The 115343-nt window shown below is 37.2% G+C and carries 112 protein-coding genes, 2 tRNA genes, 2 pseudogenes and 4 other annotated features (1 of these 120 running past the window's edge); of the genes and pseudogenes, 88 read left to right on the top strand and 28 right to left on the bottom strand.

All coding sequences use genetic code 11. From position 1 onward, the window contains the following. Positions 1-38: 38 nt before the first annotated feature. On the bottom strand, positions 39-659 hold the full coding sequence (locus AB1284_RS17930) for a TetR/AcrR family transcriptional regulator (RefSeq protein ID WP_429753636.1): 621 nt from the start codon (positions 657-659) through the stop codon (positions 39-41). A 281-nt stretch (positions 660-940) separates the two neighbouring features. Between AB1284_RS17930 and AB1284_RS17925 the strand changes: the two genes are divergently transcribed. Both AB1284_RS17925 and AB1284_RS17920 read left to right on the top strand, forming a co-directional pair. Continuing rightward, entirely contained in the window at positions 941-1594 is a 654-nt protein-coding gene (locus AB1284_RS17925) for an HlyD family secretion protein (RefSeq protein ID WP_429753637.1), read from the top strand. Between the two features lie 292 nt (positions 1595-1886). Beyond that, positions 1887-3488, top strand: a pseudogene (locus AB1284_RS17920) (DHA2 family efflux MFS transporter permease subunit); the annotation flags it as partial. A 29-nt stretch (positions 3489-3517) separates the two neighbouring features. Here AB1284_RS17920 and AB1284_RS17915 read toward each other — a convergent pair. The 3 genes from AB1284_RS17915 to AB1284_RS17905 all read right to left on the bottom strand — a co-directional run bounded on the left by AB1284_RS17915 (position 3518) and on the right by AB1284_RS17905 (position 6301). Then, complete coding sequence (locus AB1284_RS17915) at positions 3518-3862, bottom strand: hypothetical protein (protein ID WP_429753638.1); 345 nt, start codon at positions 3860-3862, stop codon at positions 3518-3520. A 78-nt stretch (positions 3863-3940) separates the two neighbouring features. Beyond that, positions 3941-5392 carry an RNA-guided endonuclease InsQ/TnpB family protein gene (locus AB1284_RS17910; protein ID WP_429753639.1) on the bottom strand — a complete coding sequence of 484 codons (1452 nt, stop codon included), beginning with the start codon at positions 5390-5392 and terminating at the stop codon, positions 3941-3943. Between the two features lie 327 nt (positions 5393-5719). Beyond that, complete coding sequence (locus tag AB1284_RS17905) at positions 5720-6301, bottom strand: HD domain-containing protein (RefSeq protein WP_429753640.1); 582 nt, start codon at positions 6299-6301, stop codon at positions 5720-5722. A 641-nt stretch (positions 6302-6942) separates the two neighbouring features. Between AB1284_RS17905 and AB1284_RS17900 the strand changes: the two genes are divergently transcribed. Next, on the top strand, positions 6943-7203 hold the full coding sequence (locus tag AB1284_RS17900; RefSeq protein ID WP_429753641.1) for a hypothetical protein: 261 nt from the start codon (positions 6943-6945) through the stop codon (positions 7201-7203). A 524-nt stretch (positions 7204-7727) separates the two neighbouring features. On the opposite strand, the gene sspI is transcribed toward AB1284_RS17900, so the two are convergent. Then, a complete protein-coding gene (gene sspI, locus AB1284_RS17895; protein ID WP_429753642.1) occupies positions 7728-7937 on the bottom strand; it encodes a small acid-soluble spore protein SspI in 210 nt (69 codons plus the stop codon). 82 nt (positions 7938-8019) lie between these two features. Here sspI and AB1284_RS17890 point away from each other — a divergent pair, with 82 nt between their 5' ends. From AB1284_RS17890 to pheT, 3 genes are all read left to right on the top strand, one after another. After that, a complete protein-coding gene (locus AB1284_RS17890) occupies positions 8020-8817 on the top strand; it encodes a TrmH family RNA methyltransferase (RefSeq protein WP_429753643.1) in 798 nt (265 codons plus the stop codon). A gap of 32 nt (positions 8818-8849) precedes the next feature. Continuing rightward, positions 8850-9078: a binding site (T-box leader), on the top strand. 44 nt (positions 9079-9122) lie between these two features. Then, on the top strand, positions 9123-10157 hold the full coding sequence (gene pheS, locus AB1284_RS17885) for a phenylalanine--tRNA ligase subunit alpha (protein ID WP_429753644.1): 1035 nt from the start codon (positions 9123-9125) through the stop codon (positions 10155-10157). Between the two features lie 18 nt (positions 10158-10175). Further along, complete coding sequence (gene pheT, locus AB1284_RS17880) at positions 10176-12596, top strand: phenylalanine--tRNA ligase subunit beta (RefSeq protein WP_429753645.1); 2421 nt, start codon at positions 10176-10178, stop codon at positions 12594-12596. Positions 12597-12742: 146 nt separating this feature from the next. Here pheT and AB1284_RS17875 read toward each other — a convergent pair whose 3' ends face one another. Continuing rightward, a complete protein-coding gene (locus AB1284_RS17875) occupies positions 12743-13456 on the bottom strand; it encodes a hypothetical protein (RefSeq protein WP_429753646.1) in 714 nt (237 codons plus the stop codon). Positions 13457-13729: 273 nt separating this feature from the next. Beyond that, entirely contained in the window at positions 13730-14299 is a 570-nt protein-coding gene (locus tag AB1284_RS17870; protein ID WP_429753647.1) for a hypothetical protein, read from the bottom strand. A gap of 252 nt (positions 14300-14551) precedes the next feature. Further along, positions 14552-14805, top strand: a binding site (T-box leader). 50 nt (positions 14806-14855) lie between these two features. Between AB1284_RS17870 and asnS the strand changes: the two genes are divergently transcribed. Continuing rightward, positions 14856-16247 (top strand): asparagine--tRNA ligase, encoded by a 1392-nt coding sequence (gene asnS / locus AB1284_RS17865; RefSeq protein WP_429753648.1) that lies wholly within the window; start codon positions 14856-14858, stop codon positions 16245-16247. Between the two features lie 121 nt (positions 16248-16368). Then, positions 16369-16842, top strand: a complete 474-nt coding sequence (locus AB1284_RS17860) for a hypothetical protein (protein WP_429753649.1) — start codon at positions 16369-16371, stop codon at positions 16840-16842. 210 nt (positions 16843-17052) lie between these two features. On the opposite strand, the gene rnhC is transcribed toward AB1284_RS17860, so the two are convergent. After that, entirely contained in the window at positions 17053-17991 is a 939-nt protein-coding gene (gene rnhC / locus AB1284_RS17855; protein ID WP_429754430.1) for a ribonuclease HIII, read from the bottom strand. Positions 17992-18115: 124 nt separating this feature from the next. Between rnhC and zapA the strand changes: the two genes are divergently transcribed. The 6 genes from zapA (at position 18116) to AB1284_RS17825 (ending at position 25962) form a co-directional block, all read left to right on the top strand. Next, positions 18116-18385 (top strand): cell division protein ZapA, encoded by a 270-nt coding sequence (gene zapA, locus AB1284_RS17850; RefSeq protein WP_154709943.1) that lies wholly within the window; start codon positions 18116-18118, stop codon positions 18383-18385. Between the two features lies 1 nt (position 18386). Next, complete coding sequence (locus tag AB1284_RS17845) at positions 18387-18926, top strand: CvpA family protein (protein ID WP_336481888.1); 540 nt, start codon at positions 18387-18389, stop codon at positions 18924-18926. Positions 18927-18979: 53 nt separating this feature from the next. Then, positions 18980-20698 (top strand): DNA polymerase/3'-5' exonuclease PolX, encoded by a 1719-nt coding sequence (gene polX / locus AB1284_RS17840; protein ID WP_429753650.1) that lies wholly within the window; start codon positions 18980-18982, stop codon positions 20696-20698. A 20-nt stretch (positions 20699-20718) separates the two neighbouring features. Beyond that, a complete protein-coding gene (locus tag AB1284_RS17835; protein WP_429753651.1) occupies positions 20719-23079 on the top strand; it encodes an endonuclease MutS2 in 2361 nt (786 codons plus the stop codon). A 241-nt stretch (positions 23080-23320) separates the two neighbouring features. Continuing rightward, the gene (locus tag AB1284_RS17830) at positions 23321-24397 is read left to right on the top strand and encodes a nitric oxide synthase oxygenase (RefSeq protein WP_429753652.1); all 1077 of its coding nucleotides are present in this window, start codon (positions 23321-23323) and stop codon (positions 24395-24397) included. 365 nt (positions 24398-24762) lie between these two features. Continuing rightward, complete coding sequence (locus AB1284_RS17825) at positions 24763-25962, top strand: class I SAM-dependent rRNA methyltransferase (protein ID WP_429753653.1); 1200 nt, start codon at positions 24763-24765, stop codon at positions 25960-25962. 75 nt (positions 25963-26037) lie between these two features. Here AB1284_RS17825 and AB1284_RS17820 read toward each other — a convergent pair whose 3' ends face one another. From AB1284_RS17820 to AB1284_RS17810, 3 genes are all read right to left on the bottom strand, one after another. After that, entirely contained in the window at positions 26038-26232 is a 195-nt protein-coding gene (locus tag AB1284_RS17820; protein ID WP_429753654.1) for a YwbE family protein, read from the bottom strand. Further along, complete coding sequence (locus AB1284_RS17815; protein ID WP_429753655.1) at positions 26233-26406, bottom strand: hypothetical protein; 174 nt, start codon at positions 26404-26406, stop codon at positions 26233-26235. A 512-nt stretch (positions 26407-26918) separates the two neighbouring features. Continuing rightward, a complete protein-coding gene (locus AB1284_RS17810) occupies positions 26919-27371 on the bottom strand; it encodes a hypothetical protein (RefSeq protein WP_429753656.1) in 453 nt (150 codons plus the stop codon). A gap of 444 nt (positions 27372-27815) precedes the next feature. Here AB1284_RS17810 and AB1284_RS17805 point away from each other — a divergent pair, with 444 nt between their 5' ends. The 5 genes from AB1284_RS17805 to AB1284_RS17785 all read left to right on the top strand — a co-directional run bounded on the left by AB1284_RS17805 (position 27816) and on the right by AB1284_RS17785 (position 31891). Further along, entirely contained in the window at positions 27816-28511 is a 696-nt protein-coding gene (locus AB1284_RS17805; protein ID WP_429753657.1) for a response regulator transcription factor, read from the top strand. Between the two features lies 1 nt (position 28512). Then, positions 28513-29448 (top strand): HAMP domain-containing histidine kinase, encoded by a 936-nt coding sequence (locus AB1284_RS17800; protein ID WP_429753658.1) that lies wholly within the window; start codon positions 28513-28515, stop codon positions 29446-29448. A 124-nt stretch (positions 29449-29572) separates the two neighbouring features. Beyond that, positions 29573-30496, top strand: coding sequence for an ABC transporter ATP-binding protein (locus tag AB1284_RS17795; RefSeq protein ID WP_429753659.1), 924 nt, complete (start codon positions 29573-29575; stop codon positions 30494-30496). Further along, positions 30489-31169 (top strand): ABC transporter permease, encoded by a 681-nt coding sequence (locus AB1284_RS17790; protein ID WP_429753660.1) that lies wholly within the window; start codon positions 30489-30491, stop codon positions 31167-31169. The genes AB1284_RS17795 and AB1284_RS17790 overlap by 8 nt, the downstream gene beginning before the upstream one ends. A gap of 29 nt (positions 31170-31198) precedes the next feature. After that, a complete protein-coding gene (locus tag AB1284_RS17785; protein ID WP_429753661.1) occupies positions 31199-31891 on the top strand; it encodes an ABC transporter permease in 693 nt (230 codons plus the stop codon). 106 nt (positions 31892-31997) lie between these two features. Here AB1284_RS17785 and AB1284_RS17780 read toward each other — a convergent pair whose 3' ends face one another. Next, positions 31998-32456, bottom strand: a complete 459-nt coding sequence (locus tag AB1284_RS17780) for an NUDIX hydrolase (protein WP_429753662.1) — start codon at positions 32454-32456, stop codon at positions 31998-32000. A gap of 218 nt (positions 32457-32674) precedes the next feature. Here AB1284_RS17780 and AB1284_RS17775 point away from each other — a divergent pair, with 218 nt between their 5' ends. Then, positions 32675-33238, top strand: coding sequence for a hypothetical protein (locus tag AB1284_RS17775; RefSeq protein WP_429753663.1), 564 nt, complete (start codon positions 32675-32677; stop codon positions 33236-33238). A 68-nt stretch (positions 33239-33306) separates the two neighbouring features. Here AB1284_RS17775 and AB1284_RS17770 read toward each other — a convergent pair whose 3' ends face one another. Further along, positions 33307-33810: a DinB family protein gene (locus tag AB1284_RS17770; protein ID WP_429753664.1), complete on the bottom strand. Its 504-nt coding sequence runs from the start codon at positions 33808-33810 to the stop codon at positions 33307-33309. A gap of 107 nt (positions 33811-33917) precedes the next feature. Between AB1284_RS17770 and AB1284_RS17765 the strand changes: the two genes are divergently transcribed. The 8 genes from AB1284_RS17765 (at position 33918) to uvrC (ending at position 42040) form a co-directional block, all read left to right on the top strand. After that, entirely contained in the window at positions 33918-34151 is a 234-nt protein-coding gene (locus tag AB1284_RS17765; protein WP_429753665.1) for an AzlD domain-containing protein, read from the top strand. Positions 34152-34329: 178 nt separating this feature from the next. After that, positions 34330-36015, top strand: coding sequence for a long-chain-fatty-acid--CoA ligase (locus tag AB1284_RS17760; RefSeq protein ID WP_429753666.1), 1686 nt, complete (start codon positions 34330-34332; stop codon positions 36013-36015). Positions 36016-36124: 109 nt separating this feature from the next. Continuing rightward, positions 36125-36712, top strand: a complete 588-nt coding sequence (locus tag AB1284_RS17755; protein ID WP_429753667.1) for a TetR/AcrR family transcriptional regulator — start codon at positions 36125-36127, stop codon at positions 36710-36712. Between the two features lie 16 nt (positions 36713-36728). After that, entirely contained in the window at positions 36729-37502 is a 774-nt protein-coding gene (locus AB1284_RS17750; protein WP_429753668.1) for an enoyl-CoA hydratase, read from the top strand. Positions 37503-37581: 79 nt separating this feature from the next. After that, positions 37582-38355 carry an electron transfer flavoprotein subunit beta gene (etfB, locus tag AB1284_RS17745; RefSeq protein WP_429753669.1) on the top strand — a complete coding sequence of 258 codons (774 nt, stop codon included), beginning with the start codon at positions 37582-37584 and terminating at the stop codon, positions 38353-38355. Positions 38356-38386: 31 nt separating this feature from the next. After that, the gene (locus tag AB1284_RS17740) at positions 38387-39364 is read left to right on the top strand and encodes an electron transfer flavoprotein subunit alpha/FixB family protein (RefSeq protein ID WP_336481868.1); all 978 of its coding nucleotides are present in this window, start codon (positions 38387-38389) and stop codon (positions 39362-39364) included. Positions 39365-39586: 222 nt separating this feature from the next. After that, entirely contained in the window at positions 39587-39901 is a 315-nt protein-coding gene (trxA, locus tag AB1284_RS17735; RefSeq protein WP_336481867.1) for a thioredoxin, read from the top strand. 357 nt (positions 39902-40258) lie between these two features. Then, on the top strand, positions 40259-42040 hold the full coding sequence (gene uvrC, locus AB1284_RS17730) for an excinuclease ABC subunit UvrC (protein WP_429753670.1): 1782 nt from the start codon (positions 40259-40261) through the stop codon (positions 42038-42040). 109 nt (positions 42041-42149) lie between these two features. Here uvrC and AB1284_RS17725 read toward each other — a convergent pair whose 3' ends face one another. Then, positions 42150-42554, bottom strand: a complete 405-nt coding sequence (locus AB1284_RS17725) for a YslB family protein (protein ID WP_429754431.1) — start codon at positions 42552-42554, stop codon at positions 42150-42152. A gap of 348 nt (positions 42555-42902) precedes the next feature. Here AB1284_RS17725 and AB1284_RS17720 point away from each other — a divergent pair, with 348 nt between their 5' ends. The 4 genes from AB1284_RS17720 (at position 42903) to AB1284_RS17705 (ending at position 46718) form a co-directional block, all read left to right on the top strand. After that, positions 42903-43529: a succinate dehydrogenase cytochrome b558 subunit gene (locus AB1284_RS17720; RefSeq protein WP_429753671.1), complete on the top strand. Its 627-nt coding sequence runs from the start codon at positions 42903-42905 to the stop codon at positions 43527-43529. A 13-nt stretch (positions 43530-43542) separates the two neighbouring features. Continuing rightward, positions 43543-45336 carry a succinate dehydrogenase flavoprotein subunit gene (gene sdhA / locus AB1284_RS17715; protein ID WP_429753672.1) on the top strand — a complete coding sequence of 598 codons (1794 nt, stop codon included), beginning with the start codon at positions 43543-43545 and terminating at the stop codon, positions 45334-45336. After that, entirely contained in the window at positions 45329-46090 is a 762-nt protein-coding gene (sdhB, locus tag AB1284_RS17710) for a succinate dehydrogenase iron-sulfur subunit (RefSeq protein ID WP_336481862.1), read from the top strand. The genes sdhA and sdhB overlap by 8 nt, the downstream gene beginning before the upstream one ends. A 181-nt stretch (positions 46091-46271) precedes the next feature. Next, a complete protein-coding gene (locus AB1284_RS17705) occupies positions 46272-46718 on the top strand; it encodes an acyl-CoA thioesterase (RefSeq protein ID WP_429753673.1) in 447 nt (148 codons plus the stop codon). A gap of 24 nt (positions 46719-46742) precedes the next feature. Here the strand turns inward: AB1284_RS17705 and AB1284_RS17700 are convergent, their stop codons facing one another. Continuing rightward, entirely contained in the window at positions 46743-47525 is a 783-nt protein-coding gene (locus tag AB1284_RS17700; protein ID WP_429754432.1) for a M15 family metallopeptidase, read from the bottom strand. Between the two features lie 295 nt (positions 47526-47820). On the opposite strand from AB1284_RS17700, the gene motA reads away from it, so the two are divergent. After that, entirely contained in the window at positions 47821-48612 is a 792-nt protein-coding gene (gene motA, locus AB1284_RS17695; RefSeq protein ID WP_429753674.1) for a flagellar motor stator protein MotA, read from the top strand. Then, a complete protein-coding gene (gene motB / locus AB1284_RS17690) occupies positions 48605-49381 on the top strand; it encodes a flagellar motor protein MotB (protein WP_429753675.1) in 777 nt (258 codons plus the stop codon). The genes motA and motB overlap by 8 nt, the downstream gene beginning before the upstream one ends. Before the next feature lie 21 nt (positions 49382-49402). On the opposite strand, the gene AB1284_RS17685 is transcribed toward motB, so the two are convergent. After that, positions 49403-50236 carry a 5'-nucleotidase, lipoprotein e(P4) family gene (locus tag AB1284_RS17685; protein ID WP_429753676.1) on the bottom strand — a complete coding sequence of 278 codons (834 nt, stop codon included), beginning with the start codon at positions 50234-50236 and terminating at the stop codon, positions 49403-49405. 193 nt (positions 50237-50429) lie between these two features. On the opposite strand from AB1284_RS17685, the gene AB1284_RS17680 reads away from it, so the two are divergent. The 3 genes from AB1284_RS17680 to AB1284_RS17670 all read left to right on the top strand — a co-directional run bounded on the left by AB1284_RS17680 (position 50430) and on the right by AB1284_RS17670 (position 53199). After that, entirely contained in the window at positions 50430-51314 is an 885-nt protein-coding gene (locus AB1284_RS17680; protein WP_429753677.1) for an ABC transporter ATP-binding protein, read from the top strand. Positions 51315-51316: 2 nt separating this feature from the next. Next, on the top strand, positions 51317-52543 hold the full coding sequence (locus AB1284_RS17675) for an ABC transporter permease (protein ID WP_429753678.1): 1227 nt from the start codon (positions 51317-51319) through the stop codon (positions 52541-52543). 224 nt (positions 52544-52767) lie between these two features. Next, the gene (locus tag AB1284_RS17670; protein ID WP_429753679.1) at positions 52768-53199 is read left to right on the top strand and encodes an Rrf2 family transcriptional regulator; all 432 of its coding nucleotides are present in this window, start codon (positions 52768-52770) and stop codon (positions 53197-53199) included. A 36-nt stretch (positions 53200-53235) separates the two neighbouring features. Here AB1284_RS17670 and AB1284_RS17665 read toward each other — a convergent pair whose 3' ends face one another. The 3 genes from AB1284_RS17665 to AB1284_RS17655 all read right to left on the bottom strand — a co-directional run bounded on the left by AB1284_RS17665 (position 53236) and on the right by AB1284_RS17655 (position 56556). After that, positions 53236-53871 carry an NAD(P)-dependent oxidoreductase gene (locus tag AB1284_RS17665; protein WP_429753680.1) on the bottom strand — a complete coding sequence of 212 codons (636 nt, stop codon included), beginning with the start codon at positions 53869-53871 and terminating at the stop codon, positions 53236-53238. Between the two features lie 337 nt (positions 53872-54208). Next, on the bottom strand, positions 54209-54397 hold the full coding sequence (locus tag AB1284_RS17660) for a PspC domain-containing protein (protein ID WP_429753681.1): 189 nt from the start codon (positions 54395-54397) through the stop codon (positions 54209-54211). 335 nt (positions 54398-54732) lie between these two features. Beyond that, positions 54733-56556 carry an APC family permease gene (locus AB1284_RS17655; protein WP_429753682.1) on the bottom strand — a complete coding sequence of 608 codons (1824 nt, stop codon included), beginning with the start codon at positions 56554-56556 and terminating at the stop codon, positions 54733-54735. Between the two features lie 297 nt (positions 56557-56853). On the opposite strand from AB1284_RS17655, the gene gerE reads away from it, so the two are divergent. Continuing rightward, positions 56854-57078 (top strand): spore germination transcription factor GerE, encoded by a 225-nt coding sequence (gene gerE, locus AB1284_RS17650; RefSeq protein ID WP_020060005.1) that lies wholly within the window; start codon positions 56854-56856, stop codon positions 57076-57078. Positions 57079-57216: 138 nt separating this feature from the next. Then, entirely contained in the window at positions 57217-58071 is an 855-nt protein-coding gene (gene racE / locus AB1284_RS17645; protein ID WP_429753683.1) for a glutamate racemase, read from the top strand. A 254-nt stretch (positions 58072-58325) separates the two neighbouring features. Here racE and AB1284_RS17640 read toward each other — a convergent pair whose 3' ends face one another. Genes AB1284_RS17640 through nirB form a run of 5 tightly spaced genes read right to left on the bottom strand, consistent with a single transcriptional unit; the run spans position 58326 to position 63694 of the window. Further along, the gene (locus AB1284_RS17640; RefSeq protein ID WP_429753684.1) at positions 58326-58775 is read right to left on the bottom strand and encodes a precorrin-2 dehydrogenase; all 450 of its coding nucleotides are present in this window, start codon (positions 58773-58775) and stop codon (positions 58326-58328) included. Next, positions 58768-59478, bottom strand: a complete 711-nt coding sequence (locus tag AB1284_RS17635) for a sirohydrochlorin chelatase (RefSeq protein ID WP_429753685.1) — start codon at positions 59476-59478, stop codon at positions 58768-58770. Before AB1284_RS17635 ends, AB1284_RS17640 begins: the two co-directional genes overlap by 8 nt. After that, positions 59475-60899: a uroporphyrin-III C-methyltransferase gene (locus AB1284_RS17630; RefSeq protein WP_429753686.1), complete on the bottom strand. Its 1425-nt coding sequence runs from the start codon at positions 60897-60899 to the stop codon at positions 59475-59477. The genes AB1284_RS17635 and AB1284_RS17630 overlap by 4 nt, the downstream gene beginning before the upstream one ends. Positions 60900-60958: 59 nt before the next feature. Then, positions 60959-61276, bottom strand: coding sequence for a nitrite reductase small subunit NirD (nirD, locus tag AB1284_RS17625; protein WP_098305139.1), 318 nt, complete (start codon positions 61274-61276; stop codon positions 60959-60961). A gap of 12 nt (positions 61277-61288) precedes the next feature. Then, a complete protein-coding gene (gene nirB, locus AB1284_RS17620; RefSeq protein ID WP_429753687.1) occupies positions 61289-63694 on the bottom strand; it encodes a nitrite reductase large subunit NirB in 2406 nt (801 codons plus the stop codon). Between the two features lie 445 nt (positions 63695-64139). Here nirB and AB1284_RS17615 point away from each other — a divergent pair, with 445 nt between their 5' ends. The 12 genes and pseudogenes from AB1284_RS17615 to AB1284_RS17560 all read left to right on the top strand — a co-directional run bounded on the left by AB1284_RS17615 (position 64140) and on the right by AB1284_RS17560 (position 72502). Next, positions 64140-65180 carry a GerMN domain-containing protein gene (locus AB1284_RS17615; RefSeq protein WP_429753688.1) on the top strand — a complete coding sequence of 347 codons (1041 nt, stop codon included), beginning with the start codon at positions 64140-64142 and terminating at the stop codon, positions 65178-65180. Positions 65181-65306: 126 nt separating this feature from the next. Further along, complete coding sequence (gene rph, locus AB1284_RS17610; RefSeq protein ID WP_429753689.1) at positions 65307-66044, top strand: ribonuclease PH; 738 nt, start codon at positions 65307-65309, stop codon at positions 66042-66044. 11 nt (positions 66045-66055) lie between these two features. Then, complete coding sequence (locus tag AB1284_RS17605; RefSeq protein ID WP_429753690.1) at positions 66056-66670, top strand: XTP/dITP diphosphatase; 615 nt, start codon at positions 66056-66058, stop codon at positions 66668-66670. A gap of 13 nt (positions 66671-66683) precedes the next feature. Further along, entirely contained in the window at positions 66684-67190 is a 507-nt protein-coding gene (locus tag AB1284_RS17600) for a metallophosphoesterase family protein (RefSeq protein WP_429753691.1), read from the top strand. 102 nt (positions 67191-67292) lie between these two features. After that, positions 67293-67366 (top strand) — tRNA-Gly (locus tag AB1284_RS17595). 1 nt (position 67367) lies between these two features. After that, positions 67368-67441, top strand: a tRNA-Arg gene (locus tag AB1284_RS17590). 110 nt (positions 67442-67551) lie between these two features. Further along, a pseudogene (locus tag AB1284_RS17585) lies at positions 67552-68372 on the top strand (tyrosine-type recombinase/integrase); the annotation flags it as partial. Positions 68373-68608: 236 nt separating this feature from the next. Continuing rightward, positions 68609-68923 carry a hypothetical protein gene (locus AB1284_RS17580; RefSeq protein WP_429753692.1) on the top strand — a complete coding sequence of 105 codons (315 nt, stop codon included), beginning with the start codon at positions 68609-68611 and terminating at the stop codon, positions 68921-68923. 413 nt (positions 68924-69336) lie between these two features. Then, the gene (locus AB1284_RS17575; RefSeq protein WP_429753693.1) at positions 69337-69744 is read left to right on the top strand and encodes a hypothetical protein; all 408 of its coding nucleotides are present in this window, start codon (positions 69337-69339) and stop codon (positions 69742-69744) included. A 33-nt stretch (positions 69745-69777) separates the two neighbouring features. Continuing rightward, on the top strand, positions 69778-69978 hold the full coding sequence (locus tag AB1284_RS17570; RefSeq protein WP_429753694.1) for a cytoplasmic protein: 201 nt from the start codon (positions 69778-69780) through the stop codon (positions 69976-69978). Between the two features lie 394 nt (positions 69979-70372). Continuing rightward, the gene (locus tag AB1284_RS17565) at positions 70373-70942 is read left to right on the top strand and encodes a hypothetical protein (protein ID WP_429753695.1); all 570 of its coding nucleotides are present in this window, start codon (positions 70373-70375) and stop codon (positions 70940-70942) included. A gap of 324 nt (positions 70943-71266) precedes the next feature. Then, on the top strand, positions 71267-72502 hold the full coding sequence (locus tag AB1284_RS17560) for a COG4705 family protein (protein WP_429753696.1): 1236 nt from the start codon (positions 71267-71269) through the stop codon (positions 72500-72502). 145 nt (positions 72503-72647) lie between these two features. On the opposite strand, the gene AB1284_RS17555 is transcribed toward AB1284_RS17560, so the two are convergent. After that, positions 72648-73262, bottom strand: a complete 615-nt coding sequence (locus AB1284_RS17555) for a PH domain-containing protein (protein ID WP_429753697.1) — start codon at positions 73260-73262, stop codon at positions 72648-72650. A gap of 302 nt (positions 73263-73564) precedes the next feature. Between AB1284_RS17555 and AB1284_RS17550 the strand changes: the two genes are divergently transcribed. The 7 genes from AB1284_RS17550 (at position 73565) to yihA (ending at position 83288) form a co-directional block, all read left to right on the top strand. Beyond that, positions 73565-73813, top strand: coding sequence for a hypothetical protein (locus tag AB1284_RS17550; RefSeq protein WP_429753698.1), 249 nt, complete (start codon positions 73565-73567; stop codon positions 73811-73813). Between the two features lie 226 nt (positions 73814-74039). After that, positions 74040-75044, top strand: coding sequence for a hypothetical protein (locus tag AB1284_RS17545; protein WP_429753699.1), 1005 nt, complete (start codon positions 74040-74042; stop codon positions 75042-75044). Between the two features lie 328 nt (positions 75045-75372). After that, positions 75373-76656, top strand: coding sequence for a trigger factor (gene tig / locus AB1284_RS17540; RefSeq protein WP_429753700.1), 1284 nt, complete (start codon positions 75373-75375; stop codon positions 76654-76656). A 265-nt stretch (positions 76657-76921) separates the two neighbouring features. Next, complete coding sequence (clpX, locus tag AB1284_RS17535) at positions 76922-78187, top strand: ATP-dependent protease ATP-binding subunit ClpX (protein WP_230573826.1); 1266 nt, start codon at positions 76922-76924, stop codon at positions 78185-78187. 247 nt (positions 78188-78434) lie between these two features. Continuing rightward, positions 78435-80105 (top strand): ATP-dependent protease LonB, encoded by a 1671-nt coding sequence (gene lonB / locus AB1284_RS17530; RefSeq protein WP_429753701.1) that lies wholly within the window; start codon positions 78435-78437, stop codon positions 80103-80105. Between the two features lie 259 nt (positions 80106-80364). Further along, positions 80365-82695 (top strand): endopeptidase La, encoded by a 2331-nt coding sequence (gene lon, locus AB1284_RS17525; RefSeq protein WP_429753702.1) that lies wholly within the window; start codon positions 80365-80367, stop codon positions 82693-82695. Continuing rightward, a complete protein-coding gene (gene yihA, locus AB1284_RS17520; protein WP_429753703.1) occupies positions 82692-83288 on the top strand; it encodes a ribosome biogenesis GTP-binding protein YihA/YsxC in 597 nt (198 codons plus the stop codon). Before lon ends, yihA begins: the two co-directional genes overlap by 4 nt. Before the next feature lie 25 nt (positions 83289-83313). Here yihA and AB1284_RS17515 read toward each other — a convergent pair whose 3' ends face one another. Next, positions 83314-83730, bottom strand: a complete 417-nt coding sequence (locus AB1284_RS17515) for an organic hydroperoxide resistance protein (protein WP_429753704.1) — start codon at positions 83728-83730, stop codon at positions 83314-83316. A 2-nt stretch (positions 83731-83732) separates the two neighbouring features. Then, a complete protein-coding gene (locus AB1284_RS17510; RefSeq protein ID WP_429753705.1) occupies positions 83733-84185 on the bottom strand; it encodes a MarR family winged helix-turn-helix transcriptional regulator in 453 nt (150 codons plus the stop codon). 480 nt (positions 84186-84665) lie between these two features. Between AB1284_RS17510 and hemA the strand changes: the two genes are divergently transcribed. The 8 genes from hemA to ysxE all read left to right on the top strand — a co-directional run bounded on the left by hemA (position 84666) and on the right by ysxE (position 93243). Next, complete coding sequence (gene hemA, locus AB1284_RS17505) at positions 84666-86003, top strand: glutamyl-tRNA reductase (RefSeq protein WP_429753706.1); 1338 nt, start codon at positions 84666-84668, stop codon at positions 86001-86003. A gap of 16 nt (positions 86004-86019) precedes the next feature. Then, positions 86020-86853 carry a cytochrome c biogenesis protein gene (locus tag AB1284_RS17500; protein WP_429753707.1) on the top strand — a complete coding sequence of 278 codons (834 nt, stop codon included), beginning with the start codon at positions 86020-86022 and terminating at the stop codon, positions 86851-86853. Positions 86854-86868: 15 nt separating this feature from the next. Beyond that, positions 86869-87798 (top strand): hydroxymethylbilane synthase, encoded by a 930-nt coding sequence (gene hemC, locus AB1284_RS17495; protein ID WP_429753708.1) that lies wholly within the window; start codon positions 86869-86871, stop codon positions 87796-87798. Positions 87799-87802: 4 nt separating this feature from the next. After that, on the top strand, positions 87803-88564 hold the full coding sequence (locus AB1284_RS17490; protein WP_429753709.1) for a uroporphyrinogen-III synthase: 762 nt from the start codon (positions 87803-87805) through the stop codon (positions 88562-88564). A 37-nt stretch (positions 88565-88601) separates the two neighbouring features. Beyond that, the gene (hemB, locus tag AB1284_RS17485) at positions 88602-89591 is read left to right on the top strand and encodes a porphobilinogen synthase (RefSeq protein WP_429712044.1); all 990 of its coding nucleotides are present in this window, start codon (positions 88602-88604) and stop codon (positions 89589-89591) included. Beyond that, positions 89591-90880 (top strand): glutamate-1-semialdehyde 2,1-aminomutase, encoded by a 1290-nt coding sequence (gene hemL / locus AB1284_RS17480; RefSeq protein WP_429753710.1) that lies wholly within the window; start codon positions 89591-89593, stop codon positions 90878-90880. Before hemB ends, hemL begins: the two co-directional genes overlap by 1 nt. A 134-nt stretch (positions 90881-91014) precedes the next feature. Beyond that, positions 91015-91998 carry a stage VI sporulation protein D gene (gene spoVID / locus AB1284_RS17475; protein WP_429753711.1) on the top strand — a complete coding sequence of 328 codons (984 nt, stop codon included), beginning with the start codon at positions 91015-91017 and terminating at the stop codon, positions 91996-91998. A gap of 210 nt (positions 91999-92208) precedes the next feature. Beyond that, positions 92209-93243: a spore coat protein YsxE gene (ysxE, locus tag AB1284_RS17470; RefSeq protein WP_429753712.1), complete on the top strand. Its 1035-nt coding sequence runs from the start codon at positions 92209-92211 to the stop codon at positions 93241-93243. 129 nt (positions 93244-93372) lie between these two features. Here ysxE and AB1284_RS17465 read toward each other — a convergent pair whose 3' ends face one another. Continuing rightward, on the bottom strand, positions 93373-93567 hold the full coding sequence (locus tag AB1284_RS17465) for a hypothetical protein (RefSeq protein WP_336481826.1): 195 nt from the start codon (positions 93565-93567) through the stop codon (positions 93373-93375). A 256-nt stretch (positions 93568-93823) separates the two neighbouring features. Continuing rightward, positions 93824-94055, top strand: a binding site (T-box leader). Between the two features lie 38 nt (positions 94056-94093). Here AB1284_RS17465 and AB1284_RS17460 point away from each other — a divergent pair. The 22 genes from AB1284_RS17460 to AB1284_RS17355 all read left to right on the top strand — a co-directional run. Beyond that, entirely contained in the window at positions 94094-96739 is a 2646-nt protein-coding gene (locus tag AB1284_RS17460) for a valine--tRNA ligase (protein WP_429753713.1), read from the top strand. Between the two features lie 117 nt (positions 96740-96856). Continuing rightward, on the top strand, positions 96857-98167 hold the full coding sequence (locus tag AB1284_RS17455) for a bifunctional folylpolyglutamate synthase/dihydrofolate synthase (RefSeq protein WP_429753714.1): 1311 nt from the start codon (positions 96857-96859) through the stop codon (positions 98165-98167). A 156-nt stretch (positions 98168-98323) separates the two neighbouring features. Next, entirely contained in the window at positions 98324-99316 is a 993-nt protein-coding gene (locus tag AB1284_RS17450) for a stage II sporulation protein B (RefSeq protein WP_429753715.1), read from the top strand. A 291-nt stretch (positions 99317-99607) separates the two neighbouring features. Beyond that, entirely contained in the window at positions 99608-100168 is a 561-nt protein-coding gene (locus AB1284_RS17445; protein ID WP_429753716.1) for a Maf family protein, read from the top strand. 13 nt (positions 100169-100181) lie between these two features. Beyond that, a complete protein-coding gene (gene radC / locus AB1284_RS17440) occupies positions 100182-100859 on the top strand; it encodes a RadC family protein (RefSeq protein WP_098305083.1) in 678 nt (225 codons plus the stop codon). A 172-nt stretch (positions 100860-101031) separates the two neighbouring features. Next, positions 101032-102048, top strand: a complete 1017-nt coding sequence (gene mreB, locus AB1284_RS17435) for a cell shape-determining protein MreB (RefSeq protein WP_429753717.1) — start codon at positions 101032-101034, stop codon at positions 102046-102048. A 48-nt stretch (positions 102049-102096) separates the two neighbouring features. Continuing rightward, positions 102097-102951, top strand: a complete 855-nt coding sequence (mreC, locus tag AB1284_RS17430) for a rod shape-determining protein MreC (protein WP_429753718.1) — start codon at positions 102097-102099, stop codon at positions 102949-102951. 12 nt (positions 102952-102963) lie between these two features. Further along, a complete protein-coding gene (gene mreD / locus AB1284_RS17425; protein WP_429753719.1) occupies positions 102964-103503 on the top strand; it encodes a rod shape-determining protein MreD in 540 nt (179 codons plus the stop codon). A gap of 35 nt (positions 103504-103538) precedes the next feature. Next, on the top strand, positions 103539-104225 hold the full coding sequence (minC, locus tag AB1284_RS17420; protein ID WP_429753720.1) for a septum site-determining protein MinC: 687 nt from the start codon (positions 103539-103541) through the stop codon (positions 104223-104225). Positions 104226-104227: 2 nt separating this feature from the next. Next, the gene (gene minD, locus AB1284_RS17415; protein WP_230573848.1) at positions 104228-105025 is read left to right on the top strand and encodes a septum site-determining protein MinD; all 798 of its coding nucleotides are present in this window, start codon (positions 104228-104230) and stop codon (positions 105023-105025) included. Between the two features lie 181 nt (positions 105026-105206). After that, positions 105207-105947 carry a peptidoglycan DD-metalloendopeptidase family protein gene (locus AB1284_RS17410; RefSeq protein ID WP_429753721.1) on the top strand — a complete coding sequence of 247 codons (741 nt, stop codon included), beginning with the start codon at positions 105207-105209 and terminating at the stop codon, positions 105945-105947. After that, positions 105940-106800: a M50 family metallopeptidase gene (locus AB1284_RS17405; protein WP_429753722.1), complete on the top strand. Its 861-nt coding sequence runs from the start codon at positions 105940-105942 to the stop codon at positions 106798-106800. The genes AB1284_RS17410 and AB1284_RS17405 overlap by 8 nt, the downstream gene beginning before the upstream one ends. 62 nt (positions 106801-106862) lie before the next feature. Then, positions 106863-108245 (top strand): Rne/Rng family ribonuclease, encoded by a 1383-nt coding sequence (locus AB1284_RS17400; RefSeq protein WP_429753723.1) that lies wholly within the window; start codon positions 106863-106865, stop codon positions 108243-108245. A 77-nt stretch (positions 108246-108322) separates the two neighbouring features. Beyond that, positions 108323-108400, top strand: a sequence feature (ribosomal protein L21 leader region). 14 nt (positions 108401-108414) lie between these two features. Further along, positions 108415-108723 (top strand): 50S ribosomal protein L21, encoded by a 309-nt coding sequence (rplU, locus tag AB1284_RS17395; RefSeq protein ID WP_020059958.1) that lies wholly within the window; start codon positions 108415-108417, stop codon positions 108721-108723. Positions 108724-108734: 11 nt separating this feature from the next. Continuing rightward, positions 108735-109079, top strand: coding sequence for a ribosomal-processing cysteine protease Prp (locus AB1284_RS17390; RefSeq protein WP_429753724.1), 345 nt, complete (start codon positions 108735-108737; stop codon positions 109077-109079). A 3-nt stretch (positions 109080-109082) separates the two neighbouring features. Beyond that, a complete protein-coding gene (rpmA, locus tag AB1284_RS17385; RefSeq protein WP_369902463.1) occupies positions 109083-109373 on the top strand; it encodes a 50S ribosomal protein L27 in 291 nt (96 codons plus the stop codon). A gap of 65 nt (positions 109374-109438) precedes the next feature. Continuing rightward, positions 109439-109987 carry a Spo0B C-terminal domain-containing protein gene (locus AB1284_RS17380; protein WP_429753725.1) on the top strand — a complete coding sequence of 183 codons (549 nt, stop codon included), beginning with the start codon at positions 109439-109441 and terminating at the stop codon, positions 109985-109987. After that, complete coding sequence (gene obgE, locus AB1284_RS17375; RefSeq protein WP_429753726.1) at positions 109987-111273, top strand: GTPase ObgE; 1287 nt, start codon at positions 109987-109989, stop codon at positions 111271-111273. The genes AB1284_RS17380 and obgE overlap by 1 nt, the downstream gene beginning before the upstream one ends. Before the next feature lie 149 nt (positions 111274-111422). Then, positions 111423-112130, top strand: coding sequence for a winged helix-turn-helix domain-containing protein (locus AB1284_RS17370; RefSeq protein ID WP_429753727.1), 708 nt, complete (start codon positions 111423-111425; stop codon positions 112128-112130). Beyond that, a complete protein-coding gene (locus AB1284_RS17365; RefSeq protein ID WP_429753728.1) occupies positions 112120-113202 on the top strand; it encodes a sensor histidine kinase in 1083 nt (360 codons plus the stop codon). The genes AB1284_RS17370 and AB1284_RS17365 overlap by 11 nt, the downstream gene beginning before the upstream one ends. Before the next feature lie 93 nt (positions 113203-113295). Further along, the gene (locus AB1284_RS17360) at positions 113296-114072 is read left to right on the top strand and encodes an ABC transporter ATP-binding protein (RefSeq protein WP_429753729.1); all 777 of its coding nucleotides are present in this window, start codon (positions 113296-113298) and stop codon (positions 114070-114072) included. After that, positions 114047-115343 carry the 5' portion of an ABC transporter permease gene (locus AB1284_RS17355; protein ID WP_429753730.1) on the top strand. It continues 617 nt past the right edge of the window, so the window shows 1297 of its 1914 coding nt (coding positions 1-1297); it begins with the start codon at positions 114047-114049; the stop codon falls past the right edge of the window. The genes AB1284_RS17360 and AB1284_RS17355 overlap by 26 nt, the downstream gene beginning before the upstream one ends.

Raw genomic sequence — 115343 nt, 5'->3', positions numbered from 1 at the left:
TATAAGAAAGAGCGAAAGGACATTCCTTTCGCTCTTTTTCATTTAAATGGTGGTTCTAATCCAGCGGCTGTATACGGACCTAAAATGATTAAACGAGATAGCTGCAAGGCCATATAATGAGGTGTATACGGCATATTTTGTCTTAGCCAAGAAAGAATCATACCTAAATGTGCACCTGTAATATAACTAGCGAGAATATCACGAGGCACAATCAATTCTTCTTCATTTGGTTGTGAAAGAGAAAGGGCGATAAGCAGATTCGCTTGAATGGCTTTCATCATTTGCAAGGAAAACTTCGGAATCCCATTATCTCCGAGCATCACTTGATAAAAGAAAGCATGTTCAGCAATATGGCTAAACAAAGATAAAAAGATAGGATGGGGAGTATCAAAGGTAAGTTCAAACTCCTTCTTATCTAATTTCTTCGACTTGAGAATATCTGCTAATGCTGTTAACATTTCCTCAATGCTCTTGTCTAACAAATCATATTTGTCGTGATAATGACTATAGAAGGTTGCTCGGTTTACGTTTGCTTTTTCAGCAATATCTTGAACCGTAATACTATTGAAACCTTTTTCATGTATTAAAGATATAAGAGCATCACGTATCGCTTGCCTCGTTCGTTTTACGCGTGGGTCATTTGAATTTTTAATAGACATTTTCGTTCTCCTTGCTTTGTTTTTCATACTTTTTCAACATATATATGAAGGACTGTTGGAAAAACAACATATCGAAATAAATTGTCGGTTGTCACTCAAGCTGAATTATTTATAATTATAAACGATATTCTTTTTCTTAGCACAAAATAAGGAGAGTATTTTGTGCTTGAGAAAGAGTTGTTTTTTTGATTAGTCCTTAATAATATGAATGTTCAATATTATTAACTAAAAAAAGGGCTTGTTAGAAAACAATCTAAAATTAAAAATAAGGAGAGAACACAATGAGTCAATTACGAAGAATGGTTATCATCAATATTATTACATTGATTGTGTTAGTTGGCGGCGGATTTGCTGGCTATTATTATTACAACCAATCAACAAATTATTTAAAAACGGACAATGCAAAAATTGATGGAAAAGTTGTACCAATTGCATCTCCAGTTGCTGGAAAATTAACAAACTGGACAGCTGAAGTAGGAAAAAGTTATAGTGCTGGCGATAAAGTAGGTTCTGTAACGAGTAACGCTGGCGGAACAGCGCAAGAAGTAGATGTTACAGTTCCGACAAATGCAACGCTTGTTCAATCTAATGCAACGCAAGATTCTTACATTGCGCCGGGAACACCGCTTGCATATGCGTATAATATGAGTGACTTATGGGTAACAGCAAACATTAAAGAAACAGATATCGACGATGTTCAAAAAGGGCAAGATGTAGATGTATATGTAGATGCATATCCTTCTACAACATTAACAGGAAAAGTAGAGCAAATTGGTTTAACAACAGCAAATACATTCTCTATGCTGCCATCTAGCAATGCAACAGCAAACTATACGAAAGTAACACAAGTTATTCCGGTTAAAATCTCACTAGACCATAATAAATCATTAAATATTGTCCCGGGCATGAATGTCACAGTTCGAATTCATAAGTAAGGGGGAATGAAATATGTCCTCGATTTTTATTGCAGGATACGCTCTTTTATGTATTGGCGTGTTCATCGTTGTAAATCGTGTCTTTAGGAAAAAAGAAAAAGGGCAAGAAGAACCAGTTCAAGCAGTTTTTAAAGATACAAAAGAGGCAGTAATAAAACAAGAAATATCAGAAACTACTGAAGAAAGAACTGGAGAACAAGCAATTGTAAGAAAAACAATTGAAAAACAAGAAACATTAGAAACTACTGAAGAAAGCACTGGAGAACAAACAATTGTAGAAGAAACAATTGTAAAACAAGAAGAACCAGTCCAAGAACAAAAAGCAGAAGGTACAGAACAGAAATCTTCTCGTTCTCAAACGATGCTTCCTGATTTTAACGTAAAAGCAGTCTTGAGTGTTCTTGTTTTCGGGATGTTCGTTTCGATTTTGAATCAAACATTAATTAACGTTGCTTTGCCAGCTTTAATGAATGAATTTAATGTATCAACATCTACAGCGCAGTGGCTTACAACGGGTTTTATGCTTGTGAACGGGGTATTAGTACCGATTAGTGCATTTTTAGTTTCTCGATTTACGTATCGAAACTTATTTCTATCGGCTATGCTGTTCTTTACAGTAGGTTCGCTTATTTGTGCGCTATCTGGAAGCTTTACGATGATGATGACAGGACGTGTCATTCAAGCTGTTGGTGCTGGTATTTTAATGCCTGTCGGAATGAATATTTTTATGACAATCTTCCCACCGCATAAACGCGGGGCAGCGATGGGACTACTTGGTATTGCGATGATTTTAGGGCCTGCCGTTGGACCAACAATTACAGGGTGGGTTATTCAAAACTATACATGGAATGTTATGTTCTATGCGATGTTTATTATTGGTTTACTCATTACCGCATTAGCACTAAAATATTTTACACTGAAACAGCCTGTATCAAAGGCAATGCTAGATACGTTTGGTGTGATCGCTTCTAGTATCGGACTTGGAAGTTTACTATATGGGTTTAGTGAAGCGGGAAATAACGGTTGGAGCAGTGCGGAAGTTATCATTGCAATTGTAATTGGTGTCATTGGAATAAGTTTATTTGTATGGAGACAGTTAACGGCTGACAATAAAATGTTGGACCTTCGTGTATTCAGCTATTCTGCATTTACTTCGACACTTTTAATCAATGTAATTGTTACGATGGCATTATATGGCGGGATGATATTGCTTCCTGTATATTTACAAAACATTCGTGGATTTACACCGATTGATTCCGGATTACTCCTTCTGCCAGGATCTTTAATCATGGGAATGATGGGGCCATTTGCCGGGAAATTATTTGATAAATACGGGATTCGTCCGCTTGCAATTTTTGGATTAATTCTTACAACATACGCAACATATCAATTTACACATTTAACATTAGACACACCTTATTTTGAAATTATGAGAGATTATATTATTCGTTCGTTTGGAATGTCCTTTATCATGATGCCAATCATGACAGCGGGGATGAATGCTCTACCAATGAGACTCATTTCTCATGGAACGGCAACGCAAAATACATCAAGGCAAGTTGCTGGTTCAATCGGGACTGCGCTCTTAATTACAATTATGACGCAGCAAACGACAAATCATATGGCAGACTATGCAAATGCAATTACAACAACGAACCCAATTATTGTAGACAAATTAGCTCAAATGGGGCAAAGTGTTGCCGCATTGACTGGGTCAGCTCAGGCAGGAAGCGCGTTAAGTTCGCAAATGCTATTTGGGCAAGTTTCGAAGTTGTCCGTTATTAACGGAATTAATGATGCGTTTTGGATTGCGACGCTCTTAACAGCCGTTGCCTTAGTCTTATCGTTTTTCTTACAACCAGGAAATAAGGCGAACAAAAAAGCAGAGAGATAATCTCTGCTTTTTTGTGTGTTTGAACTGTTTCAAATAAAGAATAGCGTAATAGCAAATAAAACGACAATAAGTACAATGATGCTCTTTACTTTCTCTTTATGCCACACTTGAACAGCACATACGCTCCCGCCTATTACTAAGAGAATGCCACCAATTCCTTGAAGAACGGTCAGTGATAGCAGCCGGCCTAAACTTAACAGAAAAAGTCCCATTAGCATAAAGCCAGTCGTGAAAATGAATTGGGTAGATTTAAAGGTAATTATCACTTTTTTTCGTTCCTCTTTATTCATTTTTTCGTACGTTTTCACAACTGAAAATGTTGGTATACACCAAATGATTAAAAAGCTCACCAGCTTATCGATATTTATATACAAAGATATAACTCCTTTCATGAAAACTCCCGCCACTTATCTCCTTCAGATCTTGAAGTGGGGGTTTCTCGTGTATCACCTTCAAGAGATGCTTAACACAAGTGGAGTTGACACAGCTGCCTGATGGCACAACCCCTCTATTCCATCGGCAAACGCCTTTGGAACTGCTTTTTTTAAGATGTTATAGGAACCATTCACATCTGCGTTTAGTAATTTGTTTTCTTTCGTGCGATACAAGCCACGTGTGATCCGTTTTCCACTGAATACAGGAATGTCTTCCTCACCGTAAGTGGGGATCACATCATTGTCTAGAAAGGATGCTTTACTTGTATACGATTCTTCCACGACTTGTACAATAATGCCTTTTCGTTTTGCTTTATAGGTAATCATTTCAATGAGTAGATTATGCGGGATATGGCAAAAGGATTGATTCTGTCTTTTTCCCATTTCACTGTTTTGTTTCCAAGATGTATTTTTCCCAATCACAATCATAGAGATCTCATGTTGAACTGCGAAATTGACAATATGATAACTCATTTTGTGGAAGAAATCTTTTATTTTGAGAAATCGTTTCTCATGAAGCCTCTCTAAACGCTTTGATGTGTGTGGTCCTTCTTTTGGTTCTTTTCCATGACGAAGAATACCCGTTAAATAAGCCTTTTGCTTGTTATAGTATTGGTTAATGCTTTTGAGCACATTGCCCTTTACTAACACAGGAGTAGCCCCTGTATTCGTTATGATAGTTGCAATGTTATCAATCCCTAAATCGATACTCATATAGCGATGGTTATCCACATGCTCAGGTGCTGGCTCAGATTGTTCTGTCACAATTTCAACTTTAAACTTCCCGTGAGCAGGAGAAACACGTACCTCTTTTATATTTTCGATATATTCGAACAATTTACCGATATTTAATTTTATGCTTGTTTTTGGAAAACGAATGTATTTATCTTGGAGCTTACATACTTGATTCGAGAAAACAATTTCTTTCATAGATGATTTCATATATTTGGGAATGCGAGGCCTGCCAGTAAAAGTGGAAGGATGTTTTTGGTATGCCTTGATGGAAGCGAAGAATGATTTCCAGTTTTGATAGAGTTTTTTCATGACCGCTTGATTCGTTTGCGCTGGTAAATTCATATAATCTTGTTGTTTCATTGTTTTAAACAAACAATCTAGAAAGTTATAGGATAGAAACGATTTCTCTTTTGTCGGTAATGTAAATAAGTTACATTTGATTTCTTTCCGTTCCTTTAAAGGTTTTTCTTTCTGTTTTTGTACGCGTTTTTGATACGCATGAAGTTGATTTTCATTCATGATTTCAATATGTGCTTGTAATGTATGAAGAACTTCTTGTTGAAGTGGCTGTAATGGTTTCTCAGTGCGTAAGGCTGTATATACTTGGCGAATGTAGAAGTTTGTTGTATTGTAGAGATTTTTTGCGTTTTGACACATCTCTAGGAAGTAAGAGTATAACTTATGACCTTTCTTAATCCAAATTTGATAGGTTGCATATTCTTTTTCTTTTGTCATCATGTTCACCTCCTTCTTTCCTTCATGATACTACAAAACAGTCAAAAAGAACGTATATTCGCAATACTGCGAATATATTTTTACAAATGCGATGGCAATTCATCTCCACCTTAAACTGGGCTATGCCCTACACGTTTTGAAGATGGAGTTTTCTTGCCAATTTTCCGATAAAAAAGGATGTTATTCTTATTATCTGTTGAAACCTATTATTTGTCATTGGGTTTTGTGAATTTGTTTCTCCCACATTAAAGGGCAGTAAGAGCCTCGCTTTATTAGTGAGGATCTTACTGCCCTTTAGTAGATGAACAAGCGTCTTTTGTGTATATGTTAATGCTTTACAAGTTTTGTCTGCCCTTTTCCTTCATTTGCAGAAATATGCAAAGAGGATGGTGTATGTGTTTGTAATTCGCGATCTACGATTTGGTCTAATCGTTTGATCGCTTGCAGTGCTTTTTCATAAGAGATGGTTCGATAGTGATGTGTTCCTCCTGGTTCTTCATCTGCTTCGTCTGCCCATTTAATAATATTTTGCAGAGACGTTCTTTCAAGTGTTTGCTCTAGTAGAAAAGAATCAGTGTGAAGGAGAATGGCAACAGAAATTTCCTTTGCTTGATTAGGGTGTTCTCCTAATCGGATTAGCAATTTATGAGCTCTTTCCGCTCCTTTAATAGCATGTATATCATTCTCTTTATACAATTCATAGTCCCATTTCCCATTGCGATACCATGTGTGATGTCCGATATCATGAAGAAAACCAGCCTTTGTTGCCGCATCGACTGAGGCGTGATGCTTTTTGGCTAAGTGGAACGCGTGGTAAGCGACAGCAATCGCATGAACCATTCCAGAACGGTTTACATATTTTTGGGTGATGGGATGCTGAAAAATTTGTTCAAGTGTAACACGGCGCATAAAACATTCACTCCTTTCATTCAGTGCAGTGTATTATAGAGAAAACAATAGTTATAAATATATTTTGAACATTTTACTACATTATTGTTATGTTAGTAAAGTAATTAATGATGGAATAGAAAAAATTTTTATGTTCTGATCCCTTTTCAAGAGAATAACTAAATTACTTCATTTCATAGAAAAATATCCCTATTACAACAAGTGAACATAAAGTAATCTCTACATGTTTAATGCTAGTTATTGGATTGTGTGGATCCTACTTATGTCTGTAAACATAAGTGGATTGCACACGATATCTCTTTTTATAATAAAAACGCTAGTGTGTTATTTATCATATGGAATAGCATAGCTTTCACTTTTTCAGTGGCCTCGCATTTGCTAAGGTAATTTTTATTCCGCTATTCGTGGATAGTTCTAGTATTTGATGAAGAAGGCCATGTCGTTATGATTGATAGAAGAGATAAAAAATTATGAATTCTGACTGATATAAAGCAAGGTATCAAAAATCTTACTAACACAGAAATTATGCATAATTTTTGAAATATTTTAACAAAATAATCAAAAGTTGTCCAAATGTCTATTTCGCAGAGCTATGTTCGGTCATATATATAAGTAACCTTATAAAGAAAGGAATTGATTTTATGGCTCTTTTAACTAACTGTCAAACCTGCACTCCTCCTGCAGGTTCAACATCTATTCTCACTGTAAGCGTACCTGGTGGACTTGCTATTAACCTATTGGGAATTCATATTGAAGTTTGCCCAGTCTGTATTACAGTATTTACTGGTGGTGGTACACTAACGGCTCAACAACAAAATATTGCAAACAACCTTCTTCAGTCTATTCGCACCTTCGTCCCAAATATTCCGGATATTCCATCTATTTCCGATACTCAAGCATAAATAAATTAATAAGTGTATAGGTATATGAATTAGCCTTCGGTTTTCTCCGCAAGGCTTTTTTATATAATGCATTTTTCTTTTTTGAGGAGCAATACTGAGCGATAATCATTTCGGAATCATTGCTTTCAATTTCATTCGGTTGGTGTCGTTATGAAAACCGTTAAAACATTTGTTGTTCGGATGAACGCGATTATAAATACCATTTTAAGCCCGTTATTCAATGGAGTTATGGAGGATATCAACAATTAAGCCTATTAAACGCTGTTGCTGCGACTATTGAAATGATCAACAGCTATTTTCATGAATATCATTAAAGACGGGGCATTAAAATGTCAATCTTGTCTTTGGGTAAAGAGCTTAAAATGTTCCATAGTTACATACTATGTAATCATTTGAAATTCCATAATCAAAATAGAAATCACCTCAGCAAATGCTGAGGTGATTTTTATCATTCTTACTCCGTTATTTTTGTAAAGAAAAATTTCTTTACCTTAAGAGTCAAGGATAGGTCAGGAAGAAGTTCTTTATTTTTTTAAGCCTTGCTCCAACGTCGTTAACATCTCATGCTTTTCATTTTCATCAGCATTTTTCCAAATGACTTCAAATAAAACGCCAAGTCCTGGAAGCATTTTTTCTTCCCCGCTTTGAATCGCATCGACGATTGTTTCTTGTAACTGGTCTTGCGTATTTCCTGATACGTTCGCTAATACAGCACCGCGTAAATTAAAGTTCATCACTTTCACCTCTTTTTAGGAATGGAAACTGACATTAGTTTTTGTTCTTTTTTATGTAAATATGTATGAAAAATAGGCTATAATGAGAAGACAAGAAGAGAGGGAAATACATATTATGAAAAACATTGATTCAGTACAAAATCCGCGCGTAAAGCAGTGGAAAAAGCTGCAAACGAAAAAAGAGCGCGATAAAAAAGGTTTATTCTTTGTAGAAGGATTCCATTTGGTGGAGGAAGCTTTAAAGGCAGGAGTTGTAACAGAACTTATCGTTTCAGATCAAACAGATCTTCCGAAAGATTGGACGGTTGCTGATGTCGAAATGTATATTGTGCCTGAAGCAATTGTAAAGGTACTTCGTGAAACAGAAAAAACACAAGGCGTATTTGCGGTTTGTGAAAAGCAAGAAAAAGAAGTAACTTTGACAGATGGAAAGTTCCTATTACTTGACGGGCTGCAAGATCCAGGTAACTTAGGAACAATTATTCGTACAGCAGATGCAGCTGGTATTCATGCCGTTGTGCTTGGAGAAGGATGCGTTGATATTTATAACAGTAAAGTACTGCGTTCTACACAAGGCTCTGTATTCCATTTACCGATTGTAAAAGGAAGCTTAGAAGAATGGGTAGACAAATTAAAACAAAAGAACGTTCCTGTATACGGAACAGCTCTTGAAAACGGGGTTCCGTACGGTGAAGTAACACCAGCGGGAAGTTTCGCATTAATTGTAGGGAACGAAGGAAATGGTGTACGCCAAGAGATTCTTACTAAATGTGATCAAAACTTATACATCCCGATTTACGGAGGAGCAGAATCATTAAATGTTGCGGTTGCAGCAGGGATTTTAACGTATTATTTACAAACTCCGGTTGCGAATCGATAAAAAACTTCTTATAATAGATGGAAGTAAAATAGTTAAAAACGTTGATAGAGAAGAGTAACTTACAAAATCGCCATATAGGGAGAGAATTCCGTAGACTGAAAGTATTCTCATGGTAGACGTAAGTGAATTCACCTCTGGAGTTGACGCCAGGACCATGTAAATGTAAAGGCGTTCCGGCTTAAAAAGCCGTTATAACGAATTGAGTGGGCAGACTTGTTCTGTCAATTTAGGGTGGTACCGCGAATTTACCTCGTCCCTTTTTAGGGAGCGAGGTTTTTTTATTTTTAAAATTAGGAGGGTTCCAAATGGAAGCACGTTTAAAAGAGCTAAAGCAAGAAGCGTTAGAGCTGATTGAAAAAGCGAAAGAGCTAAAGGGCTTAAACGATGTACGCGTAGCGTATTTAGGAAAAAAAGGTCCGATTACAGAAGTACTGCGCGGCATGGGGAAATTATCTCCAGAAGAGCGTCCACGTATGGGAGCGTTAGTAAATGAAGTGCGTGAAGCAATTCAAACACGTTTAGAAGAAAAAATTAATCATTTAGAAAAAGCGGTAATTGAAGCAAAATTATCATCTGAAACAATTGATGTAACATTACCAGGCCGCCCTGTAAATACAGGCTCTCACCATCCGTTAACAGCAGTTGTTGAGCAAATTGAAGATTTATTCATCGGTATGGGTTATGAAGTTGCTGAAGGTCCAGAAGTAGAAAAAGACCATTACAACTTCGAAGCGTTAAACTTACCGAAAGATCACCCAGCACGCGATATGCAAGATTCTTTCTACATTACAGAAGAAATGTTGCTTCGTACACATACATCTTCTGTACAAGCAAGAACGATGGAAAAGAATACAGAAAAAGGCCCAATTAAAATCATTTGCCCTGGTAAAGTATATCGCCGTGATGATGATGATGCGACGCACTCTCATCAGTTCATGCAAATTGAAGGTCTTGTAATTGACAGAAACATTCGTATGAGCGATTTAAAAGGTACATTACAAGCATTTGCGAAGAAAATGTTTGGTGAAGACCGTGAAATTCGCCTTCGTCCAAGTTTCTTCCCATTCACAGAGCCATCTGTTGAAATGGATATTTCTTGTATGATGTGTCATGGAAAAGGTTGCGGCACATGTAAAGGAACGGGCTGGATTGAAATTTTAGGTGCAGGTATGGTTCATCCAAACGTTCTTGAAATGGCTGGCTATGATTCAAAAGAATATCAAGGGTTCGCATTCGGTATGGGTGCAGAGCGTATTGCGATGTTAAAGTACGGCATTGATGACATTCGTCATTTCTATACAAACGATGTACGTTTCTTACAACAATTCAAACGAGCGTAAGGGAAGGAGAGATAAAGAATGTTCGTATCATATCGTTGGTTACAAGAGTATGTAGATATTAAAGATGTAACAGCACAAGAATTAGCTGATAAAATTACGAAAAGCGGTATCGAAGTAGAAGGCGTTGAAGTATTAAATAAAGGCGTAAAAGGTGTTGTAGTTGGTCACGTATTAGAGTGCGAAAAACACCCGGAAGCTGATAAGTTAAGCAAATGCTTAATCGATATCGGTGAAGAAGAGCCAGTTCAAATTATTTGCGGAGCTCCTAACATTGCAAAAGGTTTAAAAGTACCAGTTGCAAAAGTTGGCGCTGTTCTTCCTGGCAACTTCAAAATTAAAAAGGCAAAACTACGCGGCGAAGCTTCTCACGGTATGGTTTGTTCTTTACAAGAGCTTGGCATTGACGGGAAATTAGTTGCAAAAGATTATGCAGAAGGTATTTTCATCTTCCCAAGTGATGCAGAAGTTGGCGCAGATGCATTAGAAATCTTAAACCTACATGATGAAGTACTTGAACTAGGTTTAACACCGAACCGCGCAGATTGCTTAAACATGTTAGGTGTTGCATACGAAGTAGCAGCAATTTACGGTCGTGAAGTGAAACTTCCAGCAGCAGACCTACAAGAAGCAGCAGAGAAAACATCTGATTACATTTCTGTAAGTGTAGAAGCAACAGAACAAAACCCATTATACATTGCAAAAATGGTGAAAAACGTAAAAGTTGGTCCATCACCAATCTGGATGCAAACGCGCCTAATGGCAGCTGGCATTCGTCCAATTAGCAACGTAGTTGATATTACAAACTATATCTTAATTGAATACGGTCAACCGTTACATGCGTTTGACTACGATAAATTAGGATCAAAAGAAATCGTTGTTCGTCTTGCTGGGGAAGGCGAGAAAATGACAACATTAGACGATCAAGAGCGTACATTACAAGCTCATCACCTTGTTATTACAAACGGTACAAAAGCATTAGCCATTGCCGGAGTAATGGGCGGAGCAAACTCTGAAGTAGATAACGATACAGTAAACGTGTTAATCGAGTCTGCATATTTCGCAGGTCAAACAGTACGCCGCACATCAAAAGACTTAGGTCTTCGCAGCGAATCAAGTGCTCGTTTTGAAAAAGGCATCGATCCAACACGTACATTCGAAGCGATTCAACACGCAGCGGCATTAATGGCAAAATATGCTGGCGGCGAAGCGTTAGAAGGCGTTGTAGAAGTTGATAACTTACAAGTAGAAGAGCGTACAGTATCTGTTACAGTTGAAAAAATTAATCGTGTATTAGGTACAGACATTTCTGCTGATCAAGTGAGCACAATCTTTACAAACTTAAAGTTCCCATTCACAGAAGTGGAAGGAACATTCCATGTGAACGTACCAGCACGTCGTCCTGATATTACAATTCCAGAGGATTTAGTAGAAGAAGTAGGTCGCTTATATGGATACGACCATATTCCTTCAACATTACCAACTGGTACAATCACGCGCGGTAAATTAACAGCGGCGCAAACAAAGCGCCGTAAAGTACGCCGTTATTTAGAAGGCGCTGGGTTATATGAAGCGATTACGTATTCATTAACAAGTGCTGAAAAAGCAAAACAATATATGGTTGAGCCAAACGAAAAGACACCTGTGAACCTTGCACTTCCAATGAGTGAAGAGCGCAGTCAGCTTCGTTTAAGCTTAGTACCACAATTATTAGAAGCGGTAGCTTATAACAATGCTCGTAAAGTAGATAACGTTGCGTTATACGAAGTAGGTTCTGTATTTTTACCAACAGTAGAAGGTGAACTTCCGAAAGAAGAGCAACATCTTGCTGGTGTTATGACAGGGCTAGCTCTTCATCATCAATGGCAAGGAGAGAAGAAGGTTGTTGACTTCTTCGTTATGAAAGGTGTATTAGAAGGCTTATTTGACATACTTGGCGTTGCGAAGAGCATCACATATGTACCAGCAAAACGTGAAGGCATGCATCCAGGACGTACAGCTAATATTGTACTAGACGGCGAAAATATTGGTTTTATCGGCCAATTACACCCAGAAGCACAAAAACAATTAGATGTAAAAGAAACGTACGTATTCGAATTATCTCTTGCGAAAGTATTCACGGCAGAGGCAGAAGAAACGTACTACACAACAATCCCGCGCTTCCCATCTATGACACGTGATATGGCTGTTGTAGTAGCGAAAGAAGTAAAAGCTGGCGAAATGAAGCAAACAATTGCTGAAGCAGGCGGAGAGCTTCTAAAAGAAGTAACATTATTCGACTTATACGAAGGCGAAAAAATGGAAGAAGGCAAGAAATCACTTGCATTCTCTATGAACTACTTCGACCCAGAACGTACATTAACAGATGAAGAAGTAACAGAAGCACATAGCCGTGTATTAGCAGCGGTAGAAGAGAAATTTGGTGCGGAGTTACGTAAATAATAAAAAAGCAGCCTTGTGGCTGCTTTTTATTGTTTTTTTTGTAATTTCCCCCACCATTTGGGGCAGTTAAATGGATGAGAGTCCCTGTTCATAACTGAATCGATAGGAAAGGGGAATCCCGTAATCGTTAGTAATAGAAGCTTCATTTATGCATATGGTGAAAGCGTTGTTACTTTTTGAGAAAAAGGAACTCCATTTACAGTACCTGAAGCTGTAAGAGTTATATCCCCAGGCCCTAAAGCAGTGACAGTAGTGTTAAAGAACCCGTCTTTTTCTGTAAGAACCATGTTTGGAGAAACAGTTGCTGAACCATCCACTGTGAAAAAAACTGGTATTCCTGCAAATCCGATGCCATTGACTAATAAACGATCTGGTGCAGAAGCGTTATCATCTTCACTTGTCAAATTGAATCCAAGATCTACGTCTATACTAGTAATTGCTAATCTTTTAACACAAACTTTGACGATCTCTTTTTCTTTGAATGTAAACGCAGCCCGCTGTCCATTTATAACTCCAAAGTTTTGTTCTTGGGCAGAAACTTCGCTAAAAATGGCCACGCCAGTCACCTCAAAAATGTCACCTTCATTGGCATCTTCGCGGTTAATGACACTTTGAAATGGGATATCGTCTACAACTTGAAAACCAGGCACTAGAGTTCCGTCTTCTAAAACAGCTGTATAAGTGAGAGTTGTATGGATGGCCCCGTAAATAACAACTCTTTCTGGGAGTACCTTTTCAATATTTGCTTCAACTGTTTTCGTGAAGGTAACAGTATTTTCGAGTGCTGGGGGGACAAGTTGCGCTGTGTGTTCAACAGCAACTTGGCAACAAGTTGTTGGATTAGTAAGAGGATAAGTCATTAAGTATTCCTCCTTGGTTTTATAGGATATATTCTCTTCAGACGGGGTGAGATTGTTATATCGCTATTCGTGGGCAGTAAGACCTCCATTGCTGGGAGCTTCACTGTATTCCGCGAATGAATTGTCTGAATAGAGTGGGATGTTCCTCTTATAAATTATGAAATATATATGGAGCTTGTATGGGAGAATATCGGGGGTTGGATTACTATTTTTAATAAATAAGTTTATTCGTTCATCACAAATATAAAAATGAGCCCATTTTATATTTGTTTGCTAAGTAATCATTTGTATGGAAATTTTTATAATATCTTTTTCTGTAAAATTGAAAGCAAGAGTTGGCTCATATAATTGAGAATCATTTAATTTTCCAAAGTTAGCTTCATAGGAGAAAATTTCACTGAGTATTTTTTGCTCGATGATGATAAATTGATTGTTTTCTTTTATATCCATTGATTCTATAAGACCCTGAAAGGGAACGTCATCTTGGATGCTATGGTTTGGAATCTCCTTGTCATGCATTACAGCTGTATAAGTAATCGTTTTGCGGATAAAACCAACTATGACAACGACTTCTGAACACACCTTTTCAATTGTAGTAAATATTTGTTTATCAACTTCGATGGTTCCTCTTTTGGCAGGGGGAACTAATGGAATTTTGTGTTCTACAATTTGTCTGCAGCACATCGTTTTTGGTTCAGGAGATTTCGATAATTGTATCGGTTTTTGGATTGTTGGAGATGTTGGTAATTTTACAGGTTTTTGAATGGCATGAAGTTCTGGTAGAACGATATAAGGAAAAAAAGGTGTGCTTGTAACGAAATTTTTTTTATGATCTGGACTCATTTACGTTTCCTCGCTTTTTTATTAAGGTATAGTGTAGAATATGTTTTTTTATTGCGGATGCTTTTTGTTAATAATGAATTGAAAAAACGAGCTATTGTCATGCGTAGATAAACTAAGATGATTTTGTTTTTTTCTAAGCTGCTTTTCAGAACGTACGTTATTAGATGGAATGATAATAAAAAGGCTTTTTGCTTTGAAGGACAACTTGCATCTTTCCATCGAATGTAGTACATTAATTTTAGTTTAAAAAAATGAAAGACGATGATAAGGAAGAGTAGTATATACTATAATCCAAAGCGAGTCAGGGACGGTGCGAGCCTGATGAGGCGGTATATGTGAAGAACACCTTGGAGTTGCTAACCGAAATTGAAACGTGTGTTCAAGAGTAGACTTAGACGGGAATCCGGCCTGTTACAAACCGGGAAGTATGTGTAATACATACGAGTTAGAGCTGGTCTTTATGACAAATTGGGTGGTACCGCGAAGTTTAACCTTTCGTCCCTTTATGGATGGAAGGTTTTTTTGTATTTAAATATACGTAAAGGAGAATTTCAATATGGAAAACACATTAGTAAAAAGTCTGTATAGAGAAACTGATAAGTATGTAGATCAAAAAATACAAGTATCAGGTTGGATCCGTAACTTACGTGATTCAAAAGTATTTGGTTTTATCGAATTAAACGATGGTAGCTTCTTTAAAAGCGTTCAAATCGTTTTCGATACAGAACTAGATAACTTTAACGAAATTGCGAAGCTTCCGTTAAGCTCTTCTATTAAAGTAGAAGGAACGCTAATCGCAACTCCAACTGCTAAGCAACCGTTTGAAATTAAAGCGGACAAAATCGAAATCGAGGGATTATCAGATTCTGATTACCCATTACAAAAGAAACGTCACACGTTTGAGTACTTACGTACAATCGCTCATTTACGTCCAAGAACAAATGCATTCTCGGCAACGTTCCGTGTGCGTTCAATCGCAGCTTATGCAATTCATAAGTTCTTCCAAGAGCGCGGCTTTGTACATGTTCATACACCAATTATTACAGGTAGTGATACTGAAGGTGCAGGTGAAATGTTCCGCGTAACAACGCAGGATATGAACAACTTGCCAAAAGGTGAAGATGGAAAAGTAGATGATTCAAAAGACTTCTTCGGCAGAGAAACGAACTTAACAGTAAGTGGACAATTGAATGCTGAAGCGTATGCATTAGCGTTCCGCGATGTATATACATTCGGTCCAACGTTCCGCGCTGAAAACTCTAACACAACTCGCCATGCTGCTGAATTCTGGATGGTTGAGCCTGAGATTGCATTCGCTGAATTAGAAGATGTAATGGATCTTACAGAAGATATGCTGAAATATGCAATGAAATACGTATTAGAACATGCACCAGAAGAAATGGAATTCTTCAACAGCTTCGTTGATAAAACAGTTCTTGAGCGCATGAATAACGTAATCAACTCTGACTTTGGTCGCATCACATATACAGAAGCAATTAAAGTGCTTCAAGAATCAGGTGCAGACTTCAAATACCCAGTACAATGGGGTATTGATTTACAAACAGAGCACGAAAGATACTTATCAGAACAAATCTTTAAACGTCCTGTATTCGTAACAGACTATCCAAAAGATATTAAAGCATTCTACATGCGTATGAACGATGACGGTAAAACAGTAGCTGCAACAGACTTACTTGTTCCTGGCATCGGCGAATTAATCGGCGGAAGTCAACGTGAAGAAAGAATGGATGTTTTAGTAGACAGAATTAAAGAACTAGGCATGAACGAAGAAGACTACTGGTGGTACTTAGAGCTTAGAAAATACGGCGGTACAAAACATGCTGGGTTCGGTCTTGGTTTCGAACGTTTCTTAATGTACATCACTGGTATGGCTAATATTCGTGACGTAATTCCATTCCCAAGAACACCAGGTTCTGCGGAATTTTAAGATTGAAAAAAGGTATATCAACGGCAATTAAGCTGTTTGATATACCTTTTTATTTTCTTTTGAGCAGGGAGAGGTATTGGATAAGGAGAAACAATACGTAAAGTAGAAAGGAGCTGAATTTGTGAAAAAAAGAATAGTATGTTTCTTAGCGATCATGCTAATCAGCTTAAGTGCATGCGGAAATGAAAAAGAAAAACAAGAAAAAGTAGTTCCGACATCACAAGAGGCAAAGGTTGTTACGTTTCAAGGAAAAGAAATAAAGGAAATTCAGTTAACATCTACGAAAACGAAAGGTACGAAAGTATTGAAAAAAGAAAATGATATAAAACAACTTGTATCTGCGATGGAGCAAGTTGGATTGGCAGAAAACGGGGATGAACCGAAAACACTATCACTAGATGAAGAAACTAAATCCTCTATTAGCTACAATATGTCTATTGATTATGGTGATGGATTGATTGAAAACTACTTTGTTTGGATAGAAGATGACGGGGAAATTGTAATTGGACATAAAGATACGCCAGAGAAAGAACATGTTGAGTTTTATGATTTGAAAGAAGCTTCAAAACAAATTACAAATTTGTTTAAAGAATAAAGTGAAACTCCCATCAGTGGGGATCCCCACTGATGGGAAGCTCTCACCAATCGGGCGCATGCCAGCAGTTGCCACCCCACCTATCTGCTTCGTTTCTCTTTACATCTTGAGATGGGGGCGCGAATGGCGGGATAAAAACAAGAAGACACGAGCTAATCATTCGTGTCTTCTTGTTTATTCATTTCGTATCCTGCCCATACTGAAGAATAGCTATTTCTTCAACAATCGAAACGCCTTTTCCGTATTTGCAAAATGTAATTTCACAAACTCAGGTAATCTGTCTTTCCCAAGCCTTTGAATCAATTTCGCAGCTGCAATATCGACTTGATTCCCAGCGCCTTTCGGCAGTGTCATACCCGCTTTTTTGCTCAGTTCATCAAACTGTTTTACAAAGGAATAACGGGCTAAAATGGAGGCTGCTGCAACGGCGATATGTACACTTTCGCCTTTTGTAGCGAAATATACGTTTTCGCGTTGAACGTTTTTTTGTTTGGCTAAATATTTATAATATGTAGCTGGCTGTGTGAACTGATCAATTAATATGCCTTCTGGTTTCGTTGGTGCCATCTTAGCCAATAAGTTTGTAATGGCTTTATTATGAAGCATTGCCTTTAGTTGTCCTTGATTGTAGCCTTTTTCAAACATTTCGTTATATTTTTCGTTGTGAAGAACAAGGGAACTGTAAGGGACAACCGCCAGTAGTTGTTTTGCAATTTCACAAATTTGTGTATCATTTAAGTTTTTTGAGTCTTTGACGCCGAGTTCTTTTAATAATGGAATTTGTGTTGCATCGACATATACTGCAACAACTGTCATCGGTCCAAAATAATCTCCTGTTCCGACTTCATCTGAGCCGAGAATAGACATCGCACTGATGGAAGCTGGCGGTGCATAGGAATGGTCATTTACACTTTTCTTTACAGAAGCTTTTGGCGCAGCGGCATTTGCCTGCCAACGGCTAGATTCTTCAGTCGCGCGTCCGCCTTGAAACATTACTTTTCCTGATTTATAGGCTGTAATTGTGCAAGATGGAACCTTTGCCATGAAGATACCGCCTTGGGGAATTTTTGGCTGCAATGCTTGTGCGTATTTTGTTTTCATGTCCTCTATAACAGCGGAACTTACTTGAATAACAATAGAATTTGACAAAATGATTGCTCCTTTTTCATTATTTATGTTTTTATCATATCGAATTGTTGTTTCTGTTTCCATATCATGTTTTTTCATGGTATGATAATCTGTAGGATTCTGTACGGGATTGGAGGACAGTAAGTTGTCACAACAAAAAGGAAATCGAAGTAAAATTAATGTAGAAATTTACGGTCAACAATATTCAGTTGTTGGCGATGAAAGTACAAGTCATATACGCATAGTCGCGGCGATTGTGGATGATAAAATGCGCGAACTGAATGCTAAGAATCCTTCGCTTGACACAAATCGATTGGCGGTGTTGACGGCAGTCAATGTCGTGCATGATTACATAAAATTAAAAGAAGAAAATGAAAAGTTGAAAGAAAGAATGAAACAAAAAGGAATGGAATAACATGGTTGATATTATAATCATTGTATTGCTTGTTATGGGTTTTCTTCTTGGTCTTAGAAGAGGGCTTGTACTGCAACTTGTAAAGTTAGCAAGCTTTATTATTGCCTATCTTGTGGCATATTGGTATTGCAAAGATTTAGCGCCTGCACTGCAAAAAATCATTCCGTATCCATTTAAGCCAGAAACAAATGTGCCGAATTGGATTAATGCAAATAATATGGAAACAGTTTTTTATCAAGCAATTGCGTTTATCGCATTATTTATCATTACAAAAATCGCGTTAACGTTACTGGGACAGCTTTTGAATATGTTTACAGAAATCCCTGTTTTGAAACAGATTAACGCATTAGGCGGAGCTATCTTAGGTTTTTTAGAGGTGTATATTATATTGTTCGTATTAATTGTGATTGGTACAATACTTCCAGTTGGACAAGTGCAAACGTCGCTAAATACATCAACAATAAGCAAAGTAATTGTAAATGATACACCAATTCTTTCTGAAAAAGTTAAGGAATTATGGCAGACAGGTGGCAAGGTATAACTTCTCTTTTTCGAAAGAGAAGTTTTTTTCTATGATGGGAAGGCGGGAGAAGAATGAAAGTAAATAAAAAGCAAGTGATTAAACTACTTGAGACGATTGCACTTTTTATGGAGTTAAAAGGTGAAAATCCCTTTAAAATATCAGCATTTCGTAAAGCGGCAGCGGCACTAGAAAGTGATGATCACAGCCTTTCAGAGATTGAAGATTTTACGAAAATACCAGGAATTGGAAAAGGAACAGCAGCCGTGATTGCAGAATATATTGAAGTTGGAACGTCAGAAGTGCTCGCGGAGCTGGAAAATGAAGTACCGAGCAGCTTATTGCCGCTTTTAAAATTGCCAGGTCTTGGCGGTAAAAAAGTAGCGAAATTATATAAAGAACTTGGCGTTGTAGATATAGAAACATTAAAGAAAGCTTGTGAGGAGAATCGAATTCAAGCGCTTGCTGGATTCGGTAAGAAAACAGAAGAGAAAATACTAGAAGCAATCGCTCAAGTTGGTTCTCGTCCAGAGCGTCTTCCGGTAGCGATGGTACTTCCTATTGCCGGGGAAATAGAACGGAAATTGTCGAATGTGCCAGAAATTATTCGGTATTCCCGTGCTGGTAGTTTGCGCCGTGTTCGCGAAACAGTGAAAGATTTAGACTTTATTATTGCAACTACAGAACCAGAAAAGGTGCGGGAGCATTTATTACAGTTTGATAATATGATTGAAGTCATTGCAAGCGGAGATACAAAAGTTTCTGTACGTCTTCAGTATGAGTACGATATTTCTATTGATTTCCGTCTTGTTAAGCCGGAAGAATTTATTACAACTCTTCATCATTTCACAGGTTCAAAAGACCATAATGTAAGAATGCGCCAAATTGCGAAAGATAAGGGTGAAAAAATTAGTGAATACGGTGTTGAAAACTTAGAAACAGGTGAAGTGAAGACATTTGAAACAGAAGAAGCCTTTTTTGCTCATTTTGGTTTACCGTTTATTCCGCCAGAAGTGCGTGAAGATGGCAAAGAAATTGACCTAATTGAACAGTATCCAAATCTGATTCAGTTTTCTCATATTCAAGGTGATTTACACATGCATACGACGTGGAGTGATGGTGCTTTTTCTATTGAGGAAATGGTACAAGCATGCCGCGCTCGAGGATATAAGTACATGGCGATTACCGACCATTCCCAATATTTAAAGGTAGCGAATGGTTTAACGAAAGAGCGTCTTCGTGAGCAAGGAAAAGAAATTGAACGCATCAATGAAAAGTATCCGGATATCACCATTTTACGTGGTATTGAAATGGACATTTTACCGGATGCAACGCTTGATTTTGATGATGAAGTATTAGAGGAACTTGATTATGTCATTGGTGCTATTCATTCTAGCTTCTCACAAGATCGTGAAACAATTATGAAGCGCCTTCGCACGGCAATTGAAAATCATCATGTGACAATGATTGCACATCCAACGGGCCGCTTAATTGGTCGACGTGAAGGATATGATGTCGATACAGATTTATTAATTGAGCTTGCGAAAGAAACAAATACTGTACTTGAATTAAATGCAAATCCAAATCGTTTAGATTTAAGTGCTAAACTGTTAAAACAAGCGCAAGATGCAGGCGTGAAAATTGCAATTAACACAGATGCTCATACGCTTGAAATGCTCGAGGACATGGAAATTGGTGTTGCTGCCGCGCGAAAAGGTTGGATTCAAAAAGATACAGTTATTAATACATGGGATATTGAACGTTTATTAGATTATATTAAGCGTAATAAGTAACACAAGGGGGACAAGCAACTATGTTAGAACGAACGTTGCGGGTATTAGAATATGACAAAATAAAAGAACAATTGCTTGAGCACGTTGCTTCTTCACTTGGCCGTGATAAAGTGAAAGGGCTTATGCCGAGCACGAATTATGAAGAAGTGGTAGAACTTCAAGAAACAACAGATGAAGCAGCAAAAGTGATCCGTTTAAAAGGGCATGTGCCACTTGGCGGAATTTTTGATATTCGTCCAAATGTAAAGCGTGCGAAAATTGGCAGTATGTTAAGTCCGCATGAACTGCTCGATATTGCAAGTACGATGTACGGCAGCCGTCAAATAAAACGATTTATTGAAGATATGATTGAAAACGGCGTTGAACTTCCAATTTTAGAAACGTATGTAGCACGCATTATATCTTTATATGATTTAGAAAAGAAAATTACGAACTGCATTAGTGATGGCGGAGAAGTAGTTGATAGCGCGAGTGAAAAACTACGAGGTATTCGCCAGCAAATTCGCACAGCGGAAAGTCGCATTCGTGAGAAACTTGAAAATATGACGCGTTCTTCTAACGCACAGAAGATGTTATCAGATGCGATTGTAACGATTCGTAACGATCGCTATGTAATTCCTGTTAAACAGGAATATCGCGGTGTATACGGTGGTATCGTTCATGATCAGTCTGCTTCAGGACAAACATTATTTATCGAGCCTCAAGTGATTGTTGAATTGAATAACACACTGCAAGAAGCACGAGTGAAAGAAAAACAAGAAGTAGAACGCATTTTAATGATGTTAACAGAAGAAGTTGCTGCTGAGGCTGATGTTGTTTTAGAGAACGTTGATATTGTGGCAGAGTTAGATTTCATTTTCGCAAAAGCTTTCTATGCGAAACGATTAAAAGCAACGAAACCAATTTTGAACAATGAGCGTTATATGAATTTACGTCAAGCGCGCCATCCGCTTATTGATCCTAAAGTCGTTGTACCAAACGATATTGTGCTTGGAAAAGACTTTACAACAATCGTTATTACTGGACCGAATACAGGTGGTAAAACCGTTACATTAAAAACGGTAGGGATTTGTATACTAATGGCGCAATCTGGTCTGCAAATTCCTGTTCTTGATGAATCAGAAATTTGTGTGTTTAAACATGTTTTTGCTGATATTGGAGATGAGCAATCTATTGAACAAAGCTTAAGTACATTCTCATCTCACATGGTGAACATTGTTGATATTTTAGAGCAAGCTGATTTTGAAAGTTTAGTTCTGTTTGATGAATTAGGAGCAGGAACAGATCCGCAAGAAGGAGCTGCGCTTGCAATTTCAATTTTAGATGAAGTGTATAACCGCGGTGCGCGCGTTGTCGCAACGACGCATTATCCAGAACTAAAAGCATACGGATATAATCGTGAACAAGTAATTAACGCAAGTGTTGAGTTTGATGTAAATACATTAAGCCCAACTTACAAATTGTTAATTGGTGTACCAGGACGAAGTAATGCTTTTGAAATTTCAAAACGTCTTGGTTTATCTGACCGCGTAATTGACCGTGCTCGTGGTCATATTAGTACAGAGTCAAATAAAGTAGAAAATATGATTGCTAAGCTGGAAGAAAGTCAAAAGAATGCTGAGCGTGAATGGAATGAAGCAGAAGAGCTTCGCAAGCAATCTGAAAAACTTCATAAAGAATTGCAGCGTCAAATTATTGAATTTAATGAAGAACGTGATGAAAGATTATTAAAAGCACAAAAAGAAGGCGAAGAAAAAGTTGAAGCTGCTAAGAAAGAAGCAGAAGAAATTATTCGTGAACTGCGTCAACTGCGAAAAGCAAAGCTTGCTGATATTAAAGACCACGAGCTAATTGAAGCGAAAAGCCGCCTAGAAGGAGCAGCGCCGGAGCTTGTGAAAAAACAAAAAACAAAAGTGAAAAACACAGCGCCAAAACAAGCATTGCAGCCAGGCGACGAAGTAAAGGTATTAACGTTCGGTCAAAAAGGTCAGCTTCTTAAAAAAGTAAGTGACAACGAATGGAACGTCCAAATTGGAATTCTGAAAATGAAAGTAAAAGAGTCCGATATGGAATATATTAATACACCAGCCCCTGTTGAGAAAAAGGCAGTGACAGCAGTAAAAGGAAGAGACTATCACGTTTCTTTAGAGCTTGATCTGCGCGGCGAACGCTTTGAAGACGCGATGGCACGTGTTGAAAAATATTTAGATGATGCACAGCTCGCAAGCTATCCACGCGTTTCCATTATTCACGGAAAAGGGACAGGAGCACTGCGTCAAGGTGTACAAGATTACTTGAAAAGCCATCGCGGCGTGAAAAGTTTCCGATATGGTGATATGGGCGAGGGGGGCCTTGGTGTTACAGTTGTAGAATTGAAATAGGAAAACAAGCAAAGGGGAAACGGCTATGTTTATGGACAAACTTGCAAAAGTATTGTTAGCTTGTTGCGGAACGTTCTTTATTATTGGGGTTATATATTTGCTGTTTTTTGCGAAATAAAGGAGAGAACACCGTTTTTGGTGTTCTTTTTCATTGCCCGTTTTCTAGATATTAGAGCATGGGCATGAGTAGAAGTTGTTATGTATAATAGAAGAATGTTATACAGGAATAGAAGGAGCCGTTATGATTAAAACGAAGAAACTGTTAGAGGAAGCAACTAATTTTATTACAGCTTGCTATAATGAGCTAGAAAAATCTCATGAAATACAAGATAGGCTATCACAAATTGAAGCTGAAATACAAAATACAGGAACGTATGAACATACCTTTGAAGAACTTGTTCACGGAGCACGAATGGCGTGGAGAAATAGTAATCGCTGCATCGGTCGTCTCTTTTGGAATAAACTGCATGTATTAGATGCGCGCGATGTAAATGATGCAGAAGGTATATACGAGGCATTGCTTCATCATATTCAATATGCTACAAATGACGGGAAAATCCTACCTACAATTACTATTTTTAAACAATATCAAGGTGAGCATAATCAAATTCAAATTTATAATCACCAGTTGATTCGCTACGCGGGATATGAAACCGAGCAAGGTATTATCGGTGATTCTCATTCCCTATCATTTTCGAAAGTTTGTCAGGAGCTTGGCTGGAGTGGTAAGGGGACACATTTTGATGTGTTGCCGCTTGTATTTTCAATTGATGGAAACGAACCAGTTTATATGCCAATCCTAGAAGAATATGTAAAAGAAGTGCCGTTAGAACATCCGGAGTATCCTTTCTCCTCTTTGGAAGCAAAGTGGTACGGCGTTCCGATGATTTCTGATATGCGTTTAGAAATTGGCGGTATTTCTTACACAGCCGCACCCTTTAATGGCTGGTATATGGGAACTGAAATAGGTGCACGCAATTTAGCTGATCAGGATCGTTATAATCTTCTTCCCGCTGTCGCTGAGATGATGGGATTAGATACATCAAGAAATAGTACACTCTGGAAAGATAAAGCATTAATAGAATTAAATGTAGCAGTTTTACATTCTTTCAAAAAACAAGGAGTAACTATTGTAGATCACCATACAGCGGCTCAACAGTTTAGTCAATTTGAAAAGCAAGAAGCAGCATGCGGTCGTCTTGTAACAGGGAACTGGGTATGGTTGATTCCGCCTGTATCTCCTGCAGCAACGCACATTTATCATAAGCCTTATCCAAATCAAATACTCACTCCTAATTTTTTTCATAAAAAAGGGTAAGAGCTTGTTATGTGGATAAAAGAATAACGTGTTATAGTTAGAAGGGCCTGTTTATGGGGGATACTTATATAAAGTGAAACTTCCATCAGTGGGGATTTTTTTCATCTCCCACTGATGGAAAGCTCTCACCAATCGGGATCTTAGGGGCAGTTATACTCCATCTATCTTCTTCGCTTTCTCTAAATCTTGAGGTGGGGGTTACTGCCCCTTAGTGCGGGATAAACAGCCCTATTTCATTTTGTGAATATATATGCTTCTAATATAGAGTGGTTTCATACATAAGATAAGTTGTAATCAAGCTTCTGACTTCGTATAAGCCTTTCTGAATAGCTAGAAAGCATTGGAATTGAAAGGTAGGATATGTGATGAAAACAGAAGTTATTTTAAAAGTTAAGACGAAATACGCAAACGAATTAAAAAGTGGCTATCCACTTATTTCGAAAGAAGCAATTATAAATTTACACCATGTAAATGCAGAAGGTACAATCGTAAAGCTTGTGGACGAAAAAAATAATTTTATCGGTACAGGATATTACGGTAAGCAAAACAAAGGATACGGCTGGGTTCTAATAAGAAAAGAACAAGAACAAATTGATCAAGCCTTCTTTGAAAAGCAGATTAAATCCGCTTTAAGTAAACGTAAAGATTTCTATAAAGATACGGAGACAACAGCATTTCGCGTGTTCAACGGTGAAGGCGATGGAATCGGCGGCTTAATCATTGATTATTATGACGGGTATTACGTTATTAGCTGGTACAGCGAGGGAATTTATCAATTTAGTAAAGAGATTATCGAGTCCTTACAGAATGTGACTGAATTTAAAGCGATCTATCAGAAAAAGCGCTTTGATACGAAAGGTCAATATATTGAAGAAGACGATTTCGTAACAGGAGAACGCGGAGAGTTTCCGATTATCGTGAAAGAGAATGGTGTAAACTTTGCGGTGTATTTAAACGACGGGGCAATGGTTGGTGTATTTTTAGATCAACGTAATGTTAGAAAGCAAATTCGCGACAAATATGCAAATGGCAAGACAGTCTTGAATATGTTCTCCTACACAGGTGCGTTTTCTGTTTTTGCAGCACTTGGCGGAGCGGCAAAGACGACAAGTGTTGACCTTGCAAACCGCAGCTTAAGTAAAACAATTGAACAATTTAGCGTGAACGGCGTTGACTATGAGGCGCAAGATATTATCGTAGAAGACGTATTTCACTATTTCAAATATGCAGTAAAGAAAGCGTTGAAGTTCGATATGGTCATTCTAGATCCGCCAAGCTTTGCGCGTTCAAAAAAATATACATTTAGTGCTGCGAAAGATTATAAAAACTTATTAAAAGAAGCAATTGCGATTACAGAAAATAATGGTATTATCGTAGCTTCTACAAATTGTAGTGCCTTCGGTATGAAAAAGTTCAAAAGCTTCATTGATACGGCATTTAAAGAAATGAACGGAAAGTATAAAGTGTTAGAAGAACATTCATTGCCAGAGGACTTCCGTACCATTTCACAGTTTCCAGAAGGTGATTATTTAAAAGTGGTGTTCATAAAAAAAATCAAAGGCTAAATGTACAATATATCGACTATTCAACGAAAAGTCACATAAGAAAAGGAGCTCATATTCAAAAATGAGCTCCTTTTCTTATGAAATAATATTTTTCACACGACCGACCTGTCCATCTTGAAGGCGGACTTTAATACCGTGTGGATGTGAAGGAGAATTTGTCAAAATATCCTTCACAATACCTCTTGTTAATTTTCCTGTACGCTGATCTTGCTTTAGTACAATATCAACCTCTAGACCAGGCGATATATTTACGCGTTTCTGTCCGTTCATTTATACACCTGTGCGTCTGCGTTGATTGTTTGGTTTCTTCGTTTGTTGATTTTGCAATTTCTTCGTTCCTTGACTTTGATTTTTAGCATTTGATCCATTTCCATTTCCTTGCTTTTTCTTTGCAAGTTGCTCACGCATTAAATCCGCTAGGCTTACTTTTTTATTCTCTGACATATGAAATCTCCTTTTATATAAAGTAAATTGTAAACATTCATAGTGAACTCCATCATATCATTGTTGGAGGAAGAAATGAAGCGGCACTATAGGTAATTAAGAAGTTCTATAGGGGCTTTCGGGTGGAGAATGGGGTGGCAGTCTTTAATAGCGGGATAAACATGGGGGAGCAACGACAGGTTTGATTGAAGAGGGTTCATAAAGAACCCTCCACAGGTTCTTTATACTTTTTAAATAGTTTTTTGTAGTCATAAAAAATTTTTTGAACCTTTTTACTCAAAAGAGCGAATATAAGGGTGAAGAATATTTTTGGGGAAAAGGAAGGGTTTATAAAGGTTTTGTATGTAATGACAATGGAAAATTTGTCTTAAAGGACTTCTTTTGGAAATGTGTTAAAACGAATCGGTAGTCGATGTATCGATTCAATTAACAAAAAGCCCCTTCAGTGTATGAACTAAAGGGGCTTTTCGCTCGTATATCCAAAATTGTGGATGATATAATGATCTGTTTCCTTATGGAGTGACAGGGCTAAGCGGAGCGAAAGGATAATGCGGGAGAGCATGTGAGATGACAGGGGTAGGTGAAAATTGATGATGCAAGATTGTATTTCCTTCTTGCGGAACACCCGCAGTATTGACTCCAAATGTGTTCATGATGACACATTTGGCAGGTCCATGTTGAGGAGTCACAAGTACTTCGTAGCAAGGACTTGGTTGCTGAAAAGGATTTGGAAGAAATGCATGAATCACGAGAAGATTGCGAGGAGGAATTGTAAATGTAACCGATGTGAGAATCGGTTGAACGTTGTCAGGCGAAACGATGCTGCTTTGCTGAGGTTGAATCGTTTGTGCAGTGTTTAAAGGTGGATTGACGACTTGTCCGCACAAAAATGCCGACTTGGCAACTTCGGCTGGATTACACGTATTTTGCCAATCTAACACGGATACAGTGACGGTTTGGGGCATGCTGTAATCCTCATTTAAAAGCGTGACGATTACGATCTCGGTATTGGGGTTTCTCCATATAGATCCTGTCGTAAATGCAGTGGATTCCCTTGAATATTTTGGAGCTGGAGCGGGATACCCATAATGGTTAGAGTGTTTTGCTGACAAGAATAATAAAACTCCTTTCTATTAGGATGTAATTTAATTATATGACATTGTGTCTATTTTGCTTGTATGCTTGTCCGATTGATAAGATTATTGAATATTATATTTTATTAGAAATAAAGTCCATTTGAAGGTAATTGTATTCATATATGAGGAATTGAAACGAGGAACGATGCTACATGCTAATCGGTATAAAAGAATGGGCATGGTTATATGTGAGCGACTCAGTATATTTTGTTTACCGAATTCAACCATCATATTACAATATAAGTATAAATTTTCAAGAAAACGGGTGATGGTGTGCAACGTAAAATTTTATTAGTAGAAGACGATATATCTATTCAAGAAATGGTGGATGGGTATTTAACGAAAGAGGGGTTTGTTGTAGCAGTAGCTTCAGATGGAGAGGAAGGGCTTACTAAATTTTCACAAGATCAGTTTGATTTAGTTATTCTTGATATTATGATGCCTAAAATAGATGGCTTAGAAGTGATGAATAGGATTCGGAAAAAGAGCTCTGTTCCGATTTTAATTATGTCAGCAAAGGATACGGATTTGGATAAAGCATTAGGGCTTGGGCTTGGTGCTGATGATTATATTTGTAAGCCGTTTTCTATGATTGAGTTATCGGCACGAGTGAAGGCTGGAATCCGCCGGTCAACTACATATTCCGCTCCGCAGCAAAAAGAAGATGACATGATTGTGATCGGGAATTTGAAAATGGATATGGCCAATTTTATCGTTCAAAAAAACGACGAAACTATTAAACTTACGTCGAAAGAGTTTGAGCTTTTAAAGCTATTTGCGACCAATCAAAATCGCGTGTTTACGAAGGCGCAAATTTATAGCTTAATTTGGAATGAAGAATATTACGGTGATGAGAATGTTATTAATGTACATATGAGAAGGCTGCGTGAAAAAATTGAAGACGATCCCTCTCAGCCGCAGTACATTAAGACATTATGGGGCATCGGTTATAAGCTGGAAGTGATATAGAATGCTTTTATTTTTAACGGCTATTATTTTTTTATTACTTGGTGTCATTTACTTTCAATATCGTATGGGAAAAAGTCGAAGTGCGAATTTACGTTATACATATGGAAAATTACACGCAATTTTGGAAAAGCAAACGAGTGAAAATTTATTAGTTGTGACAGATGATAAAGAATTGAAGTCATTATTAGTAGCGATCAATTATTTGTTAGATGAAAAGAAAAAAACAATTGCGAAGCACTCGAAACTGGAAATTTCTATGAGAAAGATGCTTTCTAACATTTCGCATGATTTAAAGACGCCGCTTACTGTTATTCTTGGTTATGTGGAAATTTTAAATGTAGATAAAACGATAAGTGAAGAATATCGGAAGGTCTTACTAGAAAAAGTTCATACGAAAACGTTAGAAGTGTTAGATCTTATTCATAAATTTTTCGATCTTGCCAAATTAGAATCTGGTGATAAAGAGATTGCAATGACACGGGTCTATATGAATGAAATTTGTCAGGAACATATGCTGTCATTTTATGATTTATTAACAACACAAGGATTTGACGTTCATATTGATATACCGGAAACGCCGATATATGCGCACGGGAATACAGAAGTTATCGGAAGAATTATGAATAACTTAATTTCAAACGCAATTGCCTACGGAGGAGACGGAAAAACATTAGGGATTACACTGCGAAGTGATGAGCAATTTGTGTACGTGGACATATGGGATAAAGGAAAAGGAATATCTGAATCTCATATCGATAAAGTATTTGAACGGATGTACACATTAGAAGATTCACGAAATCGATTGTATCAAGGCAGCGGACTTGGACTTACGATTACGAAGCGTCTTGTAGAAGCGTTAGGGGGAGAAATTCATCTGTCTAGTACACCCTATGAGAAAACAGTGTTTACAGTTATGTTAAGAAGAATCAATTTTTAGCTTGTAGAAAGAGCAATTCTACAAGCTTTTTTAACTTAAGATATTTGTAAGAAATGGGTAAGAAAAAAGAGAGTTTCATTTCTTATTATATAAATATAGAACGGGCGCGAAAGGAGAATGAAAGATGACGTACGTATTGAAAACGAATCAATTAACGAAAGTGTTTCAGGGTAAAGAAGTGATTTCTAACGTGAATATGCATGTGAAACAAGGCGAAATATATGGATTTCTAGGGCCGAACGGTGCTGGTAAAACGACGATTATGAAAATGATTACGAATTTAATTAAACCGACGAGCGGTGAGATTGAGATTTTCGGTGAGAAATTAACGAATACTTCATATGAAGTGTTAAAGCGAATGGGGACAATTATCGAATATCCAATTTTTTATGAAAAACTAACAGCTAAAGAGAATTTGAATTTACACTGCGAATATATGGGGTATTATGACAAGAAAGCAATTGATCGAGCGTTAGATCTTGTGAATTTACACAATGTTGATGATAAGCAAGTAAAAGATTTTTCACTTGGGATGAAGCAGCGCTTAGGGATTGCTAGAGCGATTACAACAAAACCAGAGTTGTTAATTTTAGATGAACCAATTAACGGTTTAGATCCGATCGGCATTAAAGAGTTACGAGAATTATTTAAACTGCTTTGTAAAGAATATGGAATTACGCTGCTAGTGTCTAGTCACATTTTAGCTGAAATGGAACAAATGGCAGATACAATTGGCGTTATTCAAAATGGGAAACTAATAAAAGAAGTTTCGATGAAAAGTATTAATGGCCAACAAACGGAGTATATCGAAGTCACTGTTCAAGATGTAAAACGAGCAGCTTATCTGTTAGAAAATAAACTACGCCTAACAAATTATAAAATTATGGGTGAAAATATGATTCGCATTTATGATATGACCGCGACGCAGCAAGCCATTTCGAAAACTTTAATTATGAATGATATAGCAATTGAGAGTATCAATAAAAAGCATAGTTCATTGGAAGAGTACTTCTTAAATCTTATGAATGGAGAGGGAATCCATGCTTAATTTAATAAGATTAGAACTAGTCAAATTTAAATTATGGCCAGTCATTAAAGGAGCCTTCATTGCACTTCTTATTATGCTAGGTTTCGTTACATTAATAATGCTTGATGGAGAATTTAAAAGTTACGATGACGCTTTTCGGTTTATTGATATTTTTGTGAAAGCAACATTTATGATATTTGGAGCAAGCTTAATTGCTAAATTCATTATTCAAGAGTTTCAAGAAAAGACAATGACAGTCATGTTTATGTATCCGATTAATCGCAAAAAAATGATGATTGCAAAATTATTCATTATTATGATCTTTGCATTTCTGTCGATTGTTATTTGTGACATTGTCATTTTTAGTTTCTTTTATATATTAAATATATATTATTCATTCATAGCAGAGCCATTAACCATGACAATTCTTATGCAAAATGCATCTAAATTATTAATGAATGCCATCGCAGCAACTGGAATTAGCTTGATTCCCTTATATTTTGGTATGAAAAAGTATTCCGTGCGGACAACGATTGTATCCGGGGTTATTATTATGTCATTACTAACCTCTAGCTTAAGTGGTAATTCTTCATTGTACGATATTGTTTTCATTCCTATTACATTAGCTTGTGTTGGATTATTGATTGCCTATATGACTGTAAGGAAAATAGAGAAAGTGGATTTGTTTAAGTAAATTAAGCGTACTAGGGGGAAGAGTCCATTATGCTACACCTCATGAAGCTAGAAATGAAAAAATTTAAATTTGGCGGGTATGTAAAAGGAGCGTTAATTGCCAATGTTATCATTACGGCCCTATTCATTTTCCTTAACTATATACAACAAATAGAAGGAAATGTATTTATTGAAAGTTCCGAGAAAGCTTTTCTATTTATAGGTGCAATGGTGCGGGGAACGTTTATCGTGTTTGCGGCTGTATTAATTGCACAATTAGTTATTGAAGAATATAAAAATAAGACAATATTGATCATGTTCTCCTATCCAATCGATCGGAAAAAAATTATTGCTAGTAAATTGTTCATTGTAGCTATACTCACGTTCATAACAATTTGGCTATCTAATATAGTTGTTGCAGGCGCTATCTTTGCTTTGCACAGCTACTTTTCATTTATATCATACTCCATAACCATTAATGACTGGATGCAACAAGCGATTAACATGGTGCCATTTGCAGTTGCTGCTGCTGGCACAAGTTTAATTCCGCTATATTTCGGGATGCGTAAGCATTCTGTCCCTATCACAATTTTATCATCGCTGTTTGTCGTTTCATTCGCTTGTTCTTATAATCCAACATTCTCAATGGTCGCGATTATTCCAGTTCAGTTCGCTCTTGCAGCTGTTGGAATTATGATTGCCTACTTAGCAATTCGGAACATTGAGAAAGAAGATGCGATTTAATTTTATAAAATAGATTATTTGTAGTAAAAAAGACAAGATTCTTATCAGTCTTGTCTTTTTTATTATTGAAATTTAGTTCGTATAAATCTAATTCTAATAGGAAAAATTAATTCTTTATTTTCATAAACTCCAACAAATCTTCAAAAGCTGCTTGTTGGTCACTCCATAATTCAGGCAATTCGTCTAAGGGGAAAAATTTTAGCTGTAAGCTTTCTTCGTTATAAGTATGTAAATTTCCGTGGAAATCTCTACAAATATAAGCTAACTTCACTAAGGCAAGTTGATCTCCGTTGGATAGTGTTTTTTCGTATTCTTTTCCAGAATACACATTAAAGAATTCAAGTTTTCCTAAGTTCAAACCGGTTTCTTCTAATACTTCTCTTCTTACTGTATCTTCAACAGTCTCACCAATTTCCATAAATCCGCCAGGGTGTCCCCATTTTCCATTATCAGAGCGCAGCTGAAGAAGTACTTCATTTTTTTCGTTACATATAAAACAACCTGCGGCCACCATGATTACTTTTTCATGTCCCACCATATTTCTTAAATAGCTTATATAATCCATCCGTTTCAGCTCCAATACTATCTATATGCATTTTAAATTATTCTATAGAAGGTCATTTTCTCCTGTTTAAAAAGAATTGGACTGTTACATAAGAATATATTTACACGAGGAAGAGATATAACTGCGGGATTTTTATTCTTTTTATTATATGATGATTTTTATATATTACTAAAAATTAATTAAATATAAATCATGTATGATGTGGAGTGGTGAGATATATGGACAATGTTGAGTTATGGAAGATTAGTAAAATAGGTGATAGAAAATTTGAGTATAATAATACATGGAAAATAGAAGAATTTCCTGATTTTAAAAGAGTCGTTGTGGCACCGAAGGAAAACCATGTGAATTTAATGTTAGATTTAGCAAAAATGTTTCAAGGGCCATATGGCATTCTTTATGATTTAAAAGTTCCTAGAGTATCTACTCATGAGGCAGGTCGATATCAAAGTCCAGATGTAGTAAGTTTTAAGGAAGTAGAGACATATTGTCTACAATTTAAAAGTTATTTTGAAACGGATGCTAGACATGACATTTGGATAGCTGGGGCTGAAGAAACAGAACGTAAAGAGATGATTGTGTATGATCAGCATAATATCATCTATGTGTACGGAGATATAGAACAAATATGTAAATTATTAAATAATAGGGGATTTACAGAGGGAGAAGTAGATATACCTGTTCCACATGTACATTCATACCACGATTATAATGATCAATATGAAAGAGATATGTTAAATTATCATAACTGGATACATTTCCCGATTCAAGAAGAGATGTGAGTGATATGCATTAAAAAAACAAGGTTCCTCAAAAAAGGGGAACCTTGTTTTTATTTAGAAAGCAAATACTACATCTGCGGAGCTTCCATCCCAGCTAGAGCCCATTCTTCTTTTGCAGGGCCGTAAATACCAGGAACTTTTAATCCAGCTTGACGCATGAGTACCGTCATTTGACCGCGATGATGGTTTTGATGGTTGATGACAGTCATTAAAAATATTGAATTTGGCATTGGTCTTCCGAAGAAATCATTTATCGTTGCTAAATCTTTATCTGTCCATTGTGTTTTTATTGCCTGAGTAAATGCCTCATTCATTTGACGGTAGCTGTCTGCGATATGCTGAGCTGACGTTGGAACAGGGTAATCCTTCGTTTCTCCTTCAAACTTTAATCCTGTACGTGATGTAATGACAGGAATAGCAGTGACAATATGCCATGCAATACGGCCTAACGTCCAGTTTTCCGGTGTGATTGCTTGTTTTAACGATTCATCAGTAAGAGCATCTAATACCTTTTGTGTAGACTCTGCTTCGTATTTCCATGATGTTAAAAAGCCTTCAATTGTTTGGAACATAGAACAAACCTCCTATGATTGGATTCAAATGGTAAATTCGTGAAAGTTTTATAGTTTCCTTCTATGTAAAAAGAAAAATAAAGGATTCTCATTGTCATTAGATTACTATGTCAATCCTTCTTCACAACATTATAACAAAACAAAAGAATAACTCAGAACATTTTGCTTCGTTAACAATCCCACTTGTTCTGTTTCATATGCAAGGAGGGAGCTGGAGTTCTGAGTATATAGTTGCAGGTATTGTGGCATTTGGTATAGGGGTATGGAAAAGACAAGTTGTGCTTTCTTTATTAACGGGAGTAATTACACTTGTTTGTTGGAGAATGCTTGTGGGATGGTAATAGTTATAAAATAGTCTGAATATTATGATTGTAACGCAATAATCCCTATAATATAATAAAAATAAGCAACATGAATACACATTCAGTTTTCCTTGTTTTAGGGGAAAGCAGACCGTTAGTGTAGGAGAATGATACGCTGATGGTAGTTTTATAATGTAGAGAAGGGGGAGTTTTTAATATGGAAAGGCCCTGGCTAAACAGTTATCCAAAGGAAATTCCGCATACAATTTCCTACGATATGCAGCCTCTTCATGTGTATTTACAGCAAACAGCTTCACAATATTCAGATAAGAAAGCGCTTCATTTTCTTGGGAAAGATATTACATTTTCAGAACTAAATCGTAAAGTTAGGCAATTCGCCAACTATCTTCGCAAACTAGGAATAGAAAAAGGGGACCGAGTTGCTATTATGCTGCCAAACTGCCCACAAGGTGTTATCGGTTATTATGGAACACTATTAGCTGGCGGTATTGTCGTGCAAACGAATCCGCTTTATACAGAACGAGAGCTTGAATATCAGCTTCATGATTCAGGAGCGAAAGTCATTCTGTGCCTCGATTTAGTGTTTCCAAAAGTCAGCAATGTGCAGTCCTCAACCGATATTGAGCATGTCATCGTAACGCGTATCGCAGATTTTTTACCATTTCCGAAAAATTTATTATATCCATTTATGCAAAAGAAACAAACGAACCTTGTGGTGAATGTAAGAGAAAGTGAGAATATCCACGTTTGGAATTCCATTGAACATGCAGGGGATGAAGCGGTAGACATTTCGTGTGATCCTGAAGAAGATGTAGCACTTCTGCAATATACAGGCGGGACGACAGGGTTTCCAAAGGGTGTAATGCTCACGCATAAAAATCTTGTATCAAATACAATTATGGGTATGCATTGGTTGTATAATTGCAGAAAAGGAGAAGAAGTCATTCTTGGTGTACTTCCATTTTTTCATGTATATGGTATGACGGCAGTAATGAATTTATCAATTATGCAAGCGTATAAGATGGTGCTCGTTCCGAAATTTGATATTAAAATGATGCTAGAAGCGATTAAAAAACATCGTGTTACGTTATTTCCTGGAGCCCCGACTATGTATATTGCGCTATTAAACTATCCTGAGCTTCATAAATATGATATTTCTTCCATTAGCGCATGTATTAGTGGTTCCGCCCCGCTTCCGGTTGAAGTGCAAGAACAATTTGAAAGTGTAACAGGAGGAAAGCTTGTAGAAGGATATGGCTTAACGGAATCATCCCCGGTTACACATGGTAACTTTTTATGGGCAAGACGGGTGCCGGGAAGTATTGGTGTGCCGTGGCCAGATACGGATGCGTGCATTATTTCGCTGGAGACAGGTGAAGCATTGCCGATAGGAGAGATTGGAGAAATCGTTGTGAAGGGCCCGCAAGTGATGAAAGGTTATTGGAATAAACCGGAGGAAACGGCAGCAGTGTTGCAAGATGGCTGGCTTCATACGGGTGATGTTGGATATATGGACGAAAATGGCTTTTTTTATGTGAAAGATCGTAAGAAAGACATGATTGTTGCTAGTGGATTTAACGTATATCCGCGTGAAGTAGAAGAAGTATTGTATGAGCACGAAAAGGTGCAAGAAGTTGTCGTTCTTGGTGTGCCTGATCCATACCGCGGTGAAACAGTAAAGGCTTTCGTTGTTATAAAAGATGGTCTAACATGTTCAGAAGAAGAATTAAATGAGTTTGCTCGTAAATATTTAGCGGCATACAAAGTTCCTAAAATATATGAGTTTCGGAAAGAGTTGCCGAAAACAACTGTCGGAAAAATTTTACGTCGTGTGCTTGTTGAGGAAGAGTTGCGAAAACAAGAAGATGAGCAGACGGGCTAAACGCCCTTTCTTTTTTTGGAGGAGTAGTATTGACAATATTTCAAATAGTCAGTATTATTGAATTGTGAATGAATCATCATTCAGTCATCTTCTTGAAGGGGATAGTACTGTGAAAAAGAATCGACCAAAATATAACCAAATTATTGATGCAGCGGTGATTGTCATCGCGGAAAATGGATATCACCAAGCGCAAGTTTCTAAAATAGCAAAACAAGCTGGTGTTGCCGATGGAACTATTTATTTATATTTTAAAAATAAAGAAGATATATTGATATCTCTATTTCAGGAGAAGATGGGAGAATTTATTGAAACAATTCGGCAAAAAACAGCAGGAATTGAAAGCGCTGTAGAGAAGTTATTTATGTTGGTAGAAACGCATTTCTCTTTACTGTCGAAAAATGATCCTCTTGCTATCGTTACGCAACTAGAACTTCGCCAATCGAACCAAGAATTACGCCTCAAAATTAATGAGGTGCTGAAAGGGTACTTGCAAGTCATGGATGAAATTTTAGAAACGGGCATACAACAGGGAGAATTTCGCCCGGATTTAAATGTCCGCGTGGCGAGACAAATGATCTTCGGAACAGTAGATGAAGTTGTAACCAACTGGGTAATGAGCGATCATAAATATGATTTGGTCGCAATTTCAAAAACGGTGCATGAGCTATTAGTGGCAGCTTGTGGTTACCGCAATTAATGGGGAGGGAGTACATTTGAATTTCCTATCTGTAACGGTGGAAGATTACGTAGCAATTGTAAAGATTAATCATCCGCCGGCAAATGCGATGTCTTCACAAGTCATTAGTGAAGTTGGTGAACTTCTTGATGCAGTGGAAACGGACGAAAATGTGCGCGTTGTACTTGTTCATGGAGAAGGTCGCTTTTTTTCAGCGGGAGCGGATATTAAGGAATTCACTTCTGTTAAAGAAGCAAGAGAGGCTACGAAATTATCACAACATGGGCAAGTAATTTTTGAACGTGTTGAAAAGTTTTCAAAACCAATTATTGCGGCTATTCATGGTGCAGCACTTGGCGGCGGATTAGAATTTGCAATGTCTTGCCATATGCGCTTTGTAAGTGAAACTGCAAAAATTGGTTTGCCGGAGTTAACGCTAGGATTGATTCCTGGTTTTGCGGGGACGCAGCGTTTACCACGTTATGTCGGGAAAGCAAAAGCTTGTGAAATGATGTTAACAAGCGATCCAATTTCAGGTGTGGAAGCAGCTGAATATGGACTTGCAAATCGAGCATTCCCTGAAGAAGTATTACTGGAAGAAACGCTGAAGCTAGCGAAAAAGATTGCAGGAAAAAGCGTAGCATCTGTCCGTTCGGTGCTTGAGCTATTGCAAACAACAAAATCTTCTTCTTATTATGAAGGCGTGCAACGCGAGGCACAGTTATTTGGTGAAGTGTTTACAAGTGGGGATGGAAGAGAAGGCGTTGCTGCTTTCTTAGAAAAACGTAAACCTTCTTTTAGTGGCAGATAGTTCTATATTTTTTTAATAAAAATTAACTGAATATTGTAATTAACTAAATTTTTTTATAAAAAACAAGGGGGTAAATAGAATGAACATCTACGTACTCATGAAACGAACATTTGATACTGAAGAAAAAATCGCAATTAAGAACGGTGCAATTTACGATGGCGAAGCGGAATTCATCATCAACCCTTACGATGAATATGCGATTGAAGAAGCAATTCAAGTAAGAGATGCGCAAGGCGGTGAAATTACAGTCGTTACAGTTGGCGGTGAAGATAGTGAAAAAGAACTTCGCACGGCACTAGCGATGGGCTGTGATAAAGCGGTATTAATTAATATTGAAGACGATGTTGAAAATGGAGATCAATATACAACAGCAAAAATACTTACTGAATACTTAAAAGAGAAGGATGTCGATTTAATTTTAGCTGGTAATGTAGCGATTGACGGTGCATCTGGCCAAGTTGGCCCACGTGTAGCTGAAGCGCTTAATATCCCTTATGTAACAACAATTACAAAGCTTGAAATTGACGGTACAAACGTGAAAATCGAGCGTGATGTTGAAGGGGATACAGAAGTAATTGAAACGACATTACCACTTTTAGTAACGGCACAGCAAGGTTTAAATGAGCCGCGTTATCCATCGCTTCCAGGTATTATGAAAGCGAAGAAAAAGCCGCTGGAAACTTTAGAATTAGATGATTTAGATTTAGATGAAGATGATGTAGAAGCGAAAACAAAAACAATTGAAATCTATTTACCTCCTAAGAAAGATGCTGGAAAAGTGTTACAAGGCGAACTGCAAGATCAAGTAAAAGAACTTGTATCGTTGTTGCATACAGAAGCGAAAGTAGTTTAAAAAATACTAGGATATCCAGGAGGGAAAACATATGGCTCGTAAAGTATTAGTAATGGGAGAAGTTCGTGACGGATCTTTACGTAACGTTTCATTTGAGGCAGTAGCAGCAGCAAAAACAATTGCAGAGGGCGGTGAAGTTGTCGGTCTTTTACTAGGTGAAAGCGTCGCTTCATTTGCGAAAGAACTGATTCATTACGGTGCAGATCGCGTTGTGACAGTTGAAAGCGATAAGTTAAGCTCATATACATCTGATGGATATGCACAAGCATTTCTAGCAGTGTATGAAGAAGAAAAGCCAGAAGGAATTGTCTTTGGACATACAGCGCTTGGGAAAGATTTATCACCAAAACTTGCAGCGAAATTACATGCAGGTCTTGTTTCTGACGTGACAGCGTTAGAAGTGGCTGGTGGAAACGTTGTGTTCACACGCCCGATTTACTCTGGTAAAGCATTTGAGAAAAAGATTGTAACAGACGGTGTATTATTTGCGACAATTCGTCCAAATAACATTGCGCCGCTTGAAAAAGATGAAGCACGTGAAGGCGATGTTTCTTCTATGACAGTCGACGTAAAAGATTTGCGTACAGTGATTAAAGAAGTTGTTCGCAAAACAGCAGAAGGTGTAGACCTTTCTGAGGCAAAAGTCATTATCGCAGGCGGACGCGGTGTGAAGAGTGAAGAAGGTTTCAAGCCGTTAAAAGAATTAGCAGATGTGCTTGGCGGAGCAGTTGGTGCTTCTCGTGGAGCTTGTGATGCAGAGTACTGCGACTATTCATTGCAAATTGGACAAACGGGTAAAGTTGTAACACCAGATTTATATATCGCATGTGGTATTTCTGGTGCGATTCAACATTTAGCTGGTATGTCTAACTCAAAGATTATTGTAGCAATTAATAAAGATCCTGAAGCAAACATTTTTAAAGTAGCTGACTATGGCATCGTTGGCGACTTATTTGAGGTGTTACCGCTTCTAACAGAAGAATTCAAAAAGTTAAAAGTACATTCTTGAGTCTTACGTTACGCATAATGGGTTCCCATTAAGTAATTATCCCTATATAAATAAAGGAAGGCGAGAGGTCCCCTGCTTCTCGCTTTTTCGTGTGGAAAGTAATACTTTCTTATAGTATAAAGGCATGATTATTTGATACAATACTTAACGATACATATTATTCGCCACGTATATAAGATAATGATATACTTTGGTTAGAAAGCTTATAAAGGAGGAAATAAAATGGCAATTGTAAACGCAACTGACCAAACTTTCGCAGCTGAAACAAGCGAAGGTGTTGTATTAGTAGATTTCTGGGCACCTTGGTGTGGTCCTTGTAAAATGATCGCTCCTGTATTAGAAGAAATCGATGCAGAATTAGGCGATAAAGTAAAGGTAGTAAAAGTAGATGTTGATGAAAACCAAGAAACAGCTCGTAAATTCGAAGTAATGAGCATTCCATCTCTTTTCGTAGTAAAAGATGGTAAAGTGGTTGATCAAGCATTAGGTTACAAACCGAAAGAAGCGTTAGTTGAATTAGTATCTAAACACTTCTAATAATAAAAAAGCTGCTGCGAGGCAGCTTTTTTATTATGCAGAAAAATGTTCCATTTAGTTGCGGAGCGAAAAGAGGAAAACGTGTATAATGTTTTCATTTTTTTCTGCTTTCCATTACAATAAAGTGAAACTTCCATCAGTGGGGTTTTATCATTTCCCACTGATGGTTAGTTGAACCAATCGGGCTTTTACGGGCAGTTATCCCCCAACTTTCTTCCTTGTTTTCCTTTGAATCTTGAGGTGGGGGGCTTACTGCCCGTTAATGCGGGATAAAAGAACGTATGTTGGGAAAATAGCGTGTTGTATTTTTCTAGGGGAAACAAGAATGATAAACATGCGAGGAACGGAGGAATACGAGTGCACGAGCATTTAAAAGAGAAGTTAGCGATTTTACCAGATCAACCGGGCTGTTATTTAATGAAAGATAAGCAAGGAACAGTTATATATGTTGGGAAGGCAAAGGTGTTAAAAAATCGTGTGCGCTCGTATTTTACCGGATCGCACGATGGGAAAACACTACGTCTTGTCGGAGAAATTGTTGACTTTGAGTATATTGTGACCTCCTCGAATCTGGAGGCACTCATTTTAGAATTAAATTTAATCAAAAAATATGATCCAAAATATAACATCCAATTAAAAGATGATAAAACATACCCATTTATTAAAATTACAGCTGAAAAACAGCCGCGTTTGCTCATCACGAGAAATGTGAAAAAGGATAAAGGAAAATATTTTGGCCCGTATCCAAATTCGCAGTCGGCTCATGAAACAAAAAAATTGTTAGATCGTATGTATCCACTTCGGAAATGTACAAATATACCAGATAAAGTTTGTTTATATTATCATATGGGACAATGTTTAGCTCCTTGTGTGAAAGAAGTAACGGATGAACAAAATAAGGAAATTGTAGATGGGATTATTAAATTTTTAAATGGTGGACATAAAGAAATTCGTTCGGAATTGGAAGCGAAAATGTATGAAGCATCGGAAAAATTAGAGTTCGAACGAGCGAAAGAATTACGAGATCAAATTGCTCATATAGATGCGATCATGGAAAAACAGAAGATGATTATGAGTGACTTAGTCGACCGCGATGTGTTTGGTTATGCGGTAGATAAAGGCTGGATGTGTGTGCAAGTTTTCTTTGTTCGAAAAGGAAAGTTAATCGAGCGAGATGTTTCGATGTTTCCCATTTATGATGATCCAGAAGAAGGTTTCTTGACATTTATCGGGCAATTTTATGAACAAAATAATCATTTTAAACCGAAAGAAATTGTTGTACCAAGCAGCATTGATAATGAACTGATCGGAAAATTTTTAGAAGTAGAAGCGACGCAACCAAAACGCGGCAAGAAAAAAGAACTCGTTGACTTAGCGAGTAAGAATGCTAAAATTGCGCTGCATGAAAAATTTTATTTAATTGAACGCGATGAAGAACGTTCAATTAAGGCTGTAGAAAACTTAGGAGAACATCTTGGGATTGAAACGCCGCACAGAATTGAAGCGTTTGATAACTCTAACATTCAAGGGGTAAACCCAGTTTCCGCCATGATTGTCTTTATTGATGGAAAACCTGCAAAAAAAGAGTATCGAAAATATAAAATTAAAACAGTGCAAGGACCGGATGATTATGAATCGATGCGCGAAGTTGTGCGCCGCCGTTACACACGTGCTTTAAAAGAAAACTTGCCTCTTCCTGATTTAATTGTAATCGATGGTGGAAAAGGTCATTTAGCTGCGGTATGTGATGTGTTAGAAAATGAACTGGGTCTTTTTATTCCAACAGCAGGACTCGTAAAAGATGATAAACATCGCACGTCACATTTAATAATCGGTGAACCGCCTGAACCTGTTATGTTAGAGCGTAATAGTCAAGAGTTTTACTTATTGCAGCGTATTCAAGATGAAGTGCACCGTTTTGCTATTACATTCCATCGTCAAATTCACGGGAAATCTGTGATTCAATCGGCATTGGATGATATACCGGGGGTAGGAGAAAAGCGGAAGAAAGCACTTTTAAAACATTTTGGTTCTCTTAAGAAAATGAAAGAAGCGTCTGTTACAGACATTATAGAAGCAGGAATGCCACAAAAAATAGCAGAGACTATTCATTCATATTTAACAGGGAAGACATTGTAATTTACAGTGTCTTCTATTTTTTTGTTATAGCTTGGGAATATATAATATTTACACATAGATAAAAAGTCAACTGGACATTGTTATGCCTAGTTGACTCATAGAAAGCATATTATACTTCGACAGGATCTTTTACATCCCATTGTACAAGAAACAGAATAGAGTCAGAACGCTTTTTTTGTTCCTCATAAGATTCAGCGATTACACTACGCTGTTTTTGAATTTGTTCTGCAATAAAACCAGCTTCTAATTGGTAAGAAGAGTGTCTATTTTGTTGTTGGCGTTCTTTAATAAGATCACCTGTTAGTTTAAATTGCATTTCACGGCGTTTATGTTCAATGATGGTTAAGTCACCCCATCCAGCTTTTACGAAAAATTGAATCACTTCATCGATTGTTTCTAATGGATATTTTCGTGCTAAGTTTCTGCCAGCCCAATATAGAATAGCATCTAATTCTTTCCCTATTAAGTCAGGGAGTAATTCTTCACGAAGCAATTCGTAGGCAAAAGCATTCATTGAAATATTTTGTAAAGATTCACTCTCGATTTTTTTTGTACTCACAATATTCCCCACTTTCTATACTGCCAATATTATATACCATTTTATATAGATAAACACAGCAATTTCTTAGGAAAAAATCTGATGTAGAGAATGAAAAAAAGAATATAAAAATTATATACAGATTATGTATACGTTTTCTTGACGCTTCGACAAAAATAGGAGTAAAATGAACTTGGTATCAAATTATGCTGAAATATTGCGAATAATTTTTTCAGTTTTTCTTATAGCAATAGTGAAAAAATGCTATTGTTATAAAGTAACGTGACAAACAGTAGTCAAACATTCAAGGGGGGTAAAGGGGACATGAAAGGCCGCGAGTATACGTTTCGCAAGTGGCACTCATTAATGGGTGTCATTCCAATCGGTGTCTTTATGACACAACATTTAGTAGTAAACCACTTTGCAACACAAGGAGCAGAGTCTTTCAATAATGCTGCTCATTTTATGGAAATGCTTCCATTCCGGTACGCATTAGAAATCTTTGTGATTTTCTTACCATTGTTGTACCATGCTGTATACGGTTTATATATCGCATTTACAGCAAAGAACAATGCGACATCTTACAGCTACTTCCGTAACTGGATGTTCGTTCTGCAACGATTCACAGGAGTATTTACGCTGATTTTCTTAGCTTGGCACGTTTGGGAAACGCGCATTCAAGCTGCATTGGGACAAACGGTAAACTATGATATGATGGCAAATCTTTTAAGCAATCCATTTATGTTCGGTTTCTACTTAGTAGGGGTTGTATCGGCTATTTTCCACTTTGCAAATGGATTATGGACATTCTGCATTAGCTGGGGTATCACGGTGTCACCACGTTCACAGCGTATTTCTACGTATGTAACATTAGCAATTTTCTTAGCGTTATCTTACGTAGGAGTGAGCGCATTATTTGCGTTCATTAATCCAAGTCTAGCAAACTTGTAAGGAGTGGAAGAGCATGAAAGGGAAACTTATTGTAGTTGGCGGTGGATTAGCCGGCTTAATGGCAACGATTAAAGCAGCGGAAGCAGGCGTGAATGTAGAACTATTCTCTTTAGTACCAGTGAAACGTTCTCACTCTGTATGTGCACAAGGCGGCATTAACGGGGCTGTAAATACAAAAGGTGAAGGGGATTCTCCGTGGATTCACTTTGACGATACAATTTATGGAGGGGACTTCTTAGCGAACCAGCCTCCTGTAAAAGCGATGTGCGATGCAGCGCCTGGTATTATTCATTTAATGGATCGCATGGGTGTTATGTTTAACCGTACGGAAGAAGGGTTACTAGATTTCCGTCGCTTTGGTGGAACGCAGCATCACCGCACAGCATTTGCTGGTGCGACAACAGGACAGCAATTATTATATGCATTAGATGAGCAAGTACGCCGTCATGAAGTAGCAGGTCTTGTTACGAAATATGAGGGCTGGGATTTCTTACGCGCTGTTGTGGATGACGAAGGCGTATGCCGCGGGATCGTAGCGCAAGACTTAAAATCTATGGAGATTAAAAGTTTTCCAGCTGACGCTGTAATTATGGCAACAGGTGGTCCTGGTATCATCTTCGGAAAATCTACGAACTCTATTATTAATACAGGTACAGCAGCATCTGCTGTGTATCAGCAAGGTGCATACTATGCAAACGGTGAGTTTATTCAAATTCACCCAACAGCAATTCCAGGCGATGATAAATTACGCCTAATGAGTGAATCTGCACGTGGTGAAGGTGGCCGCGTTTGGACATATAAAGACGGTAAGCCTTGGTATTTCCTTGAAGAGAAATATCCAGCATACGGAAACCTTGTACCTCGTGATATTGCAACGCGTGAAATTTTCGATGTATGTGTTGAGCAAAAGCTTGGTATTAACGGTGAAAACATGGTATATCTTGATCTTTCTCATAAAGATCCGAAAGAGCTTGATATTAAACTAGGTGGTATTATTGAAATCTATGAAAAATTCATGGGTGATGATCCACGTAAAGTACCAATGAAAATCTTCCCAGCTGTTCACTACTCAATGGGCGGACTATGGGTTGATTATAAACAAATGACAAATATTCCAGGATTGTTTGCTGCGGGTGAGTGTGATTACTCTATGCACGGTGGTAACCGACTAGGTGCGAACTCATTATTATCAGCGATTTACGGCGGTATGGTAGCAGGACCAAATGCAATTGAATATATGAAAGGTCTTTCAAAATCATCAGATGCTGTTTCATCTGCTTTATATGAGCAAAATGAATTAATCGAAACAGAAAAATTCAACAATATTTTAACGTTAGATGGTAATGAAAATGCATATGTTCTTCATAAAGAGCTTGGGGAATGGATGACAGATAACGTAACAGTAGTTCGTGAAAATAAAAAATTATTAGACACAGATGCGAAAATCCAAGAGTTAATAGAGCGTTATAAACGCATTAACATTAACGATACGGCGAAATGGAGTAACCAAGGTGCTTCGTTTACACGTCAACTGGCAAATATGCTTGAATTAGCTCGTGTTATTACAATTGGTGCATATAACCGTAATGAAAGCCGTGGTGCACATTATAAACCAGAATTCCCAGATCGTGATGATGAGAACTTCTTAAAAACAACAATGGCGAAGTTTGAGGGAGCAGGAAATGCACCAGCATTCCATTACGAAGACGTTGATATTTCATTAATCAAACCACGTAAACGCGACTATTCCTCAAAGCATGAAGTAGCTGCTAAGGGAGAAGAGAAGGGGGATAAGCAACATGTCTGAGAAAACAATCCGCCTTATTATTACAAGACAAGATGGTCCGAACTCTCAGGAGTATGATCAAGAATTTGAAATTCCATATCGCCCAAATATGAATATCATTTCGGCACTAATGGAAATTCGTCGTAATCCTGTTGATGCGAAAGGGAATCATACAACACCTATTGCTTGGGATATGAACTGTTTAGAAGAAGTGTGTGGAGCATGTTCGATGGTGATCAACGGAAAACCACGTCAATCATGTACAGCACTTATTGATCAACTTGAACAACCGATTCGCTTAAAACCGATGAAAACATTCCCGGTTATTCGTGACTTGCAAGTGGATCGCAGCCGTATGTTTAATGCATTAAAGCGTGTTAAAGCATGGATTCCGATTGATGGTACGTATGACTTAGGTCCAGGGCCAAGAATGCCAGAGAAAAAGCGTCAGTGGGCATATGAACTATCAAAATGTATGACTTGTGGTGTATGTTTAGAATCATGTCCGAACGTAAATGATAAATCTGACTTTATCGGTCCAGCGCCACTATCACAAGCTCGTTTATTCAATGCACATCCAACAGGTGAAATGCATAAAGCTGATCGATTACGTGCAATCATGGGTGATGGAGGACTTGCAAACTGCGGTAACTCACAAAACTGTGTACAATCTTGTCCAAAAGGAATTCCATTAACGACATCGATTGCGGCATTAAACCGTGATACAACGATTCAATCATTTAAAGACTTCTTTGGTAGTGACAATAACTATTAATCTATATTGCCTCTTCAGTTTGAAGAGGCAATATTTATATTATTTTTATTTAAGTTACTTAATTATATTTTTACATTGAAGTATACTTATTTTTACCTTAATGAATTGTAATTTTGTAGGTTTTTAATTCAGAAAAATCAAATAATATATAGGGAGAGGAATTCCAAAGGAGCTGAATAGTGTGAAGAAGATTCATTATGTTGAAGATTTTAAGCAATGGGAAAGTACATTTTCATTCTATATTCCTATAAAAGTTCGTTTTTCTGAAACGGATATGTTTGGGCATATGAATAACGGTGTTGCATTTACGTATTTTGAAGAAGCGCGTATTGAATTTTTTAAAGAGCTTGGTTTTATGCAAGAATGGGTACATGCAGAATCAGAAACAATGATTGTAGTGGCGGATTTACAATGTAATTTTTTAAAGCAAGTGTTCTTTGATGAGAATTTAAAAGTATATGTAAAAGCAGGGAATATTGGAAATTCATCTTTAGACTTACACTATATGGTGAAGAACGAGGCGGGAGAGATTTGCTTAGTAGGGCGAGGAGCGATGGTACAGGCTTCTAAACAAACAGGAAAAGGAGTACCTTGGCCAGCGGAATGGAAACAACGGTTATTAGATTAAAAAATAAGAGAGCGCATCGCTCTCTTATTTTTTGTCTTCCATTGCTTCTTCTAATGTCAGGTGATGTTTATATAAATATGTAGCCTGCGGATTGCCGACAAAACGAAGATGCCACGGTTCATAATCATATCCTGTAATGTCTGTTTTATCTTCTGGATAGCGAATGACAAATCCGAATTCGTGAGCATGCTCCGCTACCCACTTTCCTTCAGGTGTTTCTCCAAATATCGGCTCCAATTGAAATTTTGCTGATTTAGAGCTAATATCCATAGCAAGTCCAGTTTGGTGTTCGCTTGTCCCAGGAATAGCACTTAACGCATCAGCAGCTTCTTTTCCTTGACGATTTACATATGTATTATGCAATGACTCTTGTCGCTTGTAAGAGCGGAATCCAGATACTGCAGTAAGTTCAATCCCTTGTTGTTTTGCTGCTTCAAACATTTTTTCTAGGGCATCTGCTGCCGGTTTACGAAGTAATGTTTTTTCCTTATCTTGCAGACTTAAAAATGGAACATTTGGTTTTGTTAAATCGCGTGGTGTGTAAGAATCTGGGAGCTTGCGATGCTTGTTTACTAAAACGAGTAATGAATCAGTGTTATTTACAAGTGAAAATTGTTCATCAATTTTTTTTGCTGTTGCACTTGCTTTTGGGAATGGAGGAATCTCCTCTTTTGGATGTTTAGCATCCTGATTTGTTTCAACTGCTGATGCTTGATTATGTATATTTCCTGTAAAAGCTTTAGAACCAAAATTTATTAAAGAAACAACAATAAGAATCGTAATTGAAATTAAAATTGTTCTTTTTATAATTCTCTTTTTCATAATTTTTAACCGATTTATTCCTTTCTAAAATACTCGTACTCTATTATCTTTTACATTATAAGTCTATCGTATGTAAAAAGAAATAAAGGAGCCCTCATGTAACAAAATTGAAAAAAATTTGTAAAAAAAAGTCGATTTCTCATGATTTTTTAAAAAATGACGCATTGCAATCTTTCAAGAATTCTATTTTTTATGTAATATATATTTATAGAACGATTTAACGATTATAATGTGATATGTAGCTTCTTACTTGTATCGAATAATCTAGGAGGGAACAACGATGGATTTGGCATCAATCATTGGCATTATCCTTGCGATAGTTGCCGTTGTATTAGGAATGTTTTTGAAAGGGGCTGCACTTAGTGCTCTATTAAATCCCGCTGCATTTTTAATTATTTTTATAGGAACCATTGCAGCGGTCTGTATTGCCTTTCCAGTGAGTCAATTAAAAAGAATTCCTAAATTATTTAAAATTATTTTTGGTAATAACAAAAAGGAAATGAAGTATGAAGAAGTGTTGGAACTATTTGTTCATTGGACGTCAGAAAGTAGAAAATACGGTATTTTATCTTTAGAACAGCAATTAGATAAAGTCGAAGATGAATTTCTGATGAGGGGTTTGAAATTTGTTATTGATGGTGTATCAGCAGAAGATCTCGAGCAAATATTAGAAGCAGAAATTGAAGCGATAGAAGAGCGTCACGCAAAAGGAGCTGGCATTTTCTCGCAAGCTGGTACATATGCACCGACACTTGGCGTTTTAGGAGCTGTCATTGGACTTGTAGCTGCACTAGGTAATTTATCAGATATTGATAAGCTAGGTCATGCGATTTCCAGTGCGTTTATTGCAACGATCTTTGGTATTTTTTCTGGTTATGTTTTGTGGCATCCATTTGCGAACAAATTAAAGCAAAAGTCCGCGCAAGAAATTGAAAAGAAACGTTTAATGATTGAATGTTTATTAATGCTTCAAGCTGGTACATACCCATTTGTTATGAAGAACCGCATTCTAGGTGCACTCTCTGAAACTGAGCGTAAAAAGCTAGAGCAGGGAGCGAAAGAAGATGCGTAGTAGAAAGAAGAAGAAAAAAAAGCATGAGGATCATATCGATGAAACATGGCTCATTCCATATGCAGACATGTTAACCTTGTTGTTTGCACTATTTATCGTTTTGTTTGCAATGAGTAGTATTGATGCAGCAAAGTTTAAACAAATGGCGGTTGCTTTTAAATCAGAGCTCTCAGGTGGAACAGGGAACAAGGAGTTCTTAAATGATCAAAAACCAGCATCTGAGAAAGATTTATCTGACAAGCGCCCGGAGTCTGAAAAGATTAAGAAACAAGCAGAGGCAGAAGTGAAACAGCAAGAAATGAATGAATTAAAAGAAGTACAAAAAGGAATTGATACATATATCCAAGAAAAAGGACTTACATCTTCGTTTAAAACAGAACTTACTGAACGTGGATTAATGGTAACAATTTTAGATAATGCACTCTTTGATTCTGGGCAAGCTACTGTAAAGCCAGAGTCGCTGAACATGGCGCAAGAGATGGCAACATTATTAGTAGCAGCATCTCCTCGAGAAATTACTGTATCAGGACATACGGATAATGTTCCAATCTCTAACGCAAATTTTGCTTCTAACTGGGAGTTAAGTACGCAGCGTGCTGTTAATTTCATGCAAGTGTTGCTCCAAAATAACCAATTACTTCCGCAAAAGTTTAGTGCAATTGGTTACGGAGAATATCGTCCTGTCGCATCGAATGATACACCGGAAGGAAGAGCGAAAAATAGACGAGTAGAAGTATTTATTTTACCTCTTATAAAAGATAAAAAATAAAGGATGGCATAGCGCCATCCTTTATTTTTTATCTTCAAATGATTTTAAGTTATCCCTGCGGATTTTATCTTTTTCTGCATCTGATTTTTTAAAGTTATAGTCATATAAAGCACCTTCCCAGTCACCATACATTGGATTAGGGAAAACGATGTATTTTTCACCAAATTGCGCTTTTGTTTCTTCTACTTTCTTATTACGATCTTGCGCGGATAATCCATCAAACCCAGTGAAATCTGATAAATTATCGCCAAATAATAAAACGATGTCATGTGTTGATGAAACGAGTTCACGGCGCTTTTCTTTTCCTTGTTCTTTCGGTTCTTGTAGTAAAATGTGTTCTTTTGTTGCTTGGGGAGCACCGATATGTTCTAAATTTTTAGTAGTTGCATCTAGTTGGTTTGTTTTACGATTTGAAATGTAATAAATGTCTACACCTTTAGAGTCTGCATATTTTAAGAAATCAATTGCACCAGGAAGCGCTTCTGCTTCTGCTTTGTTAATCCAGTCATCCCATTTATAAGGATAGCCTTTTCCTGTTTTAACCGTCATTACTTGGTACGGACTATTATCTAAAACGGTTTCGTCTAAGTCTAGTACAACAGCTGGTTTCTTGCTTGTCCCCTTAGCAAGAGCTGCATCTAACTTTTGTGTACCTATGTTGTAGCCTTGATGGTATAATGCTTTTACTTCGCCAGCAGTTTGATACCATAAGTCAGCCATTAATTGTTGATCCGTTAGTTGGACCTTTGTTTCTTTTGCTGTTGCTGTTGTTTTTTCTGCCGCCATGTTGCATGCTGTTAAAGATGTAGATAATAATGCAACAGATAACAGTGTTGTTAATTTTCTTTTCTTCATATTACCCTCCAAATATGTATAAACTCAATTCTCAATTATATCATAATAATGTAATAATAAACTGATGCGATTTTGCATATTGATTTTTATTATATGAATAGTATGCACAATGTTATAATAAAAATATGGTAAAAATATGCTCTTCATATATATTGTTAAATATTTATAATTTGATTTGCGAGGAGAGAAATTTATGACATTACAAATTCAGCAATTAACCAAGCAGTTTGGTGAAAATATTGCTGTGAATAAGTTGAATCTTATATTGCCAAAAGGCGAAGTGCTAGGATTGCTTGGAAGAAATGGTGCAGGGAAAACAACGACTATTAAAATGTTGTTAGGTTTATTAGCACCAAGTCAAGGAAGTATTGCGTGGGATAACAAAGAGATTTCAAAGAGCGGTGTAACAATTGGTTATCTTCCTGAAGAGAGAGGTCTATATACGAAAAGTCGAGTTATTGATCAGCTTCGCTATTTTGGGAGACTAGAAGGAATGACAAAAAAAGAAGTGGATACAGCAATTGATTTTTGGTTAGGTAAATTATTGATCCCTGAATATAAATATAAGCGTGCAGGAGAGTTATCTAAAGGGAATCAACAAAAAATCCAATTAATTGCAGCGCTTCTGCACAATCCAGATTTACTTATTTTAGATGAGCCGTTTAGTGGATTAGATCCTGTGAACGCTGCTATGTTAGCAAATATTATTGAAGAACAAATTCAAAGAGGAAAAACAATTATTTTATCGAGTCATCGTATGGAGCAAGTTGAAGCATTTTGTCAGCATGTGTGTATTTTAAAGCAAGGTACAGCAGTTGTAGAAGGTTATTTAAATGATATAAAAAAGGAATATGGATTCCGAAACTTAACAATTGAAGATAACGAAGAAAATGAAAAGGCATTGCAAACATTACAGATTATGTATGAGAAACGTCTTGGTTCTCTTTATATTCAAGTTCAGGAAGATACAGAAGCCCTATCAATCTTGCAAAAATTACAAGAAAAAGGTTTACATTTACGTCAATTTAAAATGTTAGAACCAACTTTAAATGAAATTTTTGTAGAAAGGGCGAAATAAAGATGCGTAAATTTTATCATGTGTTTTCATTTTATTTTAGAGAATCATTTCTCTCAAAAAAATCACTTATTACAAGTGGAATTTTATTTTTAATAGTGTTTGGTATTTTTGCTTTTAATCACTTTACCTCTGCTAAAGATAAAAATAAAGATAAAGATAAGGTGGCAATAGTAATAGATAGTTCGACGTATAAAGTAAAAGAAGATGAATTGCAGAAAATCCTTCCATCAGCTCAAATACAAGTAGCAGAGAAAAGTCAATTAGAGAAGCTTCGTAAACAAGTAGAAAAAGAGGATTTAAATGGCCTTTTTTACGTTACAGAAAAAAATGGAGTTCCTGAAATAACTTATATGTATAATGGTTTTCCAAGTCAAGAGATGTCTGCAATTATAGCAAACTATTTTAAACAGCAATATACACAAATAATCCTTTTAGAAAATAAGATCTCATCTGATGTAGCGCAGCAATTGCAAACTGATATTTCAGTGAAGGAAGAAGCGATAAAAGATCGTTCCGCTTCTTTTGGGATTGCATATATTTTTATTTTTGTATTGTATATGTTTATTATGGCTTTTGGAAATACCATTGCAATGAATATTGCATCGGAAAAATCTTCTCGTGTTATGGAGGTTATGCTTTCAAAAGTGAAACCGCTGCAAATGATGTACGCTAAAATTCTTGCTGTTGTTTCAACTGCGTTATTGCAAATTGCTATACTTGCATGTGGTTTTTTTGTTCCTGTTTTAATCGGGTGGATAAAATGGGAAGATGCAACTTTATTTGGGATGCCAATTGATTTTGCGAAGCTAGATGCAAAAGTTATTAGTCTGTTTATTGTATTTTTTATTACAGGGTATCTATTATATGCGATGATGTATGCAGCAGCTGGAGCTGTTGTATCCAAAACAGAAGACTTACAATCTGTTTCGTTTCCAGTCGCAATTTTAATTATGGCAGCATTTTTCATTAGTATTAAATCATTGACAGACCCAAATAGTACAATTGTTGTTATTGGTTCATATATTCCCTTCTTTACGCCAATGGTCACATTCTCACGTGTTGTAGCTGGAGAAGCAGGAGCTTTAGAAATTAGTATTACGTTATCGTTATTACTTGTGACTATCTTCCTTTTAAACTTTATTACAAGTCGCATTTATGTAAACGGTGTGATGAACTATTCTGATAAAGTGAAGTTTAAAGATCTTGCTAAATTTATAAGACGTTATTAATATAGAGAAAAGTCTGATTTCTTCATAAGCAAATCGGGCTTTTTTCTGTATCCATGAATGGTAATGTATAACCTTAATACACAGCGAAGAAGATAGGTGGAAGATGAAGAAACCCACTACCGATGGAAGTTTCACTTTATATGATGAAGGAAAATAGTATATAATAAAAGATACGTTATTTTTAAATAAATGAGAAAGAATGAACATAAAGGAGGGGGATACAAGTGGGGATTAGTAGTCGTTTTACAGTAGCTGTTCATATGTTAACATTGTTAGAAATCGATAAAAAATCTCGATGTACATCTGAATGGATTGCTGGCAGTGTCAATACAAACCCAGTCGTTATTCGCCGAATTACAGGAATGTTAAAAAAAGCGGGATTAGTTGATGTACAAGCTGGAAAAGGCGGTACTTCTTTAGCTCGAGATTTAGACAAAGTTACGTTACTTGATGTATATAAAGCGGTTGAAGTTGTAGAAGAAGGGCATTTATTTTCTTTTCATGATAATCCAAATGTGGAATGCCCAGTTGGAGCTAATATTCAAACTGTGTTAGAAATTATATTGTTGCAAGCGCAAGACGCGATGGAAAATGTTCTTGCAAATGTAAAGGTAAAACAGCTTGTTACAAATCTAGAAGAGAAGATACAACAATAAAAGAACCTAGCCTTGTACGATGGCTAGGTTCTTTTATTATGCGTTACGTACTGTAAAACGTTGACGAGGAAATTGTGGGTTTTCTACTTCGTCTAATAAAGCAACAGCGTAATTTGGAATTGTAATGCGGCTCTCACCGTTTACGTCTGTTAGTAGTTGATCTGTTCCTGTTACGTATTTGCCTGTGCGCTCACCTGGTTCGATCATCGCAGCAGGACTTAAATTCGTCCAGTTGAAATCAGATTGTTTATATACTTCTAGAGCATCGCGGTGTGCTAATGCGATTGATTTCCATTCTGCCGGGAAGTCTGGTGTATCAACAACTTGTAAACCAGGTGCTACTTCTAGGCTGCCTGCGCCTCCGACAGATACAAGACGAGAAACACCAGCTTGTTTTGCTGCTTGTAATAAAGAGTGTGTTGCTTCTACAAGTTTTTCATCTTCACCGTGCTTAGGACCAAATGCACTAATTAGAACATCATGATTTGCAGCCTCTTTTGCAATACTATCTACATTAAAAATATCACCTGTTACAACATATAAATTTTCATGTGTTGTTTCTACGCGAGCTGCGTCACGAACGATAGCGGTTACTTCATGTCCGCGTGTTAAAGCTTCCTCAATAATTTGTTTTCCGATGTTACCAGTTGCGCCTACTACTGCAAGTTTCATAATCATTCTCCTTTTTTATTTTGTTTTATATAAAAATGTATTTACTTTTATTTTTGTTGTAATTAATATTGTTACAACTATATGTAACTATTATAGTTACAACTATTATTCTTTGTCAACATAAAAAACAAGTTGCTTTGTTTATGGAGTACAAAGGCAACTTGCGGAAAAGAGAATTATGATGTTTTCTTTTGTTTTGTAACAGTAGTGAAAAGGAATATTACCATTCAATTTGAAGCAAATCGTAAATAGCTATGAAAATAGTGGAAACGAAGCAGCAGTTCTACATTTAATAATGAAAGATTCATCTTAAAATATATACAAGGTATCAGTTCTTTTATTCATCAGATTGTGGCATAAGCAACATAAGAATGAGATAAGCTAAAAAGCCTGTTCCGAAAAATAAGATTGCAATTATCCAAAGAATACGGATCATATTTGTGTCCACACCGAAATATTCCCCTAGGCCACCACAAACACCGATAAACACTTTATCTGTAGAAGATTTGCATAATTTTTTATCCATAATGAAATCTCTCCTTTTCACTATTCATCATTTTTTTATGTAGAAGTGAATGCTTTATTCTATATGGAAAAAATAGGGACTATCGAATTATATTATGGTTTTTGGAGGAAGATTACAGTTTTATCCCGCATTAACGGGCAGTAAGACTTTTATCTCAAGATTGAGAGAAGCGAAGAAGATAGATAGGGGATAACTGCTGGGAGTTTCACTTTATATGGTTACTGTTTTTTCTTATTTCGTGCGTTTGCATGAGAAATATAAACATAAATAATAAACCACAAGCAATGACCTATTTTTAATCATTGCTTGTGGTCTTTTATAAAGATAAAGCATCTTTATTTCTTAAATCGATACGGGACAGTTGAGACAATAACATTCTTTTTATACAAAAGATATACCCTTAGTAAAACACTCGATTGGTTATGCAAAAAGTTATGCCAATTCTTTTTTGTAATAAATTGCGGGATGAGAACGGTAACTGCATAATGTTCCTCTTGTGCTTTATCTTGAATTGTAGTTACTAATTTTTTTATGGGTCTCATTAGGCTTCGGTAAGAAGAAATTATTGTAACAAGACGAATATTTGGTTTCCACACCTTCCATTTCTTCTGCATTTTAATCTCGCTTTCTTTATCAAAGGCCACGTAAACAGCGATAACAGTATCTCCAATGGATTCAGCGTAATTGAGTGATTGTTCCACTACCTTGGTAATTCCAGCAATAGGTACGATGACGATGTTTCCCTCAATTTTTTCAGGTGATTCGTCAGGGGTTATACGTAGTTGATCACCCACTGCGTCATAATGTTTATAAATACGATGGAAGATCAATACAATAATCGGTAGAAATATAAGAATAGCCCAAACTTGCATAAATTTTGTTGCAAAGAAAATGAGCAGTACGGTTAAGGAAATAAGTGCTCCTAATAAGTTAGTGAGTAATTTTGGTAACCATCCTTCTGGTTTTCCCCGAATCCATTTTATAATCATACCCGTTTGTGACAAGGTGAAAGGGAGGAATACACCAACTGCGTATAATGGAATTAAATGTTCGGTTTTTCCTTGAAACGTGATAATTAAAATAATAGATGCAAAACTGAGTGTGATAATACCGTTTGAATACCCTAAGCGATCACCACGCATCAAATACATGCGAGGCATATATTTATCTGATGCTAAGTTGTAAGCCAATAACGGAAATGCTGAGAATCCTGTATTGGCAGCTAACACTAAAATAAGAGCAGTTGCTCCTTGAATAAAGTAGTAAACAAAGTTTCTTCCGAATACATTGGAAGCGATTTGAGAAACGACAGTTTCAGCATGTTTAGGGGCAATACCGTACCAATACGCTAAAAAGGTAATGCCAGTGAATAAAACAGCAAGAATCGCTCCCATCATGACTAATGTGTTCGCAGCATTTTTTGCAGCTGGTTCTTTAAAATTTGGAATGGCGTTGGAAATGGCTTCGACACCTGTTAATGCAGAACACCCGGATGAGAATGCCTTTAATAAGAAGAATAATGTAATTCCAGGTACTGTCGTACCAATAGGTGAGTGTAAAGTGGCCGGTACTTGTCCAGGTGTAATTTTAAACATCCCAGCAATAATTAAAATAACGAGTGCTAGCACAAAGAGATAGACAGGATAAGCTAATACAGAAGCAGATTCCGTTACTCCTCTAAGGTTGAGAATTGTAATAAAAATAACGAGTATAACAGCGATAGGAACGGTGTACCGATGTAAAGTCGGAAACGCAGATGTAATGGCATCTGTTCCTGCTGATACACTTACTGCTACGGTAAGAATATAATCTACCAACAATGATCCACCGGCGATGAGTCCTGCATTTACGCCTAGATTTGTTTTAGAAACAACGTAAGCTCCGCCCCCATGTGGGTAAGAATAGATAATCTGTCGGTATGATAAAATAAGTGCTGTCAATAGAACTAAAACACCGACAGCAATAGGAATAGAGTACCAAAATGCAACTGCTCCGATTGTTGCAAGAACAATTAATATTTGTTCTGTTCCATATGCAACAGATGAAAGCGCATCAGAAGACAGGATAGCTAGCGCTTTTAATTTATTTAACTTCTGCTCTCCTAATGCTGTTGATTTTAACGGTCTCCCAATTAGAAGTCTTTTGACTGTTGAAAACATATTTACACCACCAATATGCAAAATTTCCAGGAATAGATACTATGTAGTATAAGCGTCTTGTAGCCAAATATTTAGTAAGGAGAGAGGTAATAAATGGGGAGTTCTTATATAATGAAACATTGTGTAAAACATAGAAAAACAAAAATGACATACAAACAACTTTTTTATAATGAATACATGGAATTTCTCTTTGTTTTTATTCACCACCACATGCCTCTATTCATACAATATCATGACTAAATAAACACCCATCTTACACATATACAGCTCTGGCTTAAGCAGGGAGGGTTATACCAATTGAAGGAAAAAGAATATCAATCCAAACCGTTGCTCACCAAAAGAGAGAGAGAAGTGTTTGAGTTACTTGTTCAAGATAAAACAACAAAGGAAATTGCAAGTGAACTTTTTATTAGTGAAAAAACCGTACGTAACCATATTTCAAATGCGATGCAAAAGCTAGGGGTTAAAGGACGCTCGCAAGCGGTTGTTGAGCTTCTTCGCATGGGAGAGCTTGAACTATAAAGGATGAAGCCGGCTTTTATATAAGGAAAAGCCGGTTATTTTTGTATCTTGCAAATTACTAGAAAAAGGAGGAGAATAAAAAGGTCTAACATGTACATAAAGTGAACCTTCTATTAGTCTATATATGTTGTACTGATGATGAGTGCACGATTTCGGAATGTACGCTTAGAGTATGAAAGAGAAAACGGGGCGATTGTTTTGAATAGAGCGATTGGTGTAATTGATTCAGGTGTTGGTGGATTAACAGTAGCGAAAGAATTGATCCGACAATTACCGAAAGAACGAATTATATATTTAGGAGATACAGCACGTTGCCCGTATGGTCCGCGATCGCGTGAAGAAGTAAGGCAATTTACATGGGAAATGACAGAGCATTTATTGGCACAGGATATTAAAATGCTTGTCATTGCTTGTAATACTGCAACAGCAGTTGTACTTGAAGAAATGCAAAAGAAATTGTCTATTCCAGTGGTAGGCGTGATCCACCCTGGTGCGCGCACGGCACTTAAAATGACAAATGTGTACCATGTAGGTGTAATAGGGACGATTGGAACAGTAAAAAGTGGTGCGTACGAAGAGGCGTTAAAATCGATTAACAACCGCGTATTAGTAGAGAGTTTAGCTTGCCCGCCGTTCGTTGAGCTTGTAGAAAGCGGGAATTTTGAGAGTGAAATGGCATATGAAGTGGTAAGAGAAACGCTGCAACCACTGAAGCAAACTGAAATCGATACACTGATTTTAGGGTGTACGCATTATCCGATTTTAGGGCCGGTTATTAAACGAGTTATGGGCGATTCTGTACAATTGATTAGTTCAGGTGATGAAACAGCTCGTGAAGTGAGCACTATTTTATATCATAGTAAGATGCTGTATGGTAGAGAAGAGCAAAGTGATCATCTTTTTTTAACAACAGGAGACATTGATGTGTTTAAAGAAATTGCTTCCAAATGGTTTGGACAACCAATTGAGAATGTGAAGCATATTGTTTTATAAAGAGGCTGTTTTCATAGTTATTAAATTAAGAGAATAATATAAAAAGACCATCCTTATTCAGTGCGTATCTGAAAATGAAAGGATGGTCTTTGATTTTACTGAATTGTACACCGAATAGTATTCACTTTAAGGGAAAACTCATTACTTGAGCTGTAGAGTAGTTTAAGGATGAATGAAAGTTACTGCCCGTAAGAGTCTAGTTTGTTCAACTAATCAACGGTAGGGATGAAGAAAATTCCTTACTGTTGGAAGTGTCACTTTATAAGTTGTGAAAGTACAGCTGTTAGTTCTTGTTTGATTTGTTTTGCAAATGCTGGATCTTTACCTGAAGTGGATATACTTACAATATACTCATTATCTCGAATAATTGCAGGCGTGTGAAAAGATGATTGCGTGCCATCACTTACGATATTAACCCACTGAAAATCATGCGCTGCTTGTTTGACCATCATATTTACATCATGATGATTTGTTGCAGCATAAATGAGATGAGCATCTTTTATATCTTCCTCTGTAAATGCTTTTTGTTTCCATGTAATATAGGAGAGTTTCTCCATTTCCTCACAAATTTCTGGGCTGACAACAGTGACAATGGCTCCTGTATCCTTTAATCCAGCTGCTTTTCGGTATGCAATTTTGCCGCCCCCGATGATGACAACGATTTTTCCTTGTAGATTAAATATAAGAGGATATAGGTTACACATCTACAGATTCCTCCATTCGTTCTAATAACGCTGACTTCATATAGGCGTCAAATTGAAGATAGTTACAAGTTGTAACATTCGTATATGTGTGTGCATGGCGCTCAATTTTCCGAAGTAATAATCCGGTAAAGAGAAGGTATGGCATGACATATACGTGTTGAGCCGCTGCTGTTATCCAATTAAGTTCTTCGGTAAAAGAAGGTGTTCCTTTTGTTAAAAAAGAGCAGGAAACAGGCATGCCAATTTTCCGCTCAACTGCTAATCCGATTTGTTGCAATTCATGTATAGGTTGAGAATCACTACTGCCTCGGCCGACAAGTAGAATTTTACTACCTTGCATAGGTGTGACTTCACGTATTCTTTTTATCACGAGTTCAATCATAAGCGGGTGTGTACTAAAAGGAGGTACAATTGAAAACGTAATGTGCGGATAGCGTTTTTGTACTTGCTCAATTTCAAAAGGAACGTCACGTTTATAATGGGCAGCTGCAAATAATAAAATAGGGACAATTAAAATGTCAGTTGCTCCGTCTAGGATGGCTTCTGTAATCGCATCCTGAACAGTTGGTGTTGTGAGCTCAAGAAATCCAATTTTTTGTATGCTTTCACTACGTGCTTTTATAACATCCTGGACAAAGTGGATGAATTGTTCATTTCCTTCTTGTAATCGGCTACCGTGCCCAATATAAACAATCCCTTTCATTGTGCTGCCACTTCTTTCTCATTAAGGATAGCTTGTAATTCATAATCAATGTTCTGGAATCCAATTTTATTTGCATACTGCAAAGTGAGTCCATCTGTATACGAGAATGGTAAATTGAAAATATGCATGAAACCAAGGTGTTTGACCTCTGCTATAAATGTATCAATAGCGGCGCGTCCTTCAAATACAATGCTATCCCATGTGAATTCAGAGAGCATACGTGTATGAATTTCATCAAAACGATGATCTATTTTATATTCATGTGTCATTATATAAGAACCGGGGCCGACTTTTTCTTGAATAACAGCAATTCGATTGATGTTTCGCCCTAAATACACAGTTGATTCTGTAGAAAATTTTGCTGGTTCACTGAAGAGTCCGTATTGCATGAGTGCCTCTTGAGCGCCGTTATTCATATACTGTAGTTCCCCCTGCAAGGAACGAATATCTTTACGATGCTGTGCACATGATTGCAACAAAATTGCTACGCTTTCGGCTGAACAAAAAACAAGACGTTTAGCGTCAAATATTTCACAGAGCTGTTCATGTGCTAATGTGTATTCTTGTTTTTTGAAAGTTGGAATCTGATATGTTTCTGCTCCGGCTTCTTGTAATTTTTGTTCTGCTTTACTTGTTTTATTTGATGAAGAGGCAAGCAAAACTTTTTTTCCGTGCAATGGCTTATGTTCTTTCCAAGCGATTTGTTTACGCAAGGATACGACATCTCCAACAATTGTCATGGAAGGATTTGAAATGTGTTCCTCTTTGACCCTATCAACAATTGTGGATAGAGTACCTGTAACGACTCGCTGTCTTCCTGTTGTACCCCATTCAATGACTGCTACTGGTGTATCTTTTTTCTTTCCTGTTTGTAATAAGTTTTCACAAATGATTGGTAAATTTTTTATGCCCATGTAAAAGGCAACAGTATCACTATTTAAGAGTGAGTTGTAGTTTACATGATCCTGAATCGGTCCTTTTGTATGACCAGTTAGTAATGTTACGCTATTACTATAGTCACGATGGGTGAGAGGGATGCCGGCATACGCACTAGCGGCAATGCTAGATGTAATACCTGGTACAATCTCATATGGAATGTTCTCTGCTGCTAAAGCAGTTGCTTCTTCACCAACGCGGCCAAAGATAGAAGGGTCTCCGCCTTTTAAACGGACAACGGTCTTACCTTCTTTGGCAGATTGAAGTAAATGAGCGTTAATCATTTCTTGGCGCATAATATGATTTGTTGGCATTTTTCCGCAATAGACAAGTTCACATGTTGGCTTTGTATAGCGAAGTAGATTTTGATTCAATAAACGGTCATATAAAACAATATCTGCTTTTTGTAAACACTCCATCGCTTTTTTTGTAATAAGCCCTTCATCACCAGGTCCTGCACCGACTAAATATACGTATCCGTTCATCTCTACACCTCATCTATTTTTACTCGAAAGGAAGCCAAGAAGAGGCTTCCTTGTGTAAGTTACATGTATATATAAATATCACCATCAATAACTTGTACTTCATACGTTTGAATGCAACCATCATCGGGTTTTTGTACTTCACCTGTTAGTAATGAAATTTTCCAATCGTGAAGTGGACAAAAGACAAATTCACCGGAAACAATTCCTTCCGCTAAAGGTCCATTTTTATGAGGGCACCGATTTTCTACAGCACGAATGTCGCCGTTTGCAAGGCGAAATAAGGCAATAGACATATCCTTTATTCGCACTTCCTTACCAATTTGTACGGGAAGATCTACAGCATGCATGATTTTTATTTTTTCTTTCGTTTGTAACATACGAATCGCTCCTTACTTTACAATCTCTACTTCATACATCGTTTTTAATGATTGCGTTTCTAGTGCTTGTCCCCAAGCCTCTTCATATGTGCTACGTGCTTTTTGGAAACGTTCATTTAGCATAGCGACCATATTTTCATCTTGCAGCACTTCTTTTATGTGGTGTAAGCCCATTCGCTCTACCCAAGGAGCTGTACGTTCGCCGTAAATACCAGTTTCACGATAGTATTGTACGTAAGCTGTGGCGATGCGAAGTACATCCTCTTCTGAAGGTACAATCATTACAAAATCCGCTTCACGCACTTCTGTACCGCCATTACCACCGATATAAAGTTGGAAGCCATTTTCAACACAAACGACACCAAAGTCTTTCGTTAATGCTTCCGCACAGTTACGCGGGCAACCTGTTACACCCATTTTCATTTTATGTGGTGTATCTACCATTTCTAATGACTGTTCAAGTAGCATACCAAGTCCTAATGAATCTTTTGTACCGAAGCGGCAGAAACGAGATCCGACACATGATTTTACATTGCGAAGGGACTTCGAGTAGGCATAGCCAGAGTTCATACCAAGGTCGGCCCACACTTTTGGTAAATCTTCTTTTTTAACACCATATAAACCGATGCGGCTTGCGCCTGTTATTTTCACGAGTGGAACGTCGTACTTCTTCGCAACTTCCGCAATTTTCATTAAATCATCTGCTGTTGTAACGCCGCCGTACATGCGTGGAATAACAGAAAATGTCCCGTCATGTTGAATATTTCCGTTCATTCTTTCGTTAACGAAGCGGGATGCTTTATCATCGGCATACTCTTCTGGGCAGGCCATACGTAAATAGTAATTTAATGCAGGACGGCATTTTGAACAGCCTTCTTCGTGCGCGAAGGCAAGGACGTTTCGCACTTCCTTTGGTGATTTTAAACCTTTCTCATGAATCGCTGCTACAACTTCATCGCGAGATAATGTTGTGCACCCGCACATACCTGCAGCCTGGGCAGAAGCATCAAAATTATCTCCGAGTGTATGAGATAAAATTTGTTCAACGACTGGGCGACATTTCCCGCAGGATCCAGCAGCTTTTGTACATCCTTTTACTTCTTCAAATGTTGTTAAGTCTTGTTCTAAAATAGCGTGAACAATGGCTCCTTTTGTGACACCGTTACATCCGCAAACAGTTTCATCAGCACTCATACTTGCAATATCAAGTCCGCTATCTACACCGGCTTTATGAAGAAGAGAAGCTGGTGTATATTCTTGAATATTTTCTTCTTTTTTTAACATGCTGAAGAGGCGTGTGCCGTCAGCTGTATCGCCATATAAAACAACACCAACAACTTTATTGTCGCGAATTAGTACTTTTTTATAGGAACGTGTACATTCATCAAATATGGAGATTGCTTTTGTGATATCATCTTCATAAATCTGACCAGCGGAGAATAAATCGCATCCCGCAACTTTCAGCTGTGTACCGACGATGCTGCCTGTATATCCATCTGTTTGTGTATTTGTAATCTGTTTTGCTAATACAGCACCTTGCTCATAGAGCGGTGCAACAAGACCATAGGCAATTCCTTTATGCTCTGCACACTCACCAACCGCATAAATTGATTCATCATTTGTTTGCATATAGTCATTGACTACAATGCCGCGGTTCACAAGTAAACCAACGTCTTTTGCTAACTGTGTATTTGGACGTATTCCAACAGCCATGACGATTAAATCACAATTTACAACATCGCCATCTTCAAATTGGATGCCCTCAACGTGGTCTGTACCAAGAATTTTTACCGTTTTCTTTTCCATAAGGAACTTCATACCCTGTGTTTCTAAATCTGCACGCAGTAATGAAGCTGCTCTAGCATCGAGCTGTTGCTCCATTAAGTGTGGCATTAAATGAACAACATGCACGTCCATTCCTAAGTCAATAAGTCCTCGTGCGGCTTCTAAACCAAGTAATCCGCCGCCGATGACAACTGCTTTTTTATATCGCTTAGCCGTATCTATCATAAATTGTGTATCTTCGATTGTGCGAAATCCTGTTACACCAGGGAGATTTGAACCTTCTACAGGTAAGATAAAAGCACTAGAGCCTGTTGCGATAATGAGTTTGTCGTACATAACAATGCGATTCTTTTCTGTAACAATGACTTGTTCTTCCCGATCAATATGAAGTACTTTTTCATTTGTATATAACGTAATATTATTTTCTTCGTACCAACTGTATTCGTTCATAATGATATCTTTCATATTTTTTTTTCCTTGTAGGACGTGGGAGAGCATAATACGATTGTAGTTTGGGTGCGGTTCATCTCCAAAAATGGTAATGTCGTATAAAGTATGGTTTTGTTTTAAAATTTCTTCGATGCAGCGTATTCCAGCCATACCATTCCCGATCATGACTAAACGTGTTTTCATATTTATTTCCCTTCTTTTTGTGAAAGATTTAACAAACTTTTATGTTTGTATTATAGAATTTTTGGGAAATGAGGGGATGTGATATTTATCACAGTTTTGGAGGATTCATAAATTGTTCAAATTTGCTGTAATCTCCTTTTATATTTGATAATTTTATCTCACTAGTTGTAGGTAGTAAGACCTCACTTTAAGATTCAGAGAAACGAAAGAAGGGAGGGGAAGAACCCGACCGCTGCTGGAAGGTTCACTTTATCACGAAAGAATAATATGAAGGTTAGTAAAGGGATTGAAAATATTCCAATAGAGGCAAGGAGTAAGTTTTTGACTATAATATAAAACTTTGTGCAGGTGTTTTTAGAAAAGATAAGTTGTTATTGCTTGTTCTAAAGTAAGAATCAGGCTCGTATACATATAGTACAAACTTAGATTTTTAGGAGGAAAGTGTATGCCTAAATCGACTTTCAAATGGCTTGTTTGTGCTACATTAAGTACGGTTTTATTAGCAGGATGTGGATTGTTTAGTAAGGAAAAAGCGACAGAGCAAATTGATCCACCTAAGAAAGTTACTTATACAGACGGGGAGAAGAAAGAAACTGCGAAACAAGGGCAAACGAAAAAACTAGATTTATATCTTGTAGATAAAAATGGTTATGTTGTGCCGCAAACGGTGCAGTTACCTGCTCCGAAAGATAACGCGGTGATTAAGCAGACATTACAATATTTAGTGAAAGACGGGCCGGTAACAAACTTATTGCCAAATGGATTTCAAGCTGTGCTCCCAGCGGACACAGAAATGACAGTTGATGTGAAAAAAGACGGGACTGCGGTTGTTGATTTTTCAAAAGAACTGAAAAATTATAAAAAAGAAGAAGAGCGCCGCATTGTAGAAGCGGTTACTTGGACATTAACGCAGTTTAAAGAAGTAAAGAATGTGAAGTTCAGCATGAATGGGCAAGAATTAACGAAAATGCCTGTTGCTGGTACTCCGATTGGTAATGGGTTAAGCCGAGCAAATGGCATTAACTTTGATGATGAACAAGTTGCTGATATTACAAATACAAAACCAGTTACGCTGTATTTCTTAGCGCAAAATAATAAACAAAATTATTATGTGCCAGTAACGCGCCGCGTTGCAGAAGGAAAAGAAAATGAAGTTGCGACAATTGTAAAAGAACTTGTAAAAGGACCAGCGCATCAATCGTCGTTAACATACGACTTTAATCCAGATGTAAAGCTAATCAATGATCCGAAACTTGAAAAAGGAACGGTGACACTAAACTTTAATGAAAATATTTATGCGAATAAAGGTAAAAGTATGATTTCTAACTATGTACTTCAGTCTCTTGTATTAACTTTAACGGAAAAACAAGGAGTAGAAAATGTGTTAATTCAAGTGAATGGAAAAGCGAATCTTGTTACAGAAAAAGGCGATAAATTAATAAAACCAGTCGCTCGTCCGCAAAACGTGAACACAGGTAGTTTTTAAACAGGAATAATTTGATATACTTAATTTATGAAAAGAAGGGGCATTCCCCCTTCTTTTATTGTCATACATAACAAAATTTTTAAATGGGCTATACTAACATGTAGCAGTTACAAGGGGGTTATTTTTATGCGAGTAGATGGTAGACAAGCATCAGATTTGCGCCGTGTACATATTCATACGAATTATTTAAAACATCCAGAAGGATCAGTGTTAATTGAAGTTGGTGATACGAAAGTTATTTGTACAGCAACGATTGAAGAAAGGGTTCCGCCGTTTATGAGAGGAGAAGGAAAAGGATGGGTTACAGCTGAGTATTCCATGATTCCTCGTGCAACAGAACAGCGTACAATTCGTGAATCGAGTAAAGGGAAAGTAACGGGGCGCACAATGGAAATTCAACGTTTAATAGGACGAGCATTACGTGCTGTTGTGGATTTAGAAGCGCTCGGTGAAAAGACGATTTGGATTGACTGTGATGTCATTCAAGCTGATGGTGGAACGAGAACAGCTTCTATTACCGGTGCATATGTTGCGATGGTATTAGCGTTTGAGAAGCTTGTAGCAGCAGGAAAAGTATCAAAAATTCCAGTAAAAGATTACTTGGCAGCAACGTCTGTTGGAATCGTTGATGAGCATGGTATTGTGTTAGATTTAAATTATGCAGAAGATTCTAAGGCGAATGTCGATATGAACGTCATTATGACAGGAAAAGGGCATTTTGTTGAAGTACAAGGTACAGGAGAAGAAGCGACATTTAGCCGTAGTGAATTGAATGAATTGCTAGATGCGGCGGAACATGGAATTTTACAGCTTATTGAAATGCAAAAAGAAGCGTTGGGCGATATTGTAACTCATATGGAATAGAGGTGAAAATTATGAAACAAGTTGTAGTAGCAACAAAAAATGCAGGAAAAGTACGTGAATTTGCGGAGCTATTTGAAAGGTTTGATTTAGAAGTAAAATCACTTTATGATTTTCCTCATATTGAAGAAGTAGAAGAAACTGGTGAAACGTTTGAAGAGAATGCCATTTTAAAAGCGGAACATCTTTGTAAACAGTTAGATGAAATTGTCATTGCGGATGATTCGGGTTTAATTGTAGATGCTCTGCAGGGAAAACCAGGAGTTCGCTCTGCTCGTTATGCAGGAGAGGAAAAGGATGATCAAGCTAACATTCAAAAGGTTCTAGAAGAATTAAAGGGTATTTCAATGGAGAAACGTACAGCACGTTTTTATTGCGCATTAGCCGTTGCGTTTCCACAAGAAGATAAAAAACCATTGATTGTAAACGGAACGTGTGAAGGGAAAATTTTAGAACAACAGCGCGGAGAAAATGGCTTTGGTTATGATCCAATCTTTTATGTAGAAGAATACAAAAGCGCAATGGCAGAATTGTCATCTGATGAGAAAAATAAAATTAGTCATCGCGGACGTGCTCTTCGTAAATTGGAAGAAAAAATTCCAGTATGGTTTTTAGGAGAAGAACAATAAGGGAGCGAAACCGATGAAGGCGTTAATTGTGAGCGACAGTCACGGTTCTGTGAAAGAGCTAAAGCAATTAAAAGAGCACTATGAGGGAAACGTAGATGTGATGATTCATTGCGGTGATTCTGAATTAACATCTCAGCATTCTGAACTAGAAGGGTTTCATGTGGTGAAAGGAAATTGTGATTTTGTTGGTGATTTTCCAAATGACATCATCACAGATGTACAAAGCACTCGCTTTCTTGTAACGCATGGCCATTTATACAATATTAAAATGACGCTGCAAACACTTTTATATCGTGCTAAAGAAGCTGAGGCAAATGTTGTTTGCTTCGGTCATTCACATATATTGGGAGCAGAAATCATAGACGACATATTGTTTATCAATCCAGGAAGCATTCTTTTGCCGCGCTCGCGCAGAGAAAAAACCTTTGCTTTACTCGAAATACAAGAAAGCGAAATAGATATTCGTTTTCTTACATTAGATGGTGCAACTGTAGCGGAAAAAACGTTTAAAATAGGGTGAGAAATTTTTCTTCACCCTATTTTTTAAAAAATGTTGACTTTAATTATTGGTAATAATATAATAAGAACTGTCGATGAGACATTAGCAAAAATTTCATATCATGCGGGTGTAGTTTAGTGGTAAAACAAGAGCCTTCCAAGCTCTGGTCGAGAGTTCGATTCTCTTCACCCGCTCCATGTCCCAGTAGCTCAGCAGGATAGAGCAACGGCCTTCTAAGCCGTCGGTCGGGAGTTCGAATCTCTCCTGGGACGCTAAAAAAACCTTTGCGGTAACGTCAAATTCCGCAATATATAAGCCTTCTGATTCGTCAGTTGAATCGTACAATGTGCGGTCATTAACGAGTTAGGAGGCTTATTTTTTTATGTCAAAAAGACGAGATTCTTTAACGGTTAGCGAAGACTTATCGAATATCTTTAGCGATAGATTGAAAAGTGATCGTGTTAAGAAAGAGACCGCGGAAAGTCGTTATACGTTAAATTTAACAATCGACAAAGCGCTCTATATAGTTGTGCGTCAAATGAAGGCGGCTGGCTTACGTGAACGTACGATAAATGACTACTATATACACGTTAATCACTTTGCGAAGGTAACGGGCACGCAGTACCTAGAAGAATTAAATGTTAATCATATTTACGAATGGTTATCGTCTATGAACGTTAGCAATCAAACGAAATTAACTCGTTTAAAGTGCATAAAGGCGTTTCTAGGACGTTGTCATGATAACGGATGGATTGATATTAATTTTTGGCGCAATGTGAAAATAAAGGTGGATACGCCTGTTAAAGAGGGTGCTACAGACCGTGAAATTAATATCCTGTTATCAATGATCGATTTAACACGATTCTTAGATTTGCGAGATGCTACCGCTATCTTGCGTATGTATCAGACGGGAATACAATACGTGTCGGCACATTGGCGCAATTAGAACATAAACATGTCGATTTAGAAGCGAAAGTATTAAGTGTTGACGGCGGTATTATTAAGAATCATGAATCAATATATCTGCCGTTTGACGACGCTCTCGCACGATTGCTAGACGTTCTTATGAAACAAAACGAAATTATTCGAAGAGAATACAACGTAAAAAATGATTATCTCTTTATTACGAAGAGTGGCGGAAGTGTCGTAACTAGTCCAACGAATAGCATCATAACAAAACGAATGACTAAACATGCGAAAGAGAAACCGATAAATTAATAGTGGATATCGTTTTTGATACAGATCACGTAGAAAGTACATGTGATATAGCTAGAAGGTTGGCAGCTAAAACAGGTCACTCTTTTGATAGTGCTAGAGGGGCGGTGCGCTCGTTTGTAAAACGAAAGAGGGTTGCGTCTTAGTGAATGATTAATTACATAAATTTACTGTGTGCGGTAAAATAAAGAGTAGAATGTATCGGGATAAGGTGGGGAGACTGTATGCACATTAGCTCAGAGAGGAAAGCAGAGTTGTTTGAAGGACTTTTAAATCGTTTACGAAGAGACCGAAATATCATGGTAGGTAGTTCTTCTCGATTTAACTTATCTAATGTAAATACAATAAGGAAGCTACATATTATTCGCGATATGGGCACTAAAACAATCTATTGCCGTAAAGCAGAAGTAGCTAAAGAGTATATTCAACCTTTAAATTCAGATAAAATACGTCTGTTTTCAGGTGGAATTTGTAAGTTATGTGTGAAAAAGTGGATTAAAGAAGAGTTTAAGAAGCTATTACAGGAAGAAAAAAGGTAGGTAGGAGTGGGTATCTACGTGCGGAGATAAAGTAACCTTAATCATGCTAGCGGTATTAACGATAGCGCTGGTATTCGTTGGTGTCTCGTCTAAGTTTAACAGCCTTATCGTTGACGTTATCACCGTACTATTCCTATTGATATCTACTGCGGTAGGTGCAGCAATTATAAAAGAACGCAGGCTGCGTAAGAAGAATGGACGATAAGTGGGACAAAGAAATACGTTTCCTTTCGAAAGGGGGTACATATATGAAGATAAAAGTAAAAATAAAAAAAGGAAGAAACATTCCGTAATTCTGTTAACAATCGCACTAATTGCGTTAGTAGTTACGGATATTATCGGAAACTTGTATCTTAGTGCAGCCGCAGTAATATAAGGACTAGCTGTGTTCGCAGCAACTATTACAGATATGATTGGAGACTGGCGAATATACCGTGACGGAATTTATCGAGGTAGACGGTAAGGAAACCGAAGTAAAGCAATGTAAATCCTGCGCTGAAAAGTTTCCGCTAGATAGCTATTATCGAAATGGGCGTGGGGGATTTAAGCTGATTTGCAAGCGATGCTATGAAGATAAATACGATAGAGCTAGAGCCGTAAAACAAGCGTTAGATAAATCACATACAAACAAAATGCAGCGGCAAGGAATCGCATCGTTTAGCGTAACTGCCGTCGGCTCATTCACATTCGAAGAAAATAACGTTTCTAGTGCGATTAAGCAGCTATTATCGGAACTTATCCCCGACAGTGTGTTACAATTAATAGAAGCGGAAAACGAGAATCTCCAATTGACTGGACGTGTGATTGGTTGGACAGTTTAAGAAGGTTGTATAAAAAAGGGAGATGGCGCAAAGATGGCGAAATCAAAAGAGAATGATTTAACGGAGAAATTGGCAGAAGGTCACCGAAAATATGGTGACGGCAACTTTACAGTACAGAATATCGGCGATGAAACTAACCCGAATTGGACTGTTGTAAAAAATGTGAGGAAGGGATCGGCAGGTATTCGCGAAGAGGAAGATATATTAAGACTGCGATCAAAATATATAAAATAGTGAGGAAAGGTACGCCGAGATTCGCATTTTAAGACGATTATTTTTTATTCCGTGGATAAGGGATTCATCTGAATGCGTCAGAATTTTCGATAGGGAATCGATAGAACAAAAAGGCATTCAACATTGACGTAGAACTACTATATAGCGTATAATATTAATTAACAAAAACGGTCAGTTGACCGCCAAAATGAACGTTTAGCAAACGATGAAAGAATCGTTTATATATCGTAGGTAATTGACGGGTCGGGAGTTCGAATCTCTCCTGGGACGCTAAAAAAACCTTGTTATCTTTTGATAACAAGGTTTTTTGTTTGTTTTAAATGTATTCTTTTTTGCTTGATCCAGTAAAATGGTAGTAATCCGAGTGTAGGAATGGTTGAAAGGGGGATTTGAAATGAAACGATTTATAATGCTTTTAGGCTTTATATCGCTTTTGACTCTTTTGACAGCTTGCTCGTCTAAACCATCTTTAGAACTTGTAAATGCAAAAGTTGATATAGTTACCGATAAAAATAAGGTTGGTGCTATAGGCATAACAGAAGGTGATAAGAAAGGGCAGGAGCTTGTACCAACGGCATTATATTATGAGTTTAAAATTAAAAATAATGGGAAGCAAAAAATTGGAGGATTTGGCGATAAAGGTTTACAAGTGAAAATTGAATCTAATGATAAATTAGTGAATACCTCCAAAGAAATAGTTGGCTTTAATATTTTTGACCCCTCTGCATATGAAGGATCGGGTGTAGGTTTTGGAAGTTCTTTTGGCGGAGAAATCAAACCTGGTAAAAGTGGGGAATATATTCTAACTTTTGATTTAGGTGTAAGTGAAGAAAACTCGCAAGTTCCACTAAGAGTTCCAGCAAAAGAAGCATTGAAAAAACTTGAGAATAACGCTTTAGATGCTTCACTATTAGTGACGTTAGATGGTAAAGAAATAGCTCGATTTGATTTAAATAAGAAATAGTAATTGTATTATTTAATATGATAAAAAAGTAAAGCATCGGTGATAAAACCGATGCTTTTTTTGTTAAATGATTGTTATTTTATTTGTTTTTTACTCCCCTAGAAGGGAACTTGTTATAAAGAATGCTTTCCTTTTTTATGATGTTACATTAACTTTTAATAAATTTCTCATATAAATCTAATTAGATTTTCAGATGAATTTCATTAAAAGTTAGTAAAGTAGGGACTAGTTCTTGTAGTAATCATCAAATGAATAAACGAGAATCATGAAATGGTTTGAGACATTGATTATCAGTTTAAATACAATAAAAAGGAGATGAGTTCATTGGCAAAAAATCTATCCGTTTCTGATGAAGTCGCTGCCGCCTCGTCACTAGGCCGACAGATGTTGAATAAGGTTCCACAAGTTACGATCTTCTTCTGGATAATCAAAATTTTATGCACAACCGTCGGTGAAACATTTGCTGATTTCCTAAATTTCAACCTTGGATTTGGTTTAACTCTCACTACCATAATTATGGGAATAGCGTTTTTCGTTGTATTGTATCTTCAATTCAGAGCAACTAAATATGTTCCAGGCATTTATTGGCTAACTGTTGTTCTTATAAGCGTATTTGGAACGTTGGTAACTGATAATTTGACAGACAATATGGGAGTACCTCTTGAGGTTAGTACGGTAGTTTTCTCCGTGCTTCTAGGTTTAACTTTTCTTTTTTGGTATCTCAGTGAAAAAACACTCTCGATACACTCGATTTATACAAGAAAAAGAGAAGTTTTCTATTGGCTTACCATTCTTTTCACATTTGCATTGGGAACAGCAGTCGGAGATTTATATTCCGAACAACTCGGTCTTGGTTATCTTCGTACAGGAATACTAGTCGTTATTGTAATTAGTTGTGTATTTTCGACATGGAAATTTTGGGGACTTGATGGAATATTAGCGTTTTGGGTTGCGTATATTCTTACTCGTCCACTAGGAGCATCATTAGGAGATTACCTATCTCAACCAAAAAATAATGGTGGGTTAGGTTTGGGCACAACAATTACTAGTGTAATTTTTCTTATAGCTATTTTAGCGATAATTGTTTTTCTTGCTGTTACAAAAGTTGATACAAAGGTAAAAAGTGATACAGCAGAAGCAAATCAAGCAAATGGAAATAAGAAAAATGTTTTGACACAAACCATTGTGGTACTATGCATGTTCTTAGTTGTTGGTATAGGCGGTTATGTTTGGTGCAGTAATCATATAGCACCGCCAACCGATTCTGCGCAAACTACATTATCTGGACAGTTAACAGACTTTGTTAAAATTGAAAGTAATATGCTAAACCATGTAAACTCAAATGACTTTACTTCGGCGAAAAAAGGGGCAGACAATTTGGAACATGAATGGGACACAGCGGAGCCTAAACTTAGGAAAATAGATGGCACAACGTGGACTAAAATTGATGGAACTATTGACAGTGTATTAGCAGCAGTTCGTTCATCAAACCCTGATGTCAACAAGTGCAAATCTGCACTTAACAATTCGCTTAGTGTCATAAATGGAGCAAATAAATAAAAATTTTAGGGATCGTAAATCTGAACTGCACCCCAATTGTTAGACGCAACTAACAATTGGAGGTACAGTTTTTTATGTTTTCAATGAATTTTACAGAAAAAACTGTAGTTATTAGAAAAAGAATGAAAAGCAAAATTAGTTTAGGTTAATTGTTAATAAACCTCTCAAACACAAACCCGAAATCTTTTACATTATATTGTTTCTTCGTATCCACAAGCCAGTTAAATGCAATTTGATTAATTTCTTTAAACTGCGCTGCTACATCTAGCTCAGCATTTCTCAGATTGCTTAATGTAGAAGAGGCCATTTCTAAGCTCTTATGTGCGTATTGCGTTACGATATCATTTTCATGAGTGATTTCCGCGATTTTCAGAAGTGCTTTATATAAATCTTTTACTTCTTCAATATGTTTTTTATGTACGTCGATGGAGTAATGCTCTCCGCCCATATTAAATTTAATCTCAATATCTAAGTCTACTGTCCCTGCTGTTTCAAGCAGAACGTTAGAAATTTTATGAGTGTTGTAATTATAACGGCGAAGTGTACGTTTCTTACTTATCGCACTTGTTCCATCAACATGAATAAGAGCTGTATTTGTAAAGCAATACTCATCTGTTTTTGATTTGATTAAAAAATAAATTTTTTCGTTTTCTTCATGCATGACATAATCATCAGCATCTACTTTATCATAATCAGCAGGGGTAATAACGGACCCAATATCACTTAAACCAAGCATATCAGCTGCTACTTTTTTAAACATTGTAGTATCGTCCTTTTGTTTTGAAATTTCTGAATAATTTTCGATTTATTATAACATGAGAGAAGTCTTTTTTGAGAAATCTTACAATTCTGTAAGGTACATGTAAGAAAATTCGATGGTAACTCTTTCTAAAAAATTTATACTAAAGATAACAAAGACGACGCGAGGAGGAGAAATAATGAAAGGTTTAGCTGTCGTAGCTTTATCGATTGCTTTTGGAGTTGTTGCCTTGGATAAATTGATGGACATGATTAATGTTATAAAACATTTAATTGCATAAATAAGATTTAAGGGGACAAGGAATGGAATGGTTATTGGGGATTATTGGGATTTGTAGTGTTGTTTTATTATTTATGTTTCCAATTGGATTATTAAGTTCAAGTACAAGTATATTTTTTTTGTGTTCAATCATTAGTACCATGATTATTATTATGTTATTGATGAAACGTAGTAAGCTTATTTTCTTCTTTAGCATTATCATAATGGTGTTTATTGTTCTTCAAGTGATAACCCTCTTTGTATATCCTACTATTATAAAAGCCTTTCATTAGAACTCTCCGCATCGGTAGCTGAGAGTTTTTTTCTTCCTCCTGTAGGATCATCACTTGCTTCTAAAAATTCTACTTTCGTATTTCTGGTTAGTATATTCTATTTTTGTATAGTAGAAATCTGTATTTTCCTAGTAAAAACGAACAGATTCCAAATATTGTGTTCCGAACTATCATTTGTTATATTAACTTTAAAGTGTATTGAAAATCTAAAAAAAGAGGCGAGCGTATGGATAAAAAAGAAAGTACGGTCGTATTGTTTCCGCAGTTGTCAGCGCGATTTATCGACGAAGGGTTTATTGCATTGCGTGAACGTCGGTTTGAAGAAGCTTTAACATGCTTCGAAATGTTGCGCCAGTACGGAGCACAGACAGAACAATCAGAATTGGCTTCAGTTATTTGTTTACTAGAATTAAAGGAAATGAAAGAAGCGAAAGAGCGATGCGAGGAATTGCTTGAAACAGGGGAACTCTTATTTCAGGATATTCTCGAAACATATGTTACGATTTTAGTACAAACAAATGATTATGAAGGCATTATTGAAACGGTACAGTCCGTTTTACAAACGAAAGAAATAACAGAAGAGCAAAAAGAGAAATTAGCACAACTTGCATTGTTTGCAAAGAGTATGTTAGATGGTGAAGAAGTAGTAGAAATAGACAATGACGTATTTTTTGATGAACCTGTGTTTGCAGATGCTTTGCTTAAAGGTGATTATGGGAAGCAACTGCGGGCGATAAATCGTCTTCCGAATAGAAATGTCGGAAGTGCGTTGCCAGCGCTGCGTAAATTTTTACTAGATGAAACGAAGCACCCTTATATTAAAACTTCTATCTTACACATATTAATGGAAAATCAAATACAAGAAAGCGTAGATGTGGAGAAATTCGGTGAGACAATAACGGTTATACCGGCTAATTTATCTTATAATCCATATGATACAGAAAAAGTGTTACATATATTGTCTGATCGCTTAGAGCATGATAATCCAACGATGTATGAGGCGATTATTACATATTGGAAAGAAATGCAAACAAGCATCTTTCCGTTTCCTTTATTAATAGAGAAAGACAAGTTATGGGCAGCTGTTTTAGAGAGAGTTGGAAGAAAACGCTTTGGAATGCCGATTCGTGAGGAACAGCTTCTTCGTGAGTATGATATTACTCTTGAAGAATATCATGTTGCATATCAGTGGTTTTTACGTATTGAGAAAGAAGGATTTATGCCAGTATAATGAAAAAGAATGTTTCGGTTATTGAAACGAGAGTATTCTATGTTATAATGTAAGGGTTGTAAAAGGCTGAAATCTGCCTTTTTATAAGAGAATAGAAACAAATATTCTCTTACTTATATGTTTCATATTATTCTCGAACAAAATATACCATATTTGTCTTTTGGACAAATAGTAGATTGAGAATGATGCGTCCGAGGTTTTTATAACGGATGTAAAAGCTGAATACGTCAGCTTTACAGAGTGTTTGTTGTTTCTTTATCAGAGACGATAAATGCCTCGATCTCTAGAGGTATGTGCATACATTATTATAGTTGGAGGGAAAGAATAAATGGCTGCAAAATGGGAAAAATTAGAAGGTAACGTTGGCGTTTTAACAATTGAAGTTGATGTGAAAGAAGTAAACAACTCTTTAGACGCTGCGTTCAAAAAAGTTGTAAAAACAATCAATGTACCAGGCTTCCGTAAAGGAAAAATGCCTCGTCCACTATTCGAACAACGCTTCGGTGTAGAATCTTTATACCAAGATGCTTTAGATATCATCTTACCAAAAGCATACGGAGAAGCAATTGATGAAACTGGTATCTTCCCAGTTGCTCACCCTGAAATCGACATCGAGAAATTCGAAAAAGGCGAAAACTTAATTTTTACTGCAAAAGTTACTGTAAAACCTGAAGTGAAATTAGGCGAGTACAAAGGCTTAACAGTAGAAAAAGTTGATACTACTGTAACAGATGAAGATGTAGAGAATGAATTAAAATCTTTACAAGAGCGTCAAGCTGAGCTTGTAGTTAAAGAAGACGGCACTGTAGAAAACGGTGCTACAGCTGTAATTGACTTCGAAGGTTTCGTTGATGGCGAAGCATTTGAAGGCGGAAAAGGCGAGAACTACTCTTTAGAAATCGGTTCTGGTACATTCATCCCAGGATTTGAAGAGCAATTAGTTGGTCTAAAAGCTGGCGAACAAAAAGACGTGGAAGTATCATTCCCAGAAGAATACCATGCAGCAGAACTAGCTGGTAAACCAGCAACATTTAAAGTAACAGTTCATGAAATTAAAGTGAAAGAACTTCCTGCTTTAGATGATGAGTTCGCAAAAGATGCAAACGAAGAAGTAGCAACTCTTGATGAGTTAAAAGCAAAACTTCGTGAAAACTTAGAAGAGAACAAAAAACATGAAGCTGAGAACAAACTTCGTGATGAAGTAGTAGAAAAAGCTGCTGCAAATGCAGAAATTGAAATTCCAGAAGCAATGATCGAAACTGAATTAGATCGTATGGTTCGCGAATTCGAGCAACGCTTAAGCTACCAAGGCATGAACTTAGAGCTTTACTACCAATTCACAGGTACTGATGAAGCAAAATTAAAAGAACAAATGAAAGAAGACGCAGCAAAACGCGTAACAACTAACCTTGTTCTTGAAGCAATCATCAAAGCTGAAAACATTGAAGTAACAGAAGAAGAAGTAAATGCAGAAGTTGAAAAAATGGCTGAAATGTACAACATGCCAGTAGACGCTGTGAAACAAGCTCTTGGTAACGTTGAAGGTGTAAAAGAAGAGCTTCAAATTCGTAAAGCAGTAGATTTCTTAGTAGATAACAGCAAGACTGCATAATAAAATAACAAGGCGCGACATTGCTCGTGCCTTGTTTTATAAATATAAATATATTTGTAAAACATTTTTGTTATGAAGAAGGAAATGATTCTTCGAAAGTCGAATATACATATTTCAAAAGTTTCAAAAAATTTTTATTTGTACATAACTAACCATATTATTTGTATTTCTAGCCACGTAGTGACATAATATGTATTTACATACGATACATTTATCGTGTACATACGAAGGCAAGGTTTTAGCACTTTGTAAGGGGTGTGAAAATATGTTTAAATTTAATGATGAAAAAGGGCAATTAAAATGTTCTTTCTGTGGTAAAACACAAACGCAAGTTCGAAAGCTTGTTGCAGGTCCTGGTGTCTACATTTGTGATGAATGTATAGAACTTTGCACAGAAATCGTGCAAGAGGAGCTTGCAAAAGATGAAGAAGTAGAATTCAAAGATGTACCGAAACCGGTAGAAATCCGTGAGATTTTGGATGAATATGTAATCGGACAAGATCAAGCGAAAAAGGCTTTAGCGGTAGCGGTATATAACCATTACAAACGCATTAATTCTAACAGCAAAATTGATGATGTAGAATTAGCGAAAAGTAATATTGCTTTAATTGGACCAACTGGTAGCGGTAAAACGTTACTGGCACAAACATTAGCACGTATTTTAAATGTTCCATTTGCAATTGCTGACGCAACATCTTTAACAGAAGCTGGATACGTTGGGGAAGATGTAGAAAACATCCTACTAAAACTTATTCAAGCAGCTGATTATGATGTAGAGAAAGCGGAAAAAGGAATCATTTATATTGATGAGATTGATAAAGTGGCGCGTAAGTCAGAAAATCCGTCAATTACACGTGATGTATCTGGTGAGGGTGTGCAACAGGCACTTCTTAAAATTTTAGAAGGTACTGTAGCAAGCGTTCCTCCTCAGGGTGGTCGTAAGCATCCACATCAAGAGTTTATTCAAATTGATACAACAAACATTTTATTCATTTGTGGCGGTGCATTTGATGGCATTGAACCAATTATTAAACGCCGTCTTGGTGAAAAAGTGATTGGTTTCGGTTCTGAGAAGAAAAATGCTGATGTAACAGAAAAGCATGTTTTATCGCATGTATTACCAGAAGATTTATTAAAATTTGGATTAATTCCAGAATTTATTGGTCGTCTTCCGGTTATTGCGAATTTAGAGCCGCTTGATGAAGGCGCTCTAGTTGACATCTTAACAAAGCCAAAAAATGCGCTTGTGAAGCAGTTCCAAAAGTTATTGGAACTTGATGATGTTGAATTAGAGTTTGAAGAGGGTGCCCTTGTTGAAATTGCGAAAAAAGCAATTGAACGTAAAACGGGTGCACGTGGACTTCGTTCAATCATTGAAGGCCTTATGCTTGATGTGATGTTCGAACTTCCGTCTCGTAAAGATATTGAGAAATGTGTGATTTCAAAAGAAACAGTAGCAGAAAATGCTACACCAAAATTAGTGCTTCAAGATGGTACTGTACTTGAACAAGATACAAAAACATCTGCATAAAGTGAAACCTTAATCAGTAGGGAATTCTTTCTGCTGATTATGAGTGGAACAAATCGGGCACATACCAGTAATTGATCCCCACCTAACTTTTTGCTTGTGCTGAATTTTGAGGTGGGGATATTATTGTCCGTGAATAGCAGCATAAACGTTAAGAAACAGCAATTGTATAATTGCTGTTTCTTATTATGTTTAGCGTGTTTCCTCCCAGGGGATACTGATAAGTAAAACATAGCGGGAGGAAATGAGTATGAGCTGGACAAATATTTTTTTAATCGTTCAACTTGTCTTTGGTGTAATTGTCGGATTGTATTTTTGGCATTTACTCAAAAACCAGCGAACACAAAAGGTTTCAATTGATAGAGAATCAAAGAAAGAGCTAGAGCAACTTCGAAAAATGCGGGAAATTTCTTTAACAGAACCCCTTGCTGAAAAAGTTCGCCCAGCGTCTTTTGCTGATATTGTTGGACAAGAAGATGGTATTAAATCATTAAAGGCTGCGCTATGCGGTCCAAATCCGCAACATGTCATAATATATGGACCGCCAGGAGTTGGGAAAACAGCAGCGGCTCGGCTCGTATTAGAAGAAGCAAAGAAAAATTCGAAATCTCCATTTCGAATGACTGCAACATTTATTGAGCTGGATGCCACAACGGCTCGATTTGATGAGCGGGGGATTGCTGATCCGTTAATTGGTTCTGTTCATGATCCAATTTATCAAGGTGCCGGAGCAATGGGACAGGCTGGTATTCCGCAACCGAAAAAAGGAGCGGTCACAGATGCGCATGGAGGTATTTTATTTATTGATGAGATTGGGGAATTGCATCCAATTCAAATGAATAAGATGTTAAAAGTGCTTGAGGATCGTAAAGTATTTTTGGAAAGTGCATATTATAGTGAAGAGAATTCTCTCATTCCAACGTATATTCATGATATTTTCCAAAAGGGATTACCAGCTGATTTTCGTCTTGTTGGCGCAACAACACGTTCTCCAGATGAAATTCCTCCTGCCATTCGATCACGCTGTTTAGAAGTCTTTTTTCGTGAGCTAGATACAGAAGAAATTGAAGCAGTAGCCAAAAATGCTGCTGAAAAGGTGGATATGGAGCTAGGTGAACATGGTATAGAAATGATTGGAATGTACGCACGGAATGGAAGAGAAGCCATTAATCTTGTGCAAATCTCGGCTGGAATGGCAATTAATGAAGGACGATCTTTTATAAAGGATGAGGATATTGAATGGGTTATTCATTCAAGCCAACTGACGCCGAAATATGAAAAGCGGGTATATCCAATTCCAAAAATTGGTCTTGTGAATGGCCTGGCTGTATATGGACCCAATACAGGGGCACTACTTGAAATAGAAGTAACGGCAATTCCAGCAAAAGAGAATGGATCCGTTGTGGTAACAGGGATTGTAGAAGAAGAAAGTATCGGTAATCAAACGAAATCAATTCGTCGTAAAAGTATGGCGAAAGGTTCTGTTGATAATGTTGTGACTGTCCTTCGTTCGTTAGATCTATTACCAGAAGGATATGATATACATATTAACTTTCCAGGCGGTATTCCAATTGATGGACCATCTGCCGGCATTGCCATTGCAACGGGTGTATATTCTGCTGTTCATCGCATGTATATCAATAATGAAGTAGCGATGACTGGAGAAATTAGTATTCACGGAGAAGTGAAACCAGTTGGTGGTGTTTATGCGAAAGTAAAAGCAGCGAAAAAGGCTGGGGCAAAGAAAGTACTAATCCCAGCAGAAAATATGCAGCCTTTCCTTTACACAATCAAAGGTATTGAAATCATTCCTGTACGAAAATTAAAAGAAGTATTTGCATTAGTATTTGTAAAAGAAAAAATTGAGCGAACAGGCGATACATTACTTTCCGTAGATGAAGGTGACGTGCAATCGATGTAAAGTGAAACTTCCATCAGTGGGGGGGCATCCGCCACTGATGGAAAGCTCTCACCAATCGGGCTCATATGGGCAATCATCATACGAGAGATGCTAACTTTATTGCCCGTCAGAGCAGGATATCCTAGACTTCGTTTAAGTTGTTATATGCTTAAGCGAAGTCCCTTTTTCTTTAATGAGCAATAGCGCATCGAGTCTCTGCGATTGCATAAGGCTTTATTGTAATATAAAATAGGGAAACAAAGATATTTATGGAGGTGCTATGTCTAATATGAATGCGAACGAAAGAATCGTGCCCCTCCTACCATTAAGAGGCGTTCTCGTATATCCGACGATGGTTCTGCATCTTGATGTAGGACGTGATAAATCGATACAAGCGCTCGAGCAGGCGGCTGTAGATGAAAATATAGTTTTTTTAGCGATGCAAAAAGACGTGAATATCGATGATCCGAAAGAAGATGATATTTATAAAGTAGGTACGTTAGCAAAAGTGAAGCAAATGCTCAAATTGCCAAACGGAACGATGCGTATCCTTGTAGAAGGTTTACATAGAGTAGAAATGACCGAATTCATCGAAGAAGATGATGTAATTACAGCTAATGTCCGTACGTTAATGGAAGAAGAAGAGGGCGATTTAGAAGAAAAAGCACTCATGCGTACATTAATTGAGTATTTTGAGCAATATATTAAGTTGTCTAAGAAGGTTTCAGATGAAACTTTTGTAACAGTTGTTGATGTTGATGAACCAGGTCGATTAGCCGATCTCATAGCATCTCATTTGCCGCTCAAAATGAAGCAAAAGCAACAGATTTTAGAAATCGCTGCGGTGAAAGAACGATTACATACACTTATTTCTTTTATTCAAGATGAAAAAGAGTTATTGAACTTAGAAAAGAAAATTGGTCAGCAAGTGAAGCGTTCTATGGAGCGTACACAAAAAGAGTACTTCTTACGTGAGCAAATGAAAGCTATTCAAAAAGAACTTGGTGATAAAGAAGGAAAAGGTGGCGAAGTAGAAGAGCTTCGTGAAAAGATTGAAGAATCGGGAATGCCAGAAGAAACGCAGCAGGCAGCTTTAAAAGAGCTAGATCGTTATGAGAAATTACCGGCAAGTTCAGCAGAGAGCGGTGTGATTCGCAATTATATTGATTGGTTATTATCTCTTCCTTGGACTGAGGCAACAGAAGATCGTATAGACCTTATGCGTGCTGAAAAAATTTTAAATGAAGAGCATTATGGGCTTGAAAAAGTAAAAGAGCGAGTACTTGAATATTTAGCAGTGCAAAAGCTCACGAATTCATTAAAGGGACCTATTCTTTGTTTAGTCGGTCCACCTGGGGTTGGGAAAACATCGTTAGCTAAATCAATTGCGACATCATTAAATCGTAATTTTGTTCGTGTTTCACTTGGTGGTGTACGTGATGAATCTGAAATTCGTGGTCATCGTCGTACGTATGTTGGTGCGATGCCGGGCCGTATTATTCAAGGAATGAAAAAGGCAAAGACAATCAATCCAGTCTTTTTATTAGATGAGATTGATAAAATGTCGAATGATTTTCGAGGAGACCCTTCAGCAGCATTATTAGAGGTGTTAGATCCAGAGCAAAATCATAATTTCAGTGATCATTACATTGAAGAGCCATATGATTTATCGAAAGTTATGTTTATTGCAACAGCTAATACGCTGGCAAGCATCCCAGGTCCGCTTCTTGATCGCATGGAGATTATTTCAATTGCTGGCTATACAGAACTTGAAAAAGTACATATTGCCCGTGAGCATTTGCTTCCGAAACAATTGAAGGAACATGGGTTGAAAAAAGGGAATTTACAAGTGCGTGATGAAGCACTTCTTGAAATTATCCGTTACTATACACGTGAAGCAGGTGTTCGTACGTTAGAGCGTCAGCTTGCGAAGGTTTGCCGGAAAGCAGCGAAGATTGTTGTAACAGAAGAGCGTAAGCGCGTTGTTGTAACAGAAAAGAATATTACAGAGTTGCTTGGAAAGCGAGTATACCGCTATGGTCAAGCTGAAACGAAAGATCAAGTAGGTATGGCAACAGGTTTAGCGTATACAGCAGCTGGAGGAGATACGCTTGCAATTGAAGTATCTGTATCTCCAGGAAAAGGAAAACTAATTTTAACAGGAAAACTTGGAGATGTGATGAAAGAATCTGCACAAGCAGCATTTAGTTATATTCGTTCACGTGCAGAAGAATTGCATATTGACCCTGATTTCCATGAAAAACATGATATCCATATTCATGTTCCTGAAGGTGCTGTACCAAAAGATGGGCCATCTGCGGGGATTACGATGGCAACAGCTCTTATTTCAGCATTAACAGGAATTCCTGTTAGTAAAGAAGTAGGAATGACGGGTGAAATTACACTTCGTGGTCGTGTATTACCAATTGGTGGATTGAAAGAGAAAACGTTAAGTGCGCATCGTGCAGGTTTAACGAAAATTATCTTACCAGCCGAAAATGAAAAAGATTTAGAAGATATTCCAGAAAGCGTAAAGGAAAACCTTACGTTTGTGCTGGCCTCGCATTTAGATGAGGTACTAGAGCACGCATTAGTAGGAGTGAAAAAATGAAAGTAACAAAAGCTGAGATTGTCATTAGCGCAGTCAAACCAGAACAATATCCTGAGGGTGATTTACCAGAAATCGCATTAGCGGGTCGTTCTAATGTTGGAAAGTCATCCTTTATAAATAAAATTTTAAATCGAAAAAAATTAGTGCGCATTTCTTCTAAACCAGGAAAAACGCAAACATTAAATTTTTTCATTATTAATGATATGATGCATTTCGTGGATGTACCAGGTTATGGATATGCGAAAGTATCGAAGTCAGAACGAGCAGCATGGGGCAAGATGATCGAAACGTATTTCACAACAAGAAAGCAGCTAGATGCAGCTGTTCTTGTTATTGATTTACGTCACAAGCCGACAAGTGATGATGTGATGATGTATGATTTCTTAAAGCATTATGAAATTCCAACAATCATTATCGCAACAAAAGCCGATAAAATTCCAAAAGGAAAATGGCAAAAGCACTTAAAAGTTGTGAAAGAAACGCTTGATGTAGAACCAGGAGATGAAGTCGTATTATTTTCTTCAGAAACAGGTCTTGGGAAAGAAGAAGCGTGGAAAGCGATTCATAAGTTTACAAATACAAAAAACGTGTGACGAATTGTCACACGTTTTTTTGGTACTATAGTACGTTTAATGTAACTTCAATATTTCCTTTTGTTGCTTTAGAGTATGGACATACTCCGTGTGCAGATTCTACTAATTGTTTTGCTTCTTCGTGAGATACACCAGCTACGCGTACATCTAATGTGACAGCTAATCCGAATCCCCCATCTGTATCTTTGCCAATTGATACGTGAGCCGTTACTTCCGTACTTTCTACTTTTACGCGTTTCGTACGAATCACAAGCTGCAGCGCACTATCAAAACAAGCTGCATATCCTGCTGCAAATAATTGCTCAGGGTTTGTTGCATGGCCGCCCATACCACCTAATGCTTTTGGCATTTTTACATCGAGATTTAAAACACCATCCTCAGAAATTACTTTCCCATTTCGTCCACCTGTTGCTGTTACAGTAGCAGTATATAAATTTTCCATGTTTACTCCTCTTTTCTATCATTTATTGTTTTCATTGCTTCAATTAATTTGTTTAATTGAATTAATAAAGTTGTATAATCTTCAGTTGTAATTCCTAAATGCGATGCCATTGTTTGTGGCAATGAACATGCTTTTTCTTTTAAAGCAAATCCTTGCTCTGTTAGTTCAATACATACTTTTCGTTCATCTTTCTTTGAACGAACACGCTTAACAAGTTGTAACCCTTCCATTCTTTTTAACATAGGCGTTAATGTTCCAGAATCTAAAAATAATCGTTCACCAATTTCTTTTACTGTTATTCCGTCTTGTTCCCACAGTACTAACAAAGTAATATATTGCGGATACGTAATGCCCATTTCTTCTAAATAAGGACGATAAAAACGTGTGACCTCTCTAGAACAAGCGTAAATAGAAAAACAAAGTTGATTATCTAGATGTAAAGGATTCTCGTGCATGAGTATCCCTCCTTTTTAAATTGTGCACAATTTAATTTTGTGAAATTAATATAAAATAAAACAAATGAGATGTCAACCGAAAAGAAAATCTATCGTTTGGAATAATCATACATATTTTCTTTCAATTGAAAGAAGCTAGTAAAAGATAGTCTTTCAGCATGTATGGAATAGTTTCTATTACTTGATTCTGACAATTTTTTTTGATAACGTACAGATAGAGTTATTATCTTATAATTATTATAAAGTGAAACTTCCCTTTCAGGAGTGCTTTTCACCTGAAAGGGTTAGTTGCATGCATCGATCTTTATAAAAGTTTCCTTACCTTTCTTTTTTCATTCTTTACTTATTCCAATGGATGTCTTATTGTCAATTAAGGAAGGAAAAATGAGACGATGTTCACATGATTGTCGGATTTATAAGAGGAAAGTTGTATTATGATAGTAGATAAGATGAAAAATCGGTTGAAGGGGGACATGCTGCGTGCATATTCTTGTTGTTGGTGTTAACTATCGAACAGCCCCTGTAGAAATTCGTGAGAAACTAACATTCCAAGAAGCAGAGTTAGAGCAAGCAATGACAACGTTACAACAACAAAAAAGTGTATTAGAAAATGTCATTGTATCAACGTGCAATCGAACGGAAATCTATGCTGTGGTAGATCAGTTACACACAGGACGCTATTATATTAAGAAATTTATGGCTGATTGGTTTCAGCTTGAAATAGAGGAAATTGCATCATATTTGTCTATATATGAGCAAGACGGTGCTACGGATCATTTATTCCGTGTAACATGCGGATTAGATTCAATGGTAGTGGGAGAAACGCAAATTTTAGGCCAAATTCGTAATAGCTTCTTACTAGCGCAAGAAGTAAAAACGACAGGAACGATATTTAATGAATTGTTTAAACAAGTCGTTACACTGGCAAAACGTGCCCATTCTGAAACAACAATTGGCGGCAATGCCATGTCGGTAAGTTATGCAGCTGTTGAACTTGGGAAGAAAATTTTTGGTGATTTGAAAGATTGCCATGTTCTTATTCTTGGTGCGGGGAAAATGGGTGAATTAGCACTTCAAAATTTGTACGGAAGCGGTGCTCATAAAGTGACTGTTATGAATCGTACGTTTGCAAAAGCGGAAGCGATGGCAGAAAAATATATGGGGCATGCAAAGCCATTAGATCAACTGCAATGTGCATTGTTAGAGGCTGATATTGTAATTAGTTCAACAGGTGCTTCTGAATATGTAATTACGAAAGAAATGATGTCCAAAGTAGAGGGTATGCGCTCTGGTCGTCCGCTTTTTATGGTAGATATTGCGGTGCCGCGGGATATTGATCCAGCAATTGATGCTTTAGAAAGTGTTTTCTTGTATGATATTGATGATTTACAAGGTGTTGTGGAAGCAAATCGTGCTGAGCGATTAAAAGAGGCTGAAAAAATTCAAATTATGATTGAAGAAGAAATGATTCTATTCAAGTCATGGCTAAATACGCTTGGTGTTGTACCGCTAATTTCAGAGCTTCGTGATAAGGCATTAGCGATTCAAAGTGAAACAATGCAAAGTATTGAACGAAAGATTCCAACGTTAACAGAGCGTGAGCGAAAAGTGATTAGTAAGCATACGAAAAGTATTATTAATCAATTGTTAAAAGATCCAATTTTAATTGCGAAAGAGTTGGCAGCGGAAGAAAATGCGCAAGAAAAACTTGCTCTATTTGCGAAAATTTTTGATTTAAATGCGAAAGAAGTAGTGGAAGAGACCAAAGCAGAATGGAAACAGACGGAGAAGTGGACCGTATCCGCTCCATCTTTGTAATGGAAAGGATAAATGGATGGGTGTTTTAAACAATAGCATTATTTATCATATTGCCATTATTTTATATGCCTGCAGCGTGAGTTTATATTTCATAGATTATTTTCAAAGTAACCGAAAGGCAAATCGAATTGCCTTTTGGTTACTTTCTGTTGTATGGGTATTATATTCGATATTTATGTTACTTCGAGCAACAGAAGCGGAAATCAATCCTATTTTAACGCTGCTATCGGGTATTTATTTTTATGTGTGGCTATTAATTACATTATCATTAGTTATTAACCGATTTATGCGTATTGATTTTTTAGTCTTTTTTACAAATATGATTGCATTTGGTGTAAGCGCCGTTTCTATTTTTACTCCGCTTGGACAAATGTCGCCGATGTTAACAAATCAATTAGTATCGGAGCTTGTCTATGTGCATGTTGGTATGGCGATTATTTCCTATGCAACATTTACAGTTTCCTTTATTTTTTCCATTATGTACTTAATTCAATATCGTTTATTAAAACAAAAAAAATGGAATGCAAGATTAAGACGTTTAGGAAATTTACCGAAGCTCGATTCTATGTCATATGGTTTGAATTTATTTTCTGTACCATTCTTTTTATTAGCAATTTTGCTCGGGTGTATATGGGGATATACGAAGTTAGATAATTTTCATTGGTATGACGCGAAGGTAATCGGATCTTTCGTTGTTTTATTTGTGTACTGTGCAGGTATTTATTTGCGCGGCTCAGATACATTGCAGGGGAAGAAAATTGCAAGTTGGAACATTGGGGCATTTCTCATCATGTTAATTAATATTTTTCTATTTAGCAGTTTATCGAATTTCCACTTTTGGTACTTATAATGAGGAGAGAAAAATATGCGCAAAATTATTGTAGGATCAAGAAAAAGTAAATTGGCATTAACGCAAACACATTGGTTTATCGATCAATTGAAAGCACTGGGATTGCCATATGAATTTGAAGTGAAAGAAATTGTAACGAAAGGTGACGTTATTTTAGATGTGACCCTTTCGAAAGTAGGCGGAAAAGGGCTATTCGTAAAAGAGATCGAACATGCGCTGCTTACAAAAGAAATTGATATGGCTGTTCATAGCATGAAAGATATGCCGGCAGTACTTCCTGAGGGACTAACAATTGGATGTATTCCGAAACGTGTTGACCCACGTGATGCGTTTATTTCTAAAAATGGTGAATCGTTTGATGAGTTACCAGAAGGAGCTGTTATCGGTACAAGTAGTTTACGTCGCAGTGCACAGTTGTTAGCAGCACGTCCGGATTTACAAATCAAATGGATTCGTGGAAATATCGATACGAGACTTCGTAAACTCAAAGAAGAAAATTACGATGCGATTATTTTAGCAGCCGCAGGACTAAAGCGAATGGGCTGGGCAGATGATGTGATTACAGGATACTTAGATGAAATAGTGTGCGTACCAGCTGTTGGACAAGGTGCGTTATCCATTGAATGCCGCGAGGATGATGATGATTTATTACAACTACTAAGTCATCTGAATGATAGTGTAACAGCGAAAACAGTTGAAGCAGAACGGGTATTTCTTCATAAATTAGAAGGCGGCTGCCAAGTGCCGATTGCTGGATATGCGACGCTGAAAGAAGATAACCAAATTGAATTAACAGCTCTCGTTGGATCTGCAGATGGAACTGTCTTATTGAAAGAAGTTGTGACTGGTGAAAATTCGCGAGAAGTTGGAGAACGAGCAGCAGACTTGTTAATCGGGCAAGGAGCGAAGGAACTTATTGTTTTAGCAAATCAGGAGCAAAACTAGCAATATGACTTCTCTTCGTGGAAAAACAGTGCTAATTACAAGAGCTGAGCAGCAAGCGAAGCAAATGAGTACAGAAGTGCAAAAGCAGGGCGGAATTCCATTAGAAATTCCGCTTTTGCATATAACAGCAGTTTCAGATGAGAACTTTCAAGAGGTATATGATGAATTAAACACATATAATTGGATTATTTTCACAAGTAAAAATGGTGTAAATTTCTTTTTAGATGGTATAAAGCAACCGTTACCACATACCATTAAAATTGCTGCAGTTGGTGTAAAAACAAAGAAAGAATTAGAGCAACGCGGTTATATTGTTCATTTTGTGCCAACTGCATTTGTAGCTGAAGCATTTGCGGAAGAATTTGTGAGTCATATAGGAAGCGGAACGCGTGTGTTATTGCCAAAAGGTAACCTTGCAAGAGATGTGATACCGGAAGCATTGAGAGGTCATGGTGCTATCGTACGTGAACTTATTGTATATGAAACTATGGTCCATGCACAAAAGCGCGGGCAGCTTATTGATGCACTGCAATCGAGAAAAATCGATGTGATTACTTTTACAAGTCCATCGACTGTGCAAAGTTTTATCGCATTGCTTGAGGGTGAAAACTGGAGAGAATGGATAAAAGGATGTACAATTGCTTGTATAGGCCCAATTACAGAACGAGAAGCGCGTAAACATTTTCAAAATCTTCTCATTCCGAAAGAATATACGATTGAAGCTATGTTACAATGCATTTCAGAATATTATTATAAAAATGTATAATAAAATGAAACTTTAAGAATTGGAGATGGAAAAAGTTATGAATCCTTTACAATTTAACCGTCATCGTCGTTTACGACAAAGTGCAAGTATGCGTGCTCTTGTGCGTGAAACACATTTACATACAGAAGATTTCATTTATCCAATTTTTGTTGTAGAAGGAGAAAACAAACGTAATGAAGTTTCTTCTATGCCGGGTGTATTTCAAATTTCTTTAGACCATTTGCAAGCAGAAATGCAAGAAGTTGTTGATTTAGGTATTCGTTCAGTTATCGTGTTCGGTATACCTGCTGAAAAAGATGAAGTTGGTTCTTCTGCGTATTGTGAGCATGGTATCGTACAGCGAGCAATTACACAAATTAAAGAGCAATTTCCAGAATTAGTTGTAATCGCAGATACATGTTTATGCCAATATACGAGTCATGGGCATTGCGGTGTAATTGAAGATGGAATTATTTTAAATGATGAATCGTTAGAGGTTCTTGCAAAAACAGCAGTAAGTCAAGCAAAAGCAGGTGCAGATATTATTGCGCCATCTAATATGATGGATGGATTTGTAGCGGCTATTCGTCATGCGTTAGATGAAAACGGTTTTGCTCATGTTCCAGTTATGTCATATGCAGTAAAATATGCGTCTGCTTTTTATGGACCGTTTCGTGATGCTGCACATGGTGCACCGCAATTTGGTGATCGTAAAACATATCAAATGGATCCAGCGAATCGCTTAGAAGCGTTCCGCGAAGCTGAGTCAGATGTAATGGAAGGAGCAGACTTCTTAATTGTGAAGCCAGCGCTTTCTTATTTAGATATTATTCGTGATGTGAAAAATAACTTTAATCTTCCGGTTGTTGCGTATAATGTGAGTGGTGAATACTCAATGATTAAAGCGGCAGCACAAAATGGCTGGGTTAATGAAAAAGATATTGTTCTTGAAAAATTATTAAGTATGAAGCGTGCTGGAGCAGATTTAATACTTACATATCATGCAAAAGATGCAGCGAGATGGTTACAAGAAGGGAGCGCACGATAATGAAAAGTTTTGATAAATCGATTGAAGCTTTTGAAACAGCAAAAGATTTAATGCCAGGTGGTGTAAATAGCCCAGTGCGTGCATTTAAATCTGTCGGTATGAATCCATTATTTATGGAGCGTGGAAAAGGCTCTAAAGTTTATGATATTGATGGAAATGAATACATTGATTATGTATTATCATGGGGCCCGCTTATTCATGGGCATTCCAACGACCGGGTTGTTGAGGCGTTAAAAGCGGTAGTAGAAAAAGGGACAAGCTTCGGTGCGCCAACAGAAATTGAAAATAAATTAGCGCAGCTTGTAATCGATCGCGTACCGTCTATTGAAATTGTACGTATGGTAAACTCTGGAACAGAAGCGACAATGAGTGCACTTCGCTTAGCGCGTGGTTACACAGGGCGTAATAAAATTTTGAAATTTGAAGGTTGCTATCACGGGCATGGAGATTCCCTTTTAATTAAAGCTGGTTCTGGCGTTGCTACGCTTGGTTTACCAGATAGCCCGGGTGTACCAGAAGGTGTTGCGAAAAATACGATTACTGTTGCTTATAATGATTTAGAGAGCGTGAAATACGCTTTTGAACAGTTCGGTGATGATATTGCGTGTGTCATTGTAGAACCGGTAGCTGGAAATATGGGCGTTGTACCGCCGCTTCCAGGATTTTTACAAGGACTTCGCGATGTTACAACAGAATACGGTGCACTTCTAATTTTTGATGAAGTTATGACGGGATTCCGTGTGGCTTATAATTGCGGACAAGGATATTTTGGAGTAACACCTGATTTAACGTGTTTAGGAAAAGTCATTGGCGGTGGACTTCCTGTTGGGGCATATGGTGGTAAAGCTGAAATTATGAAGCAAGTAGCACCAAGTGGACCGATTTATCAAGCTGGTACATTATCTGGTAATCCATTAGCAATGACAGCTGGATATGAAACGCTTGTCCAATTAACACCGGAGAGCTATAAAGAATTTGAACGTAAAGCAGAAATACTTGAAAAAGGTTTACATGAAGTTGCTGTAAAATATGATATTCCGCATTGTATTAACCGTGCTGGTTCTATGGTTGGTATTTTCTTTACAGATGAAAAGGTTATTAACTATGAAACAGCAAAAGCGTCTAATTTAGAATATTTTGCGGCATATTACCGTGAAATGGTAGAACAAGGCATATTCTTACCACCTTCTCAGTTTGAAGGACTGTTCTTATCAACAGCACATAGTGATGCTGATATCGAGGCAACAATTGCTGCTGCAGAAATTGCTATGTCTAAATTAAAAGGTTAATTTGTTAGCTTTTTTATTCTTTTAAATATGTAGTATTAAAATCGCTCTCAAGTGAGAGCGATTTTTTTATTCATAAAGTCCCTATTTCTCACATAAATCTGTAATGACATATAGTTTGGGAGGGGGAATACGAAGTGGCAGCAGATCAACAAACTTCATTACGGTTTTCGTTAAAAGAATCTGTCTGGTTTCAAAAAGGACAGGAAGTCAATGAGTTACTTTCTATTTCGTTAGATCCTGATGTTGTTATAGAAGAGCGTGAATATGAAATTGTTGTAAGTGGACAGCTTGATTTAACAGGGGAATATATTGCAAAGGAAGAAACAGAGGTTTTCTCATTGCGAGAATTATCACCAGTTCGCGCTGTAGATTATGTTGAAACACGTGAAGATGGTATAAATGAATTGGTACATTCGTTCCCGTTAGAGATTTCTATTCCAAGAGGACGCGTGAAGCAAGTCGAAGATTTATATGTGGATATTGAAGAATTTGATTATGAATTGTTGGACAGTGGATGCTTGCAGCTTTTGGCGGATATTTCCATCTATGGATTGTGTGATGAAGAGCGTGAAGAGGAAGAGGAAGAAATAAGAGACGAGGCAGTAATAAGAGAAGAGGAAGAAGTAAGAGACGAGGCAGCAATAAGAGAAGAAGAAAAAGAGGAAGAAGAGTTGGTAGAGACTGATGAGTGGGAAGATTATGCCTTTGAGCCATTTCAGTTAGAAGCTCGTCAAGAACCAGAGCTTGATCTAGAAGAGGAGCAAGAAATCGAGGTCGAGGAGGAAAAGCAAGAAGAAGTCGCGCCGCAGCTGTTTTTTGGACGTAAGGAAACGAAAGTAAAACAGGAAGCTGTCAATGAGGAGGCGCAAGAAGAAATTTCATACTCACAGCGGGATGAAAATGCGTTATATTTAACAAAATTATTTGCAAAGCAGCCGGAAGATGAATTTACAAAGCTGAGATTGTATTTTGTACAGGAAGGCGATACGATTGAATCCGTTGCAGAGCGCTATGATACTTCTGTTCAACATTTACACCGTATAAATCAAACGGATGATATATATTTAACAGCAGGACAAATTTTGTATATACCAGTACCAAAAGTGAAAACAAAGTGAGTGAAGAGGAATCTTCCTCACCTCTTTGCTTTTTCATCCCGCTATTTTTGGGCAGTAAACCCCTATCTCAATATTCAGAGAGAAGCGAAGGAGACAGGCGGGAATAACTGCTGGTATGTGCCCGATTGGGCAGGATTTACATCAGTGGGGATGAAGCCCTCACTGATGTAAGTTTCACCTTATGCTCCTGTAGAAAGGGTCGTTGTTCGTATGGACATGGAATTGCGAGACCGTTATGCTTCTATTTTGCAGCTATATCAATTAGCTCCTGAACATATTGAGGAATATGGGAATGTAATAAAAATTTATACGAGCCAAGGTCCATATGCGCTGAAAAAATTACCCCCTCAGAAATTAGAACGAAGTAACCTTATGTATTATGTTCAATTTTTACGAGAAAAGGGCTTTACGAATTTTGCACCGATTTACCATACGAAAGATGGAAGGCACGTGTTAACGGATGGTGAACATAGTTATTATTTAATGCCTTGGCTAGGAAGTGCAGAAGGACAAGGCGAAGAGAATGATCAGTATCATAAAATGTTTCAAACACTTGCCTTGATGCACAGAAAAACGGTGCGAGAGGAGGAAGTGACGGAAGAAGCACTTCAAGAACATTTTGATACTATTTCAAACCGCTGGGAACAAGATGGAGTTCTATTAGAGCAGTTTTTAGTTGAATCTGAAGCGAAGTGGTATATGTCTCCGTTTGAATTGCAGTATTGTACGTACTTTCATCAAGCGCTTCGTGCCCATGAATTTGCGACGAAACGGTTTACAGAATGGCATGAAGCGATGAAAGAAAAAGAAAAAACACGTATTTCATTTATTCATGGCAATGTTTCCATGAATCACTTTTTATTTGATTATCAGCGGAACGGTTATTTTATTAGTTTAGAAGATGCGCAGTTTGCTACCCCAGTTCAAGATATCGTTCAGTTTTATTCACGTTCCTTCAACACATATCCAATTGCAAGAAGTGATCGATATGAGTGGTACCAAATCTATCAAAAGAATTTTGCGTTTACAAAGGAAGAAAAGTTACTTATGTTTGCATATTTAGCTTATCCAAAAACATTTATAAAGCAAGTGCATTCATATACAAATGCTCGAAATGTCCGTAACGAAACAAAGGAGCTACATGATGTGAAAATGCTTCAACAAGCACATTGGCTTATAAGTAATATTGAATATTTCGTGGCACAGCTTCAGGCTTCTGAGCAAGAAGCGAAGAACTCAAAATAAAGTGAAGCTTTCATCAGTGAGGGTTTTCTTCATCTCCCACTTATTTTCTTCGTTTCTCTCTGATTCTTAGGGTGTGGTCCTACTGCCCGCGAATAGCGGGATAAAATTAGCCGTAGCCTCAAGAAGAGGTTACGGCTGAAAATGTAAGCGAATCGTTGCTGCTACGAAAATAACAAGTATGACAAAATCTAAAAACGTAGGCAGAAGCAACGTACGAATGCCTTGGAAAATCGTGAGCGGGATTGCAAAGTCAGAAAACATCGTTTGTATATTTCTTAGCCATGAAGGGGCTGAAAAGTTGTACGTGCGTCGAAAACGTCGCATAATGGTCCTCCGTATTAGAAACTCCTCTAGTATGGAATCATAAGAGAAGAATAAATGTGATATTACATTATGCAGGGTAAGCGTCTAGTGTGCTTGTGTTACACTTTTTTCATTTTCTTTGCATATGGTATAAAAAACTTGGTTAAGCTGATTGAAAATAGAATGTAATAAGTATAGATGTAAGTCGAAAAATATTTTTATCTTGACGAATGTGGTTTCGTTTTTTACACTGTTGTATATAATAAATAACAATTATATAAATGCGTTGAAGGGGAAGAGTATAACATTAAACGTCTGCAGAGAGGAGAATTATTAGCTGTGAGATTCTCTAGATAGTCATGTTAGAAGGTAGCCCTGGAGCATCTTTTCTGAACGGAGTCATTCTCATTAGGAAAAGACGGATCTGTCCGTTATCAAATCAAGAGTATAAGCAAATTTTGAATTTGTTTGTAAATAAAGGTGGTACCACGATGTCCCTCGTCCTTTTTGGATGAGGGACATTTTTTATTTTGAAGGAGGGAAAATAATGTCAAACACGGAAAAGAATTTACCGACTAAATATGATCATATGTCCGTTGAAGAAGGCCGCTATCAATGGTGGCTTGAAGGCAAATATTTCGAAGCAACAGGAGATGAAAAGAAACAACCATATACAATTGTAATCCCGCCTCCAAACGTAACTGGTAAGCTGCACTTAGGTCATGCTTGGGATACGACGCTTCAAGACATTTTAACTCGTACAAAGCGTATGCAAGGTTACGATGTATTATGGCTTCCAGGAATGGACCATGCTGGTATTGCAACACAAGCGAAAGTAGAAGGAAAACTTCGTGAAGAAGGTATTTCACGTTACGATCTTGGCCGTGAGAAATTCCTTGAAAAAGCGTGGGAATGGAAAGAAGAATACGCTTCTCATATTCGTCAGCAATGGGGGAAAGTTGGTTTAGGACTAGATTATTCTCGTGAGCGTTTCACATTAGATAAAGGTTTATCTGATGCGGTTAATAAAGTATTCGTTCAATTATACGAAAAAGGCTTAATTTACCGCGGTGAATATATTATCAACTGGGACCCAGCAACACGCACAGCACTTTCTGATATTGAAGTAATTCATAAAGAAGTTCAAGGTGCATTCTACCATATGAACTATCCGTTAACAGACGGCTCTGGTCACATTCGCCTTGCAACAACTCGTCCAGAAACGATGCTTGGTGATACAGCAGTAGCAGTTCATCCAGAAGATGATCGTTACAAACATTTAATCGGAAAAACAGTTACACTTCCAATCGTAGGTCGTGAGATTCCGATTATTGCTGATGAGTACGTAGAGAAAGACTTCGGAACAGGCGTTGTAAAAATTACACCAGCCCATGACCCGAATGACTTTGAAGTAGGTAATCGCCATGACTTACCACGCATCTTAGTAATGAACGAAGATGGAACGATGAATGAAAGAGCTGGTAAGTACAACGGTATGGATCGTTTCGAATGCCGTAAAGAGTTAGTAAAAGACTTACAAGAAGCTGGCGTATTAGTAGAAATCGAGCCTCATATGCACTCAGTGGGTCATAGTGAGCGCAGCGGTGCAGTTGTTGAGCCTTACTTATCAACACAATGGTTCGTAAAAATGGCACCACTTGCAGAAAAAGCAATTGAACTTCAACAAAAAGAAGAAGAAAAAGTAACGTTCGTACCAGATCGTTTTGAAAACACATACTTACGCTGGATGGAAAACATTCATGACTGGTGTATTTCTCGTCAATTATGGTGGGGACACCGCATTCCAGCTTGGTATCATAAAGAGACTGGTGAAGTATACGTAGGTACAGAAGCACCAGCAGATATTGAAAACTGGAACCAAGATAACGACGTACTTGATACATGGTTTAGCTCAGCATTATGGCCGTTCTCAACGCTTGGTTGGCCGAATGAAGATGCAGCAGACTTCAAACGTTACTATTCAACAGATGCTTTAGTAACTGGTTATGACATCATCTTCTTCTGGGTATCTCGTATGATTTTCCAAGGTTTAGAGTTTACAGGCGAGCGCCCATTTAAAGACGTATTAATTCACGGTTTAGTTCGTGATGAGCAAGGACGTAAAATGAGTAAATCTCTTGGTAATGGTATTGACCCAATGGATGTTATCGAGAAGTACGGTGCAGATGCAATGCGTTTCTTCTTATCAACAGGAAGTGCACCAGGCCAAGATTTACGCTTCAGCATGGAAAAAGTAGAATCTACTTGGAACTTCATTAATAAAATTTGGAACGCATCACGTTTCGTATTAATGAACATGGATGACATGAAGTATGAAGAAATCGATTTAACTGGTGAAAAATCAGTTGCAGATAAGTGGATTTTAACTCGCTTAAACGAAACAATCGAAAGTGTAACACGTAACATGGATAAATATGAGTTCGGTGAAGCTGGTCGTTCATTATACAACTTCATTTGGGATGATTTCTGTGACTGGTACATTGAAATGGCGAAACTTCCACTATACGGTGAAGATGAAGCAGCTAAGAAAACAACTCGTTCTATTTTAGCTTACGTATTAGACCAAACAATGCGTCTATTACACCCATTCATGCCATTTGCAACAGAGAAGATTTGGCAACATTTACCGCATGAAGGTGAGTCTATTACAGTAGCTGCATGGCCGACAGTTCGCGAAGATTTACAAGATACAGAAGCTGCGGCAGAAATGCACCTTCTAGTTGATATCATTCGCTCTGTTCGTAACATCCGTGCAGAAGTAAATACGCCAATGAGCAAAAAAGTTCAAATGCAAATTAAAGCAAAAGACGAAGCAGTACTAGCTCAACTTACAAAAAACAGCTCTTACATTGAGCGCTTCTGTAATCCAAGTGAATTAACAATTCAAACGGATTTACAAGCGCCGGAAAAAGCAATGACTGCAATCGTATCAGGTGCAGAGTTATTCTTACCATTGGCTGACCTTATTAACCTTGAAGAAGAAAAAGCACGTCTTGAAAAAGAACTTGAGAAGTTCGATAAAGAAGTAGAGCGTGTACAAAAGAAACTTTCAAATCAAGGATTCGTAGCAAAAGCTCCAGCTGCAGTTATTGAGGGAGAACGCGCGAAAGAACAAGATTATCTAGAAAAACGCGAAGCAGTTCGCCAACGTTTAGCTGATCTTCAAAAATAAAGTTATTCGAAAGAGACTCACTATATTGGTGAGTCTCTTTTATTTGCGTATAATAGAGTTGAGATACTCTATTGTCTTGGTTCGTTTTTTTGCTGATTTGAAAGGGGAATAGCATACATGATACATACATATGAGGAAGCGATCGACTGGATTCATAGTCGTTTAAAATTTGGGATTAAACCAGGGCTAGAACGCATGCGATGGATGCTAGAGGAACTTGGAAATCCAGAGCGACATATAAAATGTGTTCATCTTGCGGGAACAAATGGAAAAGGGTCTACTCTCACATATATGCGCTATATGTTACAGGAGGCAGAGTATAAAGTAGGAACCTTTACTTCACCGTATATCGAAACGTTTAATGAACGGATTAGTATTGATGGTACACCGATTTCAGATCAAGAAATTACAGATCTCGTAAATATGGTCAAGCCTGTGGTGGAAAAGTTAGATGAAACGGATTTAGGTGAAGCGACGGAATTTGAAATCATTACTGTTATGGCGCTTTATTATTTTGGAAAGACAAATCCGTGTGACATCGTTTTATTTGAGACAGGTCTTGGAGGGCGTTTTGATTCAACAAATGTTATTCACCCTGTACTGAGCATCATTACAAATATTGGTCATGATCATATGCATATTCTAGGAGATACATTAGAAGATATTGCATTTGAAAAAGCGGGAATTGTTAAATCAGGTGTTCCTGTTATTACAGGTGTGGAGCAAGGTGGTGCGTTAGAAGTTATTCGTACTGTTGCAAGAGAAAAGCGTTCTAATTTATATGAACTTGGGAATCAATTTAAAGTAGAACATCTTTTTACAAAGATACAAGGTGAACAATTTACATTTTCGTCTCCATTCCATACATATGAAGACCTTCTTATTTCTATGAAAGGTCAGCATCAAGTGCAAAATGCTGCGCTTGCTTTGATGGCAATCACGTATTTAAAAGTGTATCAAGCGTTCTTAATTGATGAGGAGCATATTCGAAAAGGGTTAGCTGAAGCATACTGGATTGGCCGTTTTGAACAACTTGCTGCGAAACCACATGTCATTATTGATGGTGCTCACAATCCAGAAGGAGTTCATAGCCTTGTAGAAACAGTTCGTGCCCACTATAGTGAAAAGCGAATTGTCGTTTTATTTACAGCACTTGGAGATAAACAATTGGATACAATGGTTGGACAGTTAGAAACAATTGCAGATGAAATGATCTTTACGACGTTTACGTTCGATCGTGCAATTTCTGCTGAGGCTCTTGCTGCTTATTCGAAACGAGAATCGAAACATATTTTTGAGAATTGGCAGGAAGCGATTGATACAACAATAGCTTCTCTACAAGAAGATGATGTTTTCTTACTAACAGGTTCTCTTTACTTCATATCAGAAGCTCGTAAATACGTTATTCAAAAAACTAGACAGAAATAAACTGTCTAGTTTTTTAGTTCTACAAATAAAGACGCAAGCATACATATAAGATAACAATATAGGATAATTTGGCGAATCTCTTTGACAAATATCTCGTTCTTTTTTGAAACGAGTATGATACGATGCTGGCAATGATAAGAAGTAAGGAGTGGGGGTATGGACAAGCAATCGCGAACAATTTCAATTAAAGTGAATGGAACGGAAGCAAATTATTTAGAAAAGAAAGAACATGAGCAAAAGAAAGAACACGAGCAAAAGAAAGAAGAGTTTGAGTGGGTGCTGCCAGAGAATGCAAATACAGTGACAAATAATGTTGTGCCGTTTCAAAAAAATGTATTATCTTCCATACAAAAAGGGAAAAAAGGATGGAATAATACTTTCATTTTGACAGTATCCATAGCGATTGTAATTGGGACAGGATTTGGAATGGGAATGCTCCACTTGTTAACAGGTCAAGAAACAGTTCGTGAAAATACAGCCCCAGTAGCAAATGTTACAGAGAAAAATGAGACAAAACAATCAACAAATGAGAAAAAAGAAGAAAAGAAAGCAGCATCAGCAGCTTTATCACCGCTTACTATTTATTTTGTGCAGGGCGGAGTATTTTCTACTAAAGAAAAGGGACAGGCATCGCTCCAGGGTTTACAAGAACAAGGAGTCCCTGGAGCGGTTATGCAATCAGGAGATAAATATTTACTCGTTCTTGGAATGGCAAATGATGAACAATCTGTTATGCAGATGATGGAGCAATATAAACAAAAAGATATATCAGTAATGAAAAAGAAATGGGAGATTGCGGATCAAGCACTTCTAAAAGGGAATCAAGAGTACGGACCGTTTTTTGAAAAGTTACAATCATTGTATGGAAAATTGCTGCAACAAGCAGCTGTGATACAGTCAGGGAATAAAATAAGTAAAACAGATATAGAACAAATTGAAAATGAATGGAAGGCAATGAAAAAAGAGGAAAAGGCATTGAAGCGAGACGATGTAAAAAAATTATTTACGTATGCATCAGTGGCTGTACAGACAATGCAAGAGGGAAAACAAGATGTGGAAACAATAACAAAATTGCAGCAAGTTTTAGTAGATAGCTTTCTTTCTTATGAAAAAATAGTTTCACAAAAAATAAAAACGTATAATAATTAGATAATATTTAACTCATTATCCAGCTATTCGCGGGCAGTAAGACCTCACCACAAAAATCAGAGAGAAGTGAAGTGCGAGATAACTGCTGGCATGTGAACTATTATATTAGTGGGGGGGAGTTTTTTTAAATCATCTGTTTAAGCTGAAGAAAGGGAAGGGGGGGTTAAGCTTCTTTCCTTTTTTTGTATTTTTAAAAAGAAAAACGATATTTTCAAAATTTGAGGAGAATATATACATTTAGTATGGTTATGTTGTATCTTCCTGCTAATTTGGAAAACGAAAGGAGAACGTATGAAAAAACTTATTTTAGCGTCTGGTTCACCAAGGCGTAAAGAATTACTTGAACTAGTAGATATGTCGTTTGACGTTGTAATTAGCGATGTAGAAGAAATAATTGGAGCATATTCATTACCGCATGATATCGTGATGTCGCTTGCATTGCAAAAAGCATCTGCTGTAGCAAAGAATTACGAAGACTGTGTTGTGCTTGGTGCGGATACAATTGTTACGTATGAATCGCGTATTTTGGGAAAACCAGTAGATGAGGGTGAAGCGAAAGAAATGTTGCAGCTCTTATCAGGGAAAACACATGAAGTATATACAGGAGTCGCTCTTATTTCAAAAGAAAAAACAGTGACATTTTATGAGCGTGCAGAAGTAACGTTTTGGGAATTAACAGAAGAAGAAATCGATGCATATGTACGAACGAAAGAACCGCTTGATAAAGCTGGTAGCTATGGTATACAAGGAAAAGGTGCTATTTTTGTTCATCATATACAAGGTGATTATTATGCGATTGTCGGCTTGCCAATTGCACGTGTTATGCGTGAATTAAAACAATTTAATATGTAAAGGAGGCTGAAATATGAGCTGCATTCGTGATGTTGTGAAAGAAGATCAACCACGGGAGCGTTTATTGCTAGAAGGAGCAAGCAGCTTATCAAACACAGAACTTCTCGCTATATTACTTCGAACGGGTTCAAAAGAGGAGTCGGTTTTAACATTAGCGAATCGAATTTTGCATCATTTTGATGGATTACGAATGTTAAAAGATGCAACAATCGAAGAAATGACAAGCATTCACGGCGTTGGGATGGCAAAAGCATCCCAACTTATTGCTGCTTTTGAACTTGGACGAAGAATGGTACGATTAGAGTATCAGAATAGATATAGCATTCGCAATCCAGAAGATTGCGCACGCTACATGATGGAGGAGATGCGCTTTTTACAACAAGAACATTTTGTGTGTCTGTATTTAAATACGAAAAATCAAGTGATGCATCGACAAACGGTATTTATTGGAAGTTTGAATGCGTCAATTGTGCATCCGCGCGAGGTTTTCAAGGAAGCTTTCCGCCGCGCTGCTGCCTCTATTATATGTCTTCATAATCACCCTTCAGGCGATCCCGCACCAAGCCGAGAAGATATTGAGGTAACGAAACGACTTGTAGAATGCGGGAAAATTATCGGGATTGAAATTCTCGATCATATTATAATTGGTGACCATAAATTTGTTAGTTTAAAAGATAAAGGTCATATTTAAGACTATTTTTTTTCTTTATTTTGTTTTATAATGTGAGTTATGAGTTTTTTGTAGGCTTTCGTCTACACTATAACAAAGAACATATAAAAACGTTATGTTTTATATAAATATAATAGTATTTAAAAGAACAAATAAAGTACTTTTGTTAAAATTAGAAAGGAAGATACATGATATGTTTGGAATTGGTAGTTTTACTCGTGATCTTGGAATAGACTTAGGAACAGCGAATACGCTTGTATACGTGAAGGGGAAAGGCGTCGTTGTACGCGAGCCGTCTGTTGTGGCATTGCAAACAGATACAAAACAAATTGTTGCAGTTGGTAACGATGCAAAACAAATGATTGGTCGTACACCTGGAAATGTTGTAGCACTTCGTCCGATGAAAGACGGTGTTATCGCTGATTATGAAACAACAGCAACGATGATGAAATACTATATTCAACAAGCACAAAAATCAAACGGCTTTTTCTCTCGCAAGCCTTATGTAATGGTATGTGTACCATCTGGTATTACAGCTGTTGAAAAACGAGCAGTAATTGATGCGACTCGTCAAGCAGGCGCACGTGATGCATATCCAATTGAAGAGCCATTTGCAGCAGCAATTGGTGCGAACTTACCTGTTTGGGAACCAACAGGAAGTATGGTTGTTGATATTGGTGGTGGTACAACAGAAGTTGCAATTATCTCGCTAGGTGGTATTGTAACAAGCCAATCTGTTCGTGTTGCTGGTGATGAAATGGATGATGCGATTATTCAATATGTTAAGAAAAGCTACAACGTAATGATTGGGGAACGAACAGCAGAAGCATTAAAATTAGAAATCGGCTCTGCAGGCGAAGTAGAAGGTGTTGAGCCAATGGACATTCGCGGTCGTGACTTAGTGACAGGATTACCAAAAACGATAACAATTCGCCCAGAAGAGATTGCAGCAGCTTTAAAAGATACAGTAGATGCGATTGTTGAGTCTGTGAAAAATACATTAGAAAAAACTCCGCCAGAATTAGCGGCAGATATTATGGACCGCGGAATTGTTTTAACAGGTGGTGGTGCTTTGCTTCGTAATTTAGATAAAGTAATTAGCGAAGAAACAAATATGCCAGTTCTTGTTGCAGAAAATCCATTAGATTGTGTAGCAATTGGAACAGGTAAAGCGTTAGACAATATCCATCTTTTCAAAACTGCTCGATAAAATCCATTATTTCAGCATAAAAATTAGTAAATTTAAGAGGGTGTGAACGTGCCACAGTTTTTCTTAAACAAAAGATTAATTGTTTTGTTAGTTAGTATCATTCTTCTCGTGGCATTGATCGGGATCTCATTGAAAGAACGGAAAAATCTAACGTGGCCAGAGCAGTTTGTAAAGGATACCGTAGGAGTTGTAGAACGTGTATTTCAAAAGCCAGCGAATTATGTTGCCGGATTCTTTGAGAACGTACAAGATGTAAAGCGCACGTATGAAGAAAATAAAGAATTAAAAGCAAACTTGGACAAGTATGCAGAATTGTCCGTAAAGGTGAAAGACTTAGAGAAAGAAAATGCAGATCTTCGTGATATTGTTGGGAAAAAAGATTCGCTTCGTAATTATAATCCGGTTCAAGCAACTATTATTAACCGCAATCCAGATAAATGGTATGACCTAATTGCAATTGATAAAGGCGCGCAACAAGGTATTCAAAAAGATTCGGCTGTTATTACATCAAAAGGTTTAGTCGGAAAAGTAAAAAGCGTTTCACAATTCACTTCAACAGTTGAACTATTAAGCTCTTTAAATAGAACAAATCGTATTTCAGCTGTTGTACAAGGGGATAAGCGTGTTTTCGGGTTAATTGAAGGATACGATAAAGAGAAGCAATTGCTTCTCTTTACAAAAATCCCATCTGGTGTACCAGTAGAGAAGGATCAAATGGTTGTAACTTCTGGCTACGGTGGTGTGTTCCCAGAAGGGTTGGTTATTGGGCAAATCGTCGATGTGACATCAGATGAATACGGATTAACACAAACTGCTTATGTAAAACCTGCAGCAGATTTAAATGATGTAGATAATGTTATGGTCGCAAAACGAGAAATGCCGACAGTCGATCTAGGGAAATAGGAGGGGGAAGAGATGAGTATAAAAAAAGCAATTCTTCCTCTTCTACTTCTTCTCGTGTTTGTACTCGAGAGCATGTTTTCCACCTTTGTACCAACGAGTCTTTTTTGGAAGAATACAGTCGTAGCTCCGCATTTTTTAATGATTGTTTTATGCTTTATTACAATTTACTATAATTCTGTACAAGGTATTTACTATGGACTATTATTTGGATTTTTGTTTGATATGGTGCATACAGAGCTAGTTGGTGTGTATATATTTGCTTATCCGATTTTAGCTTATCTTGTATATCATGCGATGCGAATTTTACAACTGAACCTTTTTATTGTGTTCTGTATTGTATTAGCGAGCATTGCCGCGCTGGAGTATTATGTGTATGGATTTTTGACGCTAATTGGTCGTGTTCAAATGTCAGCGCATATCTTTTTCACAGACCGTCTTCTTCCAACGTTGTTATTAAACGGCATTTTTTTACTACTGTTTTGTTTCCCACTGAGAAGATATATTTTACGTCTTTCAGAAGCCATGGAAGAAAAAGAAAAAAGGATTTTCTGATTTTATGTCGAATTGAATCGGTGGGGTGAGCATTGGTGACAGAAAAAAAGCAACAATATGTGACTATAAAAGGAACAAAGGATGGTTTAGCATTACATCTTGATGATTCCTGTTCATTTCGCGAATTGCTGCAAGAACTTGACGAAAAGCTTTCCACCCATTATTACGAGGGGGATGGACGATCGTTAATTGAAGTTCAGGTCAAAGTTGGGAATCGTTATGTGACAGAAGTACAGCAGGAAGAATTGCGTACATTAATTCGTAATAAAAAGAATTTAGTTGTAGATTCTATTGAGAGTGATGTTGTAACGAAAGAACAAGCATTGGCATGGAAAGAAGAAACAGAAATTGTTTCTGTTTCAAAGATTGTTCGTTCAGGTCAAATATTGCATGTAAAAGGCGATTTATTATTAATTGGTGATGTAAATCCAGGCGGGACGGTTATTGCTGGAGGAAATATTTTTATTATTGGAGCATTACGAGGTATTGCACATGCTGGATATTATGGGGATGCAGAAGCTGTTGTTGCAGCTTCTGTTATGAATCCAATGCAGCTTCGGATTAGCGACGTGACAACGCGCGCTCCTGAAGAGAAAGAAGACGGGGCGGAAGGGGCAGAATGTGCCTACATTAATGAGAACAATTACATTGTTGTCGATCGCATTCAACTTCTCACTCATCTTAGACCTAATTTAACAAGGTTAGAAAGGGGAATTGTATAGCTGTGGGAGAGGCAATAGTTATTACATCTGGAAAAGGCGGAGTAGGAAAAACTACAACGTCTGCAAACATTGGAACAGCCTTGGCGTTATCTGGGAAAAAAATATGTTTGATTGATACAGATATCGGTCTGCGAAATTTAGACGTAGTAATGGGGCTGGAAAACCGTATTATATATGATCTTGTTGATGTTGTTGAAGGGCGTTGTCGTTTACCCCAAGCTCTTATTAGAGATAAGCGCTTCGATGAACTCTATTTATTACCTGCAGCGCAAACGAGCGACAAATCAGCGGTAACACCTGAACAAATGGAAGAATTAATACAGCAATTACGCCAGGACTATGATTACATATTAATTGACTGCCCAGCTGGTATTGAACAAGGTTTTAAAAATGCTGTGGCAGGTGCCGATAAAGCGATTGTTGTTACAACGCCAGAAGTATCTTCAATGCGCGATGCCGATCGGATTATCGGACTATTGGAAAAAGAAGATATCGAGCCACCGAAATTAATTATTAACCGTGTGCGCAGTCATATGCTACATGAACAAGATATGTTGGATGTAGATGAAATTGTACGTACGCTTTCAATCGAGTTACTCGGTGTTGTAGAAGATGATGATGCAGTTATTCGAGCAACGAATACAGGAGAGCCTGTAGCATTGCAACCGAATGGAAAAGCATCAATTGCTTATCGAAATATTGCAAGACGTTTGCTTGGGGAAAATGTACCATTGCAGCCGCTTGAAAATGAAAAAGAATCGGTCTTCACGAAAATGAAAAAATTCTTCGGAATACGTTAAAAGCGCTTCGCATATATGCGGAGTGCTTTTTGTTTTGTTAATCAAACTTCACCCATTTTAACATGTAACAGAAGGTAAGGACGTTAGTTAAGAGGGGGAAAGTTTCATTTCATTCCCATGAATATCTTTCCCGGACAACTCATACATATGTACAAACTGATTGAAAGAGGAAGGGGTCAGGATGAGAAATAAGCGAGTAGAAGAAATTAAAAAACGCATTGCTAAAAGGAAAGCACAGCAGGAAAGAACAGAAGAAGATGAAATATTTTCATATGAAGAGCAAGAATGTACACCACTTCTTATAGAGGAAGGAGAAGAAACACACCCTTTTTTTCGCAAAGAAATATTTCTTTTTAAGTTACTACTATCTGCAATTCTTGTTCTTGTCGTAGCGATCTTATTTAAAAATACAACGAGTTCTCTTGAAGGAACGCGTACAACTGTCAAACAAGCAATGGAAAAAGAATTTCAATTTGCATCTGTTTCTAAGTGGTATGAAACGCAATTTGGAAAGCCACTGTCATTTTTATCTTCTAGTGAAAAGAAAACGGTTCAGAAAGAAAAGGATTATGCTGTTCCTGCTTCAGGGAAAGTGATGCAAAGTTTTCATGCGAACGGGCAAGGTGTATTTGTACAAACAGCAGCAAATGCAATTGTGGAATCAGTGAATGAAGGAATTGTTGTTTTCGCTGGCCAAAAAGAAGGATTTGGGAATATCGTTCAGGTTCAACATGCAGATGGTACGGAATCATGGTATGGAAATTTAGGAGAAGCATCAGTTAAATTATATGATTATGTAGCAAAAAAACAAAAAATTGGAACGGTTGGTAATGATAAAAATGGTAAAAATGGTAAATTTTATTTTGCTTTTAAAAAGAATGAAAAATTTATTGATCCAATTCAGGTGATTTCATTTGAGTAAATACAGTGAGATTTTATCAAAAATTACCATTCATCCATTGTTTTGGGGGATTATGGCAATTGCGATTTTTACAGCTCGTTTTAAAGAATTATTAATTTTATTTTTCATTGTCTTTATTCATGAGTTAGGTCATGCAGTAGCTGCAGCCCATTATAAATGGCGCATTAAACAAATTCAGTTATTGCCATTTGGCGGGGTGGCTGAGCTTGATGAGCATGGAAATAAGCCATTAAAAGAAGAATTGATTGTCATTATAGCGGGGCCTATTCAACATGTGTGGATGTTAGCTGCTGCTTATTTGTCGTACACAGTAGGTTGGATGGGAGAAGACTTCTATCATTTTTTTATGTGGAATAACATAATTATTTTGTGCTTTAACTTACTGCCGATTTGGCCTCTTGATGGAGGGAAGATTGTCCTAAATATATTGTCATATCGCTTTCCATTTGTACAGGCACATAACATCATGATGAAAATATCAATTGCTTGTTTTAGTGCTGTATTTTTGCTGCAACTTTTCTGGAATAGTAAGAATGTAATGATGTGGACATTACTTCTTTTTTTAGTATTCTCTTTATTTCAAGAATGGAAACAACGTCGTTATGCATTTATGAGATTCTTATTAGAGCGCTACTACGGGAAAAAACGAGAAATTGCAAAAGTTACAGCTATTACAGTTGAAAAAGAAACGAGTCTATATCATATTTTCACACAGTTTCGAAGAGGATATAAACACTCAATTATCATACAAGGAGATCATAAAAATCAATATACACTAGATGAAAATGAATTACTTTACGCATATTTTACAGAAAAAAGAACAACATCATCTATAGAAGAGTTAATTGGTTAGTGTTGACGATAACACTAACCTTTTATTATGGTATAAAAAAAGGATAAAGAGAGGAATATACTTTGAAGAAGCTATACATAAACTACATCGGTTCGGAAAAACGAGTTGCTGTTGAAGAAGAGAAAGAGATTGTAGAACTTTTATGGCAACGAAATGAACAAGAACAAATTGTTGGAAATATATATATTGGGCGTGTTATGCGAACGATAGCTGGTATGAATGCTGCCTTTGTTAATATTGGTTTGGAGAAACATGCTTATTTGTCGTATGAAAACGTGCCATCATCTATGCGGTTGCACGAAGGACAAGCACTCCTCGTACAAGTTGTGAAAGAAGCGATTGATACGAAAGGGCCAAAAATAACAGCGAATATAGAATTCACCGGGAAATATGTCGTGTATATGCCCTACGACACAGTTTTTGCCGTTTCCCGGAAAATAAAAGATGCGAGAAAACGAGAACAACTTCTTGCACTAGAAGAAACAGGTGGATTTATTTTTCGTTCTGCATGCGAAAAGGTACAAATAGAAGATGTACAAGCGGAGATGCAACGTCTTCAGTCTCAGTTTGAGCTTGTGAAAACACAAGAACAAAGAGGAAAAGCACCGATTCTTGTTCATTCTCCTTCTAGTTTTATAGATCGGATATTTCAAGAGATACCAGTAGAGACGGTTTCAGAAGTGATTGTAGATCAGCGTGGGATGATACAAGAATTAAAAGAGAGAATAGGTGAAGAGAAAGTTACCTTTTTTAGTGAGAAGACACCCTTATTTGCTCGCTATGGAATTGATCGTGAAATTGAGAAAGCGCTGCAAAAGGTTGTGTGGCTTCCAAGCGGAGCGTATTTACTCATTGAGCAAATGGAAACGATGACTGTAATTGATGTAAACACTGGGAAATTCACCGGAAAACAAAATTTACAAGATACAGTGCTGCGCACAAATGAAATGGCAGCGAAAGAAATCGCACGGCAACTGCGACTTCGAGATATTGGCGGAATGATTTTAATTGATTTTATTAATATGAAGCGCCGCGATGAAAAAGAAAAAATAAGAGAAATCTTAAGGTCAAACTTAGAAAAAGACCACACTTATACAAGAGTATTAGGATTTACTGAGCTTGGTATTTTAGAAATGACACGAAAACGAAAAAAGCAATCGCTTCGTGATGTTTTATTAGCAGATTGCACGATTTGTCAAAATAGCGGTTATGTTTTATCACATGAAACGGTGGCATATGAGTTAGAGAGAGAACTCATTGTTTATAATGGAACAGACGATGAGGCGGTTCTTATTGCTGCCCATCCTAATGTACAAAAAATCTTTTTTGAGAAGGAACTGCAACGTAATGTATCGTTGCAAATTTATTTTATTGATGAAGAAGCTGTGCGTTATAAGATTCAACGCTTTGGAACAAAGGAAGAAATACGTGCATTGAAAAAATAGTTAGTAGAACATTCATTGACAATAGGCAGTGTTTCGTGATAACATCTCTATGTTATAGTTTATAGCACCTAAACGGCTATATACTACAACCGCACAGGACAGGTTCCAAAAAGACATTGTATGTCTACCTCGTTTTGGCGAGTCTTAGTAATTATGAGGAGGTGCAATTATGTACGCAATTATCGAAACAGGTGGAAAACAAATTAAAGTTGAAGCTGGTCAAGCAATCTACGTAGAGAAATTAGACGTAGAAGCTGGTGAAACTGTTACTTTTGACAAAGTTCTTTTCGTTGGTGGCGAAACTGTTAAAGTTGGTAGCCCAGTTGTAGAAGGTGCAACGGTTACTGCGAAAGTTGAAAAACAAGGTCGCGCTAAGAAAATTATCGTTTTCAAATACAAAGCGAAAAAGAACAATCGTAAAAAACAAGGTCACCGTCAACCATACACGAAATTAGTGATTGAAGCAATCAACGCTTAATTCGGGTTGTCATGATTAAAATTACGATTAATCGCACGAAATTAGGAAGTATCCAATCATTTAAAATGACCGGGCATGCCAACTTTGCGCCGCATGGACAAGATCTTGTCTGTGCTGGAACGACGGCGGTTGTGTTTGGATCTATAAATGCTGTGGAATCACTTTGTAATGTGCAAGCAACTATTGAACTTGGAAAAGATGGCGGATTCTTAAAGTATGAATTGCCTAGTGATCTAGATGATTCTATAAAAGAAAAAGCTTGTTTTCTGTTAGAGGGCATGGTTGTTTCGCTAAAAACGATCGAACTTGATTACGGAAAATATATCCGATTAATAGAAAAAGTGCAGGAGGTGTAACGTATGTTAAGATTAGATCTTCAGTTTTTCGCATCTAAGAAAGGTGTAGGTAGCACAAAGAACGGTCGTGACTCTATCGCAAAACGTCTTGGTGCTAAGCGTGCAGACGGTCAATTCGTAACAGGTGGATCAATTCTTTACCGTCAACGCGGTACAAAAATTTATCCAGGTGTTAACGTTGGTCGTGGTGGCGATGACACATTATACGCGAAAGTTGACGGCGTAGTACGCTTCGAGCGTCTTGGCCGTGACCGCAAACAAGTGAGCGTATATCCTGTTGCTCAAGAAGCATAAGAAACTCACGGAAAGCTCTAACCTGGGTGCAGGTTAGAGTTTTTCTATATTAAAGGGGTATATGGATGAAGGAAAAATGGACAATTATAGATGCGCTGCGCCATTCGAGACATGATTGGCTCAATCGTATGCAGATGATTAAAGGAAATCTTTCGCTTGGAAGAGTGGAAGAAATTCATGGGCTCATCGATCGTTTTGTCCAAGAAGCGAGACAAGAATCGAATCTGATTGGGCTTTCTATGCCCAAGTTTTCAGAATGGATTTTAACATATAATTGGAAACAGCACCCGTGCTTGTTGGAGTACGAAGTATTAGGAAAGATACATAATTTATCACATCTAGATGAGAGTGTTTCTATATGGACGGCTCAATTTTTCCGAATGCTTGAGCATAGTTTAGACGTTTATGTTGAAAATTATGTTTGTATCACAGTTGAATGTGACGATGAGGATGCTCGTTTCTTTTTTGATTTTCGTGGCAAGCTAACAGATGTACAAGAAATAAAAGAATGGCTTGCTCAACAGCATAATAAATGGTTTTCCATTTCTTATACAGTACGAGATGAAGAAATTTCGGTTATATTACAAATACTAGAAAAAAGTGTGGTGAAATAATGTTTGTAGATCAGGTCAAGATATATGTAAAAGGCGGCGACGGTGGAAACGGAATGGTTGCATATCGTCGTGAGAAATATGTTCCAAAAGGTGGCCCAGCAGGCGGTGATGGTGGTAAAGGTGCCGATGTTGTTTTCGTTGTAGACGAAGGATTACGTACATTAATGGATTTCCGCTATCAGCGTCACTTTAAAGCAGATCGTGGTCAACATGGAATGAGTAAAAACCAACATGGCCGTAAAGCGGATGATTTAATTGTAAAGGTTCCGCCGGGAACAGTTGTAAAAGATGAAGCTACTGGTCAAATTCTTGCGGATTTAGTAACGCATGAGCAATCAGCAGTTATCGCAAAAGGTGGCCGTGGTGGTCGCGGGAACTCACGTTTTGCGACGCCAACGAACCCAGCTCCAGAAATCGCTGAGAACGGGGAGCCAGGTCAAGAACGTGAAGTAGTACTAGAGTTAAAAGTGTTAGCTGATGTTGGACTTGTTGGTTTCCCAAGCGTTGGTAAATCAACATTATTGTCTGTTGTATCATCAGCACGTCCGAAAATTGCCGAATACCACTTTACAACAATTGTTCCAAACCTTGGAGTAGTTGAAACAGGTGATGGCCGCAGCTTTGTTATGGCAGACCTTCCAGGATTGATTGAAGGTGCACACGCAGGTGTTGGACTTGGACATCAATTTTTACGTCATATTGAACGTACACGCGTTATCATTCATGTGATTGATATGTCTGGTTTAGAAGGACGCGATCCATATGAGGATTACGTAACGATTAATAACGAGTTAAAAGAATATAATCTGCGTCTAACAGAGCGTCCACAAGTTGTTGTTGCGAACAAAATGGATATGCCAGATGCAGAAGAAAATTTACAAGCGTTCAAAGAAAAAGTGGGAGATGAAGTGAAAATCTTCCCTATTTCTGCGGTAACGCGTCAAGGTGTTCGTGATTTACTATTTGAAGTAGCAAATCTAATAGAAACAACACCAGAATTCCCAGTGCATGAAGTAATTAGTGAATCAGATGCAAGTGTAATGTATAAATTTGAGGCTGAAGGTTCTAATTTTGAGATTACACGTGAAAGCGATGGTACATTTGTCATTTCTGGTTATGACATTGAGAAAACATTCAAGATGACAGACTTTACTCGTGATGAATCTGTGCGCCGATTCGCTCGTCAAATGCGCGGTATGGGCATTGATGAAGCACTCCGCGCGCGCGGTGCAAAAGACGGCGATATTGTAAAAATTCTTGAATATGAATTTGAATTTATCGACTAAAGACTGCCGAAATACGGCAGTCTTTTTTATTTGCCAAAGTAAAAAAATCTCCTCAAATGGAAATTTACCCTTATAATGGAAAATGGGTAGATGTAAGGCACGTAGTAATTGTGCCTTTATTTGCTTTTAAAAAGGGAGTGGGGAATTGGATGTATAAAATATTAATTGTAGAAGATGATCTGAAAATTTCTGATATTTTAGAAGGGCATCTAGGGAAATACGGTTATCAGTCATTTCGCGTGCAAGATTTTCGTCATATAAAAGATGAATTTGCAAAAGTGAACCCTCATTTAGTTTTACTTGATATTAATTTACCATACTTTGACGGCTTTTATTGGTGCCGTCAAATTCGTACTATTTCTAATGCGCCGATTATTTTCGTTTCTGCACGGACAGGAGAAATGGATCAAGTGATGGCAATTGAAAATGGTGGAGATGATTACATTACGAAGCCATTTCATTTAGATATTGTCATGGCAAAAGTAAAAAGTGCACTGCGCCGTGTGTATGGTGAATATGCTTCTGGGGCGGAAAGTGATTACTTTGGAGTCAGTGGGTTACTTTTATTTCCAGCACAGCATATGGTAGAGTGGCAAGAAAAGCAAGTGGAGCTTACAAAAAATGAGTATTATTTATTAGAATGCTTAATGAAGCAAGCGGATCAATATGTAACGAGAGAAGAATTATTAGAAGCGTTATGGGATGAAATTGCTTTTGTTGATGACAATACCTTAACTGTAAATGTAAAGCGTGTTCGTAAAAAGTTAGAGGAGATTGGTATTAGCGATGCAATTGTTACGAAACGGGGCTATGGATATGCGCTCCTAACGAACTGGGTGAATGAACATGAATCTTAAAAAGTATGTGATGGACCGCACTGCATTGCTTGTTTCTTACATCATGAGTGTGGTTCTATTTGGTCTTGTCTTGCAGCTGCAAGCTTTTTTGCAGAAACAATCTATAAATTGGACTACCTGGCTATATGGATTTTTATTATCAATCGTCGTTTTTGCTTGCTTTCTTATGTATGATTACCGGAAAAGACAAGTTTTCTTGCAAAAAGTAGAGCATTATATTGCAGAGGGACACGAGTTGCATCATTCTTTATCAATCAGTTCGTCATATTCATACGAACAAGAAACGATTGTAGAAGCCTTTTCTCTCCTAAGACAACAATACATGAATGAAGTGCATGAACAACAAGCAAAAGGAGAGCAGCAAACGATCTTTATGAACCAGTGGATTCATCAAATGAAAACGCCGGTATCTGTCATTGAACTATTGCTGCAAAAACTTGGACAAACGCACCGCGAAGCAAGAGATACGATTGAAAGTATTCGTGAAGAAAATAATCGTATTTTACAGGGGTTAGAGTTAGCACTTCATATGGCACGCCTCGAACAGTTTGGGAAAGATTATAAAATAGAAGAAGTTAATGTGGTGGATATTGTTCGTGATAGTATTAACCAGCATAAAAAAGCATTTATTCAATCTTCTGTATATCCGAAAGTTATCTTTCGTAAAGAGCAGTATATGGTAGCTTCAGACCAAAAATGGCTTAGTATTGCAATCAATCAAATTGTGATGAATGCACTGAAGTATACAAGAATTACAGAAAAAGAGAAAAAAGAAATTGCATTTCAGATAGAAGAAACAGACAGTGTCATTACATTACATATTCGTGATAGCGGAATAGGGATTCCAAAACAAGATATAAAGCGGATTTTTGAACCGTTTTTTACAGGAGTCAATGGACGGAAAACAAGAGAAGCGACAGGAATGGGATTGTATATTACAAAACAAATTTGTGAGCATCTTAGTCATGGAATTTCTGTACAATCGATAGAGAATGAGGGGACAACATTTACGTTCCAGTTTTCGAAAGATAAAGGATATCATCAAATGATGAGGAAAATGACAAAATTGTAAGATAACAAACCGTTTTGTAAGGGAAATCACTCGTTACTTTTCCTCGTTTTTTCTATAGTAAAAGTAAGAAGAAAATACATAGGGGGATGTAAAATGAGTGTTCTTGAAGTAAAAGGTTTAACAAAAGTATATCAATCAAAAGGTTCGGTAACGACAACAGCACTAAATAATATTAACTTTAAAATAGAAGAAGGTGAATTTGTCGGTATTATGGGACCATCAGGAAGCGGGAAAACAACGCTTCTAAATCTACTAGCGACAATTGATAAGCCAACATCTGGCCATGTATATATGAATGGTGAAGAAATTAGTCAAATGCGTGCTACAAAACTTGCAGCGTTTCGCCGTACACACTTAGGGTTTATTTTCCAAGATTTCAACTTACTTGATACGTTATCCATTAAGGAAAATATCATTTTGCCACTTGTAATGGCAAATCGTCCTGTGAAAGAAATTGATGCGAAAGTATTAGAAATTGCAAAGTTTCTAAACATAGAGGGAATTTTACATAAAAAAGTGTACGAAGTATCAGGCGGTCAGCAGCAACGTGCGGCAGCAGCACGGGCAATTATTCATCAGCCGACTTTAATTTTAGCTGATGAACCGACAGGAAACTTAGACTCCAAATCAGCGAAATCATTGATGGGTGCTCTGCAGGAACTTCATGAAGAAAAGAAAGTGACGATTGCAATGGTAACGCATGATCCTGTTGCGGCAAGCTATTGTGAACGTATTTTATTTATTCGTGACGGTGAAATTTTCTCAGAGATTCATAAGGGAGAAACAAAACAAGCCTTCTTCCAAGAAATATTAGACGTACTTGCGATGCTAGGGGGAGAGTACCATGAACTTTCGCCAGCTCGCGTTTAATAATGTCAAAGGAAATTGGCGTAATTATAAAGCGTTTTTAATTAGTAGTTGTTTATCGATTTTTGTGTTCTTTATGTATGCTTCGTTTATTTATCATCCAGATGTCGTGAATGGTAATATTAGTGAGAAAATGCGTGTTGAAAAAGGATTAGAGACATGTAATTATATTGTTATTTTATTTTCCGGGTTATTCATTTTATACTCCAACTCCATCTTTTTACGGGCTCGTAAAAAAGAGTTAGGGTTATTCACTTTAATTGGTGCGACAAAAGGACAATTAGGAAGAATGATTATGCTAGAGCAAATGATTCTTGGATGCATTTCAATTGTCAGTGGAATTGCTCTTGGTATGCTCGGTTTACCACTCTTTTTTAAAGCAGTAAGTGCTGTAATAGGAATTGAAAAAGCATTGCCATTTGTCTGGAATGGAAAAGCGATCGTAATCACTGCCGGTGTATATTTGATTCTCTTTTTCGTCTTATCATTATTTGGATTATGGGCGATATGGAGATTGCAAATTATTGATCTGCTTCGCGATGCAAGAAAACAAAGAGTCGAGCCGTTTTCGTTTACATGGTTATTTTTAGCCGGATTACTAAGTATTATCGTTGCTTACGTTCTTTGTTTTCAAGTAACGTTCATGAACCTTACGGTGTACTTCCTTCCAATTGTTGGTTTAACGATTATCGGAACCTATTTTTTATTCACACAAGGAAGCGTTGTTTTATTAAAAGCATTGCAAAAGAGAAAGTCACTTTTTTATAAGCAGCCGAATTTGTTTGTTATTAGTAATCTCGTTTATAAGATGAAAGATAACGCACGTTTTCTATTTGTTGTTTCGATCATCACAGCAATTGTTGCATCGGCAATGGGGACGTTATATGTCTTCTTTGAAGATATGAGTGCAAAAGTGGCGGAGCATACACCACATGCTATTTCCATTCAGGAAAAAGGGGTAAACTCTCATGAAGTGATGAAAGAAGAAACAATGCAAACGCTGCTCAAAAAACATAACTTTGAACAAGCGCGAAAAGTAACTGTAACCGAAGTGCCAGGAACATTTCATATGAAATTGATGAATGAAGATCGGGAATTCAATATGAGAATTATCTCTGAGAAAGAATTTAATACAGAAGCGAAAAAGCAACAACAGGAAGAGATACATAATCAGCCTGGAACTGGCACAATGGTTGTTTTGGATATGATGAATGAACTCATGAAATTTGATGCAACGAAGCCTTTTACATTTAAAGTACAAAATCAATCATATG

It is taken from the genome of Bacillus sp. S2(2024) (assembly GCF_050474045.1).
Classification (GTDB): domain Bacteria; phylum Bacillota; class Bacilli; order Bacillales; family Bacillaceae_G; genus Bacillus_A; species Bacillus_A yunxiaonensis.
Note: the sequence above shows the minus strand (reverse complement) of the source record. Positions and strands in the feature narration are given on the sequence as shown.

Bases quoted from the DNA above. Each gene is read 5' to 3' on its own strand.
- AB1284_RS17930 (WP_429753636.1), bottom strand. From the start codon at position 659: ATGTCTATTAAAAATTCAAATGACCCACGCGTAAAACGAACGAGGCAA.
- AB1284_RS17925 (WP_429753637.1), top strand. From the start codon at position 941: ATGAGTCAATTACGAAGAATGGTTATCATCAATATTATTACATTGATT.
- AB1284_RS17910 (WP_429753639.1), bottom strand. From the start codon at position 5,392: ATGACAAAAGAAAAAGAATATGCAACCTATCAAATTTGGATTAAGAAA.
- AB1284_RS17905 (WP_429753640.1), bottom strand. From the start codon at position 6,301: ATGCGCCGTGTTACACTTGAACAAATTTTTCAGCATCCCATCACCCAA.
- AB1284_RS17900 (WP_429753641.1), top strand. From the start codon at position 6,943: ATGGCTCTTTTAACTAACTGTCAAACCTGCACTCCTCCTGCAGGTTCA.
- sspI (WP_429753642.1), bottom strand. From the start codon at position 7,937: ATGAACTTTAATTTACGCGGTGCTGTATTAGCGAACGTATCAGGAAAT.
- AB1284_RS17890 (WP_429753643.1), top strand. From the start codon at position 8,020: ATGAGAAGACAAGAAGAGAGGGAAATACATATTATGAAAAACATTGAT.
- pheS (WP_429753644.1), top strand. From the start codon at position 9,123: ATGGAAGCACGTTTAAAAGAGCTAAAGCAAGAAGCGTTAGAGCTGATT.
- pheT (WP_429753645.1), top strand. From the start codon at position 10,176: ATGTTCGTATCATATCGTTGGTTACAAGAGTATGTAGATATTAAAGAT.
- AB1284_RS17875 (WP_429753646.1), bottom strand. From the start codon at position 13,456: ATGACTTATCCTCTTACTAATCCAACAACTTGTTGCCAAGTTGCTGTT.
- AB1284_RS17870 (WP_429753647.1), bottom strand. From the start codon at position 14,299: ATGAGTCCAGATCATAAAAAAAATTTCGTTACAAGCACACCTTTTTTT.
- asnS (WP_429753648.1), top strand. From the start codon at position 14,856: ATGGAAAACACATTAGTAAAAAGTCTGTATAGAGAAACTGATAAGTAT.
- AB1284_RS17845 (WP_336481888.1), top strand. From the start codon at position 18,387: ATGGTTGATATTATAATCATTGTATTGCTTGTTATGGGTTTTCTTCTT.
- polX (WP_429753650.1), top strand. From the start codon at position 18,980: ATGAAAGTAAATAAAAAGCAAGTGATTAAACTACTTGAGACGATTGCA.
- AB1284_RS17835 (WP_429753651.1), top strand. From the start codon at position 20,719: ATGTTAGAACGAACGTTGCGGGTATTAGAATATGACAAAATAAAAGAA.
- AB1284_RS17830 (WP_429753652.1), top strand. From the start codon at position 23,321: ATGATTAAAACGAAGAAACTGTTAGAGGAAGCAACTAATTTTATTACA.
- AB1284_RS17825 (WP_429753653.1), top strand. From the start codon at position 24,763: ATGAAAACAGAAGTTATTTTAAAAGTTAAGACGAAATACGCAAACGAA.
- AB1284_RS17820 (WP_429753654.1), bottom strand. From the start codon at position 26,232: ATGAACGGACAGAAACGCGTAAATATATCGCCTGGTCTAGAGGTTGAT.
- AB1284_RS17815 (WP_429753655.1), bottom strand. From the start codon at position 26,406: ATGTCAGAGAATAAAAAAGTAAGCCTAGCGGATTTAATGCGTGAGCAA.
- AB1284_RS17810 (WP_429753656.1), bottom strand. From the start codon at position 27,371: ATGCCCCAAACCGTCACTGTATCCGTGTTAGATTGGCAAAATACGTGT.
- AB1284_RS17800 (WP_429753658.1), top strand. From the start codon at position 28,513: ATGCTTTTATTTTTAACGGCTATTATTTTTTTATTACTTGGTGTCATT.
- AB1284_RS17795 (WP_429753659.1), top strand. From the start codon at position 29,573: ATGACGTACGTATTGAAAACGAATCAATTAACGAAAGTGTTTCAGGGT.
- AB1284_RS17790 (WP_429753660.1), top strand. From the start codon at position 30,489: ATGCTTAATTTAATAAGATTAGAACTAGTCAAATTTAAATTATGGCCA.
- AB1284_RS17785 (WP_429753661.1), top strand. From the start codon at position 31,199: ATGCTACACCTCATGAAGCTAGAAATGAAAAAATTTAAATTTGGCGGG.
- AB1284_RS17780 (WP_429753662.1), bottom strand. From the start codon at position 32,456: ATGGATTATATAAGCTATTTAAGAAATATGGTGGGACATGAAAAAGTA.
- AB1284_RS17775 (WP_429753663.1), top strand. From the start codon at position 32,675: ATGGACAATGTTGAGTTATGGAAGATTAGTAAAATAGGTGATAGAAAA.
- AB1284_RS17770 (WP_429753664.1), bottom strand. From the start codon at position 33,810: ATGTTCCAAACAATTGAAGGCTTTTTAACATCATGGAAATACGAAGCA.
- AB1284_RS17765 (WP_429753665.1), top strand. From the start codon at position 33,918: ATGTCAATCCTTCTTCACAACATTATAACAAAACAAAAGAATAACTCA.
- AB1284_RS17760 (WP_429753666.1), top strand. From the start codon at position 34,330: ATGGAAAGGCCCTGGCTAAACAGTTATCCAAAGGAAATTCCGCATACA.
- etfB (WP_429753669.1), top strand. From the start codon at position 37,582: ATGAACATCTACGTACTCATGAAACGAACATTTGATACTGAAGAAAAA.
- AB1284_RS17740 (WP_336481868.1), top strand. From the start codon at position 38,387: ATGGCTCGTAAAGTATTAGTAATGGGAGAAGTTCGTGACGGATCTTTA.
- trxA (WP_336481867.1), top strand. From the start codon at position 39,587: ATGGCAATTGTAAACGCAACTGACCAAACTTTCGCAGCTGAAACAAGC.
- AB1284_RS17725 (WP_429754431.1), bottom strand. From the start codon at position 42,554: ATGAATGCTTTTGCCTACGAATTGCTTCGTGAAGAATTACTCCCTGAC.
- AB1284_RS17720 (WP_429753671.1), top strand. From the start codon at position 42,903: ATGAAAGGCCGCGAGTATACGTTTCGCAAGTGGCACTCATTAATGGGT.
- sdhA (WP_429753672.1), top strand. From the start codon at position 43,543: ATGAAAGGGAAACTTATTGTAGTTGGCGGTGGATTAGCCGGCTTAATG.
- sdhB (WP_336481862.1), top strand. From the start codon at position 45,329: ATGTCTGAGAAAACAATCCGCCTTATTATTACAAGACAAGATGGTCCG.
- motA (WP_429753674.1), top strand. From the start codon at position 47,821: ATGGATTTGGCATCAATCATTGGCATTATCCTTGCGATAGTTGCCGTT.
- motB (WP_429753675.1), top strand. From the start codon at position 48,605: ATGCGTAGTAGAAAGAAGAAGAAAAAAAAGCATGAGGATCATATCGAT.
- AB1284_RS17685 (WP_429753676.1), bottom strand. From the start codon at position 50,236: ATGAAGAAAAGAAAATTAACAACACTGTTATCTGTTGCATTATTATCT.
- AB1284_RS17680 (WP_429753677.1), top strand. From the start codon at position 50,430: ATGACATTACAAATTCAGCAATTAACCAAGCAGTTTGGTGAAAATATT.
- AB1284_RS17675 (WP_429753678.1), top strand. From the start codon at position 51,317: ATGCGTAAATTTTATCATGTGTTTTCATTTTATTTTAGAGAATCATTT.
- AB1284_RS17665 (WP_429753680.1), bottom strand. From the start codon at position 53,871: ATGAAACTTGCAGTAGTAGGCGCAACTGGTAACATCGGAAAACAAATT.
- AB1284_RS17660 (WP_429753681.1), bottom strand. From the start codon at position 54,397: ATGGATAAAAAATTATGCAAATCTTCTACAGATAAAGTGTTTATCGGT.
- AB1284_RS17655 (WP_429753682.1), bottom strand. From the start codon at position 56,556: ATGTTTTCAACAGTCAAAAGACTTCTAATTGGGAGACCGTTAAAATCA.
- racE (WP_429753683.1), top strand. From the start codon at position 57,217: ATGAGTGCACGATTTCGGAATGTACGCTTAGAGTATGAAAGAGAAAAC.
- AB1284_RS17640 (WP_429753684.1), bottom strand. From the start codon at position 58,775: ATGTGTAACCTATATCCTCTTATATTTAATCTACAAGGAAAAATCGTT.
- AB1284_RS17635 (WP_429753685.1), bottom strand. From the start codon at position 59,478: ATGAAAGGGATTGTTTATATTGGGCACGGTAGCCGATTACAAGAAGGA.
- AB1284_RS17630 (WP_429753686.1), bottom strand. From the start codon at position 60,899: ATGAACGGATACGTATATTTAGTCGGTGCAGGACCTGGTGATGAAGGG.
- nirD (WP_098305139.1), bottom strand. From the start codon at position 61,276: ATGTTACAAACGAAAGAAAAAATAAAAATCATGCATGCTGTAGATCTT.
- nirB (WP_429753687.1), bottom strand. From the start codon at position 63,694: ATGAAAACACGTTTAGTCATGATCGGGAATGGTATGGCTGGAATACGC.
- AB1284_RS17615 (WP_429753688.1), top strand. From the start codon at position 64,140: ATGCCTAAATCGACTTTCAAATGGCTTGTTTGTGCTACATTAAGTACG.
- rph (WP_429753689.1), top strand. From the start codon at position 65,307: ATGCGAGTAGATGGTAGACAAGCATCAGATTTGCGCCGTGTACATATT.
- AB1284_RS17605 (WP_429753690.1), top strand. From the start codon at position 66,056: ATGAAACAAGTTGTAGTAGCAACAAAAAATGCAGGAAAAGTACGTGAA.
- AB1284_RS17600 (WP_429753691.1), top strand. From the start codon at position 66,684: ATGAAGGCGTTAATTGTGAGCGACAGTCACGGTTCTGTGAAAGAGCTA.
- AB1284_RS17580 (WP_429753692.1), top strand. From the start codon at position 68,609: ATGCACATTAGCTCAGAGAGGAAAGCAGAGTTGTTTGAAGGACTTTTA.
- AB1284_RS17570 (WP_429753694.1), top strand. From the start codon at position 69,778: ATGGCGAAATCAAAAGAGAATGATTTAACGGAGAAATTGGCAGAAGGT.
- AB1284_RS17565 (WP_429753695.1), top strand. From the start codon at position 70,373: ATGAAACGATTTATAATGCTTTTAGGCTTTATATCGCTTTTGACTCTT.
- AB1284_RS17555 (WP_429753697.1), bottom strand. From the start codon at position 73,262: ATGTTTAAAAAAGTAGCAGCTGATATGCTTGGTTTAAGTGATATTGGG.
- AB1284_RS17550 (WP_429753698.1), top strand. From the start codon at position 73,565: ATGGAATGGTTATTGGGGATTATTGGGATTTGTAGTGTTGTTTTATTA.
- AB1284_RS17545 (WP_429753699.1), top strand. From the start codon at position 74,040: ATGGATAAAAAAGAAAGTACGGTCGTATTGTTTCCGCAGTTGTCAGCG.
- tig (WP_429753700.1), top strand. From the start codon at position 75,373: ATGGCTGCAAAATGGGAAAAATTAGAAGGTAACGTTGGCGTTTTAACA.
- clpX (WP_230573826.1), top strand. From the start codon at position 76,922: ATGTTTAAATTTAATGATGAAAAAGGGCAATTAAAATGTTCTTTCTGT.
- lonB (WP_429753701.1), top strand. From the start codon at position 78,435: ATGAGCTGGACAAATATTTTTTTAATCGTTCAACTTGTCTTTGGTGTA.
- lon (WP_429753702.1), top strand. From the start codon at position 80,365: ATGTCTAATATGAATGCGAACGAAAGAATCGTGCCCCTCCTACCATTA.
- yihA (WP_429753703.1), top strand. From the start codon at position 82,692: ATGAAAGTAACAAAAGCTGAGATTGTCATTAGCGCAGTCAAACCAGAA.
- AB1284_RS17515 (WP_429753704.1), bottom strand. From the start codon at position 83,730: ATGGAAAATTTATATACTGCTACTGTAACAGCAACAGGTGGACGAAAT.
- AB1284_RS17510 (WP_429753705.1), bottom strand. From the start codon at position 84,185: ATGCACGAGAATCCTTTACATCTAGATAATCAACTTTGTTTTTCTATT.
- AB1284_RS17500 (WP_429753707.1), top strand. From the start codon at position 86,020: ATGGGTGTTTTAAACAATAGCATTATTTATCATATTGCCATTATTTTA.
- hemC (WP_429753708.1), top strand. From the start codon at position 86,869: ATGCGCAAAATTATTGTAGGATCAAGAAAAAGTAAATTGGCATTAACG.
- AB1284_RS17490 (WP_429753709.1), top strand. From the start codon at position 87,803: ATGACTTCTCTTCGTGGAAAAACAGTGCTAATTACAAGAGCTGAGCAG.
- hemB (WP_429712044.1), top strand. From the start codon at position 88,602: ATGAATCCTTTACAATTTAACCGTCATCGTCGTTTACGACAAAGTGCA.
- hemL (WP_429753710.1), top strand. From the start codon at position 89,591: ATGAAAAGTTTTGATAAATCGATTGAAGCTTTTGAAACAGCAAAAGAT.
- ysxE (WP_429753712.1), top strand. From the start codon at position 92,209: ATGGACATGGAATTGCGAGACCGTTATGCTTCTATTTTGCAGCTATAT.
- AB1284_RS17465 (WP_336481826.1), bottom strand. From the start codon at position 93,567: ATGCGACGTTTTCGACGCACGTACAACTTTTCAGCCCCTTCATGGCTA.
- AB1284_RS17460 (WP_429753713.1), top strand. From the start codon at position 94,094: ATGTCAAACACGGAAAAGAATTTACCGACTAAATATGATCATATGTCC.
- AB1284_RS17455 (WP_429753714.1), top strand. From the start codon at position 96,857: ATGATACATACATATGAGGAAGCGATCGACTGGATTCATAGTCGTTTA.
- AB1284_RS17450 (WP_429753715.1), top strand. From the start codon at position 98,324: ATGGACAAGCAATCGCGAACAATTTCAATTAAAGTGAATGGAACGGAA.
- AB1284_RS17445 (WP_429753716.1), top strand. From the start codon at position 99,608: ATGAAAAAACTTATTTTAGCGTCTGGTTCACCAAGGCGTAAAGAATTA.
- radC (WP_098305083.1), top strand. From the start codon at position 100,182: ATGAGCTGCATTCGTGATGTTGTGAAAGAAGATCAACCACGGGAGCGT.
- mreB (WP_429753717.1), top strand. From the start codon at position 101,032: ATGTTTGGAATTGGTAGTTTTACTCGTGATCTTGGAATAGACTTAGGA.
- mreD (WP_429753719.1), top strand. From the start codon at position 102,964: ATGAGTATAAAAAAAGCAATTCTTCCTCTTCTACTTCTTCTCGTGTTT.
- AB1284_RS17410 (WP_429753721.1), top strand. From the start codon at position 105,207: ATGAGAAATAAGCGAGTAGAAGAAATTAAAAAACGCATTGCTAAAAGG.
- rplU (WP_020059958.1), top strand. From the start codon at position 108,415: ATGTACGCAATTATCGAAACAGGTGGAAAACAAATTAAAGTTGAAGCT.
- AB1284_RS17390 (WP_429753724.1), top strand. From the start codon at position 108,735: ATGATTAAAATTACGATTAATCGCACGAAATTAGGAAGTATCCAATCA.
- rpmA (WP_369902463.1), top strand. From the start codon at position 109,083: ATGTTAAGATTAGATCTTCAGTTTTTCGCATCTAAGAAAGGTGTAGGT.
- AB1284_RS17380 (WP_429753725.1), top strand. From the start codon at position 109,439: ATGAAGGAAAAATGGACAATTATAGATGCGCTGCGCCATTCGAGACAT.
- obgE (WP_429753726.1), top strand. From the start codon at position 109,987: ATGTTTGTAGATCAGGTCAAGATATATGTAAAAGGCGGCGACGGTGGA.
- AB1284_RS17370 (WP_429753727.1), top strand. From the start codon at position 111,423: ATGTATAAAATATTAATTGTAGAAGATGATCTGAAAATTTCTGATATT.
- AB1284_RS17365 (WP_429753728.1), top strand. From the start codon at position 112,120: ATGAATCTTAAAAAGTATGTGATGGACCGCACTGCATTGCTTGTTTCT.
- AB1284_RS17360 (WP_429753729.1), top strand. From the start codon at position 113,296: ATGAGTGTTCTTGAAGTAAAAGGTTTAACAAAAGTATATCAATCAAAA.